Origin of the sequence: Streptomyces sp. NPDC014734, from assembly GCF_043083325.1 — a bacterium.
Taxonomy (GTDB): Bacteria; Actinomycetota; Actinomycetes; order Streptomycetales; family Streptomycetaceae; genus Streptomyces.
In genome coordinates, this window is sequence record NZ_JBIBYN010000010.1 from 1 (window position 1) to 115343 (window position 115343).

General features: G+C 69.9%; 93 protein-coding genes, 4 pseudogenes and 2 riboswitches (1 of these 99 running past the window's edge). Of the genes and pseudogenes, 52 read left to right on the forward strand and 45 right to left on the reverse strand.

The window, feature by feature from the left end; translation table 11 throughout:
- From ACF1CT_RS17665 to ACF1CT_RS17675, 3 genes are all read right to left on the reverse strand, one after another.
- On the reverse strand, positions 1-2900 hold a 2900-nt coding region (locus ACF1CT_RS17665; RefSeq protein ID WP_391784764.1), incomplete at its 3' end, for an amino acid adenylation domain-containing protein.
- Positions 2901-3664: 764 nt separating this feature from the next.
- Positions 3665-5152, reverse strand: coding sequence for a tryptophan 7-halogenase (locus ACF1CT_RS17670; protein ID WP_391784765.1), 1488 nt, complete (start codon positions 5150-5152; stop codon positions 3665-3667).
- A gap of 234 nt (positions 5153-5386) precedes the next feature.
- On the reverse strand, positions 5387-6583 hold the full coding sequence (locus ACF1CT_RS17675; RefSeq protein WP_391784766.1) for a cytochrome P450: 1197 nt from the start codon (positions 6581-6583) through the stop codon (positions 5387-5389).
- Between the two features lie 1369 nt (positions 6584-7952).
- Here ACF1CT_RS17675 and ACF1CT_RS17680 point away from each other — a divergent pair.
- Positions 7953-9299, forward strand: coding sequence for a cation:proton antiporter (locus ACF1CT_RS17680; RefSeq protein WP_391784767.1), 1347 nt, complete (start codon positions 7953-7955; stop codon positions 9297-9299).
- Positions 9300-9525: 226 nt separating this feature from the next.
- Entirely contained in the window at positions 9526-10839 is a 1314-nt protein-coding gene (locus tag ACF1CT_RS17685; RefSeq protein ID WP_391784768.1) for an aminotransferase class I/II-fold pyridoxal phosphate-dependent enzyme, read from the forward strand.
- Between the two features lie 435 nt (positions 10840-11274).
- Here ACF1CT_RS17685 and ACF1CT_RS17690 read toward each other — a convergent pair whose 3' ends face one another.
- Both ACF1CT_RS17690 and ACF1CT_RS17695 read right to left on the reverse strand, forming a co-directional pair.
- Positions 11275-12126, reverse strand: coding sequence for a hypothetical protein (locus ACF1CT_RS17690; protein ID WP_391784769.1), 852 nt, complete (start codon positions 12124-12126; stop codon positions 11275-11277).
- Between the two features lie 227 nt (positions 12127-12353).
- Positions 12354-13196 carry an AraC family transcriptional regulator gene (locus tag ACF1CT_RS17695; protein ID WP_391784770.1) on the reverse strand — a complete coding sequence of 281 codons (843 nt, stop codon included), beginning with the start codon at positions 13194-13196 and terminating at the stop codon, positions 12354-12356.
- Between the two features lie 561 nt (positions 13197-13757).
- Here ACF1CT_RS17695 and ACF1CT_RS17700 point away from each other — a divergent pair.
- Positions 13758-14324 (forward strand): class I SAM-dependent methyltransferase, encoded by a 567-nt coding sequence (locus tag ACF1CT_RS17700; RefSeq protein WP_391784771.1) that lies wholly within the window; start codon positions 13758-13760, stop codon positions 14322-14324.
- Positions 14325-14742: 418 nt separating this feature from the next.
- Here the strand turns inward: ACF1CT_RS17700 and ACF1CT_RS17705 are convergent, their stop codons facing one another.
- Entirely contained in the window at positions 14743-15231 is a 489-nt protein-coding gene (locus ACF1CT_RS17705) for a MarR family winged helix-turn-helix transcriptional regulator (protein WP_391784772.1), read from the reverse strand.
- 182 nt (positions 15232-15413) lie between these two features.
- Here ACF1CT_RS17705 and ACF1CT_RS17710 point away from each other — a divergent pair, with 182 nt between their 5' ends.
- From ACF1CT_RS17710 to ACF1CT_RS17720, 3 genes are all read left to right on the forward strand, one after another.
- On the forward strand, positions 15414-15590 hold the full coding sequence (locus tag ACF1CT_RS17710) for a hypothetical protein (protein WP_391784773.1): 177 nt from the start codon (positions 15414-15416) through the stop codon (positions 15588-15590).
- 112 nt (positions 15591-15702) lie between these two features.
- The gene (locus ACF1CT_RS17715; protein WP_391784774.1) at positions 15703-17160 is read left to right on the forward strand and encodes an MFS transporter; all 1458 of its coding nucleotides are present in this window, start codon (positions 15703-15705) and stop codon (positions 17158-17160) included.
- Between the two features lie 88 nt (positions 17161-17248).
- Positions 17249-18046, forward strand: coding sequence for an SDR family NAD(P)-dependent oxidoreductase (locus tag ACF1CT_RS17720; protein WP_391784775.1), 798 nt, complete (start codon positions 17249-17251; stop codon positions 18044-18046).
- Positions 18047-18173: 127 nt separating this feature from the next.
- Here ACF1CT_RS17720 and ACF1CT_RS17725 read toward each other — a convergent pair whose 3' ends face one another.
- The gene (locus ACF1CT_RS17725; RefSeq protein WP_391784776.1) at positions 18174-18950 is read right to left on the reverse strand and encodes a ribonuclease activity regulator RraA; all 777 of its coding nucleotides are present in this window, start codon (positions 18948-18950) and stop codon (positions 18174-18176) included.
- A gap of 123 nt (positions 18951-19073) precedes the next feature.
- Here ACF1CT_RS17725 and ACF1CT_RS17730 point away from each other — a divergent pair.
- The 5 genes and pseudogenes from ACF1CT_RS17730 to ACF1CT_RS17750 form a co-directional block, all read left to right on the forward strand.
- A pseudogene (locus ACF1CT_RS17730) lies at positions 19074-20345 on the forward strand (alpha-L-fucosidase); the annotation flags it as partial.
- Between the two features lie 411 nt (positions 20346-20756).
- Positions 20757-22001 carry an ABC transporter substrate-binding protein gene (locus ACF1CT_RS17735; RefSeq protein WP_391784777.1) on the forward strand — a complete coding sequence of 415 codons (1245 nt, stop codon included), beginning with the start codon at positions 20757-20759 and terminating at the stop codon, positions 21999-22001.
- Positions 21980-22906 (forward strand): carbohydrate ABC transporter permease, encoded by a 927-nt coding sequence (locus ACF1CT_RS17740; protein ID WP_391784778.1) that lies wholly within the window; start codon positions 21980-21982, stop codon positions 22904-22906. Before ACF1CT_RS17735 ends, ACF1CT_RS17740 begins: the two co-directional genes overlap by 22 nt.
- Positions 22907-22915: 9 nt before the next feature.
- Positions 22916-23827 carry a carbohydrate ABC transporter permease gene (locus ACF1CT_RS17745; RefSeq protein WP_391784779.1) on the forward strand — a complete coding sequence of 304 codons (912 nt, stop codon included), beginning with the start codon at positions 22916-22918 and terminating at the stop codon, positions 23825-23827.
- Positions 23828-23874: 47 nt separating this feature from the next.
- The gene (locus ACF1CT_RS17750) at positions 23875-25863 is read left to right on the forward strand and encodes a right-handed parallel beta-helix repeat-containing protein (protein ID WP_391784780.1); all 1989 of its coding nucleotides are present in this window, start codon (positions 23875-23877) and stop codon (positions 25861-25863) included.
- Positions 25864-25934: 71 nt separating this feature from the next.
- On the opposite strand, the gene ACF1CT_RS17755 is transcribed toward ACF1CT_RS17750, so the two are convergent.
- From ACF1CT_RS17755 to ACF1CT_RS17765, 3 genes are all read right to left on the reverse strand, one after another.
- A complete protein-coding gene (locus ACF1CT_RS17755; protein ID WP_391784781.1) occupies positions 25935-26669 on the reverse strand; it encodes a GntR family transcriptional regulator in 735 nt (244 codons plus the stop codon).
- 105 nt (positions 26670-26774) lie between these two features.
- Positions 26775-27761, reverse strand: a complete 987-nt coding sequence (locus tag ACF1CT_RS17760) for an acetylxylan esterase (RefSeq protein WP_391784782.1) — start codon at positions 27759-27761, stop codon at positions 26775-26777.
- Between the two features lie 97 nt (positions 27762-27858).
- On the reverse strand, positions 27859-28686 hold the full coding sequence (locus tag ACF1CT_RS17765; RefSeq protein ID WP_391784783.1) for an amidohydrolase family protein: 828 nt from the start codon (positions 28684-28686) through the stop codon (positions 27859-27861).
- Positions 28687-28839: 153 nt separating this feature from the next.
- On the opposite strand from ACF1CT_RS17765, the gene ACF1CT_RS17770 reads away from it, so the two are divergent.
- The gene (locus ACF1CT_RS17770) at positions 28840-30738 is read left to right on the forward strand and encodes a hypothetical protein (RefSeq protein WP_391784784.1); all 1899 of its coding nucleotides are present in this window, start codon (positions 28840-28842) and stop codon (positions 30736-30738) included.
- Positions 30735-31688, forward strand: a complete 954-nt coding sequence (locus tag ACF1CT_RS17775) for an aldo/keto reductase (protein WP_391784785.1) — start codon at positions 30735-30737, stop codon at positions 31686-31688. The genes ACF1CT_RS17770 and ACF1CT_RS17775 overlap by 4 nt, the downstream gene beginning before the upstream one ends.
- 101 nt (positions 31689-31789) lie before the next feature.
- Here ACF1CT_RS17775 and ACF1CT_RS17780 read toward each other — a convergent pair whose 3' ends face one another.
- The gene (locus ACF1CT_RS17780; RefSeq protein ID WP_391784786.1) at positions 31790-34087 is read right to left on the reverse strand and encodes an ATP-binding cassette domain-containing protein; all 2298 of its coding nucleotides are present in this window, start codon (positions 34085-34087) and stop codon (positions 31790-31792) included.
- A gap of 224 nt (positions 34088-34311) precedes the next feature.
- On the opposite strand from ACF1CT_RS17780, the gene ACF1CT_RS17785 reads away from it, so the two are divergent.
- Positions 34312-34860, forward strand: coding sequence for a MarR family winged helix-turn-helix transcriptional regulator (locus ACF1CT_RS17785; protein WP_391784787.1), 549 nt, complete (start codon positions 34312-34314; stop codon positions 34858-34860).
- 140 nt (positions 34861-35000) lie between these two features.
- Here ACF1CT_RS17785 and ACF1CT_RS17790 read toward each other — a convergent pair whose 3' ends face one another.
- The 4 genes from ACF1CT_RS17790 to ACF1CT_RS17805 all read right to left on the reverse strand — a co-directional run bounded on the left by ACF1CT_RS17790 (position 35001) and on the right by ACF1CT_RS17805 (position 38648).
- Positions 35001-35363 (reverse strand): hypothetical protein, encoded by a 363-nt coding sequence (locus tag ACF1CT_RS17790; RefSeq protein ID WP_391784788.1) that lies wholly within the window; start codon positions 35361-35363, stop codon positions 35001-35003.
- Between the two features lie 184 nt (positions 35364-35547).
- The gene (locus ACF1CT_RS17795; RefSeq protein WP_391784789.1) at positions 35548-36243 is read right to left on the reverse strand and encodes a response regulator; all 696 of its coding nucleotides are present in this window, start codon (positions 36241-36243) and stop codon (positions 35548-35550) included.
- On the reverse strand, positions 36215-37453 hold the full coding sequence (locus tag ACF1CT_RS17800) for a sensor histidine kinase (RefSeq protein WP_391784790.1): 1239 nt from the start codon (positions 37451-37453) through the stop codon (positions 36215-36217). Before ACF1CT_RS17800 ends, ACF1CT_RS17795 begins: the two co-directional genes overlap by 29 nt.
- A gap of 52 nt (positions 37454-37505) precedes the next feature.
- Positions 37506-38648: an alpha/beta hydrolase gene (locus ACF1CT_RS17805; RefSeq protein ID WP_391784999.1), complete on the reverse strand. Its 1143-nt coding sequence runs from the start codon at positions 38646-38648 to the stop codon at positions 37506-37508.
- A gap of 232 nt (positions 38649-38880) precedes the next feature.
- Positions 38881-39067: riboswitch (cobalamin riboswitch) on the forward strand.
- A 30-nt stretch (positions 39068-39097) separates the two neighbouring features.
- Here ACF1CT_RS17805 and ACF1CT_RS17810 point away from each other — a divergent pair.
- The 4 genes from ACF1CT_RS17810 (at position 39098) to ACF1CT_RS17825 (ending at position 44201) form a co-directional block, all read left to right on the forward strand.
- Entirely contained in the window at positions 39098-40144 is a 1047-nt protein-coding gene (locus ACF1CT_RS17810) for an ABC transporter substrate-binding protein (RefSeq protein WP_391784791.1), read from the forward strand.
- Between the two features lie 11 nt (positions 40145-40155).
- Entirely contained in the window at positions 40156-41259 is a 1104-nt protein-coding gene (locus ACF1CT_RS17815; RefSeq protein WP_391785000.1) for a FecCD family ABC transporter permease, read from the forward strand.
- Entirely contained in the window at positions 41256-42026 is a 771-nt protein-coding gene (locus ACF1CT_RS17820) for an ABC transporter ATP-binding protein (protein ID WP_391784792.1), read from the forward strand. The genes ACF1CT_RS17815 and ACF1CT_RS17820 overlap by 4 nt, the downstream gene beginning before the upstream one ends.
- A gap of 585 nt (positions 42027-42611) precedes the next feature.
- Positions 42612-44201 carry an ABC transporter substrate-binding protein gene (locus ACF1CT_RS17825; protein ID WP_391784793.1) on the forward strand — a complete coding sequence of 530 codons (1590 nt, stop codon included), beginning with the start codon at positions 42612-42614 and terminating at the stop codon, positions 44199-44201.
- Between the two features lie 87 nt (positions 44202-44288).
- Here the strand turns inward: ACF1CT_RS17825 and ACF1CT_RS17830 are convergent, their stop codons facing one another.
- Complete coding sequence (locus tag ACF1CT_RS17830) at positions 44289-45110, reverse strand: GntR family transcriptional regulator (protein ID WP_391784794.1); 822 nt, start codon at positions 45108-45110, stop codon at positions 44289-44291.
- A 187-nt stretch (positions 45111-45297) separates the two neighbouring features.
- Between ACF1CT_RS17830 and ACF1CT_RS17835 the strand changes: the two genes are divergently transcribed.
- Genes ACF1CT_RS17835 through ACF1CT_RS17845 form a run of 3 tightly spaced genes read left to right on the forward strand, consistent with a single transcriptional unit; the run spans position 45298 to position 49366 of the window.
- Positions 45298-46164, forward strand: a complete 867-nt coding sequence (locus ACF1CT_RS17835) for a tyrosine-protein phosphatase (protein ID WP_391784795.1) — start codon at positions 45298-45300, stop codon at positions 46162-46164.
- A 38-nt stretch (positions 46165-46202) separates the two neighbouring features.
- On the forward strand, positions 46203-47537 hold the full coding sequence (locus ACF1CT_RS17840; protein WP_391784796.1) for an MFS transporter: 1335 nt from the start codon (positions 46203-46205) through the stop codon (positions 47535-47537).
- A 38-nt stretch (positions 47538-47575) separates the two neighbouring features.
- The gene (locus ACF1CT_RS17845; RefSeq protein ID WP_391784797.1) at positions 47576-49366 is read left to right on the forward strand and encodes a glycoside hydrolase family 3 protein; all 1791 of its coding nucleotides are present in this window, start codon (positions 47576-47578) and stop codon (positions 49364-49366) included.
- Between the two features lie 88 nt (positions 49367-49454).
- On the opposite strand, the gene ACF1CT_RS17850 is transcribed toward ACF1CT_RS17845, so the two are convergent.
- From ACF1CT_RS17850 to ACF1CT_RS17865, 4 genes are all read right to left on the reverse strand, one after another.
- On the reverse strand, positions 49455-51575 hold the full coding sequence (locus ACF1CT_RS17850; protein ID WP_391784798.1) for an ATP-binding protein: 2121 nt from the start codon (positions 51573-51575) through the stop codon (positions 49455-49457).
- Entirely contained in the window at positions 51572-52273 is a 702-nt protein-coding gene (locus tag ACF1CT_RS17855) for a DUF4255 domain-containing protein (protein WP_391784799.1), read from the reverse strand. Before ACF1CT_RS17855 ends, ACF1CT_RS17850 begins: the two co-directional genes overlap by 4 nt.
- The gene (locus ACF1CT_RS17860) at positions 52270-55434 is read right to left on the reverse strand and encodes a hypothetical protein (RefSeq protein ID WP_391784800.1); all 3165 of its coding nucleotides are present in this window, start codon (positions 55432-55434) and stop codon (positions 52270-52272) included. Before ACF1CT_RS17860 ends, ACF1CT_RS17855 begins: the two co-directional genes overlap by 4 nt.
- A gap of 356 nt (positions 55435-55790) precedes the next feature.
- Complete coding sequence (locus ACF1CT_RS17865) at positions 55791-56516, reverse strand: response regulator transcription factor (protein WP_391784801.1); 726 nt, start codon at positions 56514-56516, stop codon at positions 55791-55793.
- Positions 56517-56743: 227 nt separating this feature from the next.
- Between ACF1CT_RS17865 and ACF1CT_RS17870 the strand changes: the two genes are divergently transcribed.
- The 14 genes and pseudogenes from ACF1CT_RS17870 (at position 56744) to ACF1CT_RS17935 (ending at position 71950) form a co-directional block, all read left to right on the forward strand.
- A complete protein-coding gene (locus ACF1CT_RS17870) occupies positions 56744-58054 on the forward strand; it encodes a hydrolytic protein (RefSeq protein WP_391785001.1) in 1311 nt (436 codons plus the stop codon).
- Between the two features lie 701 nt (positions 58055-58755).
- Positions 58756-60276, forward strand: coding sequence for a phage tail sheath family protein (locus ACF1CT_RS17875; protein ID WP_391784802.1), 1521 nt, complete (start codon positions 58756-58758; stop codon positions 60274-60276).
- Positions 60277-60315: 39 nt separating this feature from the next.
- Positions 60316-60756 carry a phage tail protein gene (locus tag ACF1CT_RS17880; RefSeq protein ID WP_073784156.1) on the forward strand — a complete coding sequence of 147 codons (441 nt, stop codon included), beginning with the start codon at positions 60316-60318 and terminating at the stop codon, positions 60754-60756.
- Positions 60753-61256 (forward strand): hypothetical protein, encoded by a 504-nt coding sequence (locus ACF1CT_RS17885; protein ID WP_391784803.1) that lies wholly within the window; start codon positions 60753-60755, stop codon positions 61254-61256. Before ACF1CT_RS17880 ends, ACF1CT_RS17885 begins: the two co-directional genes overlap by 4 nt.
- On the forward strand, positions 61253-61411 hold the full coding sequence (locus tag ACF1CT_RS17890; RefSeq protein ID WP_003966147.1) for a DUF6760 family protein: 159 nt from the start codon (positions 61253-61255) through the stop codon (positions 61409-61411). The genes ACF1CT_RS17885 and ACF1CT_RS17890 overlap by 4 nt, the downstream gene beginning before the upstream one ends.
- Positions 61412-64175: 2764 nt before the next feature.
- Entirely contained in the window at positions 64176-64577 is a 402-nt protein-coding gene (locus ACF1CT_RS17895) for a hypothetical protein (RefSeq protein WP_391784804.1), read from the forward strand.
- Between the two features lie 53 nt (positions 64578-64630).
- Entirely contained in the window at positions 64631-65056 is a 426-nt protein-coding gene (locus tag ACF1CT_RS17900; protein WP_391784805.1) for a phage tail protein, read from the forward strand.
- A gap of 67 nt (positions 65057-65123) precedes the next feature.
- Positions 65124-65846 (forward strand): peptidase M23, encoded by a 723-nt coding sequence (locus tag ACF1CT_RS17905; RefSeq protein ID WP_391784806.1) that lies wholly within the window; start codon positions 65124-65126, stop codon positions 65844-65846.
- On the forward strand, positions 65843-67609 hold the full coding sequence (locus ACF1CT_RS17910; protein ID WP_391784807.1) for a VgrG-related protein: 1767 nt from the start codon (positions 65843-65845) through the stop codon (positions 67607-67609). The genes ACF1CT_RS17905 and ACF1CT_RS17910 overlap by 4 nt, the downstream gene beginning before the upstream one ends.
- 166 nt (positions 67610-67775) lie before the next feature.
- Positions 67776-68225 carry a GPW/gp25 family protein gene (locus ACF1CT_RS17915; RefSeq protein ID WP_391784808.1) on the forward strand — a complete coding sequence of 150 codons (450 nt, stop codon included), beginning with the start codon at positions 67776-67778 and terminating at the stop codon, positions 68223-68225.
- Positions 68225-70186 (forward strand): putative baseplate assembly protein, encoded by a 1962-nt coding sequence (locus tag ACF1CT_RS17920; RefSeq protein WP_391784809.1) that lies wholly within the window; start codon positions 68225-68227, stop codon positions 70184-70186. Before ACF1CT_RS17915 ends, ACF1CT_RS17920 begins: the two co-directional genes overlap by 1 nt.
- Positions 70183-70746: a phage tail protein gene (locus ACF1CT_RS17925; protein WP_391784810.1), complete on the forward strand. Its 564-nt coding sequence runs from the start codon at positions 70183-70185 to the stop codon at positions 70744-70746. The genes ACF1CT_RS17920 and ACF1CT_RS17925 overlap by 4 nt, the downstream gene beginning before the upstream one ends.
- Before the next feature lie 4 nt (positions 70747-70750).
- Positions 70751-70816, forward strand: a pseudogene (locus ACF1CT_RS17930) (zinc ribbon domain-containing protein); the annotation flags it as partial.
- Positions 70817-71173: 357 nt separating this feature from the next.
- Positions 71174-71950 carry an NADase-type glycan-binding domain-containing protein gene (locus ACF1CT_RS17935; RefSeq protein WP_391785002.1) on the forward strand — a complete coding sequence of 259 codons (777 nt, stop codon included), beginning with the start codon at positions 71174-71176 and terminating at the stop codon, positions 71948-71950.
- 51 nt (positions 71951-72001) lie between these two features.
- On the opposite strand, the gene ACF1CT_RS17940 is transcribed toward ACF1CT_RS17935, so the two are convergent.
- A complete protein-coding gene (locus tag ACF1CT_RS17940; RefSeq protein WP_391784811.1) occupies positions 72002-73093 on the reverse strand; it encodes a LacI family DNA-binding transcriptional regulator in 1092 nt (363 codons plus the stop codon).
- A 232-nt stretch (positions 73094-73325) separates the two neighbouring features.
- Here ACF1CT_RS17940 and ACF1CT_RS17945 point away from each other — a divergent pair, with 232 nt between their 5' ends.
- From ACF1CT_RS17945 to add, 3 genes are all read left to right on the forward strand, one after another.
- Complete coding sequence (locus ACF1CT_RS17945) at positions 73326-74795, forward strand: purine-cytosine permease family protein (protein WP_391784812.1); 1470 nt, start codon at positions 73326-73328, stop codon at positions 74793-74795.
- A gap of 69 nt (positions 74796-74864) precedes the next feature.
- Positions 74865-76637 carry an adenine deaminase C-terminal domain-containing protein gene (locus ACF1CT_RS17950; protein WP_391784813.1) on the forward strand — a complete coding sequence of 591 codons (1773 nt, stop codon included), beginning with the start codon at positions 74865-74867 and terminating at the stop codon, positions 76635-76637.
- A 24-nt stretch (positions 76638-76661) separates the two neighbouring features.
- Positions 76662-77693 carry an adenosine deaminase gene (gene add, locus ACF1CT_RS17955; protein WP_391784814.1) on the forward strand — a complete coding sequence of 344 codons (1032 nt, stop codon included), beginning with the start codon at positions 76662-76664 and terminating at the stop codon, positions 77691-77693.
- 214 nt (positions 77694-77907) lie between these two features.
- On the opposite strand, the gene ACF1CT_RS17960 is transcribed toward add, so the two are convergent.
- Entirely contained in the window at positions 77908-78912 is a 1005-nt protein-coding gene (locus ACF1CT_RS17960; protein WP_391784815.1) for an aldo/keto reductase, read from the reverse strand.
- A 166-nt stretch (positions 78913-79078) separates the two neighbouring features.
- On the opposite strand from ACF1CT_RS17960, the gene ACF1CT_RS17965 reads away from it, so the two are divergent.
- Positions 79079-79549: an FCD domain-containing protein gene (locus ACF1CT_RS17965; protein ID WP_391785003.1), complete on the forward strand. Its 471-nt coding sequence runs from the start codon at positions 79079-79081 to the stop codon at positions 79547-79549.
- Between the two features lie 104 nt (positions 79550-79653).
- Positions 79654-80067: a TIGR03618 family F420-dependent PPOX class oxidoreductase gene (locus tag ACF1CT_RS17970; RefSeq protein ID WP_391784816.1), complete on the forward strand. Its 414-nt coding sequence runs from the start codon at positions 79654-79656 to the stop codon at positions 80065-80067.
- Between the two features lie 322 nt (positions 80068-80389).
- On the opposite strand, the gene ACF1CT_RS17975 is transcribed toward ACF1CT_RS17970, so the two are convergent.
- Positions 80390-80986 carry a hypothetical protein gene (locus ACF1CT_RS17975; RefSeq protein ID WP_391784817.1) on the reverse strand — a complete coding sequence of 199 codons (597 nt, stop codon included), beginning with the start codon at positions 80984-80986 and terminating at the stop codon, positions 80390-80392.
- 409 nt (positions 80987-81395) lie between these two features.
- Complete coding sequence (locus tag ACF1CT_RS17980) at positions 81396-82115, reverse strand: RHS repeat-associated core domain-containing protein (RefSeq protein ID WP_391784818.1); 720 nt, start codon at positions 82113-82115, stop codon at positions 81396-81398.
- A gap of 164 nt (positions 82116-82279) precedes the next feature.
- Between ACF1CT_RS17980 and ACF1CT_RS17985 the strand changes: the two genes are divergently transcribed.
- The gene (locus ACF1CT_RS17985; protein WP_391784819.1) at positions 82280-82711 is read left to right on the forward strand and encodes a hypothetical protein; all 432 of its coding nucleotides are present in this window, start codon (positions 82280-82282) and stop codon (positions 82709-82711) included.
- A gap of 463 nt (positions 82712-83174) precedes the next feature.
- Here the strand turns inward: ACF1CT_RS17985 and ACF1CT_RS17990 are convergent, their stop codons facing one another.
- A complete protein-coding gene (locus ACF1CT_RS17990; protein ID WP_391784820.1) occupies positions 83175-83546 on the reverse strand; it encodes an ArsR/SmtB family transcription factor in 372 nt (123 codons plus the stop codon).
- A 104-nt stretch (positions 83547-83650) separates the two neighbouring features.
- Positions 83651-83825, forward strand: a riboswitch (M-box (ykoK) riboswitch).
- 303 nt (positions 83826-84128) lie between these two features.
- Here ACF1CT_RS17990 and mgtA point away from each other — a divergent pair.
- Positions 84129-86852 (forward strand): magnesium-translocating P-type ATPase, encoded by a 2724-nt coding sequence (mgtA, locus tag ACF1CT_RS17995; RefSeq protein WP_391784821.1) that lies wholly within the window; start codon positions 84129-84131, stop codon positions 86850-86852.
- Positions 86853-87008: 156 nt separating this feature from the next.
- On the opposite strand, the gene ACF1CT_RS18000 is transcribed toward mgtA, so the two are convergent.
- Entirely contained in the window at positions 87009-87974 is a 966-nt protein-coding gene (locus tag ACF1CT_RS18000; protein ID WP_391784822.1) for a pirin family protein, read from the reverse strand.
- Between the two features lie 71 nt (positions 87975-88045).
- Between ACF1CT_RS18000 and ACF1CT_RS18005 the strand changes: the two are divergent.
- Positions 88046-88490, forward strand: a pseudogene (locus ACF1CT_RS18005) (transposase family protein); the annotation flags it as partial.
- Between the two features lie 466 nt (positions 88491-88956).
- On the opposite strand, the gene ACF1CT_RS18010 reads toward ACF1CT_RS18005, so the two are convergent.
- From ACF1CT_RS18010 to ACF1CT_RS18060, 11 genes are all read right to left on the reverse strand, one after another.
- Positions 88957-90015 (reverse strand): PucR family transcriptional regulator, encoded by a 1059-nt coding sequence (locus tag ACF1CT_RS18010; protein ID WP_391784823.1) that lies wholly within the window; start codon positions 90013-90015, stop codon positions 88957-88959.
- Between the two features lie 235 nt (positions 90016-90250).
- Positions 90251-91432, reverse strand: coding sequence for an ABC transporter ATP-binding protein (locus ACF1CT_RS18015; RefSeq protein WP_391784824.1), 1182 nt, complete (start codon positions 91430-91432; stop codon positions 90251-90253).
- A complete protein-coding gene (locus ACF1CT_RS18020) occupies positions 91429-92463 on the reverse strand; it encodes an ABC transporter ATP-binding protein (RefSeq protein WP_391784825.1) in 1035 nt (344 codons plus the stop codon). The genes ACF1CT_RS18015 and ACF1CT_RS18020 overlap by 4 nt, the downstream gene beginning before the upstream one ends.
- Before the next feature lie 5 nt (positions 92464-92468).
- Positions 92469-93392: an ABC transporter permease gene (locus ACF1CT_RS18025; protein ID WP_391784826.1), complete on the reverse strand. Its 924-nt coding sequence runs from the start codon at positions 93390-93392 to the stop codon at positions 92469-92471.
- Positions 93389-94396, reverse strand: coding sequence for an ABC transporter permease (locus ACF1CT_RS18030; protein WP_391784827.1), 1008 nt, complete (start codon positions 94394-94396; stop codon positions 93389-93391). Before ACF1CT_RS18030 ends, ACF1CT_RS18025 begins: the two co-directional genes overlap by 4 nt.
- A gap of 56 nt (positions 94397-94452) precedes the next feature.
- Positions 94453-96117: an ABC transporter substrate-binding protein gene (locus ACF1CT_RS18035; protein ID WP_391784828.1), complete on the reverse strand. Its 1665-nt coding sequence runs from the start codon at positions 96115-96117 to the stop codon at positions 94453-94455.
- Positions 96114-97040 carry a hypothetical protein gene (locus ACF1CT_RS18040; protein WP_391784829.1) on the reverse strand — a complete coding sequence of 309 codons (927 nt, stop codon included), beginning with the start codon at positions 97038-97040 and terminating at the stop codon, positions 96114-96116. The genes ACF1CT_RS18035 and ACF1CT_RS18040 overlap by 4 nt, the downstream gene beginning before the upstream one ends.
- Positions 97037-97942: a polysaccharide deacetylase family protein gene (locus tag ACF1CT_RS18045; protein ID WP_391784830.1), complete on the reverse strand. Its 906-nt coding sequence runs from the start codon at positions 97940-97942 to the stop codon at positions 97037-97039. Before ACF1CT_RS18045 ends, ACF1CT_RS18040 begins: the two co-directional genes overlap by 4 nt.
- A gap of 2 nt (positions 97943-97944) precedes the next feature.
- The gene (locus ACF1CT_RS18050) at positions 97945-98835 is read right to left on the reverse strand and encodes a polysaccharide deacetylase family protein (protein WP_391784831.1); all 891 of its coding nucleotides are present in this window, start codon (positions 98833-98835) and stop codon (positions 97945-97947) included.
- A 24-nt stretch (positions 98836-98859) separates the two neighbouring features.
- Entirely contained in the window at positions 98860-99459 is a 600-nt protein-coding gene (locus ACF1CT_RS18055) for an isochorismatase family protein (RefSeq protein WP_391784832.1), read from the reverse strand.
- A gap of 30 nt (positions 99460-99489) precedes the next feature.
- Positions 99490-100677, reverse strand: coding sequence for a four-carbon acid sugar kinase family protein (locus tag ACF1CT_RS18060; protein ID WP_391784833.1), 1188 nt, complete (start codon positions 100675-100677; stop codon positions 99490-99492).
- Positions 100678-101401: 724 nt separating this feature from the next.
- Here ACF1CT_RS18060 and ACF1CT_RS18065 point away from each other — a divergent pair.
- Positions 101402-102127: a DUF721 domain-containing protein gene (locus ACF1CT_RS18065; protein WP_391784834.1), complete on the forward strand. Its 726-nt coding sequence runs from the start codon at positions 101402-101404 to the stop codon at positions 102125-102127.
- 130 nt (positions 102128-102257) lie between these two features.
- Here the strand turns inward: ACF1CT_RS18065 and ACF1CT_RS18070 are convergent, their stop codons facing one another.
- Positions 102258-102545 (reverse strand): hypothetical protein, encoded by a 288-nt coding sequence (locus ACF1CT_RS18070; protein ID WP_391784835.1) that lies wholly within the window; start codon positions 102543-102545, stop codon positions 102258-102260.
- A 580-nt stretch (positions 102546-103125) separates the two neighbouring features.
- Here ACF1CT_RS18070 and ACF1CT_RS18075 point away from each other — a divergent pair.
- On the forward strand, positions 103126-103437 hold the full coding sequence (locus ACF1CT_RS18075; RefSeq protein ID WP_391784836.1) for a hypothetical protein: 312 nt from the start codon (positions 103126-103128) through the stop codon (positions 103435-103437).
- A 70-nt stretch (positions 103438-103507) separates the two neighbouring features.
- Here the strand turns inward: ACF1CT_RS18075 and ACF1CT_RS18080 are convergent, their stop codons facing one another.
- Positions 103508-103693, reverse strand: a complete 186-nt coding sequence (locus ACF1CT_RS18080; RefSeq protein ID WP_391784837.1) for a hypothetical protein — start codon at positions 103691-103693, stop codon at positions 103508-103510.
- Between the two features lie 311 nt (positions 103694-104004).
- Between ACF1CT_RS18080 and ACF1CT_RS18085 the strand changes: the two genes are divergently transcribed.
- Both ACF1CT_RS18085 and ACF1CT_RS18090 read left to right on the forward strand, forming a co-directional pair.
- Entirely contained in the window at positions 104005-104262 is a 258-nt protein-coding gene (locus ACF1CT_RS18085; protein ID WP_391785004.1) for a DUF6207 family protein, read from the forward strand.
- A gap of 433 nt (positions 104263-104695) precedes the next feature.
- Complete coding sequence (locus ACF1CT_RS18090; RefSeq protein WP_391784838.1) at positions 104696-105049, forward strand: hypothetical protein; 354 nt, start codon at positions 104696-104698, stop codon at positions 105047-105049.
- Between the two features lie 311 nt (positions 105050-105360).
- On the opposite strand, the gene ACF1CT_RS18095 is transcribed toward ACF1CT_RS18090, so the two are convergent.
- Both ACF1CT_RS18095 and ACF1CT_RS18100 read right to left on the reverse strand, forming a co-directional pair.
- Positions 105361-105690 carry a hypothetical protein gene (locus ACF1CT_RS18095; protein ID WP_391784839.1) on the reverse strand — a complete coding sequence of 110 codons (330 nt, stop codon included), beginning with the start codon at positions 105688-105690 and terminating at the stop codon, positions 105361-105363.
- A gap of 5 nt (positions 105691-105695) precedes the next feature.
- Positions 105696-106538 carry a methyltransferase domain-containing protein gene (locus tag ACF1CT_RS18100; RefSeq protein WP_391784840.1) on the reverse strand — a complete coding sequence of 281 codons (843 nt, stop codon included), beginning with the start codon at positions 106536-106538 and terminating at the stop codon, positions 105696-105698.
- Positions 106539-106631: 93 nt separating this feature from the next.
- Between ACF1CT_RS18100 and ACF1CT_RS18105 the strand changes: the two genes are divergently transcribed.
- The 4 genes and pseudogenes from ACF1CT_RS18105 to ACF1CT_RS18120 all read left to right on the forward strand — a co-directional run bounded on the left by ACF1CT_RS18105 (position 106632) and on the right by ACF1CT_RS18120 (position 108940).
- Positions 106632-107111 carry a transposase gene (locus ACF1CT_RS18105; RefSeq protein ID WP_391784841.1) on the forward strand — a complete coding sequence of 160 codons (480 nt, stop codon included), beginning with the start codon at positions 106632-106634 and terminating at the stop codon, positions 107109-107111.
- Positions 107112-107399 (forward strand): annotated as a pseudogene (locus ACF1CT_RS18110) (FAD-dependent oxidoreductase); the annotation flags it as partial.
- A gap of 700 nt (positions 107400-108099) precedes the next feature.
- Complete coding sequence (locus tag ACF1CT_RS18115; RefSeq protein ID WP_391784842.1) at positions 108100-108402, forward strand: hypothetical protein; 303 nt, start codon at positions 108100-108102, stop codon at positions 108400-108402.
- A gap of 211 nt (positions 108403-108613) precedes the next feature.
- The gene (locus ACF1CT_RS18120) at positions 108614-108940 is read left to right on the forward strand and encodes a thioredoxin family protein (RefSeq protein ID WP_391784843.1); all 327 of its coding nucleotides are present in this window, start codon (positions 108614-108616) and stop codon (positions 108938-108940) included.
- A 405-nt stretch (positions 108941-109345) separates the two neighbouring features.
- Here the strand turns inward: ACF1CT_RS18120 and ACF1CT_RS18125 are convergent, their stop codons facing one another.
- The gene (locus ACF1CT_RS18125) at positions 109346-110293 is read right to left on the reverse strand and encodes a hypothetical protein (RefSeq protein ID WP_391784844.1); all 948 of its coding nucleotides are present in this window, start codon (positions 110291-110293) and stop codon (positions 109346-109348) included.
- 914 nt (positions 110294-111207) lie between these two features.
- Here ACF1CT_RS18125 and ACF1CT_RS18130 point away from each other — a divergent pair.
- Entirely contained in the window at positions 111208-111795 is a 588-nt protein-coding gene (locus tag ACF1CT_RS18130; protein WP_391784845.1) for a DNA-binding response regulator, read from the forward strand.
- Positions 111796-111918: 123 nt separating this feature from the next.
- Here ACF1CT_RS18130 and ACF1CT_RS18135 read toward each other — a convergent pair whose 3' ends face one another.
- The 3 genes in view from ACF1CT_RS18135 to ACF1CT_RS18145 are tightly spaced (each overlapping or abutting the next) and all read right to left on the reverse strand, a layout consistent with a single transcriptional unit that may run on beyond the window.
- The gene (locus tag ACF1CT_RS18135; protein ID WP_391784846.1) at positions 111919-113028 is read right to left on the reverse strand and encodes a 3-dehydroquinate synthase II family protein; all 1110 of its coding nucleotides are present in this window, start codon (positions 113026-113028) and stop codon (positions 111919-111921) included.
- Complete coding sequence (locus tag ACF1CT_RS18140; RefSeq protein ID WP_391784847.1) at positions 113000-113845, reverse strand: 2-amino-3,7-dideoxy-D-threo-hept-6-ulosonate synthase; 846 nt, start codon at positions 113843-113845, stop codon at positions 113000-113002. Before ACF1CT_RS18140 ends, ACF1CT_RS18135 begins: the two co-directional genes overlap by 29 nt.
- Positions 113842-115343: the 3' portion of a class I adenylate-forming enzyme family protein gene (locus ACF1CT_RS18145; protein ID WP_391784848.1), read on the reverse strand. Its footprint extends 31 nt past the window's final position; 1502 of the gene's 1533 nt are visible here — the last part of the coding sequence; its start codon lies beyond the right edge, outside the window; the stop codon is at positions 113842-113844. The genes ACF1CT_RS18140 and ACF1CT_RS18145 overlap by 4 nt, the downstream gene beginning before the upstream one ends.

Genomic DNA, 115343 nt, shown 5'->3' on the forward strand with positions numbered 1-115343 from the left:
ACCCGCCCCACAACCGCATCACGCCACTCCCGCATCACCCCAGACGGAATCGGCTCACCCGTATACGAACTGTCCCACCCCACAAAATCCTCACCAAACACACCACCACCCACACCCGACCCGGAATACACCGAATCATAAATCTCCCGCCACTCCCCCACCTGAGCATCCACACCAGAAGCCACCACACCGGAAGCACTCACCCCGGGAACCGGAAAAACCTCCGCAGCAGCCTCCAGATCCGGCACCACATAAGCAACGAGCCGCTGATCCTCGGCCACATCCTCACGGGCCACCACCGCCGCCTGACCCACACCCGCCTGAGCCAGCAACAACGACTCGATCTCCCCGGGCTCGATACGGAACCCACGAACCTTCACCTGATGATCAATACGGCCCAGATACTCCAGCTGGCCATCCCCACGCCACCGCACCAGATCACCCGTCCGGTACATCCGCTCACCCGGCTCGAACGGACAGGCAACAAACCGCTCCGACGTCAGCGCCGGACGCTGCACATAACCACGCGCCAGACCCGCACCCGACACATACAACTCACCCGGCACCCCCACCGGCACCGGCCCCAGCCCACCATCCAGCACATACACCCGCGTATTCACCACCGGACGACCAACCGGAACAACACCCCCCGACAACGGCCCCGCCATCGTGACAATCACCGTCGACTCCGTCGGACCATAACCATTCATGACCCGACGCCCACCCGACCACCGCGCCACCAACTCCGGCGGCACCGCCTCCGCACCCGTCGCCAGACACTCGAACTCAGACAGCTCAACCGCCGCATCCGCCGGCAAAGTCGCCACCACCGAAGGCGGAATAAACGCATGCGTCACCCGCCCCTCCGCCAGCACCCGCCGCAGATCCTCACCCACCAAACGCCCACGCTCCGGCACCACCAGAGCAGCACCAGAAGAAAAAGCCACCAACATATCCCAGAACGCCGTATCAAAACTCGGCGAAGCAAACTGCAACACCCGACTACCCGAACCAAGCCCCAACAACTCCACCTGGGAACGCGCCAGACTCGCCACACCCCGATGAGTAACCACCACACCCTTCGGAAGCCCAGTAGAACCCGACGTATAAATAACATAAGCCGGATTCCCCAACCACACACCAACCCCCGGATCCGTATCCGGGAACCCCGACACATCCAGCCCCATCACCTCCGCATCAACACACAGAACCGGAGCCACATCCGCCAGAACGAACGCCCGCCGCTCCGCCGGATACTCAAGATCAACAGGCACATAAGCACCCCCCGCCTTCAGCACAGCAAGCGCCGCCACCACCAGATCCACCGACCGCGGCAGCAACACCCCCACCTTGTCCTCCGGCCCCACCCCCTGCCCGATCAACCAGTGCGCCAGCCGGTTCGCCCGCACATTCAACTCCCCATACGACAACAACTCCCCACCACGCACCACCGCAGTCGCATCAGGAACACACCGCACCCACCGCTCGAACAAACCAGCCATCGTCGCCTCAGGCACCTCGACAGCCGTATCATTCCACCCCACCAACAACCGACCACGCTCCTCCGCAGACAACAACTCCACCCGCCCGATCCGCAACGACGGATCCACCACCACCTGCTCCAACAACCGCACCCACCGACCCAACAACCCCTCAACCGTCACACGATCGAACAGATCCGTCGCGTACTCGACGAACACCTCGATCCCCTCCGGGACGCCCGCCTCGTCGTGGCATTCGCTGAGGGAGATCAGTGTGTCGAAGCGGGACGTTCCGGAGCCGAGGATCTCAGCCTGCACCTGGAGGCCGGGGAGTTCGAAGTCCCCGCTCGGCGCGTTCTGGAGAACGAGTGCCACTTGGAAGAGGGGGTGGTGGGCGGGCGAACGCTTGGGGTTGAGCAGCTCCACCAGGTGCTCGAACGGCACATCCTGGTGTTCATACGCGGCCAGGCTGGTGCGGCGCACACGGTCCAGCAGGTCTTCGAATTTCGGGTCGCCCGAGGTGTCCGTACGCAGCACAAACATATTCACAAAGAGGCCGATGAGGTCGTCCAGCGCCTCATCGGTGCGGCCCGCGATGCCACTTCCCAACGGAATGTCGGAGCCCTCGCCCAGTCGCGTCAGCAGCGCCGCCATACCGGCCTGCAACACCATGAACACGGTCGCGTTGAAGCGCCGTGCCAGCCCGACCAGTTGCCGGTGCAACTCCTTGTCCATGGCAAACGTCAGCTGAGCGCCTTCGTAGGAAGCCACCGCGGGACGCGCGCGGTCGGTGGGGAAGCTCACCCGCTCGGGGAGGCCGGACAGCTGCTCTTTCCAGTAGACGACTTGACGTGCCAGCACGCTCTCCGGATCCGACTCCTCGCCGAGGAGCTCACGTTGCCAGAGCGTGTAGTCCACATACTGCACCGGAAGTTCGGACCACTGCGGATCCCGTCCCTCGATCCGTGCGGTGTACGCCTCGGTCAGGTCACGTGTGAGCGGGCCCATCGACCAGCCGTCACCGGCGATGTGGTGCATCAAGAGCATCAACACGCAGTCGTCGGAGCCGATGTCGAAGAGCCAGGCCCGAATCGGCACTTCGGAGGAGAGGTCGAACCCGTAACGAGCCGCCTCCTCAAGAGCCTTCGGCAGCTCCTCCTCCGTCGCTGGCAGGCGCTCCCAGCCGAGCCGGATGTCTGCCGGGTCCAGCACCAGCTGATGTGGTTCACCGTGAACGTCAGGAAATACCGTACGTAACGACTCGTGTCGCTCCATCACATCCCGCAGTGCGGCCTTGAGCGTCTCCGCGTCCACGTCGCCCTTCAGTCGCAACGCCAGCGGCATGTTGTAGGTCGGCGACGCCCCTTCCAGCTTGTGCTGGAACCACAACCGACGTTGCGCAAAGGACAACGGGATCACGAGCTGTTCCTTCTTCCTGCCCTACTGGAGCAATGCTGGGATGTTGGTCGAATATCTGGCGAAGCCGGACGCGAGCCACCCACACGGCCGCGTACAAGCGGGCGCGTCTCATCGCTTCGACGGAGGCCGAGAGCACATACGTCGACCCAGGAAGCAGAGGATGAAGGCAGGCAGAATGGAGGCAGGGCATGGTAAAACCCTGCCATCCTCAAGGCCGCGCTATGAACTGCGCCGCTTCGACGGCTCTGCGATGAAGTCTGTGGTGAATCCTGCGGGAAATCACCGGAGATCAGTTGGCCGAGGGCTGTCCCGTAATCCGCGCTGGATCGGTGCGCGGCGTCGGATGCGGCGCATTGCACGGCGGAGGGACGTTCACATACTTGGATGTACACGAACGTGCCAACAACGCCGCGAGGCGCTGCAGTCGAGCGCCGCGCGCCCACAAGGAATTGCGGGACAGCCCCTAGGGAGAAATCTGTGCTTCCCCATTGACCGGTCCGCTCCGGCGGCTTGTCCCGCGGCGGATCTCAGTGGTCACTGTTGAATCTGAATCGATGCGACCAAGTCTGTCGATTGCGTTCTGACACAAAGGCTCAATCCCCCGTTGAGTGAGCAAAACCACGAAAGGCGCTCAAGATCTGTCGCCAAGCGATCATCGTGAGTCAATCAGCAGAGTCAGAACGCGTCAAGTGACATTCTTAATCTTCCGCCCCTGCCTGAGCAGGGGCGGTCGACCCAACCGTGGTGGGCCCCGCAGGCACCGCTCAGCTCGCCGGAATCTCCCAGGACATGCCATCTCCGGAAGGCACAAGTCCGCCACTGAACAGCGGTTTCTCGTCATTCAACTCGGCCCCCAGGGCGGCGCGCGCTTGGACCCGGGCGCTTTCCTGCATCACCTCACCGATGATCGCCGTCTTGAAGAGAGGGGCCGGCTGATCCGCGCCGCCGTGCCCGCTCTCGTGCACCGATCCGACGGCCTGCGCCAGTTGGTCAGCCGCGCCGGCCAGGCGGCGGCCGGCCAGCGCCAGGTCACCGGAGGCGGCGCCACCGACCAACTCGACGAAGGCTTCGGCATCCGATGTCCCGGTGTTGGTCAGCTTCTTCGCGTTCCAGAAATATGATTGTTCGTCATGGTGCATGTCGTAGAAGGAAACCAGGAACTCATAAAAGAGTCCGTACTCCCTGCGGTAGCGCCTTTCGAACTCGTCGAAGCTGCGCTGCTCGTCGATCTCCCCGGAGAGAACGCTGTTGATCGAACGGGCGGCCAGCAAACCACTGTAGGTCGCCAGATGGACACCGGAGGAGAACACCGGGTCGACAAAGCAAGCGGCGTCCCCGGCCAGAACCATTCCGGGCTTCCAGAAGGCCGTGTCGCAGTACGAGTAGTCCTTCCGCACCCGGATCTCACCGTAGGGCCCCTCAGTCACCCGCCGTGCGTCGGACAACAGGTCCTGGATCAGCGGGCTTCGCCCAATGAGTTTGAGCAGGGCCTTTTCGGGATCTCCCTGGATCTGATCGGCCCTCTCCCGCGCCACGACCGCCCCCACACTGGTCAGGCTGTCGGAGAGCGGGATATACCAGAACCAGCCGTCGTCAAAGGCTTCGCATACGATGTTTCCGCTGCGCGGCGCGGACAACCGCTTGCCGCCCTCAAAATACCCGAACAGTGCGACGTTCTGGAAGAACTCGGAGTAGACGCGACGCCCACCCGTGTGCTTGTGAATGCGGCTACGGTTGCCGGAACAGTCCGCCACCATCGTCGCGGATATCTGGTGGTCCTGACCCTCCGCGTCGGTGTACCGCAGTCCGGTTACCCGGTCACCTTCCGTGGTGACGTCGGTCACCGAGCATTCCTCCCTCACCTCCACCCCCACCCGGCGGGCGTTGTCGAGAAGAATCTGATCAAACTTCATCCTCTCGACCTGGTACGCATATGAGGTCGGACCTGCGAGCTTCGGTGATATGGCGAAGACGAAGGTCCACGGCTCGGGGTTCGCGCCCCAGCGGAAGGTCCCACCGAGCTTTCTGACGAAACTGGCGGCTTCCAGTTCCTTGGTCACACCCAGCAGCTTGCAGACACCATGGACCGTCGAGGGAAGCAGCGACTCACCAATCTGATACCTGGGGAAGCTCTCCTTCTCCAGCAGCAGGACCCGATGCCCGCGCATGGCCACCATCGCAGCGAGGGTCGACCCCGACGGCCCGCCGCCGACCACTACCAGGTCGAATTGCTCCGTAGTTGTTGCGTTCATGATCTAACTCCCCACAGTTGTATGTCCCGGACTCATGAAGTACGCACGGGAGCGGTGCCGACAACGGACAGAAAGCCCGCCATCCGGATTCGAAGTCGTCCGCTCCAGCTCGGTCCCGCTGAACGACGCGCCCGTCTGCCGGGAGGTCTCTTCTCCGAAAGCGGGAGCGACACATCGAATTCGAGAGGTTTCCCGTTGCTGCGACAGCCCACCCCCCGACGGACGATCAGTTCTTCAACGGGTGGGCTCGAACACCACCGGAAGCTCCTTCAAAAAACGGAAGTTGATGTTGTCCTGCCATGTGGGCCGAGCCTCACGAAGACGAATCCCCGAAGCACGTTCCAGCAACCTGGAAACTGCTATCTCGATCTCGGAGACCGCAAGCGAGGCGCCAAGGCAGTAGTGAATGCCATGCCCGAAGGAAAGGTGGTCGGCGGCGTGCCGAGTGATATCGAGGCGGTCTGGATTCTTATATTTGAGGGGATCGCGATTTCCCGATCCCAGCACCAGGGTGACCGACTGCCCTTGCGAGATCCGATGCCCCTGGACATCGATATCGACGAGCGCGACACGGGTGGTGAACTGTACGGAACTGTCGTAGCGCAGGAACTCGTGGGCGGCCTTGGCCCCCAGTTCGGGCCGGTCTCGCAGCAGTTCCAGCTGATCGCGGTTCCGGAGGAGTGCCAGCACCGCGTTCCCGATGAGATGGGTCGTCGTTGCCTGTCCCGCATCGATGAGCATCAGGAAATTGGCGAAGACCTCGTCCTCGGTGAAGTCGCCGTTCTGAAGCTGCTCCGCGACGATCAGGCTGAAGAAATCCGTTCCGATGCCGGCCCGTCGCTCCTCTGCGCCCTCGTCAAAGGCGTTCCGGAGGGCGGTCACGCGCGGAATTTCCTTGCGGGACTGCGCGAACAGTTCAAAGAGCAGGCCCTGCCAGTTCTCCAACAGATGGGCTGCATGATCCGGCACTCCGGCCAGCCGGGCAACCACTCGCCTGGTCAAGGGTTCGGAGAAGTCATGGATCACGTCCATGCGGCCTTGACCGACAACGCGGTCGAGGAGCTCGTCCGCTATTGCCTCGATAATGGGCCGCATTTCCCGGATGAAGCGCGGGGTGAGTCCCGGCTTGATCAACTGGCGGAGCTTGGTGTGCCGCGGCGGCTCATGAAACACCATCATGTCCGATATGGCTTCCTTGAGCGGCTTCATCTCGACCTGGGCATCAGCCGGAAGCTTTTCGTAGAAGCTCTCTATTCGAGCGCCGGATAAACGCTCGTCCTTGGACAGCCTACTGATCTCATCGTATCCGAGAACAACCCAGCTGCGCGTCATTTTGTCATAGTAGACCGGATTCTCCTCGCGAACCTCCCGGTAGAAGACGTATGGGTCGGCCGAATATTCCGGGCTGAAAAGTTCGAGCAGGCTGGGCACTTTTGTAATAGCCACGCTACAACTGGCTCACTTTCGGTTCGGAGAATTCTTTTGATATCCCGAGGAGTGGTCCGGCAAGTTCCGCTCTGGATTCTTCGAAGAGGAAACTCTCGCGCGGGGCGACGCCCGCGACGGCTTCAGCGTTGCGCCCGGGCCCTCCCCTGGAGGAGCGGCAGCGGAAGGCCTGCCTGGAACCGCCGGGCGAGATCGAACGCTACCATCGCAGCCCTTCCGTGTTACGGGAACGCGTAGGAAGAGTTCCCGAGTGCACACGGAACAGACGTCGGCCGGCCGGAGCCCGCCCGACTGCCTTCGGATGCCGGAAACGGTTGACCGATCGCGCTGCCGCGGAGTTCAATGGCGAGGCCGTGACGCTTGCGGCTTCTGCGGCAGTACGGGGTATCAGCGACGATCCGGCCATGGATTGCGGTGTTCCACGATGCTCGCGGAATCCAAGCGTGTTCCCGCACCACAACGCGCTCGGCCGTGCCGAGCACCGGCTCCGACCTCTTCTTTTGGCCGAAGGGCCGGCGTTCCTGCGTAGGTTCGTCCGCGAGTGCCGACCGCACCCCAGCGGGCACGGGAACGCCACAGATCCGCACCTGACGGCTCGGCCACCCGTCAGTGCGTGGTCCGGCGACGCTTCCGGACAGTCAAGACATCTTGTCCGTACCCCTGCTCACCAGGGGCCTCGTTTCGTTGGAGTCTTCAACCGCCCTTGGGATACGGGGAGTTGTAGCGATCGCATTGGCTATGGTGTAAAGATCGTGATGGTTGTTTCCGTCACCGACGGGCGACCGTCGGGCAACCTGGGGGGAGGTGGCTGAGATGTCCGGGCTCATGGAAGTGCCAGGACCACGGGAGCCGTCAAGCGGAGGCGGAGCCAAGCAGCCATGGTGGAACCAGCAGCGGGCGTCATCGTCGCCTGTGCATCGTTGTGTGCGGGGAGCGACCGGACTTCCGGGGAGGACGGCCGGCCTGGACTGGCCGAGGCGGCCAATCGGACGCGCTCCACTGTGCGCGCCGGCGGAGCCGCGGAACGGGGAGCGGGTGCCGGCCAACCCGATGGGCGGTCGGCGTAGAGCGCTGTTGTTCGGCCTGTTGGTACGAACGGAGCTCAAGGAGATCGAGGTCCGCTGCCCTGCGCAGGCCAGTGCGGCGGCTTCCTCCCTCGTCCTCAAGACCCATGAGTGAACTCGCACCCGCCTGAGGCGTTCTGAGGCATCGAGCGGCTTCGTGCGACGACCTCCATGCTCAGACCAACCACTTGGCACAGAGCCCGGCCACTCGTCGGCAAGGTCTGTCGACGGACAACACAGTTCACGCCAAGGGCGTGACGTCCCGCTGACACCCTAGGATTGCTGAAGACGTGGCAAACACACACATGGCCGCCGAGGCCGTCAAGGCGGCCACCGGTAGCGTGCTGATAGCCCTGGCCGTCATACTCGCGGCCGCCTATATCTTCGCCACACTTGCTCGGCGAATTCGGCAGCCTGCCGTGATCGGCGAGATCATCGCAGGCCTTGCGCTGGGTCCCAGCCTCCTCGGGCTGCTCCCGGGAAACCCCACCGAAGCACTCTTCCCCGCCCACATACTCCCCTATCTGAACGTCCTTTCCCAATTAGGGTTGGTCCTCTTCATGTTCGGCGTGGGGTACCAACTGGACATCTCCCATCTACGAGGTGTCGGACGTCAAGTGACAGCAGTTTCCCTGAGTTCGGTCGTCTTGCCCTTCGCGCTGGGAATGGGCCTGGCAGTACTGCTGTTTCCCTCGCTCGACACTCCGGGCATGAAGGTGCACGACCTGCTGTCGTTTTCCCTCTTCCTCGGCGTCGCGATGTCCATTACAGCTTTCCCTGTACTGGCCCGGATCATCACCGAGCGCGGCATGCACAGGAACCGGCTCGGGACCATGTCCCTCGCCTGCGCGGCCGTCCAGGACCTTCTCGCCTGGTGCGTGCTCGCGGTGATCGTCGCCACAGTAAATGCCAGCGGCGGTTGGCCCCTCGCGCGCATGGCCATCGAAGCGGCTGCCTTCGCCCTCGGTCTCAACTACGTCGTGCGCCCCGCCCTGACCTGGCTGTTCGCCCCGGAGCGGCGCTGGGCCGGCGCTCCGGTCATCCACGCCACGCTGGTGATCGGTCTGCTGCTCTGCGCGTGGGGTACCGAGGAAATTGGGCTGCACGCCGTATTCGGCGCCTTCGCCTTCGGCGCGGCGGTCCCGCGTCGGCAGATCGACGCCACGGCCCCCGAGGTCCCCGAACGCATCGAGCAGAGCAGTCTGCTCCTGCTTCCGACCTTCTTCACCGTAACCGGACTGTCGGTGAACCTCGCCGGGCTCGGCACCGAAGGTCTGGTCATGGTTCTCGCCGTGGTCACCGTGGCCTGCGTGGGCAAGTTCGCGGGCGCCGCCGGCGCGGCCCGTCTCACCGGAGCAACGGGACGCGATTCGGTCGTCCTCGGAATTCTCCTCAACACGCGCGGACTGACCGAACTGGTCATCCTCAACGTCGGCCTCTCCCTGGGTGTTCTCGACTCCCGATTGTTCACCGCGATGGTCGTCATGGCGGTAATCACCACGGTGATGACGGGACCGCTCCTCCAACATGTTTATCCGAGAGCGGCACAACTGCCTTCGGTGAAGCACGGAGAGAATGGTTCCAGGAGTACCTCTGCGGCACTCAGCCTCGAAAAGGGAACTCATGAAAGAGCCTGATGCCCGACCGGCCCCACTGAACTCCCACCATTCTCCTATTCCGGTCAGGAAGTCCATCCGGCCAGTAGGCCGTGTCTGACAATTCCACGCGGAATTGTCAGACACGGCCTAGCACCCTCGACCATTCGAAATTCAACTGTGGCCAAGGACTCCGATACCGAAAGCGCGAATCTGCGCTCCTGACTTCGACCCGGCCACCTCTGGCACAGCACGTCAACTTTCCCTGGTGCTCACCGAAGCCCAGGATCAGAGAAGGGACAGCGCGACCATGAGACTTTCACGGATCGGACAGAAGATGTCCGGCATGTCAGGGTTGCGGACCATCATGGAGGACATAGCGGCCTCGACCGCCGCGGGCTCTTCCAACTGGCTGAACCTCAGTGTCGGCAACCCCGCTCTCATCGACGAGGTCGTCGACACCTGGAGGGAGTTGACCGTGCAGGCCGCAACGGCGGATTTCACCGCGACGAGCTCCCGATACGGACCCTCGCGCGGTTTGCCCGCCCTGGTCGACGCGATCGTCGACCATTTCAACACCAGCTACGGGTGGGACATCACTGCGGACAACGTGGTGGTGGGGCCGGGCAGCCAAATGCTCTGCTTCATGGCGGCGGCCCTCTTCACCGGCTCGACCGGCACGGAACAGCCCCAGCGACTCGTGTTGCCCATGACTCCGGACTACGCGGGGTATCAGGGGCTCTCCCTGGACCGCGACGGCGTCATCGGCTTCACTCCGAGGGTTCTGCTGTCCGGCGACCGCTCCTTCCACTATGCCTTCGATTTCGATGCCTTGGATCAGTGCCGTGAAGCGGGCATGTTCCTCCTGTCCAGCCCGAGCAACCCGACCGGCCGCAGCGTCGACGGCGACGAACTCGCCCGTCTGCTCAGCGCCGCGCGGCAGCGCGATGTGCCCCTGTTCGTGGACCACGCCTACGGTGAGCCCTTTCCTCGCATCGCCGCCTCACGCGTGGCGCCGCAACAGGACGATTACTTGATCAACTGCTTCACACTGTCGAAGGCCGGGCTTCCGGCGGAACGGATCGGCTTCGCCATCGGACCGGATCGGTACATCCGTCCCATGGTGTCGTTCATGGCCAACTCTGCTTTGCACGCACCGCAATTGATGCAGTTGGTGGCCGCCCGGTCGCTGACCACCGGAGCGCTGGAGAAACTCGCCTCCTCTGTGATCGCCCCGTTCTACCAGGCACGTCGCCGGAGCGTGGAGCGCCTGCTCGCCGAACTGCTGCCGGCTTCGGTCAACTGGCGGCTGCACACCAGCGAGGGCGGCATGTTCTGCTGGCTGTGGGTCGACGAGCCCTGGTTCGACGACATGGCCCTTTATGAGTTGATGAAGACGAAAAAGGTGTTCATCGTTCCCGGACGACACTTCTTCGTGCCCCCGTCGGCTGATGCCGCCCTGAACAGTCACGGCACACGGTGCTTCCGTATCAGCCTCAGCGCCGATGAAGGCACCATCGGGGAAGGCATCGCGCGGATCGCCGAGGGCCTCACCCAACTGAGCCGCGCCCACCACGCGTGAGGTCACCATTGACGGCCCGCCGCCGACTGCGGGCAGCGCGCCGTCAGGGCATCCCTCGCAAAGCCGGGGCCGGTCGGCCGAAGGAGGAGTCACCGCGGTGAGGGTGCCGCCTGCGGAGTGTGCGCAGGCGGAAGTCCCCTCGGAGCTCAGACGGTTGCGGAGGCGGTACGTGGCCGTCGCGTTACCGGGGGCGATCCGGTTGGACGCGGGGTCATAGCCGTACTCGGTGGTGGTGGAGCCGGTGGTCCAGGACCCCCTGGCCGTCCAGCGGCGGAGACGAGCCACGAGCGTGGACGGCGGAGCCCTCCGCGACGCCGGTGGGACGGGGCGTCGGCCGTCCGCTCCCGGCGGGGCCGAATGGGCCTACCGGTGTGCCGCTCCGGACCGGTCGGCGGCACACCGGTTCCTCGTGCCCGAGTCCCGGTGCCCCGGGGGTCAGCCGGTCCGGGAGTAGTGCTGGAGATAGAGAAAGATCTTCTTCAGGCCCGAACCCACATGCACGATGTGCAGTTGGCCTCCCGAGGCACCGAAGTCCCAGGCGGCGATCCCCTGGACCTCGTCCCCGGATTCGACGTCCTGATGGAACGCGTAGGAGACCTGGCCCGAGACCGCGTCGATCGAGTAGACCGACTTGGCCGAATCATCCACGGAAGCGTAGAGCTTGCCCTGCCACATCGCGGCGCCCTGGATCCTGCTCAGGGGCTGGGACAACGTCACGGTGTTCACCACCGGGAGCGTGGAGCCGGCCGGAAGGGTCAGCAGATCGTTCAGACTGTAGGCGACCAGCTTGTTGGTCCCCTGCCCGGAGTCCTGGGTCCAGGGTGCGGTGTACACCAGTCCGGCGGCGGCGTCCACCGCGACCCACGGCACCCCGCCGGGCATCTGCGCGAGAGGCAGTTGAACATAACGGCCGGTGTAGCTCAGGTCACTCGCGTTGTACAGCGCCAGCAGCGGATGCCCGTAGTCGTTGCCACCGTCCTCGATCGGGGCGATCACGTAGCCGTCGTGGTATTCGACATCCCCGATGTGATCGCTGCCGTACATCTGGCTCAGCGACAACGGGATCGGGAACAACGACGAGGCGACCTCGGAGTCGTTCGAGACGGTAGCCTTCACCATTCCGCCGGGTCCGGCGTAGTAGAAGTACGTCCCGTCCGTCGCCACGCCCTGCCCGCGCTCCAACGCGTTGAACCCGGTCCACCGGTAGTAGTCCCCCGTCCGCGTCCAGGTCGAGGCCGTCGCGGGGGACGCCGCACCCCCGATGGCCAGCACGATCGCGGTCGCCACAGTCGCTGTTGTCCTGCCCGGCTTCATCTGAGCCCTGCCTCCTCCGGTCGACATCACACGACTACGCTTCCCCGGGGGAGAGGGGCTGCAACAACACCATGCCCATCAACCCTTTGGCGGAAGGCGACTTGGCTGACTTCGCCGAGGTGTGCGGCCCCGGCCCGCTGCCGCCTTCGAAGGTGTCGTCCGGGCTTCGACCTGCCGGAGCACGGCGCCGCCCCGCGCGGTCAGGCGGTCGAACGCGTCGCGGACGAGGGGTGCCGTTCGGCCGGATGCCGGTACTCCTGCGGTGAACGGCTCGATGCCTTCGGCGCAGGGGCGTCCGCATGGTGCAAGTAGCGCCGGGGGGTGGTGCCGACGGTCCGGCGGAAGGCGGCGAGGAAGGCACTGGGCGTGGCGTAGCCGACGGCATGGGCCACCTGGGCGACCGGGAGTCCGTCGGCGAGCAGCGGCAAAGCGGCGCGCAGGCGCAGTTGGGTGCGCCAGCGGTCGAAGCTCATTCCGGTGTCCTGGACGAAGATCCGGCTCAGGGTCCGGCGACTGGTGCCGACCGCGCGTGCCAGCGCTTCGAGAGTGCGTGAGTCGGTGGGATCCGCCAGCAGCAGCGCGGCCACCGCCCGCGCACGGTCGTCGACGGGTTCGGGCACCGCGATCGGTGTGCTGGGCAGCGGTTGGAGCAGATCGAAGACCACCGACTCGGCGCGCAGCCGTGCGTCCGGCATGAGATCGGCACGGCCGAGGTGGGCCAGCAGTTGGGTGAGCAACTCGCCGACGGCGACCGCGACCGGTGTCGGCCAGTCCATCGGGCAGCGAGTGGGATCGAGGTACAGGCTGTGGAAGGTGGTGTCGCGTGGTGCGCCGGTCCGGTGGACGGTCCCTGCCGGAATCCACAGGGCGCGGGTGGGCGGCAGTACCCAGGTGTCCTCGTCGACCGTCACCCCCAGCACCCCCCTGGTGGCCCAGGCCAGTTGGTGCTGTGGATGCTCATGCGCCGGGAACCACCGGCCCGCGGGCAGCGGGAAGGCACCCACCACGATCGCCCCCGCGCCGTGTTCCGCCGCCGGCGTCACGCGAGGGCCCCATCGGACGACCGGCCACTGCCGAGGCTTGAAGAAACCACCCGCCCACCCTAACGAGCTGGGGAGCGGGAGAGGGCGGACTCGCGACGCCCTGTGCCTGCGCCTCCCGCGTTGTCGTCGGTCGCGAGGTTCCCCACGTTCCCGGCCTCGCTCGAACAGGAGAGGTCCCACGCGCCCTCACTCCCTCCTCCGCCGCGGGTCCGAAACCGCATGACGCTGCTCACTGCTTCCCCTCGCCTGCTCCCCAGCTCGTCAGGGCTGTCTTGTGATCCCCGGTCGCTGGGCGTGCGGCGTCGGACGCGGTGCGTCGCAGGGCTGGATGCCCGGGCACGCGGTGCGTTCGGGCGCTCCGGCGACGCGGCGAGGTGCCGTGGCCGGCTTCGCGCACCCGCCGGGAAGTGCAGAACAGCCTTGGATCCCGGTCTCGGGCCGGAGGACGCCCGTGCGAGGACACGGCCCGAGGCCGATGCCCTCCGGGCGCTGGCCTCTGTGCGACATCATCTGGCCCGACGGGATCTCGCGGCCCGCGCACGGCGTTCCTAAGGTCGTGTCATGCCGATGAATTACCTGCATCGCAAGATCTGCAGCTCCGCCCGCTGGGCCGCCGACGTGGCGGAACGGATGCCGGAGATGCTTGCCGACGTCGACCTGGGGGACGACGTCCTGGAGATCGGGCCCGGTTTCGGTGCCACCACCCGCGCGTTGGCGTCCCGCACGACGAAACTGACCGCAGTCGAAATCGATGAGGCCTCCGTGGCCCTGTTGCGTGCCGAGTTCGCCGACCGGGTCGAGATCGTGCACGGCGACGGCACCCGGCTTCCCTTCCCGGACGGGAGGTTCTCCGCCGTCGTCTGCTTCACCATGCTGCACCATGTGCCCTCCGCCGCGTTGCAGGACGCCCTGTTCGCCGAGGCATGCCGTGTGCTGCGGCCGGGTGGGGTGTTCCGGGGTGTGGACAGTCTGCCCAACCCGGGGTTCCGGCTGTTGCACATCGGCGACACCATGGTGGTGCTCGACCCGGTGACACTGCCCGCGCGCCTGCGCCGAGCCGGCTTCGGGGCGGTGGAATCGCGGCACCGACGTGGTCGGCAGGTCCGCTTCCTGGCCCGCAGAACCTGATCGTGGCGCGATCGGACGGCAACGACCGAGGTGCGGGCGTCGGCCACGGAACCACCGCTGCGTCCGTCCCGGTCCCCGCACGGTCCGGTGACGCGCCCACGAACCCGGCTCGGCCCGTGTACTGATCCGGCCCGTGCCGTCCTACCGGCCCCCGGTGCGCGCGGTGCTCCCGTACGACCTGCGGCGACACGGCTTCGTCCGGCCTCGACGCGCGAGGGGGTCGTCCGTACTCATTCCCTCCCCGGATCGCGTGCGCGCAGTGGACGCATCCTGCTCGTCCCCCTCAGACAGCCGACCGGGCTCGCGACCGCGCCACTGTGCCGCCCGGGCCCGCACGCTCGCGTCGGGCGTTCCGGCCTGCTGACCGGCGCCCGGGCGACGCGCACCGCGCGCGCCCGAGTCGGGTCAGGAGCCGGGGTCAGGCCGAGGAGTCGTCCGCCGGGTCCGAACGCGACCAGGTGAGGCCTTCGAGCTGCTCGATGCTCTGGTTGAACTCGACCAGCAGGGTGAGGAACTCCTCCGTCCGCGGACCGCTCCATCCCGTCGCCTCGATGAGACGCGTGGTCCCCGCACGGCTGATGGCACGATCGGCCGCAAGCCGTTCCAGGCCGAGCGCTGTGGGTCGGAACTTGCGGGCGATCCCCCCGTCGGGATCGGGGATGCGCTCCACCAAGCCATTGCGAAGCATCGCGCTGACCTGGCGGTTGATGGTGGAGATGCCGACCTGGAAGGTGTGCGCCAGCTCCTTGAGGGTGAGCGGTTCACCGACCTCCAGCCGGGTGAGCAGGACGTAGGCCGAGCGCTCCAGGCTCTGGCCGATTCGGGGGCCGCGGGCGGCGACGAAATGCCGGGACAGCAAGGTCAGCTCCCGCTCCAGATCACTCAGCCGGCGCTCTTGCTCACTCATGTCCTTGATCCTCTTCCGCCGTCGTTTCCCGTTCATCATCGCGCATGCCGGCCACGCACCGGAGATCACCACTCGCATTTGTGCATGATGCACATGGTGTGTATGGTGCATATTATGTGCACGGCGCCCATCGAGCTCCATGCGACCACCTCCTTCGACGCACCCGAGGCATGGAGAAACGCATGAGCGCAGCCCGGCCCGAGGACGTACTCGCGAGCCCGGCCTTCCCGGCACGTCCGGACGGCCCCGGCCTCCCGCTCCTCAGCCGGGGTGGCATCCAGCAGCGCGGCCAGGATGGCGGCGCGCTTCCGCGCGGGGACCTGTCCGTGGGTCCGGAGCCGTCCGCGCCCGCTTCCTGAACACCTTTCCCGGGCGCGCTCGCCCCGCCCATCTGACGCGTCCGCCGTACCGGCCGCATCCGTCGTATCCATCGGCGTCCCACGGACGCCGACCCTTTCAAGGAGTCCTTCGTTGTCATCCACGTCCACCCGTGAGGTGGGACCGGGCGCGGTCACCGCCGTGATCGCGTTGAGCGGCGTCGTGGTGTCGCTCATGCAGACGCTCGTCGTACCGATCATTCCCAAGCTGCCGAACCTGCTGCACGCCGAACCGTCCGACGCCTCGTGGGTGATCACCGCCACGCTCCTCGCGGCGGCCGTGGTCACCCCCATAGCGGGACGCCTCGGCGACATGTTCGGCAAGCGCCGGATCCTCGTCGCCAGCCTGATCTCGCTCGTCGCGGGTTCCGTGGTGTGCGCCCTGTCCGACAGCCTGATCCCGGTCATCGCCGGACGGGTGCTGCAGGGGCTGGCGACCGGCGTCATCCCCGTCGGCATCAGCATCCTGCGCGACGAACTGCCCACCGCACGCGTCGGCAGCGCCGTGTCACTGGTCAGCGCGACGCTCGGGGTGGGCGGCGCGATCGGTCTGCCGGTCGCCGCCGCCATCGTCCAGTACGCCCACTGGCACGTCCTGTTCTGGCTCTCCGCCGGACTGGGGGTCGTGTGCCTCGCGCTGGTGATCGCCCTGCTGCCCGAGTCCCCGAACCAGGCACCCGGACGGTTCGACGTCCCGGGCGCGGTCGGACTCGCGGCCGGCCTGGTGTGCCTGCTGCTGCCGGTCACCAAGGGCGGCGACTGGGGCTGGACGAGCGGCACGACCCTCGGACTGTTCGCCGGCGGCGTGGTGGTCCTGGTGCTGTGGGCGGTCTACGAGATGCGCGTCGCCCAGCCGTTGGTGGACCTCCGGGTCACCGTGCGCCGTCCCGTACTGTTCACCAATCTGGCCTCCGTGCTGGTCGGCTTCGCCATGTACGCGATGTCGCTGACGCTCCCGCAGCTGCTCCAGTCCCCCGAGGCCACCGGCTACGGACTCGGCAAGTCCACACTCGCGGCGGGGCTCGCCCTGGCACCGGGCGGCCTGGTCATGATGGCCCTGTCACCCGTCTCCGCCCGGATCACCGCCCGGCGCGGGGCCCGGACCGCGCTCCTGATCGGTGTCGCCGTCATAGGCGTCGGCTACGGCGCGGGGCTGCTGCTGATGTCACAGGTGTGGCAGATCGTCATCACCTCGATGATCGTCAGCGCGGGCGTCGGCATCGCCTACGCGGCCATGCCCGCGCTCATCATGGGTGCCGTTCCGGTGACCGAGACGGCTTCCGCCAACGGGGTCAACGCGCTCATGCGATCGATCGGCACCTCCGTATCCAGCGCGGTGATGGCCGCGATCCTGGCCAACATGACCATGAGCCTCGGCCCGGCCCAGGTGCCGACAGAAAACGGATTCCGCCTGACCTACGTCGTGGCGATGCTCGCCACGGTCGTCGGGCTCCTGTTCACCCTCGCCATTCCGCGCGCCGTCCGGAGCGGCGGGGAGAGCGGCACCGGGACGGTCCCGGCGGACACCCCGGCCGTCGGCGCGACGCGCTGAGCCCACCAGCAGCCGCGCGGAACGCCACACCGAACACACCCAACACACCCAACACACCGAACACCAGGCAGAACGAAAGGGCAGGACCATGGAACGTCTGAAGGACAAGGTCGCGGTCATCACCGGAGCCGGCAGCGGGATCGGCCGGGCGGCCGCCGAGCTGATGAGCCGCGAGGGTGCCCGTGTCGTGGTCGCCGACCACAACACCCTGGGCGCCGAGGAGACCGCCGGGATCGTCGAGGCCGCGGGCGGCCGGGCGCTGCCCGTCACCGTGGACGTCACCGACGAGGGCTCGGTCGCCGACATGGTCGCCGCGGCCGTCACCGAGTTCGGCTCCCTGCACGTGCTCTGCAACCACGTCGGCGGGACCAACCCCCGCAAGGACCTGGACCTGCTGCGCATGGACATGGACGAGTTCGACCGGGCCGTCGCCCTGAACGTGCGCAGCACACTGCTCGGTTCCCGGCACGCGGTGCCCCACATGATCCGCGCCGGTGGCGGGTCCGTCATCAACACGGCCTCCGTGGCCGCACTCGTCGGCGATGTCCTGCAGACCTCGTACGGCGCCGTCAAGGCCGCGGTCGTCAGCATCACGAAGTCGATCGCCGTCCAGTACGGACCGCACAACGTGCGCTGCAACGCCATCGCCCCGGGCGCCGTCATGACCCCCGCCCTGGAGGACAACCTCCCCGAGGACGTCGTCGAGGCCCTGCGAAACGGCAACGCCCTGCCCTACCTCGGCTCCCCCGAGGACATCGGGCACACCATGGTGTTCCTCGCCTCCGACGAATCCCGTTACCTCACCGGACAGCTCCTCGTCGTCGACGGCGGCATGACCATGCAGTCCTCCGCCGCCCCCGGTCGGCGCGCCATGCTCCCCGCCTGACACCCGGCGTCCGGGGACCGCACGAGCGGCCCGGGGCGAAGGAGACCGCGCGCCGTACTCCGGCGCGGCGCCTCCGTCGCCACGGGCCGCTCGTGCGTGCGGCCCCCGCCCCGCGGCCCGGTCCGTCTCAGTCGGCGGCCCGGCTCGCCAGGTACTCGGCCATGCCCGCTCCGGTGAGCGGATAGTAGTCGGACAACCGGGCGCCCTCGTCGAGGCGTTGCCGTGCGAACGTCTCACGGTCCTGGTGCAGCAGCGCGTCCTCGGCCAGCGGGACGGCGCTGTGCTGCGGCACCACGACGGCACCGTCCTCGTCGGCCACGATGAGGTCCCCGGGGGTCACCAGGGCGCCACCGACACCGACCGGCACATTGAACGCGGAGGGGAAGAGCTCCGTCTGCGACGCGTAGTGCGGGGTCACACCGGTGCACCAGACGGGTACCCCCAGCGCGCGGATCCGCGCGGCGTCCCGTACCCGCCCGTCCACCACGATGCCCGCGCCGCCGCGCAGCTTGAAGTAGCGCACCAGCATGTCCCCGAGGCAGCCCGTGAAGTGGCTGGCGTACGCCGACACGACCAGCACGTCGCCGGGGCGGATGGACTCCAGCACGCCCCACAGCGCGGTCTTCCGCTCGATGTCCTCCTGCTCGGCGCCGGAGAAGACGTCCTCGCGCTGCGGGAGGAACTGCAGGGTCACGGCACCGCCGGTGACCTTGACATCCGGCTCCCGGTGCAGTGGCACGGGCCCGTCGATGAAGGTCCGGGTGATGCCCATCTGATGCAGTTTCGCGCAGGCCGTCGCCGCGCTCACGTCCGCGAGTGCCTCCACCATGCGTGCCGTCGGCCGTGCGTAGGACGCGGTATGGACCGGAGCCCGCATGGATTCGTAGATCTCGGTATCCCCCATCGACGGCGTTTCTCGGTCTCCGGTCGGGTTCATTCGCAGGCCTCTCCGCGTACTCCGCCGCACGCAACGCCAGTGACATTATCGCCTATCGATGGTAGATAACAGCCGACCAAGGAGAACTGTCAACAGCACGAGGAGAGTTCAGTGCCCACAGCATCCGCCGGCTGGTTCGATGCCGCGCGTTTCGGATTGTTCGTTCATTTCGGCCTCTACAGCCTCGCGGCACGACACGAGTGGGTGCGGAGCCGGGAGAGCATGTCGCAGGAGGAGTACGACCGTTATCTGCGGCGCTTCGATCCGGACCTGTTCGACGCACGGGAGTTGGCGCGCGCGGCCCGAGAGGCCGGCATGCGCTACGCGGTGCTGACCGCCAAGCACCACGACGGGTTCTGCCTCTTCGACTCGTCCCTCACCGACTACACCTCGGTCCGCGCCACGGGACGGGATCTGGTGGCCGAGTTCGTGGAGGCGATGCGCGCCGAGGGGCTGCGGGTGGGCCTGTACTACTCGCTGCTCGACTGGCACCACCCGGACTTCACCGTCGACCTGCACCATCCGTTGCGCGAGACGGCCGCGGCCGGGGAACCGCGGGACATGGAGCGCTATCGCGCGTACCTGCACGGTCAGGTGCGCGAGCTGCTGACCGACTACGGCCCGATCGACCTGCTGTTCTTCGACTTCACCTATCCCGGCAAGGGGCCGGACGCCTGGGGTGCGCAGGAACTGCTCTCCACGGTCCGCGCGTTGCAGCCCGGCATCCTCGTCAACGACCGGCTCGGAATTCCCGGCGACTACGTGACCCCCGAGCAGTACCAGCCCGACCGTCCGCTGGAGCGGGACGGCGCCCCGGTGCGCTGGGAGGCCTGCCACACCCTCAACGGCTCATGGGGATACGACCGGGACAACCACGCGTACAAGGATCCCGCGATGCTGGTCCGGATGCTGGTGCAGTCCGTCGCCTGCGGGGGCAACCTGCTGCTCAATGTGGGCCCCACCGGCCGGGGCGCGCTGGATCCGCTGGCCCGCGGGACACTGCGGGATCTCGGGGCGTGGATGTCCCTCCACGCGCGGGCCGTGCACGACGCGGGGCCGAGCGCCTTCGAACCCCCGCCGAACGCTCTCTACACGCAGTCCGGCCGACGTCTCTACCTGCACCTGCTCTCGTGGCCCCTCAAACACCTCCACCTGCCCGGCCTCGCCGGGAAGGTGCGCTACGCCCAACTGCTGCACGACGGTTCGGAGATCCGCTTCCAGGAGCTCGACGGGACGGAGCACGAGCACGTCAACATGGCCCCGCCCGGCCGTGATCCGGGCACGCTCACGCTGACGCTCCCGGTCGCTCCTCCGGACGTACTGCTGCCGGTGATCGAACTCGAACTTGACGACGATGCGTGAGGAAGTGGCGCGCCCCTCGGGCGGGAGGCCGGACACCCCCCACATCGAGGGGGAGTTGGCGGGATGGCCCCATCCGGCCGGCCCCATCTGGCTGGCCCCGGCCGGTCCGCGACCGTGCGTGGGGCCGGGCCGCCGTGCGACGCGAACGCCTCGGATCGAGCGGCGGATTGCTTGCAACACTCTTGAACATGCCGGGGTGCCACCCATAGCATCAGTAATCGATAGACGATAGTTCTTCGAGCGAGAACCCTGCGGTGTCCGGCCACGCGCCGGACCCGCCCTCACGGCGCGTCGGCAAGCCCCCCGTGCCACCCGGCAGCGCGCCTGCCACCCCCCTGCCTGCGAGCCGCGAGCCGGTGGGAAAGAACCGGCTATCGATAATTCATGACCATGCAAGGGAGCGTGTCTCGAATGAGAAATACCTGGCGCCGGGCCTGCGCGTTCGCCGTGGCTCCGCTGGTGATGGCATCCGCCGTCGCCTGCGGCGGCGGATCCGACGACGACGCGGGGGGCACCACCCTCCGCGTCATCGTCAACATCTCTCCGAACCTCACGGAGAAGTACTGGAACGACCTCTTCTCGACGTACGAGAAGAAGCATCCCGGTGTGAAGGTGAAGCTGGAGCTGACCGGGACGATATCGGCGAACGCCAAGCTCACCCAGGACCTGGCGGCGGGCGACCCGCCGGACGTCGCCCAGCAGATCTCGCTCAGCGCGGAGAACGCCTCCCTGTTCGCCGACCTCTCCGACCAGCCCTGGACGGCCGACACCCCCCTGGTCGACCAGTACGCCATCGACGGCAAGCGCTACATGGTGGGGGTCGGCCAGCAGATCCAGTCCCTCGTCTTCTACAACAAGTCCGCCTTCGCCGAGGCCGGACTCGACGCGACGCAGATCCGGACGCTCGATCAGTTCGGCGCGGCCATGGGGAAGCTGAAGTCCGCCGGGTACAAGCCCCTGCAGACCTCGGGCCAGTGGGTGACGGGCGCCCAGTTCTCGATGATGGCCGACGCGGGTGTCCTCACGGAGAACCCGAAGTGGACGGCGGAGCGCAACGACGGCAAGGTCTCGTTCGCCGACAGCGGCTATCTCCCCTACTTCGAGCACTACAAGAAGTGGATCGACTCGGGCTACGCCGACAAGAGCGCCCTGGGCCTCACCTACGCGGACGGCCAGACCGCCTTCCTGAACGGCAAGTCCGCGATGTACATCATGGGTTCGTACTTCGTGCCCGCCGCGGACGCGGCGAAGAAGAGCGACGACATCGGCGTGTTCACCATGCCGACCGACGGGGCCCACCCCTCGGGGCAGTTCGGCAACATCTCCAACCCGTACGTCGTCGTGAACAAGTCGCGGCACAAGGCCGAGGCCATCGACTTCGTCAAGTGGCTGGTCACCGATCCGGCCGCGATCAAGAGCCAGCTCGCCGCCGACGGCAACCTGCGGGAGGGCGTCAGCTACCCGATGTCCAGCCTCGGCACCTCGGTCCAGCAGATCCTGGAGAAGGCGCCGTCGGTGCTCGTCAAGGCCGGCCCCTCCCAGCCGGTCGCGGGCTTCAGCGACGAACTCAACAAGCAGGTCCAGTCCCTGTACACGGGCGCATCCCCCAAGGGCGCCGCCGAAGGATTGGACAAGTGGTGGAACTCGCAGAGCTGACCCGGCGGGATCACACCGCCGCCCGTCGGCGCGCACGGCTGAAGGAGACCGCGGTCTCCCTCAGCCTGATGGGGCCGGCCGTGCTGCTCTACACCGTGATGACCGTGGTCCCGGTGGGCGTCGCGGTGTACCTCAGCCTGACGGACTGGGACGGCTTCTCCCCGTCCCGGTTCATCGGTCTCGACAACTACCGGCATCTGTTCGACGACCCGAGTTCGACCGACGCCTGGTACGTGACCGCGCTCATCGCCGGGGTCGGCACCGTACTCATGGTCGGCGCGGGCCTGGTGTACGCGCTGGTGCTCAAGGGCCGGTCGCGCAGCAACTCGTTCTTCCGGGCCGTCGCCTACTTCCCGCACGTGATCAGCGCGCTGATCCTGGGGTACCTGTGGGCGGCGATCCTGGGCACCAACGGCGCCATCAACAACACGCTCGCCAAGTTCGACATCGAACCGATCGGCTTCCTCTTCGACGAGAAGCTCGCGCTCGTCACACTGATCGCGGTCATCGTCTGGGCCGGTTTCGGGTTCAACGTCGTGCTGTTCGTGGCCGCCCTCCAGACGGTGCCGAAGGAGCTGCTGGAGGCCGCCGCGATCGACGGCGCCACCCGGCGCCAGACCAACCTGCGTGTGGTGATACCGATGATCGCGCCGGTGGTGACCGTGGCCACGGTACTCAACCTGGTGGGTCTGATCCGGGCCTACGACATCGTGGTGAGCCTCACCGGTGGCGGACCCGCCGGCTCGACGCAGACGTTCACCTATCTCATCCTTGCCCGTTCCTTCGAGGGCACCAAGGTGGGCTACGCGACGGCTCAGGCGGTCTTCCTGATGGTCGTGTCCGCCGTGCTCGCCCTCCTCGTGACGGCGCTGCGCAACCGTCAAGATCAAGCCGCGGCTGGTTAGGAGCAGGTGGTGGTCGTAACTGAGGCGAAGGTCCGCGAGGAGCGGACGGCACCGCCCGTCCCCGGACCGCGCGTCGAATCCGAGGAACGGCGGGAGTCCCGCTCGCCGCTGCGCTGGGTGCTGCTCGGCGTGCTGTTCGTCGTCATGATCGTGCCGGTGTACCTGCTCGTCGTGAACGCGTTCAAGTCGCAGCAGGACATCCTCGACAGCCCGTTCTCGCTGCCGTTCGGCGGCCTGACGCTGGAGCACCTCTCCGCCGCCGTCAGCAGCCCCCAGTACAACGTGATCGGCGGCTACGGGTTCACGCTCTTCCTGGTCGTGGTCGTGGACGTGCTGTGCATCCTGCTGGCCGGCCCGGCCGCGTACGCGATCGCACGCAGTCTCAAGCGCCGCACGCAGTTGGTGTTGCTGTACTTCCTGGCCGGCACCTTCATCCCCGGCGCGGCCGTGATCATCCCGGTGATCTACGTGCTGCGCGAGATCGGCCTCGCGAACACCGTGACCGGTCTGATCGCGCACGACGTGGCCTCGACTCTGCCGGTGAGCATCTTCCTGTTCGTCGGCTTCATCCGCACCATCCCGGTGGACATCGACCACGCGGCGACCATCGACGGCGCGGGAAGGCACCGGACCTTCTGGACCATCGTCTTCCCGCTGATGCGCCCGGCGGTCGTGACGGTGCTGATCCTCAACTCCATCGGAATCTGGAACGACTTCGTCAGCCCGCAGATCCTGCTCAGCCCGTCGTCCGGCCACTACACCGTGACGACGGCGATCTACGCCGGGATCAGCCAGTACTCGACGGACATGACGAAGGTGTTCCCCAACCTGCTGCTCGCGATCGCCCCCGTGATCATCTTCTTCATCTACATGCAGCGTCACATCGTCAGCGGCCTCACGGTCGGCGCGGTGAAGGGATGAGCCGCCGACCGTCCTTGAGCCGTCCGTCGAAGGAGAAAGGACATGAAGTGCTGACAAAATGGTGGTCGCGGTCCCGTCGGGGCCCCTGGTCGGTGGGCGCCGTGCTCGCTTCCCTGTCCGTGGTGGCGGCGGCCGTACCGGCCACCGCCGCGTCGCAGACCGGGGACGGGCGGACCTACTACGTCGCGCCCTCGGGCCGGGACGCGGCGGACGGCGGCACCGCCCGGACCCCCTTCCGGCACATCCAGCGGTGCGCGGACGTGATGGGCCCGGGCGACACCTGTGTGATCGCGTCCGGCACCTACGACGAGACGGTGGTGCCGGCCCGGTCCGGCACCGCCGAACGGCCGATCTCCTACCGCGCAGCCGAGGGCGCGCAGGTGACGCTGAACGGCACCACCCCGCTGCGGGGCTGGTCGAAGGTCACCGGCAACGACGTCACCAGGATCGCCCGGTCCGACCCGTACGCGGCCGACTCGCCGTTCGGCGAGGCGGTGAAGGCGGGTCGGATCTACAGCACCCGAGCGGACCTCGGCCCCGACGTGACCACCGTGCAGGTGTTCACGGACAGGAAGATGGACGTCGAGGCCCAGTGGCCCCACCCCGGCTCCGATCTGCTCGCCCCGACACTCCGGTACGCCGGGGCGGGCAGCGCGGACGCCACGATCGTCGACGCGGGCCTGACCCGGCCGGCCGGGTACTGGGACGGCGCCCGTGCGCTGACCGGCTACTGGTACATATCGGGGACGGGGAAGGTGAAGAGTTCGGCCGTCGGCTCGGTGACACTGGACGTGCCGCCGCCGTGCGTGCACAAGGTCGTTCCCGAGGAGACCCGCTACGCCCTGTCCGGGAAGATCGGTGAACTGGCCCGTCCGGGCACGTGGTTCTACGACCCCACCGCCAAGCGCCTGTACGTCTACAGCGAGGACGACCCCGGCCGGCACACGATCGAGGCGAAGTCGCGCACGCTCGCCTTCGACCTGACCGGCACCAGTCACACCACGGTCGCCGGGATCGGGCTGTTCGCCTCGACGATCAGGACGGGCGCGTCCAGCACGGGCGTCACCCTGGACGGCATCACCGGGAAGTACCTGTCGCACTACACGGATATCACGCAGGGCGCGACGGACTGCGGCACCACGGTGACCCGTGGCGTCGCCGACACCGGCATCGTCCTGGACGGCACCCACAACAAGATCGTCAACAGCGACCTGTCGTTCAGCGCCGGGAACGGGATCGCCCTGCGCGGCCAGAACAACACCGCGACGGACAACGTCATCCACGACGTGGACTACATGGGCACGTACGCGGCGGGCATCGCGGTCCAGGGCAACAGCCAGACCGTCACCCACAACACCATCTCCCGGGTCGGCCGCAGCGGCATCAACCTGCAGTGGAACACCGTCGACGGCCTCACCCCCGGGCCGGACCGGATCGCCTACAACGACATCTCCGGGTACGCCCGGCTGAGCCTCGACGTCGCCGCGATCTACACCTGCTGCAGCGCCTGGATGATGGGGTCCTCCCTCGACCACAACGTGCTGCACGACCCCGAACCCGCAACGACGCTCACCACGTTCGGGATCTCCGGCATCTACGCGGACAACGGCCAGAGCGATCTGGTCATCGCGAACAACGTGGGCTGGGGAAACCGTGAGGGCACGGTCATGCTCAACGGGCTGGGCACCGGGTCGCACGACAACGGTGTGTACAACAACACGGGCGGGATGACGTTGTTCTACGTCAAGGAACCCGGGCAGTCCACCGGAACGAAGATCTACAACAACGTCGGCACCATACGCGGTCTGGACGGTGCCACGGACGGCGGCCTCGTGCTGTCCTCCAACCTCCCCGCCGAGGTCGATCCGCTCTTCGTCGACGCGGCACAGCACGACTACCGCCTGTCGGACCAGTCCCCCGCGCGCAATCGGGGAATCGCGCTGCCGGGCATCAACGACGGGGCCACCGACCCGGCCCCGAGTCTCGGCGCCTACCAGTACGGAGCGCCCAAGTGGACGGCGGGCGCCCGCCGTTAGAACGGAGGCGCGACGACAGGGGCCCGAGCCGGTGATCCGGCTCGGGCCCCTGTCGTCGCGCCGTGGCCCCGCTAACGCTTCGCGGAGGCGCCGGACCCGCGCGGCTTCTTCGCCGCCCGTGCGTCCGGAACCGGTCCGCGACCGGCCGCGTGGTCGCCGAAGGCGTCCGCCGCCCGGTCGGCGTCGCCGTCGCGCAGCAGGTTCACCAGACGGCCGTGCTCGTCGGCCATGGCCTGCCGGTCCCCCTCGAAAAGGGGATCGGAGATGGCGCGCAGCGCGCGCAGACTCGGTTCGAGAACCTCCCACATCCGGACGAGGAAGGGGTTGCCCGAGATCCGCCCGACCGTGGTGTGGAACTCGATGTCGGCGTCGCGGAAGCTGCTGACGTCGTTGGCGTCCGCGGCTGTGCGCATCCGCTCCACCAGGCCGTCGAGTTCGCCCAGATGCTCCTCGGTGAGGTTCTCGGTGGCGAGCTGTGCGGCCAGCCGCTCCAGGGGTTCCCGTACCTGGCGGGCGTACTCCGCGTCCTTCGAGGAGATCTCGACGACGAAGTGGCCGCGGCGCGGGACATGCATGAGCAGGCCCTCCCGGGCCAGTTGCTTGACCGCCTCCCGCACCGGGGCCTGACTCACCCCCAGGCGCCTGGCGATCTCCGATTCGACCACCCGGTCGTTCGGCGCGAGGTCGCCCTCGACAATGGCCTTGCGGAGCAGTTCGTACACCTGGTCGGAGATCAGGGTTTTGCGGAACCGGTCCTTGTTGGTGGCCAGCGTGGAGACGAACCCAGCCGACGCGTTAGATGCCATGAAATCCCAATCCTGCGATGTGGGGAGCCGGTTGTGCCATGATACGCGGTCATCGTCTATCGATGGACGGGACCCGCGGATCGGCCGGCTCGGTGGTGGGGGCGCTCATTCCGTGTTCTTCAACCGGTCGGCCAGCCACTGGAGCTTGACGACCTCGTGCGCGGAACCACCACCCTCGTGATCGTTGAACGGGTACACACTGATCCGTTTGTCGGCCTCGGCGACACGGTGCACCGAACCGTAGTGGTTGAACGCCGCGTACACCGTCGAGGGCGGGCAGATGTGGTCCATCAGGCCGACCGAGAACAGCGTCGGGGCGTTCGCCCGCCGGGCCAGCGCCACCCCGTCGAAGTACGACAGCGTGCGGGCCACAGCGTCCGCGTGCTCGCGGTGTTGTTTCACGAACCGCTGGACCTCGACGTACGGCTGGTGGTCGGTGACCGTGGTGGCGCGCGGGAAGTGGCACAGGAACGGAACGTCGGGCATGACGGCCACGAGGTCCGGGACGAGACCCGCCGCGGCTAGCGCGATCCCGCCGCCCTGGCTGGTGCCGGTGGCCACGACGCGCCGCGGGTCGACGGCCGGGTGGGTGCGGACCGCCTCGACGGCGCGCACCGCGTCGGTGAACAGGCGACGGTAGTAGTAGCGGTAGGGATCGAGGACACCACGGGTGAGGAAACCGCCCGCCGCTATGTCGCCGGTGGCGGGGTCGGGGTCGGGGGTCTGCGCGCCCTGGCCGCGGGTGTCCATGATGAAGTGCGCGTAACCCGCGCACGCCCACAGCCGCTTCTCGTGCGGGGCGCCCCTCCCGCTGCCGTAGCCCAGGTACTCCACCACCGCAGGCAGCGGGCCGGTGCGCGTCACCGGGAGCTGCAACCAGCCGCGGACCGGATGCCCGCCGTATCCGGCGAAGGTCACGTCGAAGGTGTCGACGGTGGCCAGTCCGTTGGGCACCGGTTCGAACGTCGGGGCGGGGCCGAGGCCGCGCTGCTCGGCGAGGGTGTCCGTCCAGAACTCGTCGAAGTCGGCGGGTTCGGCCGTGGTGGGGCGGTACTTCTCGAGTTCGTCCAGGGGCAGGTCGAAGAAAGCCATACGGAGTCTCCGCGAAGGTCGGGGCCGGCTCGGCCGGCATGGGCAACCACTTATCGCCTATCGATCAGCGAATCGAAACAGTGCGGTCCGAGCACTGTCAACCACGCAGCCCGTAGACGCGCGCGGGCGTCCCGTGCAGGACCTCCTGCCGCTCCCCGTCGGACAGATGGGCGATCCCCGACCGGGCCGCCGCCAGCGAGGCGGCCCGCGAGCCGCGGGGCAGGCAGATCGGCCAGTCCGAGCCGACGAGGCAGCGTGCCGGACCGAAGGCATCGGCAACGTGCCGGACCAGGCGGGCGATCCCGGCGCCCGGCACACCGTGCTGCTGGGTGAGCAGGCCGGAGATCTTCACCACCACGTTCGGCAGCGCGGCGGCGTGTTCCACGTCCCGGTACCACTGGGTGGGTTCCGTCCGCAGGTTCGGCGGATTGCCGAGATGGTCGACCACCACCGTCAGCGCGGGATGCCGGGACGCCACCTCGGCGGCGGTCCGCAGGGCGGCGTCGGCGAGGTTGAGCTCCAGCACCACACCCGTCTCGGCGAGCACGGGGACGAGCCCACGGGCCTTCTCCGGCGTGTCCGCCCACGTCCGACCGCCCACTCGCATCCCGTTGGGCCGGGTGTCGCCCCACGCGTCGAGCAGGGCCCGGAACCGGTGCGCCCCGTCCTCGCCGTGGACGTGCAGGTTCCCCACGTATCCGGCGACCAGATCCGGCCGGAGCAGCCGCAGGCCCCGCAGGGCCGAGGTCTCGCCGCGGTCGCCGCGCGACGCCTCGACCAGGACGGTTCCGGTCACCTCGCACCCGGCGCCCGACTCCTCCAGATCGGGCACCGAGAACGTCCGATGGTGCTCGGCCCCCGGACGGATCCAGCCGAACCCCTCCCCCGGATTCCACAGATGGGCATGGCAGTCGATCACGGACATCACCCTCCACGAGTGCGTCGCCGACGTATTGACACGCCGACCCGTGCCGGTGAGTCTAGCCATCGGTAATCGATGGGCGATTGTGAAGGGCCTGGTGTTCCTGGTGCTCATGACGGGACGAACCGACGTCAAGTCCACGGCTGGAGCGGGCCGATGACGACCGCGGACTCCGCACGGATGCCGGAGTTGAGGGCAAGTCGCCGGGTCGCCGACCTGCCCCGGTGGGCCGTGCTCGAACGAGAACTGTTCGCAGCCCAGGAGAAGGCGTGGCGGACCTTCTCCGACCGCTACACCGAGCGCGACGGCCGTCTCGTCTTCCGCGACACCCTCGGCCAGGGGCTGGACGGCCGTGACGGTGTGGACGACTTCTACGAACCGTTCTTCAACTGGCCGACGTTGTACCTGCTGGGCGGCAGCGCGGAACTGCTTACCGCGTCCCGACGGCACTGGCGGGGCGTCACCGCCCAGCTCACGGAGATGGGCATGCTGGAGGCCGGCCTGGAACGCGGCTACGACTGGTTCCACCAGGGCGAGGGCATGCTGCTGTTCTACGGGCTCTGCCTCGCCGATCCGGGCGATCCCGAACTGCGGGAACTGGCCCGCCGTTTCGCCGACTTCTATCTCCCGGGCGGACCGAACTACGATCCCGCGCACCGGGTGATCCGCGCACCGCACAACGGCTCCGCGGGCCCGCGTCCGGGATTCAGCGACCACGACACGTACTTCCCGTGGAGTGACGCCCTGCGCCCCTACGGCCTGCCGCTCGACTGGATCGCCGACGCCGCCCCCTTCGACGAGCTCGCCGCGTCCCCGGAGCGGGCCCGTGCCTACGGCCGGGAGATGTGGGACCGCATGGGCCGCGGCGACACGATCGTCAACCTCGCCGCGACCGGTCTCGCCGTCAACGCCCATCTGCTCACCGGTGAGCAGCGGTACGCGGACTGGGTGACCGAGTACGTCGGCGCGTGGCACGAACGACTCGCCGACCACGACGTCGTGCCCGACAACGCCGGCCTGAACGGAGTGGTCGGCGAGTACCTCGACGGCCGCTGGTACGGCGGGCACTACGGGTGGACGTGGCCGCACGGGCTCTCCCCCGTCGGGTCGGCCACCGTCATCGGGGCGTCCAACGCGACACTGCTCACGGGCGACCGGAGCTTCCTGGACCTGGCCCGCAACCCGCTCGACGCGGTGCTTCGGCACGCCGAGCGGCGCGGCGCCGACGGCATGGGCACGCTCGGCGAGCGCTGGCAGCCCCATCTGCGCGCGACCCCCGGCGGGCGCACGCTGATGGTGCCTCAGCGGTATGGCGACTCCGGCTGGTTCGACTACACCATCATGCCGACCCAACTCCCCATGGCTCTCTGGCACTTCGGGCGCGAGGCGGTGGACCGGGAGCGCATCGAGCACCTCCGGTCCGCGTCGGACTGGGACTGGACGGCGGTGCACACCCAACGCATCAAGGACGAGGCCGGCCACGAGGAGCCGTGGTACGAGTACCTGGCGGGCCGCAACCCCGACTTCCCCGAGCGGATGCTGCGCAGCGCCCTCGACGTCTGCGCCGAGCGGGTCGCCTCGATCGAGGACGACACGGTGGATCCGGCCGTCGGACCGGACACCCTGGGCATCCATCACTGGCAGCAGCGCAATCCGGTGGTCACCGAGGCGTTGTTGCAGCTGACCACCGGGTCCCCGCAGGTCCTCTACAACGGCGGCCTCGCACAGTTGCACCTGCGCTACCACGACGTCGCCGAGCGGCGACCGGGGCTGCCCCCGGACGTCGCGGCGCTCGTGTCGGACATCCGGCCCGACCACACCGTGGTGGAGTTCGTGAATCTCGGCGGCGCCCCGCGTTCGGTGATGGTGCGGGCAGGTTCGTTCGACGAGCATCTCGTGCACACCGTCCGCCTCGACGACGGCCCCGTGCACGAGGTCGAGGGGCCCGGGTGCACCGTCGAACTGCCCGGGAACACCCGGGCACGGCTCACGCTGACGATGACCCTGCGCGCGGCCCCGCCGAGCTGCCGGTCCCCCTGGGAGGTGGCCCGATGACCCCTTCGCCGGCGTCCGGCGTCCCGTCCCGGCTGCCCTTCGCCCTGCCCCGGCTCGGGATCGGCACCGCCCCGCTGGGCGGGCTGTTCCAGGAGGTGCCCGAGCAGGAGGCCGTCGCGACGCTGGAGGCCGCCGCCCGCGCCGGCATCACGTACTTCGACACGGCGCCGCGCTACGGCCACGGTCAGGCCGAGGAGCGGCTGGGCCGTCTGCTCGGCCCTGCCGGGATCACCGAGCCGGTGATCTCCACGAAGACCGGGTGGCTGCTGCGGCCCGAGCCTGACGGCTCCCCGGGAACCGTGGTGACCGACTGGACGGAGCGCGGTATCCGCGCGTCACTGGAGTCGAGTCTGACGCGTCTGGGTCGCTCGTCGGTCGACATCCTGTACCTGCACGACGCGGACGAGTACCCGGAGGAGGTCCGGCGCACGGCGTATCCGGCGGTGCGGCGGCTGCGGGACGAGGGGCTGGTCCGGGCGATCGGGTTCGGCATGAACCACAGTGGTCCGCTCGCCGCGTACGTGGCCGAGTTCGAGGTGGACGTGGTCCTGATCGCGGGCCGGTTCTCCCTGCTCGACCACGACGCGCTGGAGACCTTGCTGCCGCTCTGCGCGAGAACCGGCACCGCGGTGGTCGTGGGCGGGGTCTTCAACACCGGTCTGCTCGCCGATCCCTCCCCCGGGGCCATGTTCAACTACCGCCCGGCCCCGCCGGAGATGGTGGCCCGTGCGCGGCGGTGCGGCGAGATCTGCGCCGGGTTCGGGGTTCCGGTCGCCGCCGCCGCCGTCCAGTTCCCGTTCCTGCATCCGGCGGTCGCCTCGGTCGTCGTCGGCTGCCGGTCCGCGGCCGAGGTGACGGCGAACGCGGCCGCGTCCGGGTTCCCGGTCCCGGATCTGTTGTGGCAACGACTCGCCGAGGCGGGCTTCGTGCCTCCGCGCCTGGTGGGGTGACGCGGGCGGTGTCCCCGCCCCCGTCGGGGCCGGGCGGGGCGGGACACCGCGGGAGCGGACGCGGGGCCGTCCGGCACCCGCGGGCGGCGGGCCCCGGCGGGTCAGTGCTCCACCGCGGTCCGCGCCAGGTCCCGTCTGAGGTATTCGGCGGTGAACGAGCCCTGGAACGAGCTCAGTTGTTCCGGAGTCCCTTCGAAGACGATCCGACCGCCCTGCCGGCCCGCCCCCGGTCCGATGTCGATGACCCAGTCGGCATGCCTGATCACGTCCAGGTCGTGTTCGACGACCACCACGGTGTTGCCGCCGTCCGTCAGCCGGTCGAGGAGGGCGAGCAGTTCCTCGACGTCCGCCATGTGCAGTCCGGTGGTCGGCTCGTCGAAGAGATAGAGGCTGCCCGATTCGTTCAGTCGTCCGGCGAGTTTGAGCCGTTGCCGTTCACCGCCGGAGAGCGTGGACAGGGGCTGTCCGAGGGTGAGGTAGGACAGGCCGACTTCGCGGAGCATGCCCAGTTTGCGCAGCACCTTCCGGTCGCTGAAGCGGCCGAGCGCCTCCTCGACGGTGAGGCGCAGCGTCTGCACGATGTCGAGACCGTCGAGGCGGTGGGCGAGGACCTCGTGCCGGTAGCGGAGGCCCTCGCAGACTTCGCAGACCGTGGTGACCGGGTCCAGGAACGCGAGATCGTTCTCGATCAGACCCCGCCCCTTGCACGCGGGGCAGCCGCCGGTGGAGTTGAAGCTGAACATGCCCGCGTCGACCTCGTTGGCCCGGGCGAACAGCCTGCGGACGGTGTCCATGATGCCCATGTGCGTGGCCGGTGTGGAACGCGACGAGATGCCGATCGCCGACTGGTCGACGACGATCGCCTCGGGCCGTCGGGCGGCGAGGACTCCGGAGACCAGAGTGGTCTTGCCCGATCCGGCGACGCCGGTGACGGCGGTGAGCACACCGGTGGGGATGTCGACGGTGACGTTCCTGAGGTTGTGCAGGTCCGCCCCGGTGACGGTGAACGCGCCGGTGGGGGTGCGCCGCTCCCGTTCGGCACCGGGCACGGCGCTCAGGCACCGGCCCGTACGGGTTCCGGAGGCGCGCAGTGCGTCGACGGTTCCTTCGAAGACGACTTCGCCCCCGTGGGTGCCGGCTCCCGGTCCCATGTCCACGACGTGGTCGGCGATGCCGATGACGTCCCGGTCGTGCTCGACGACGAGGACCGTGTTGCCCTTGTCGCGCAGCGCCAGGAGCAGTTCGTTGAGTCGGCGCACGTCGCGGGGGTGCAGCCCGACGCTGGGCTCGTCGAAGATGTACGTCACGTCGGTGAGGCTGCTGCCGAGATGGCGCACGATCTTCAGTCGCTGGCCCTCGCCGCCCGACAGGGTGGAGGTCTCACGGTCCAGGCTGAGGTAGCCCAGGCCCACTGCCTCGATGCGGCGCAGTACCGCGAGGGCCGCCGCTGCCACCGGCTCGGCGACGGGGTCGTCGACGGCGGCGAGCACCTCGACGAGTTCGCCGATCTCCATGGCCGCGCAGTCGGCGATGGTGTGCGCCCCGATCCTGGAGCGCCGGGCCGCCTCGTTGAGCCGGGCGCCTCCGCAGCCCGGGCAGGGTCCCTCGGTGACGACCCGGGCCACGGCCTCCCGGTCCCGTTCGCTCAGGGTCTGCGCGTCGCGCTTGAGGTAGCGGCGGGTGAAGCGGGTGACGACCCCCTCGTACTCGTTCTTGTAGACGCTGTGCCGACTGCGGCGGTCGACCCGGAATCCGCCGCCGTACAGGAAGAGTTCGCGCTGCTCGTCGGTGAAGCGGGCCAACGGCGTGTCGGGGTCGAAGAGACCCGATTCCGCGTACAGCTGCCACGTGGCGGTGCCGACCGCGAACGAGGGGAAGGCGATGGCGCCCTCGTTCAGCGTCCTGTTCTCGTCGAGCAGCCGTTCCAGGTCCACGGTGGTGGTGCGGCCCAGCCCTTCGCAGGTCCGGCACATGCCGTGCGGATCGTTGAAGGAGTACCGGTTCGACGGTCCGGCGCTCGGTGTTCCGTGCCGTGAGAACAGCACCCGCAGAACGGGGTGGACCTCGGTCATGGTGCCGACGGTCGACCGCGAGTTGCCCCCGACCGGCTTCTGGTCGACCACGATCGCGGTCGACAGGTTCTCCATCACCTCGGCGCGCGGCCGCTCGTACCGGGCGAGCCGGTTGCGTACGTACGAGGGGAACGTCTCGTTCAACTGGCGCCGGGACTCCACCGCGAGCGTGGAGAAGACGACCGAGGACTTCCCCGAGCCCGATACGCCGGTGAAGACGGTGAGCTTCCCCTTGGGGATGGTGAGCGAGATGTTCTTGAGGTTGTTCTCGCGGACGCCACCGAGCACGATGTCGCCGCCGAAACGCGTGTTCTCCCGACCCGGCACACTGGGCCCCTTCTCCCGTCACCCGTACCTTGCCGTCGCCACCTTACGGCATTTTATTTCCATACGGAAACCAATTCCCCTCGCCGCCTTCCCATGCGCCACGCACCCCGCATGGTTCGAGGTGTATTATTTCCGCAAAGAAACCATGCCGGTGGTGCGGGGTACGGAGTCGCGGGAGCAGGAACCGTTCCGTCCGCCGCCATCGGCCCGGAGAAGGGTCACCGATGACGGACGCGCGCACCGCCCGCCCCCAGCGCCCCGACCCGCCGTCCGCGCTGGAGGACGCGCTGTCGCATCTGCAGTGCGTGCTGGTCGCCCGCCGCACCGCGACCAACCCCGAGCACATCAACTGGCAGCAGTACGACGTCCTGGAGACGCTGCGCATCCGTGGCGCCATGAGCCCCTCACGGCTCAGCGACGCCCTGGGCGTGTCGCGGCAGACCGCGTCGAAGGCGTTGCGTGTCCTGAAGGACCTCGAACTGGTCCGCCAGACGGCCCACGGCGAGGACCGGAGGGAGCAGACGACCTCACTGACGCCGAAGGGACATACCTTCCTGACCCAGGCCGCGTGGGGCCGCCGGGAGAACGCCGACGCCGCCGCGGGGGCGCTCTCGCCCGGCGAGCGGGCCCTGTTCGCGGAGATGTGCCAGAAGGTCGCCGACTCGGTCGCCGCCCTGCGGCACGGGGCGCCCGCGGAGGGCGGCACGCCCGCCGGTCCCGGTCCACGTCGCGGCGACGTGGCGGACGAGGGGCCGGAACCGGGCGCCGTGTGAGCGGGGCCGCCCATCGCGCCCGGTGGTCGCACCGGTGGCCGCGGTCGCCGCGCCCGGCGTCCCGGAGGGGCTCGGCGCGACGGCGGCCGTGGTGGGCGCGACCGGCCCGGGAGCGGGGCCGGTCGCCGCTCCGCCCGGCCTCATCCCGCCGTCACCCGCGCGTCGCCCCCGTCCCCTATCCTCGCGGTCCGGCTGACCCACTGGGCCAGCGTGAGCTGTGCGGTCCCGGCCGTGCGGGCGGGACGCTGGCGGCAGGCCGCCGCGCGGTCGCCCGTGTCCTGGTCCGCCCCCCGGTTCCGGCCGGTGCTCTCGGCAAGCGCTCGGCGCAGCAGGGACAGGTGCGCGGGCAGGACCGTACGGCAGTCGTCGGCGGCCCGGTGGGTGGAACGCGTGGCCGGGTGGGTTCCCCTCGTGACCGTCTCCTCGGCTGCGGGGGACGTGCGGGGGCGCGCGTCGGCCGGTCGTTCACCGATCGTGCTGTGGTTCTCGGTCGCAGTGAACATGGGACACGCCCTTCGGGTGAGGCGGCGGGACTCGTTCATGGCGAAACCTCCGTTCGCCCTCCCACCTTCGCCCCGGCACGGCCCCCGGCGCGTCGTCCCCCCGCAGCGATTCCCGGCTACCACGACCGCGGTATCCGTTCCCGCCGCCTACGACCGCGCCGGCACGTCCGTACCGCGTCGGCACCTACAGGGGCGCCTGCGACGAGCCCGACTCCGCCGCCGGGCTGACCAGTCCGCACTGGTAGGCGATGACGACGAGCTGGGCCCGGTCGCGGGCCGCCAGCTTCGTCATGGCGCGGTTGACGTGGGTCTTGGCGGTCAGCGGACTGACGAACAGCCGTTCCGCGATCTCCTCGTTCGACAGCCCGAGTGCCGCCAGCCCGACCACGTCGCGCTCGCGCGGCGTCAGGCACCCCAGCCGCTCGTGCACGCCCGCCGGGCAGGGGTCCGGCTGTGCGAGGAAACGCCCGATCAGCGACCGCGTCGCCGAGGGCGACAGCAGGGCCTCCCCGGACGCGACGGTGCGTACGGCGTCGAGGAGTTCCTCGGGCCGGGCCCCCTTTCCGAGGAAGCCGCTCGCACCGGCACGCAGGGCCTCGGCGACGTGCTCGTCGTCCTCGAAGGTCGTCAGGACGAGCACCTTCACCCCGGCGAGGTCCGCGGACTCGCTGATGTGCCGCGTGGCGTCGAGGCCGTCCATCTCCGGCATGCGGATGTCCATCAGGACCACGTCGGGGCGCTCCGCGCGCGCCAGCTCCAGCGCCTCCTGCCCGTTGGAGGCCTCCCCCACCGTCTCCATGTCGTCCGTGGAGTCGAACAGCATCCTGAAGGTGCCCCGCAGCAGGGCCTGGTCATCGGCAAGCAGTACGCGAATCGTCATGCCCGTCTCTCCTCGGTGGTTCGCCCATGGCCTGACCGGGACGCAGGGGCAGGTGGGCCGTCACGGTGAAGCCGCCCTCCGGGCGCGCTCCCGCGTACAGCCGGCCGCCGACCGTGGAGGCCCTCTCGCGCATCCCGATCAGCCCGTGCCCGGTCCCCGGACGGGTGTGGTTCCCGCCGGTGCGTCCGTCGTCCTCGACGGTGATCGTCAGCCGCTCGGGGCGGTAGTGCAGGAACAGCCGGGCGTGGTCGGCCCCGGCGTGCTTGTGCACGTTGGTCAGGGCCTCCTGCACGATGCGGTACGCGGCCAGATCGACCGCCGGGGCCAGCGGTTCCGCGGTGCCCCGCCGGGTATGGCTCACGGTCAGACCGGCGCGTTCGAACGACGCCAGGAGCGCCGGTACGCGCGCGAGGCCCGGCATGGGATCGCGTGGCGCCACCGGGTCGCCGGACTGTCGCAGCAGGCCCACGGTCACCCGTAGTTCGTCGAGCGCCGACCGGCTGGTGTCCCGGATGTCCTCCAGTGCGGCGAGGATCCGCTCCGGCCGCCGTTCCACCAGGTGGACGGCCACCCCGGCCTGAGCGTTGATCAGGGCGATGTGGTGCGCGACGATGTCGTGCAGCTCGCGTGCGATCCGCACCCGCTCGGCCGCCACCCGCTGTTGCGCCTCCTGCTCGCGCGTCCGCTCCGCGTGCTCCGCCCGTTCCTCCACGGCGGCGACGTAGGCGCGGCGCGAGCGCACCCCGTCCCCCACGGCCGCCGGCAGGGCGGTCCACGCCAGCATCGCCGCGTTGTCGGGAGCCAGCCAGGAGCGGGGATCGCAGATCACCGCCGCTCCCACCAGAACGGCGGCCGAAAGCGAAGCCGCGGTCCAGGTGGCACGCCGGTCGGTGAGCACGGCGACGGTGTAGACCGACACCAGGACCGGGCTGATCACCAGCGGACTCTCGCGGAACCCGAACACCTGGAACACCACTCCGCAGCCGACCGCGACGACCAGTACGCCGATCGGGTGACGGCGACGCCACAGCAGCGCGGCACAGCCCACTGCCGCCAGTACCACTGCGGACCAGCGCAGGGAGAAGTAGTGCTCGTGCGGCACGACCGAGGCGGCAACGATGGACAGCACGAACAGTGCCACCACGCCCAGCGCGTCCAGCACGCCGTTGCGGCCCCGGTCCCGCCGCCTCCATCCGCTGATCACCGCCATGCCACCACCGTAGGGTGGACGGCCGCGCCGGGCATCGTGTGGCGTCCCGCGGTCAGACGCCCTTGGCGGGAGGGACCCGGCCCCTGTGGGGGGAGAGTTCGGCCGTGAGCCAGCGGAAGACCTGCGGCACCTGACGCTCCCAGAGTCCCGTGGTGTGCGGCCCGCTCACTCCGGCCACCACCACGTGTGTCGGGAGCACCGCCGCGCGCCGGAGCGCGAGGCCGTCGCGGTAGCCGTCGTCGCGGGAGCCCGAGAGGTAGAGCGAGACGCGTGGCGGGGTGGTGGCGTGGCGCAGGATCCACAGCGGGTTGTTGACCCTCCGCAGATGCGGGGTCCGGGCCGTGAGGGAGGCCCGTTCGGCGGCCGGGTCGTTGTAGCCGGAGAGGCCGACCGCGGCCCGGTACCGGTCCGGGTGGGCGAGTGCCATCTTCACGGCGCAGTGCGCGCCCGCCGAGTACCCCGCCACCGCCCAGCCGCTCGCGCGGCTCTGCGCGCGGAAGGTGTCGGTCACCATCTGCCGGACGTCCACGCTGAGCCAGGACTCGGCGTCGACGACGCCCGGCACGTTGGCGCACCCGGTGTCCTTGCCCGCCAGCAGGTTGGTCCGCGGCTCCACGAGGATGAACGGGGCGATCCTCCCGCTCCGCATTCCGGCCTCCAGCTGCGACTGCACCCGCAGGCTGACGAACCACGCCTTCGCCGATCCGGGAAAACCGCCGAGGAGCTCGACCACGGGGAACTTCCGGTGCCGGAAGGACGGCCGGTCGTACTGCGGCGGGAGCCATACGTACACCTCGCCGCGCACGCCCGACACCGGGCCGCGCAACTGGGTCACGCGGACGCCCCGGCCCATCCGGGCGTCGTGCGTCGGGCCGAAGTGCTGGACGGTCCTCGGCTGGTCCGCCAGCCGCTTGTCGGTGCCGAGTCCGTCGCTCCCCAGGTCCGGGGCGGCGACGACGTGGTGTCCGGTGCCGAGCAGGTCGGCCCAGCTGTCGTAGAGGCCGTTGGCGTTGTTGACCATCACGAAGACGCTCAGCACGGCCGCCGCCTGCGCGAGGACGACCATCACCAGGCGCGCCGCACCGCGCACGACGGCGGGTCCGCCCACCCGGCCCCAGAGCAACAGCGGAAGCAGCACGGTGACCAGGGCCAGGGCGACCGTGGCCAGGAAGAAGGGTGTCCCCGTCAGGCTCATCACGCCAGGGAGGATGCCGCACACGCCGCAAAGGTTTACCCGCTTTTCCGCCTCTTTACGTCGGATGTGAGACAGCCGGGAACCCCGTGTTGACGCCGGGGCCGTCCGGATGCCCGTTCGCCGTCTCACCGGCGGTGCGATCCGGTGCGCCGGCTCGCACCGCGAAGGGCGCGGAGACGGATCCGGCCGCCGGGGTGCGATCACTCACACCGGCCGCCTTTGTGCCGCAACCTCAAGGAAACGTAATATCGGCAGGTCATCGCCGCGACGGACCACAGGAAGCCGGTGCAAATCCGGCACGGTCCCGCCACTGTGACCGGGGAGTGCACCCCTTCGGCATGCCACCGCGCGCGGCGCGGGAGGGCGGGAGGAACGTCGATCCGGGAGTCAGGACACTGCCCTGTCGCGGGCCCGTTGTGAGGGAGCGCGGACTCCCCAGGAGGCTCTACGTGTATTTCGGCATTCCCCGCCGCCCCGTCTGCCCGCCCGCCCGCCGTCGTGCGCTGCGCGCCGCCGCCGCGGCTGCCGCCCTGTCCACCGTCCTGCTCGCCGCGGGCTGCGGGGCGGGCGAGGACTCCCCCGAGGACCGGAAGGCCGCCGCGCGGGCGACGGCCCGGGGTTTCCCGGTCACCGTCGACAACTGCGGTGTGAAGACGACGTACGACAAGCCGCCCGCACGCGTCGTCACCATCCACCAGCACCCGGCGGAGCTGATGCTCGCCCTGGGGCTCAAGGACCGCATGGTCGGCACCGCGTTCCCCGACTCCGCCGTCCTGCCCGAGCTGAGGAAGGACTTCGAGGCGATCCCCGAGCTGGCACGCAAGGAGCCGTCGTTCGAGTCGATCCTGGACGCGGAGCCGGACTTCGTCTACGGCGGCTACGGCAGCGCGTTCGCCGAGAACGAGGGCCGTTCCCGCAAGGCGTTCGCCGACGCGGGCATCGACACCTACCTCAACCGCGAGTACTGCGCCAAGAACAAGCCCGTGACGATGCGGGACACCTACGAGGAGATCCGTACCGTCGGCAGCGTCTTCGGCATACCGGACCGCGCCGACAAGCTGGTGACCGAACTCCGCGGACGCGTCGACAAGGCCGCCACCGCCGTCAAGAACGCCCCCGCGGTGCCCGTCTTCGTGTACGACAGCGGCGACAAGACGGCGTTCACCGCGGGCGGCAAGGGCCTGGGCAGCGAGCTGATCCGCCTGGCCGGCGGCAGGAACGTCTTCGGGGACCTGGACGACGTCTTCGGGGACGTCTCCTGGGAGCAGGTGGTGGCCCGCAAGCCCGAGGTCATCGCCATCTACGACTACGCGGGATCCGGCACCGTCGAGCAGAAGAAGAAGTTCCTCCTCTCGCAGCCGGCGCTCGCCGACGTCCCGGCCGTGAGGAACGAACGGTTCGTGGTGCTGCCGCTGACCGACACGCTGGTCGGCATCCGGTCGGCCTACGCGGTCGACGGCCTGGCCCGCGGGCTGCACCCCGAGCGTTTCCGGTGACGCGGACATCCGTGGAGGACGGCCCGGCCGCGGCCGCGGCCGAATCGCGCACGCGTCGCGGAACCCGGTCGGGTCGGGCCGCCCTCGCCGTCACGCTGTCCGTCCTCGCGGTGCTCCTGCTGCTCTCCGTCACGGCCGGGCTGGCCATCGGCTCGGTGCACGTGCCGCCCGGTGACGTGTGGGGCATCATCACGCACGCGCTGGGCGTCGACCGCTCGGAGCCGACCTGGTCGCGCGCCCGGGAGACGATCGTCCTGACCGTGCGGGCGCCGCGGGTGCTGCTCGGCGCCGTGACCGGGGCCGGGCTGGCCGTGGTGGGTACCGCCATGCAGGCCCTGATCCGTAACCCGCTCGCCGAGCCGTACCTGCTGGGGGTGTCCTCCGGCGCGTCCCTCGGCGCGGTCTCGGTGATCGTCCTCGGGGTGGGTGCGGCGGGGCCGGCATCGCTGTCGGCCGCCGCGTTCGTCGGCGCGCTGGGCTCGCTGCTGGTGGTCTACGCGACCGCCCGCACCGGTGGACGGATCACCTCGGTACGGCTCGTGCTGTCCGGTGTGGCGATCGCCGCGATGCTCACCGCGGTGACGGATCTGCTGTTGCTGACCGCCGGCCGGGGCCACGAGGCGCGTGCCGTCCTCGCCTGGACGCTCGGCGGCCTCGGCGGCGTGGACTGGGGCACGCTGTGGTTGCCCAGCGCGGCCCTGCTGGTCGGCATCGCCGTCCTCCTGGTGCAGTCGCGGAACCTGAACCTGCTGCTGGCGGGCGAGGAGGCCGCCACGACGATGGGGCTCGACGTGGCCCGTTTCCGGGCCCGCATGTTCATCCTGCTGTCCCTCGTCACGGGAATCCTGGTCGCGGCGGCCGGGCCGATCGGTTTCGTCGGGCTGATGCTGCCGCACATCGTGCGTCTCTTCGTCGGCGGCGATCACCGTCGTGTGCTGCCCACGGCCGCACTGGCCGGAGCCGTCTTCCTGATCTGGGCCGACATCGCCGCCCGCACAGTCGCCGCGCCGATGGAGATCCCGGTCGGAGTGCTGACGGCGCTGTGCGGCGGGCCCTTCTTCCTCTGGCTCATGCGCCGTGACGCCCGACGACACGCCGATGGAGCAGTGGCATGAACGCAACCGAACTCGCCGTCGACGGCGTCACGCTGACCGCGGGCGCGCACCGCCTCGTCCGCGATGTCTCGCTGCACGCAGGGCCCGGCGAGGTGATCGGACTGGTCGGCCCCAACGGCAGCGGCAAGTCCAGCCTCCTGCGGGCCGTCTACCGCGTCCTGCGGCCCGACACCGGCCAGGTGCGGGTCGACGGCGCGGACGCCTGGTCGCTGCCCGTGCGCACACTGGCGCGGACGCTCGCCGCGGTGGTGCAGGAGTCGGCCGCCGGTTTCGACCTCTCCGTACGGGAGGTCGTGGCCATGGGACGCACCCCGCACAAGAGCCTGTTCACCGGTGACACGGCCGAGGACGCCCGTCTGATCGAATCGGCGCTGGCAGCCGTGGACGCGACGGCGCTGGCCGACCGCCCCTTCGACCGGCTCTCCGGCGGCGAGCGCCAGCGTGTGCTCATCGCCCGCGCCCTCGCACAGCAGCCCGCCCTGCTCGTTCTCGACGAACCGACCAACCACCTGGACATACGTCATCAGCTCGACGTCCTCGGCGTCCTGCGCGAGCTCCCCGCCACCGTCCTGGTCGCGCTCCACGACCTGAATCTGGCCGCGTACTACTGCGATCGCCTCTACGTCCTGCGCGACGGCGAGGTCACCGCGTCGGGACCGCCCGCCGAAGTGCTCACCGCGCAGTTGCTCCAGGAGGTGTACGGAGTGACCGGGGAAGTCGTCATTCATCCCCGTACCGGGGCCCCTCATGTGACCTTTCTCCCCTGAGGGCCGTCCCGTACTCCGTGGTGGACCGGCGCGCGGCGTCAGATGTGGTGCCTCGCACGAGGAGGAGCGTCCGCATACTGGGTGTATGCGGACGTTCCGACGACGCGGTGGGGCGCCGCAGCGGTCGTCGTGCGCGCGCCGGGGATTTCGGGACGGCCCTCAAGGGCTGTCCCGAATGCCGAACATCTCACACGGGGAAGAGAGGCCGTGGGGATTCACCGCGAGTCGGCCCGGGTAACCATCACGATCCGATTTCAGGCATTCCAGGCCAACGGCACCGACTGTTCAGGGGATTCCCCGCCGCACGGTGTGCTACGGCTCTTCGCGGTGTACAACTGGGATGTCCAACATCACCATCGGATCAACCACGACCTGTCTTCTGCCGTTCACCGATCGGAATTTGACCGTCTGTCATCATGCATAGGATTCCTCGTGAACGCCGAACCCGGGAAGTTTGTCGGTCCGTCCCCTTACGCCCGGCCGGGTCCAAAAAGGCTGCATGGCCGATGCGTTCGCAGTATTTCCTGACCTGTTCCGGTTGTCCGGGGACACCCCGCGGCCGGCCGAGAGTATGGGGCACATTCCGTGAAGGTTCGTACGAGGCGGTCGAGCACCCTGGTGGCCGGGGGAATGGCGGCGGTGCTGCTGGCCGGTTGCGGCTCCCAGGATCAGATCTGGCCGTCCGAGTCGAAGGCGAGAGTGGTCGTCGGGATGTCCGACGGCATCGTCGCGACCGATCCGGCATCCGGCTACGACCCGGGGTCCTGGCTGCTGTTCAACAACGTCTTCCAGTCCCTGCTGAGCTTCCCGCCCGGTTCCTCCACACCCGTGCCGGAAGCCGCCGAGGAGTGCAACTTCTCGAACGGCAGCAGGACGTACACCTGCACGCTGCGTGACGGGCTGAAGTTCAGCAACGGCAACTCCCTCACGTCTGCCGACGTCAAGTACTCCTTCGACCGGACGATCGAGATCGACGACCCCGCGGGTCCGGCGCCGATGCTCTCCACCCTGAAGTCGATCGACACACCGGACGACAAGACCGTCGTCTTCCACCTCAAGGTGCCGGACGCGACCTTCCCCAGCAAGATCGCATCGGGTGCCGGTTCCATCGTGGACCGTCGGGTCTACCCGAAGAACGCCCTGCTGGAGGACGGCAGGACGGTCGGCTCCGGCCCCTACAAGCTGGACTCCATCGACAAGTCGAAGGCGGTCTTCTCGGTCTACTCCGACTACCACGGAACCGCCGAGGTACAGAACTCCGGAGTGACGCTGCAACTCTTCCGCGGCGACCAGCAGGAACTCCAGTCGGCCCTGGAGAAGGGCGACGTCGACATCGCCTACCGCGGCCTCACCGCCAAGGCGATAGCGGCCCTCGACACCTCGTCCGCCACGAAGAAGGACGGCCTGGAAGTGGTCCAGGGCAACAGCGCGGAAGTCCAGCACATGGTCTTCAACGTGCACGACCCCGTGATCGGCGAGATCGCCGTGCGCAAGGCCATCGCCCATCTCGTCGACCGCTACGCGCTGGTCAGCGAGGTCTACCAGTCCACGGCGACTCCGCTCTACTCGATCGTCCCGGTCGGCATCACCGGACACGGCACCTCCTTCTTCGACGTGTACGGCGATGCCCCCCAGCCGAAACAGGCGAAGGCCGAGCTGCGGGACGCCGGTATCACCGAAAAGGTGAAGCTCACTCTCTGGTCCACCCCGAGCCGATACGGTCCGGCCACCGACGACGAATTGCGGACCATCGCGGATCAACTGAACCGAAGCGGGCTCTTCGACGCGCAGATGAAGTCCGTCCCGTTCGACCAATACGAAAAGGGCATCGCCGAGGGCAAGTACGGCGTCTACGTCAAGGGCTGGGTTCCGGACTATCCCGACCCCGACAATTTCACCCAGCCGTTCTTCGGCGAGAACAACGTCCTGTCGAACAATTACGAGAACAGTGAGATAAGCGACCGGATCATCCCGCGGACGGCCGCGATGGCCGATCGCGCGAACACCCGACAGGACTTCATCGCGCTGCAGGACATCGTGGCGCGGCAGTTGCCGCTCCTGCCGCTCTGGCAGGGCAAGCAGTACGCGGTCGCCCACGAGAAGGTGCGGGGCCTGCAGAACTGCCTTGACACGTCGACGGTCTTCCGGTTCTGGGAACTCGGCATCGCGTCGTGACCGGCCCCCGCCCCGCGGCGGTGCGCGGAGCCCCGTCGAGTGCGGGGCGCACGCGCCACCGCGGGGCGGCGCGTGCGTCCCACCGGGTCAGCAGCCTCCGGCGGCGAACGCCTCCTCGTCCGAACGTCCTTCGCCGGGCCGGAAGTTCAGGACGAAGCGGGCGCGTTCCCCGTTGATGCGGCGCCGCACGTACAGCACCGCCTCCCCGTCGGGGGTGCAGCTCACCCCCTCGCGGACGAGCAGGGGACTTCCCGTCGGCACGCCCAGCCGGTCGGCATCGCCGATATCGGCACCGACCGCGCTGAAGGCGCGCCAGTCGTACTCCAGGACGATGCCCGTGGCCTCGGCCAGCACCCGGACCGCGTTGTCCACCTCTCCCGGTACGGACAGCTCCCGGGGCACGAGCGCGGAATCCATCCAGTAGCTGCTGACGCCCCACGGCTCCGCACCGATGAAGACGACGGTCTCCACACGCGACAGTCCGGCGAGCGGACGGTGGAGATGACGCGCCGCCTCGGCATCGGCCGCCGAGTCGGACGCCGGCGCGACGGCGATGACGCGCTCCCCGCCCCGGCCGGCCCCGCCGCGGGCCGTCGCGCCGGTGTGGGGCAGCGCCATGGTCACGCTGCCCGTGTCGAGCCGCTGGCTGCGCGGGTTGACGGTGATCGAGACGCGCGTGACCGGAGGACGCACGAACGTCCCCACACCCCGGCGGATCTCGATGGATGCGGCGCGCTCCAGCTCCGCCATCGCCTGACGAATCGTCAGGCGATTGACGCCGAACTCGGCGCACAGTTCGGCCTCGCTGGGCAGCCGGGAGCCCGCCGGAAGCTCTCCGGCGTCGATCCGCTCCTGGACCTGCCGGGCCAGTTGCAGGTAGACGGGTGCGGCCCTTCGACGGTTTGACACCCCTGGATCCTACGAGCCCGCGCGGCCGTCCGGGGACGCGGTTCCACGCCCGGGACATCGGTCGGGGCGATCGTTCACCAGGAGTTCAGATCTCCGTCGACCGGGTTCGACGCCGGTACACCCAAGGACAGGTAGACATCTAGATGTCCACCTGTCGCGGTGGATCCCCCGACCCGGAAAGCCCTCCATGACCCTGCTCAACTTCCGTGATCCCGCCACCTCCGCGCACCCCGGCGGTGACCGGATCCGCGCCGGAATCCTCTTCCGGTCCGCCCAGCCCTTCCCCTCCGCCGCAGGCGGCGTCGTCGAGAGCCTGCGCGCGAAGGGCGTGGCCACCGTCGTCGACCTGCGCGGTGCCGCCGAACGATCGGCCGACGACTGGGCCGCGGCCCGGGCGGCGGGGATCCGCGTCGTACGGGCACCGCTCGACGCGGAGGACGACGACGCCATCGCCGGTCCCGGCATCGGCTCCCTGCGCACCGCGGCCGACCTGGGCCTGTTCTACGTCGCGCTGGCCCGCTCGGCGCCGCGGGCGGTGGCCGACGCGGTGCGCGCCGCTGCCGCCCCCGGGGCGACTCTGCTGCACTGTGCCGCGGGCAAGGACCGCACCGGACTGCTGGTGGCGCTCCTGCTCGACCTGGCCGGCCTGCCGGCCGAGGGAATCGTCGCCGACTACGCCCGTACCGCCGAGGCGCTCCCACAGGTGTTCGCGGCGCTGGCCGCGCACCGGGGCATCGCCCTGAACGCCGGACCCACGAGCGCGGACGGCGGCGCCGCACCGGACACGGCAGTGCGCGCAGCCTCCCCGCACGGCGCCCCGGTGCTCCGCGGCGAGCCCGGCCGCACCGTCCCCGCGCCGCTGCTCCAGGCGCCGCCCGAGGCGATGCGGGTGTTCCTGGAGACCGTCCGCGCGAACCACGGCGGTGCCGAGGGCTTCCTGCTGAGCTGCGGCGTCGAGGACGACGCCGTCGCCGCGTTCCGCGCCAAGGCGTCGCCCGCCGTTCCGGCCGCCGACGGTGCGTTCGCCACCGCCGTGACCACTCCCGCGCACTGACTCCGCACTCCCCGCCGCACGACAGGAGCACCCCCTTCATGCCCGACGCGCCGACCACGCCCGTGGCCCCACCGCTCGACCGGGAACCCTGCGCCGCCCGGGGATCCGGCGACCCGCCCCGCGCTCCCCGCAGAGTCGTGGTGGGCCTGGTCTTCACCGAACTGCTCATCGGGTTCGCCTTCGCCATGCCCCTGATCGCCTCCCTCGGCCTCAAGGTCAACGAGATAGCACCGCACGACAAGGAGAGCGTGCTGGGCGTCGTCACCGCGGTCGGCGCCGTCGCCTCGTTCGTGCTCAACCCGGTCTTCGGCCACTTGTCGGACCGTACCCGAGGACGTTTCGGCAAGCGCAGGCCGTGGATCCTCGGTGGCCTCGCCACCGGTCTGCCGGCCACCGTGGTGATGGCCACCGCCGACTCGGTCGTCCAGCTGATGCTCGGCTGGGTACTCGCCCAGGCCGCCTACAACGCCGCGCTCGCGGCGCTGGCCGCGGTGATCGCCGACCGGGTTCCGGCCGCGCAACAGGCAACCGTGTCCGGCCTGTTCGGTGCCGCCCAGTTCGCCTCCGTGTTCCCCGCGTTCCTTCTCATCGGCCTGATACCGAACGGCACCACCGCACTGCTGGTGATCCCCGGTGTCGCCGGGGCCGCCGGAGCCGCGCTCTCCTGGATCCTGCTGCGCGGCGAGCCGAGGACCCCGCCCACCGAGCGCGGCCCGGTGAGCCTGCGCTCCGTTCTCGGCAGCCTGGTGTTCGACCCCCGCGCCGCCCCGGCGTTCACCGTGGTGTGGATGCAGCGCTTCCTGTTGCAGGGCGCCAACGCGCTGATCGGGACGTTCGGCCTCTACTACCTGATGTCCCGGCTGGACATGTCGACGGCCGAGGCCGCGGCGCTGCTCTCGACCACCGGCATGCTCTCCGTGGTCGGCAACGTGGTCGCCGCGACCGTCTTCGGCAAGCTTGCCTCCCGCACCGGCGCCTACCGTGCTTTCGTCGTCACCTCCGGCGTGCTCATGGCCACCGCCATGGTGATCAAGATGGTGTCCGCGTCCGTGTGGCCCGTCTACCTCGCCACGTTCGTCGCCGCGATCGGACTCGGCACCTTCTACGCCGTCGACATGGCCCTGGTCCTGCGGGTGATGCCGAGCAGCGCCGACTCGGCCCGCTGGCTCGGGGTGTTCAACATCGCCAAGGCGCTGCCGCAGTCCATCGCCCCGGCCGTCGCCCCGCTGCTGCTCGCCCTCGGCACGGACCCGATCGGGTCCGCCGCGGACGGCGAGAACTACTTCGCGCTCTACCTCGGCGGCGCCCTGGCCGCGCTGCTCGCCGTCGCCCTCACCCCGCTGATCCGCCACCCCCGGCTCGTACGCGACTGACCGCGCCTTCCCCGCACCGCCCCACGAAAGGTTCGCCCATGACCACCCGCACGCTCCGGCACCACGACGGCACACCGTTCCGCGACCTCAATCACAACGGCACCATGGAGCCGTACGAGGACCCGGGGCTGCCCGTCGACGACCGTGTCGAGGACCTGCTGAGCCGGATGACCCTGGAGGAGAAGGCCGGTCAGATGTGCCACGGCCGCATGGTCGCCGGTGACGGCGGCTTCATGCCCTCCGGTGCCGAGCTGATCGCCGAGCGCCACCTCACCCACTTCGCGATGGCGCAGGTGCCCTCCCCCGACACCATGGCGACGTGGAACAACCACGTCCAGGATCTCGCCGCGGCCACCCGGCTCGGCATCCCGGTCACGCTCTCCTCCGACCCGCGTCACGGGTTCACGGCCAACCCGATGACCGCCCACACCGACGGCGGCTTCAGCCCCGGCCCCGAGCCGATCGGTCTGGCGGCGACCGACGATCCCGCGCTCGTCGAGGAGTTCGCCGCCGCGGCCGCCCGCGAACTGCGGGCCGTCGGCATCAGGCTGGCCATCCACCCGATGGCCGACCTGGCCACCGAACCGCGCTGGGCCCGTATCAGCGGCACCTTCGGCGAGGACGCCGACCGCGCCGCGCGGATGCTCGGCGCGTACATCCGGGGCATGCAGGGCGAGGCCCTCGGCCCCGACAGTGTGGCCTGCATGACCAAGCACTTCCCCGGCCACGGCCCGCAGGCCGGGGGCGAGGACGCGCACTTCGCGTACGGCAGGCACCAGGCGTTCCCGGGGAACAACCTCGAATACCATCTCAGGCCCTGGAAGGCGGCGTTCGCCGCCGGGACCGCCCAGGTGATGCCGTGCTACTCGATCCCTTCCGGCAGCGGGCTGCCCGAGGTCGCCGCCAACTTCAATCGTGAGGTGATCACCGGGCTGCTGCGCGGTCGCCACGGCTTCGACGGCGTGGTGTGCACCGACTTCAACTCGCTCACGGGCATGGAGATCCCGGGCGTCGTCCGCCTCCCGGCCCGCAACTGGGGTGTCGAGCACCTCACCCTCGCCGAACAGGTCGTCATGCAGCTCGACGCGGGTGTGGACCAGCTCGGCGGCGAGACCCGCCCCGACTGGATCGTGGACGCGGTCCGCTCGGGTGCGGTGGGCGAGGAACGCGTCGATGTCTCCGTACGCCGCATCCTGCGGGACAAGTTCCGCCTCGGTCTGTTCGAGGACCCGTACGTGGACGCCGAGGCCGCGCGGTCCCTGGTCGGCGCACCGGAGACCCGCGCGCTGGGCCGACGCGTCCAACTGCGCTCGCTGGTCCGGCTCACCGGCCGCCCGGAGACACCGCGCCCGCTCCCCGAGGAACCCGCCCTCTACGTGGAGAACGTGTCCCGCGACGTCGCCGCCCGCCACGGCCGCCTCGTCGACGCCCCCGAACAGGCGGACCTCGCCGTTCTCCGCCTCCGGGCCCCGTACGAGCAGCGGGAGGGGTTCCTGGAACAGCACTTCCACGCGGGGTCCCTGGAGTTTCCCCCCGCCGAGCTGGAGAGGTTGCGCGCACTGTGCGCGACAGTGCCCACGGTGATCGACGTCCACCTCGACCGGCCCGCCGTCCTCACCGGTCTCGCCACCGGCGCGGCCCTGCTGATCGGCAGCTTCGGGGCCGACGACGATCTCCTGCTCGACGTGGCCCTCGGCCGTTCGACCGCCGAGGGCACACTCCCCTTCGACCTGCCGTCCTCGATGCGCGCCGTCGAGGAATCCCGGGAGGACGTCCCCTTCGACACCCGCGCCCCGCTGTTCCGCTGCGGGCACGGGGCCGCCCGCTGACGCGAACGGGCCGAGCCCCTCGGCCGGCCTGCCGTGCCTCGTCCGGGCGCGCGGCGCCGGCTCCGGGCCCGGGGCACCGGTCCCCTCCTCATCCGTGCGAGCGGTCCACCCAGGGGCCGAACTCGCTCTCCAGGACCAGCCGTCCGAGCTTGCGGTACTCCTGGAGCACGGCCGAGACGATCTCCTCCATGCCGAGCGGCTTCCCGGATTCCGCCGCCCGGTACGCGGCGGTCACCGCGCAGGCGCGGATCGACCCTCCCGCCAGCTCGAAGCGTTCCGCGCAGAACTCCAGGTCGAGCTTCCCGTCGCGTGGGACCGTCGCCCCCAGGCAGCGGTCCCACAGGGCCAGGCGCTGCCGGGCGTCGGGCAGGGGAAAGTCCGCGACGACGTCGAGGCGGCGGGTGAAGGCGGAGTCGAGGTTGGCCCGGAGGTTGGTGGTGAGCACCGCGATCCCGTCGAACGACTCGATCCGTTGCAGCAGATAGGCCGACTCGACATTGGCGTGGCGGTCCTGGGCGTCCTTGACCTGCGAACGCTTCCCGAATATGGCGTCCGCCTCGTCGAACAGCAGGATGCCGTTGACGTCCGACGCCTCGACGAAGATCCTTTCGAGGTTCTTCTCGGTCTCGCCGATGTACTTGTCCACCACGATGGACAGGTCCACGACGTAGAGGTCCATGCCGAGTTCGGACGCCACCACTTCGGCGGACATGGTCTTGCCGGTGCCCGACTCGCCGGCGAACAGCGCGATGACTCCCCGTCCCCGGCCGCCGCCCGGCCGCATCCGCCAGCGGCCGAGCACCTGCTCCCGGTGGCGTGCGCGCAGGGCCAGTTCGGACAGTTGCCGACGGGTCGCGGCGGGCAGCACCAGGTCGTCCCAGCCCACCGCGGGCTCGATGCGACGGGCGAGCCGTTCGAGCCCCGCGCCGTTCTGCGCCCGGACCGCCGTGCGCAGGTCCCGCGCGTCCACCGGGCGTCCCCGCGCGACGGCCAGCCGGGAGGCCACGGTGGCGGCCCTGCGGACCTGTTCGGCGTCGAGCCGGTAGGGCGTGGTGACCGCCACGAGCCCCTCTGCGGCCCGCACCTTCTCGGTGGGCAGGCCGACGGTGGCACCGGCCTCGGCGAGGGCCCGGCTCCACTGCCGCGCCACGTCCTCGGGGTCCGCGGGCAGGACGGGCACCGGGACCGGGCTCTCCCCGCTCCACCGGGGGTCCCAGTCCTTCTTCCCGTGCACGACCAGAGGGGTGCCGCGGCTCGCCGCGCACAGGCCGCCCAGCAGTCCGGCTCCTCCGGGCCGCTCGGGGGCGAGCGCCTCGATCGGTCCCAGGACGACTCCGCCGCCGCTCAGCCGGGCCTCGGCCACCAGGATCCCGACGAGCTCCGCCGGTTCGGGGGCGCCGACGAGCGCCGCGACATCGACCAGCAGCGGACGACGTCCCGCGGCGAGGAGCGCCTCGACGGCCAGTGCGCCGGGGTCACCGCCGCGGTCCAGCAGATGCACCAGGCCGCTGCCCGTGCCCAGCAGCGCCGCGACCCGCAGGGCCTCCGGCCCCGGGTCCGCCTCCTCGCCCGGACCGGCCACCCGGACGAGGCCGCGCAGCCTCCCGTCGGGCTCGTCGTCACCGAGCAGGTGGGCGGTGATCCGGTCCGGCACGCGCAGCACCCGCGAGAGCAGCGGCCGGTCGGCCTCCAGCACCGTCAGCAGTCCGCCCGCGACCAGGGGGGCGGACGGGGAGAACCGGAAGCGGCCGGTGCTCGCGGCGGGGAGTCCGCTCAGTTCGAGGGCCAGGCCGATGGTGGGCCTTCGTCGGCCGAGGTCGTCGTTGAGGTATCCGTAGAGCCGCTCGAACCGGATGTCGATGTCCGGTGCCATCGCGATCAGCAGCAGGTCGACGTCCAGCGGCGTCAGGCCGAAGTCCTCGGCGAGCCGATGGATCCGGCTCCCGGACGAGGGGGACGGCCGGGGCTCGGACGTGTACCGCGGCACCGGCGCGAACGCGTCGCGGGCCGCCAGGATCCGTTCGGCCCCCTCGGAGGTGAGGTACTGCCCCCGGTAGGGATCGTCCGGTTGCGGGTCGAGGGACCGCCGGGCCGCGACGGCGTTCCTGACCCGCCGCTCGACGTGGATCAGCCGCTCCCAGAGTTCCTCGACGGCCGTCGGGGCGTCGGGCAGCTCACCGGCGGGGCGGGTGCCCTGTGCCGTGGTCATCGAGCCCCGCTCCCCCGCCTGCGTCGGCCGGGAGGAAGTCGCCGTTCGCGTTCCGCGGCGAAGCCCTGCTCCCCCGGGTCGGACGCCCCGTCGTAGCGCAGTCGGCGCCCCGGGCCCGTCGGATCGCCGTCCCGAGCGGGTGCGGTCCTCACCACCAGCCCCTCGGTGACCGGTGGGCCTGCGGACGTCCGTTCGCCCGCCAGCGGGGCCCACACGCGCAGGTCGATCGCTGCCTTGAGCTCCCCTCCGAGCGCGGACCAGACGTCGGCGGTGGCCTGCCGGTCGGTGCTCGGGCCGGCCGCCTCCATGTCCACGGTCAGCCCGAGTTCGGCGAGGCTGCCGGTGTGCGTCCGCGCGGGCAGCACGTCCGTCCGCACCAGGCGGCGCAACACCTCGGAGAGCAGCCGGTGTTCGTCCTGCGGGCGGTTGGTCCAGGCGGTCACCAGATAGGTCAGCTCGAACCAGCGCGGCGGGGTCCGCCAACCGACCACCATGCCCTGTCCGTCGTGCTCCTCGGCCGTCCCGGTGCGTCGGCGGGTCGCGTCCTCGCGGATGCCGTGCAGGAAGACGCTGACCGTGGGCGCGTTGCGCCGGGCCGACCACTCCTTCGTCGGCGCGTCGAACACCAGGTCGACACCGCTGTCCCGGAGTTCCGTCTCCAGCAACAGCCGCAGCCCCTCGTCGACTTCGTGGATCACCGGCGCCCCACCTCGTCCGGCGGGACGATGGTGCCGGTGACCACCAGGAAGGGCGTGGTGACCGGGCTGAACCCGGGGCCGGTGGCGGTGATGGTGCGCGGTCCCGTCCGGTCCTTCACGAGGATCAGCAACTGTGCGATGAACGTGCGGTCCGCGCGCGGGACGGCGGGGGGCGCGGTCGCCGTGATTCCCGGATCCCAGGTGAGCTTCACCGGTGCGCCGGGCGGGAAGTCCTTGCCCCGGACGGAGGTGACGAACCCGGGTTTGCCGACGGCGGGCACCGCGACGATGCGGGGCTGGAGAATGCGCAGCGTGGTCCTGGAGACGTTGTCGCGGGTGTCGGCGTCGGTTCCGGTCGTGGTGAGCGTCGCGGTGATGGTGGCCTTCAGCGCCCGGTCGGGCGAGAGCACGACGCGGACCACCGCGGAGGCCCCGGGTGCGAGGTCGGGCAGCGCGCACTCCCCTCCGGCGCAGCCCGCCGGCGTCGGGCCCGCCGGTATGCGGGCGGGCAGGCCGAGTTTCAGCCGCAGGCCGGTGGCAAGGGCGTTGCGGCCGTTGCGCACGGTGTACGTCACCACCACCCGGCCGCCGACGAAGCCGGGACCGGGCTGGGCCCGCACCACGACTCCGGGTCCCGCCTCGGGCTCCGGCGGCAGAGGATGCGGGGGCGGTACGGGTGGCGCGGTCGTGGGGGTCGGGGTGGGCGTGGGAGTGGGTGCCGGCGGCGCCTCGTGGACCGGGACGACGGTTCCGGCGGCGTTGTCCGTGGGATTCGGGTCGAGCACGGCTCCGGCGACCGACCAGCCGATCTGCTGGTCCCCCGTCGTCACGCCGGTGAGCCGGACGGTGATGTCCACGCTCTCGCCGGGCGCGAGCACGCCCAGGTCGCACTGGGGCGACCCGGTCGAGCAGGACCCGGCCGGGGTGGTGATCCCGTCCAGGCGCACGCCGGGCGCGGGGTCGGCGGTGAACACGGTGCCGGGCGAGTGGGCGGGGCCCCGGTTGGTGACGGTGACCGTCACCTCGCCGGTGGAACCTGCCTCCACCTCGGGGCCGGTGGGCGGTGCGGTCAGCGACAGGTCGACCGACTGCTGGAACGCGGGCTCCTTCTGTCGCCCGGAGAGTCCGTTCGTCAGCACCTTCAGGTCGCCGCTTTCGAGGTCGAGCACCTTCAGCCGCTCCGGGGAGTTCGGCTCGGCCGTCCTGCGCGAGCTGAACACCAGCCGCCGGGCGTCCGGCGACCAGGCCACGTCGCGGGGCTGGAAGGGCCCGGTCCGCGTGGTGTCGGGAAGCTCCTGCCCGCAGGCGTCGGGGTTGTCCCGCTGGACGGACGGCAGCAGGACGCGGCACCCTTCGCCGGTGGGCGAGGTCACGAGGATTCCGTTGCGCTGGTTGATCCGGCCGCCGCCGTCCTTGCGGTTGAAGGCGATCCGGGTGCCGTCGGGGGAGAACGCGGGGCTGTCGTCGATGACCTCGCATTCTCCGGGGCAGGCGGTGACGCTTAGGTCCCGCTGCTGGTCGAGCGCCTTCACCGGGACGGTCCAGACGTGTTTGTTGCCACCGAGTGCGCCGATGACCTGGTTGCGGGTGAAGGCGATGGTGGTGCCGTCCGGCGACCAGGCGGGCTGGGCGTCACCGCCCGCGGGTTGTCCCTCCGGTGGCACGATCCTGCCGACGATCTCCTTGGTGGCGACGTCCGCGATCAGGACGCTGCTCGGCCCCGGTTTCCGGTCGGTCCTGCCGGGCGAGTACCGGGTGAACGCCATCCTGGTGCCGTCCGGGGAGAAGGCGGGGTCGGTGTCCCAGTCGTCGGGACCGCGCCCGCCGAGCTCCATCGGTTCCGCGTGCGAACCGTCGGCGTCGGCGAGCCAGATCTGCTCGGGGGGCCCGCCCTCACCGTTGCCGAAGACGGTCACGACGATGCGCCGGCCGTCCGGTGTGTAGCTCTGCCGCTCGGTCCACGGATCGAAGCCTGGATCCGGGTCGAACAAGCGGTCCCTCTCGGGGTCCTCGTCCGCCTTCGGGTCCTCCTTCAGGATGGTGAGTCCGAGGTCCCGCGGGTCCGATCCGTCCTGCCTGACGTCCTGGAGGGTCGCATAGTGCGCCTTCTCGGTGGTGCGCCGCGCCACGACGACCGTCCCGGAGTCGGTCGATCCGGTCCAGGTGGGCGATGCGACGTCGCGGTCCTCGTCGAGCAGCGTGGTCAGCACGACCTCGGTCTCGGAGGGCTCCATCCGGTAGACGTGGTCGTAGGCCAGGCATCCGCAGAACGTGTCGGGACTGATGAAGAGCAGGTCGTCCCCGTTCGGCAGCCAGGCGGCCGACCGGGTGCTCCACTTCGCCGGGTCACCGGGCAGCAGATCGTGGTCGCGCCCCGGCCCCTCGGTCAGCCGGAGCCGGGGGTCGGTCTTGCCGTTCTCGGTGAGGGTGTAGACGACGCGGGCACGATGGGTGTCGTCGTCCACCGGGTTCCACGCCGGTTCGGTCGCGTCGCCGGGCGGACCGTCGCTGATCCGGGTCGCACCGCCGCCCGACACGGCACGCACGTATATCTGCCGTCCCCGCAGAAGATCGCCGTCCGCGGAGTACGCGATCCGGGCGCCGTCCGGGGAGAACGTCGGATGGGTCTCGTCCGCTGCCGTGTCCGTCAGCCGTCGCAGGTCGGACCCGTCGACGCCGACCGTCCACAGGTCGTGCTGGTCCCGGCCGTCGGGCCCCGGCTCCGCGGAGTCGAAGACCACCGTCCGCCCGTCCGGGGAGAGTTCGGGGTTCGCGGCGTCGCGACCGGTGGTGAGCCTGCGCACCGCACCACCCGACTCGCGCACGTACACCTGGGGGCGCGGCGCGTCGCGCAGGCTGGTGAAGACCAGCGCCCCGCCGCGTGCGGAGGGGTCCTGGTCGTAGTGCGCCGGCCCGGTGCCGAACAAGGCGGTACTGGTGTGGATGTCCGATCGGGACGCCTCGCCGAGACTGCGGTGTCCGGTTCCGGCGAAGGCGATCCGCCCGGTGTCCGCCGGGAGGTCGTCCGCCGCGGCGACGGTTCTCGGCGCGTCCTGCGGTGCCGATGCGGCTCCCGCCACCAGAAGGGGTGCCAACAGCACCACCACGCCCGCCAGTCGGTGCAGCCTGGCCCGCCTCGCCGGGCCACCAGTGCCGGTCACGGCCCACCTCACAGTCTGGTCGATGACACTCCCCCCGCCAGCGTCCCGCCCGCGCGGGACCGGGAACAGGCCCCAAGTACCCGCGGTGGGGGAAGGGCCCGCTGCCCTTTGCGGCCGCCGCCTCCCCGGCCCTCCTCCGTTGGTGCTGCGACCGGAGAGGTTCACCGGGCCCGCGATTCCCGGCACGGCACCTCGCCGCGTTGTCACCTCATCCGGGTACATCCGGAACACCGACGACGCTCCGCCTCGCGACGCTCCGCACCGGACGCCGCGAGCTTCCCGGCACACCTTCCCGGTCACAGCACCAGAGCACCGGCGGCGTCCCGCGCCGTCCGCGCGGACGCCCGTGACAGCACTCAGATGAGTCCGTGCCGCATGGCGTAGCCGACGGCGTGGGCCCGGTTGCGCAGTTCGAGTCGTGTCGCCATCTCGTGCAGCACGTTCTTGACGGTGCGTTCGGAGTACGAGGTCTTCTGCGCGATCTCCGCGGTACCGAAGCCCTCCGACACCAGTCTGATCATCTCCGCCTCCCGTGTCGTGAGCGTGGAGAGCGAGAGGCCCCGGGGGTCGAGGACCGTCCGCTGAAGGCTGCTGACGTGGTCGAGGAGCTTTCCGAGCAGGTCGCCCGGGAGCACGCCCTCGCCCTTGGCTATCGCCGTCACCAGGTGGACGAGACGGTCCGGGTCGGCCTCGCCGCGCCTGAGCACGGCGACGACACCGCGCTCGATCAGGGTCTGGAGCGCGGCCGCCTCGAAGAAGCCGACGACGAGTCCGGTGCGGGTCGCGGTGTTGCGCTGGAGACGGGACAGCAGCCGGATGGTGGGATCGTCCACCATGTCCACGACCACTAAGGAGACTTGGGCCCGGTCGGCCTCCGCCTCCGCCACCAGTTCGATCTCGGGACGCGGGCGCAACTGGTGGATCATGCCGGTCTGGAGGATCAGGTCCTCCGCGTACACCGCCACGGAGACCCTGCCCGCCGGGGCCCTCCGTATGCTGTCCCGGGCCGAGCGCTCCGAGGCGCTGGGCCGGCGGAACCGACCGCGTGCCGTTGTTCCGTTGTTCACGTCTGTCGTCGTCATCGTTCCGTGCTCGTCTTCCTCAGGTATTCCTGCCCGATGTGTTGGCTTCCGTTCTCGATCGCGCCGGGGTCCCGGCAGGGGGAGCGGGCCCGGGGCGGGTGCTCGGGAACGCGGTGGCGTTGGGCCTTCGGGGCACCGGCCCTGCCCGCTCGTTGCCCTTGAGTCTCTGCTGCTCCACCGCCGAGGCGGCCTACCGTCGCATCGTGACCACATCTGCCGAATTCGCAATGTCCACGGTGACAGTGTCGCCCGGCGCCGGGGCGACGACGACGCTGACCGTGCGCAACGACGGCGACATCGTCGAGGCCTACACGCTCGAAGTGGTCGGCGACTGCGCCGCGTGGAGCACGGTGGAGCCGGCCCGCGTCTCTCTCTATCCGGGCACGTCCGAGGTGGTGACCGTGCGGCTCGCGCCGCCCCGGTCCCACGAGGTAAGGGCCGGGGAGACCCCCCTGGGCGTCCGTGTCCTGCCCGCGGAACGTCCCGAGTCGGTGGCGGTGCCCGAGGCCACGGTGGTCATCGAGCCCTTTCACGAGATCCGGTCGCAGTTGGACCCGCGTCGACGCCGGGGCTGGCTGGGCGCCCGGTTCCGGACCTCGGTGCAGAACAAGGGGAACACCCCGGTCGACATCGCGCTCACCGCGACACAGGCCGGGGAGGAACTCCGCCTCGCCTTCTCCCCCGGCCAACGGCGCCTGGAACCGGGCGAGGTGGCCGACATGCGCCTGCGGGTACGGACCCGGAAGCCGATCTGGTTCGGCAAGCCGGCCACCTGGCCGTTCGAGGTCGAGGTCGCGGAGAGGGCCGGATCCGGATCCGGATCCGGATCCGGATCCGGCGGCGAACGGCCCGACGGGCCGCCGGAGACGTCGGCCGGCGAGTTCGTACAACTTCCCATACTGCCCAGATGGTTGCTGATCGTCCTGGCCGCGCTGCTCGCACTGCTGCTCGCGTGGTTCGCCCTCGCCCGGCCGGCGGTGAAGAACGCCGCGAAGCAGGCGGCGACCGAGGCCGTGCAGAAGGCGAGGCCGGACAACGGGCAGCAGGGCGCGGACTCGACAGGGGGTTCGGGCGATTCCGCGGGCGGACAGGGCCAGGGTCCCGGGACCGGTCCCGGTCGGCCGACCGGGCCGGGGGGCTCCTCCTCGGGTGGTTCCGGCTCGACGACGGGCTCGGGGGAGCAGCAGATCTCGGAGACGATCGATGTGCAGACCGGGGGCGGCACCGAGAAGGAGCGCGCGTACCGGGTGCCCCGGGGGAAGGTGTTCAACGCCACGGACATCGTGGTGGCGAACTTCCAGGGTGACGAGGGCGTACTGACCATCACGCTCGGGAACCGGAAGATCACCACCATCGCCCTGGAGACCTTCCGCAATCAGGACTACCACTGGGTCACCCCCATCCAGGTTCCGGAGAACGCCGCGGTCACCGCCTCCGTGACCTGCGCCAAGCCCGGCACCCCCGCAACCGGAACCCAAGCTTCTGGCTGCCACCAGGTAGTCAACGTCAGCGGAACACTGAAGGATCTCGCACCGTAGAACACAGCACCGGGCCTCTCGCTTCCCATACGCGACGAGAACAGCAGAAATAGCGACCGGGGAAAACCCGGCTTGCCGACCGTTGCCGCATCCCTACCCCCCGCACGCCGCGGCGACCCGGATCCGCGAGGTTCCGGTGGCGGCGGGCGGGGAGCGTCCGGTCCTCGCGCACCCCGCGGACGCGGCAGGCCGGACGGCCGCATGCTGCATGTTCCTGCCGGTCGCCGTCACACCGGTACCGATGCCCCGAGACGGCACGGACGTTCGCGGGGAGCCTCGGCAACCGCGGGGCGGGGGCCGACCCCGTATGCCGCCGCCCCGCGGCTGCCGGACATCGGCACACGGCGAACCACCCTCCGGTGCACCGGCGTTCGCTTCTCCGTCGGCCCGGGGCCGGGTCTTCACGGTGCCGCCGTCCGGCCGGAGGCCGGGCCGTGCGGCGTCCCGTTCGTACGGCGTCCCGTTCGCACGGCGCTCCGTTCGTGCGGTGTCCCGTTCGTGCGATCGCAAGGCGGAGGATCATCCTCGTACGGGTGCCGGGCAGCCCCTCACCGGCGTCCGCACGGGGAAGAATTCCGCGCTGCCCGGGTGCCCGGGAAGGCAGCGTCCTTGCCCCGTGCCCAGGACTTTGAGGCCTACTGCGCACCGGGGCGGCGCGGCGAGACTGAGCGGCGAACGGATGGCCACCCGAAGGAGCGAGCATGCCGTCGTACCTCACCCCCGGTGTATACGTGGAGGAGGTGCAGTCCGGAGCCCGGCCCATCGAGGGAGTCGGCACCGCGGTCGCCGCCTTCGTCGGTTTCGCGGCGGCGGGCCCCTTCCACCGGCCGACCCTGGTGACCAGTTGGGACCAGTACGTCCAGACCTTCGGCACCTTCGCGCCCGACACGTACCTGACGCTCGCGGTCCACGGCTATTTCGCCAACGGCGGTGGCGCGGCCTACATCGTGCGTGTCGGCGGCCCCGCGCAGGACGCGGCGCCGGGCGCCGCGGCCGCGGCGCCGTCCGTCGCCCTCGGCGGGTTCCAGGTCTCCGTACGGCCCGGCGCGCGTGGCGACCTCTCCGTGGAGATCGCCGACGCGGAGGGCGAGAACCCTCCGGAGGACCGGTTCCGGCTCCTGGTGCGACAGGGCGGCAAGGTGGTGGAGACCTACGACGTCTCGACCCGCAAGAGCGTCAAGGGATATCTGGTCACCCAGGCCCGTCAGTCCAAGCTCATCGAGGTCGGCGAGCAGCCCGGCACGCCCCAGAGCCGCCCGGAGAACCAGGTCCTCCCCCTGGCGCCCGCCGCCCCGGAGGCCGGTGCCGTGCGCGTCGACCCGGCCGAGTTCATCGGGGACGCCTCGGAGCGCACGGGGATCTCGGGCCTTGAGGCGATCGACGAGATCACCATGGTCGCCGTTCCCGACCTGATGCGGGCCCACCAGCGCGGTGACATCGACGCCGACGGCGTCAAGTCCGTCCAGTCGGCGCTGATCTCGCACTGCGAGCAGATGGGCGACCGGGTCGCCGTGCTGGACACCCCGCCGGGCATGACCGCGCAGCGCGTCCGTACCTGGCGCAACGACGACGCCGGATTCGATTCGCGCTACGCGACCGTGTACTACCCCTGGATCACGGTCTTCGACCCGGCGGCCGGCCACAACTGCCTGGTTCCGCCGAGTGGTCATGTCGCCGGGGTCTGGGCGCGCAGCGACGGCGAGCGCGGCGTGCACAAGGCACCCGCCAACGAGGTGATCCGCGGGGCTCTCGACCTGGAGATCCGTCTCAGCAAGGGCGAGCAGGACCTGCTGAACCCGATCGGCGTCAACTGCGTGCGGGCCTTTCCCGGGCGCGGCATCCGGATCTGGGGAGCCCGTACGCTGTCGTCCGACCCGGCCTGGCGCTACCTCAATGTGCGTCGCCTCTTCAACTACCTGGAGGAGTCGATCCTCCTGGGCACCCAGTGGGTGGTGTTCGAGCCGAACGACGACCGGCTGTGGTCGAGCATCCGCCGCAATGTGACCGCCTTCCTCACGGAGGAATGGCGCCGGGGAGCGCTCTTCGGCCGCACGGCCGAGGAGGCGTTCTACGTCAAGTGCGACCGCGACAACAACCCGCAGGAGTCGATCGACCTCGGCCAGGTCGTGTGCGAGATCGGCGTGGCGCCGGTGAAGCCCGCGGAGTTCGTCGTCTTCCGCCTCTCGCAGTTCTCCGACAGCACCAGCCTCGTCAACGAGTGACCCCGCGGGGTCCGCAAACGGAACAGGTGACACAGAGCCATGGCAGAGGGCGACGCTCTTTCCACCCACGTCTTCGGCGTGCAGCTCGGCGGCTATCTCGTCGAGTCGATCCAGGAGGTCAGCGGTCTGACCGTCGAGGAGGAAGTCGTCGAGGTCCGTCAGGTGACCGCCGAGGGCAAGCAGATCATCCGCAAGCAGCCCGGCGCACGCCAGGCGGGTGAGGTGACGATCACCCGCGGGATCGACAAGAGCAGCGAGTTCACGAACTGGATCAAGGAAACCCTCAACAAGGGTGCCGTCGACGCCGCGCGCCAGAACCTCACCATCGAGATCAAGGACTCGAAGGGCGACACGGTCCGGCGCATCCAGCTCATGCAGGGCTGGGCCAGCAAGTGGGAGGGTCCGTCGTTGAAGGCCGGCGAGTCCAGCGCCGCCACCGAGACGGTCACCATCACCTTCGAGGAGATCGTGGTCGAATGAGGCGCAGGACCGTCACGTCGGGTACGTCGGGCGGGCTCGACGAAGCCCTCGACGCCCTCGCGCCCGCCCCGCCCGCCGCACGCGACGAGGCTGCCCCGCCGCCCGCGGCGCGGGAGCGGGACCGGCAGGACCTGCGCACGGAGTTCGATTTCGAGCTGCCGCGCGGCTACGTCGACGACGAGGGCCAGGTGCACCGGCAGGGCTCGATGCGGCTGGCGACCGCACGGGACGAGCTGCGCCCGCAGATCGATCTGCGGGTGAAGGAGAACCCGGCGTACCTGAGCGTGGTGCTGCTGAGCCAGGTGATCACCCGGCTCGGCTCCATCACCGATGTGCACGCCGGGGTCGTCGAGCGGATGTACGCCACGGACGTGGCGTTCCTCCAGGACTTCTACCGGCGGATCAACAGCGAGGGGCACACGCACGCCGCGGTGACGTGCCCGTTGTGCCACGGATCGTTCGAGGTGGACCTCTCGGGTGGGCGCCTGGGGGAATCGTGACGTACGCGCTTCCCCGCCTGCGGGAGGAGATCGCGTACGTCGCCTACCACTTCCATTGGCAGCGTGAGGACATTCTCGACCTCACCCACGGCGAACGTCAGCAGTGGGTCCGGGAGATAGCGCGGATCAACACCCGCGTCAACGAAGGCGGGTGATCGTGTGGGGTTCGGCGACTGGTTCCGGCGCGCGGACCGGCCCGGGAGCGATACGGCCCCCCGTGACGGGGACGGTGCCGGGCACTCTCCCGGGCCGGAGGCGGCTCCGGGCGGCGGCCCGGCCGATCGGCGGGGCGGCGACTGGGACGGCGGCTGGCGGCAGGTGGCGCCTCCGACGGTGACCGTCGCCCGGTCGTCGATCGGGGTGAGCGACGGGCTCCGGTTCAGGTCCGGTCTCGCCTCCTGGCAGGACGTCGCGTTCGGCGGCGAACTCGGTCATGCCGTGCTGCCGTCCGCACCGGTGGGTCTCATCCACGGCGTCACCCGGCCGGGGAGCGCGCGCTCGGTGTCGTCCGGAGGACCGCTGCTCCTGCGTGCCGCCCGGACCGGTGCGGACGGGGAACCGGTGGCCGCGACGGAGCCGGCACCCGTGGTGGCGGGTGGCGCGGGCCGGCGCGGTACGACGGGACGGGGACCGGCGACCGTCCAGCGGTCGAGCGCCTCGGCGCCTCCCGCTCCCTCCCGTCGCGATGGGCCGGGGCGGACGGCCGGGGACGGGGGCACGACCGCTCCGCAAGCCGCCGCGGGGACGGGCCCGGCGAACGGGCCCGCGCCGACGGCCGGTCCGGAACCGGCGCCCGGTCCGACCGCCTCACCGGCGGCCCGGCGTTCCACGGACGCCGCGCGGTCAACGGCCGGACAGCGACAGGCGGGCCCCGCGGTGGTGCGCCCCCGGCGGACCGCTCCGCCGCTGATCGTCGCCCGGCGGCCGGCGATGCCGCTGCGGCAGATCACCGGCATCCGGCCGGTCGCCTCGTCCGCACCGCCCGCCGTCGAAACCCGCGCCGCCTCTGCCTCCGCCTCTGCGCGGCCCCTGTCCGATCCGCCGGACGCCTCCGGCCGGGAGGTACCCGCCGTTCCACCGGGCACCGCACCACCACCGGACCGCGCCCCCGCCCCTCCCGCCACCACGCCGGTGCGGCCCGCCCTGGGCAAGCCGCTGCGGGAACTGCCCCCCGGGGCCGTGCCGTCCGGCCCGCCGACGGGCGACGTGTCCGTACCGTCCGGTTCGGCGGGGCGGCAGGAGCCGGGCCTGCCCGTGCTGCAACGTCGGGCATCGCAGACTCCGGCCTCCCCGGTGCCCCCGGGTGCGCCCGGAGCGACGACGGAATCGGCGCGTCGGCAGTCGGCACCGCGCACCGGGCGCCAGGAGCCGCCCCGGACACCCCGGTCGACCCCGCCCGTCCCGGCGGTCCCGGCGGCCCCGGCGGCCCCGGCGGCCCCGGCAACTCCGGCAGCTCCGGCACAGACACCAGCACCGGCATCGATACAGGCATCACAGGCATCGGCGTCCGGAGCGGAACGGGTCCGGCGCCCCGGCGGGCACGACGCTGCCCGGCCCCCGGGCAGCCCCGGTTCCCCGCCGCCCCCGCCCCCGCCGCCGCGGCCCGACGGGGCCGGTGCACGCACGCGTCCCCCGAGCGGAATCGGCGCGCCCCTCCCCTCGCTCCCGTCGACGGCCGAGCTCCGGGGCGACGCCCCGTTGCTCGGCGACCGGCATCAGACGCGCCCGGCAACCACGGCTTCCGGCCAGGACACGCCGTCGGCACGGGAACCCGCGAAGCCTCCGCTGTCCGCACCGGTCAAGCCCGCGCGAACAGCGGCGCCGGAGACGCCCTCCGGAATGCCGGTGCGCTCGCTCCCCGCGCCCGAACGGCCCGCCGCTGCCGGGCCGGACGTCCCGGCCGTCCAGCGCGCGGTGGACACCGCGTCCACGCGTCCGCATACGCCCGCCGTCCCCGTGTCCTCCTCCCCGACCGGGCCGGTGCGTGTCCGGAGGATCGCCCCGGCGGGGGGCACCGGACCCGCGTCCGGACCCGCCGAAGGGGGGCGGGCACCCGCCGTCCGGCGGTCCCGGGACCTGCTGCCGCGCAGGGGCCTTGAGGTGAGTACCGGCTCCGCCGAGGGCTTCTCGGCGCCCGTGGCATCCACCGGCGGCGCGGCCCGGCCGGTCGTGGCAGCGACCTGGCGCCGTGACGTAGCGCCGTCGGTGCCCGATGCGCCGCGGGGACGTGACGGTGTGCCGCCCGCGGGGCTCCGGACGTCGGCGGGTGCGGCACCCCGGGACACGGGGCCGTACCCGCCCGGCCGCCCCGCCGAACCCGCGCCTTCGCACCGGCCCCGTGCGAGCGGCCGGGCGTCCGGGACCGCGGGACCGGCACCCCGAGCGCAGACGCCCGAGGGGCGAACGTCGCGGGGACCGCTGCCCGGCGGCGTCGTTCAGCGCCTCGTGCGGGGCGAACCCGGGCCCGGCGGTACCGGGCCCGGCACCGGCGGGATGTCCGCGGGAAGGAGGGCTCCGGGTGGTCCCGGCGACGTCCCGGCTTCCGGCAGTGCGGCGAGGACCGCCGCCGGGAACGCCCGGGCGGGCCGCGCGCAGACCGTCGGCGGCTCCCTGCTGCGGCTCGTGCGGCGTTCGGCCGGTGCTGGACGGGCCGTTCCGCCGTCCCGTCCCGTCGTCCGCCCGGCGGAGCCGGGACCCGCGCCGGGGCGCCCGGTCGCCCTCCCCGGTCCGCCGTCCCCGACGCCGGGCCCCGCGCCCGACGCCCCGTACGTCTCCCCGTCCCCCGTCGTGGGGTCGGTGTCCGCCGTCCCGGGGTCCGGGCCGTCCGCCGCTCCCCCGGTTCCGGTCGTACGCCCGCATCCGCCCGCGGGATTCCGGCCGGAGTCGGCCGCCGTATCCGTGCAGCGGACGGCGATGCCCGTGGTGCCCGACTCCGTCGGCCCCGTGGCGACCGGCCCGGCGGACGGGAACGGTGTTGCCCCCACCGGGCCGCAGGCCCTCTCGGTGCGCGTCCCGCGGCCTCCGCGTCCCGCCCCCGCCCCGGCCGCCCGGACCGGCGAGTCGGACGGCACGGCCCGAACGGTGCAGCGCGCGGCGGCCCGTGCCGGAATCACCGGTGTGCCGGTGCGGGCGGCGCCGGTGAAACCCTCCGAATCCCCGGGCCGGGCCGCGCCGCCCGCCCCGGCGGCCGCGGCCCGGGTGACCGCGGCGGACATCGAGGAACTGGCACGTCGTCTGCTCGATCCGGTGAGCCGGCTGATCCGCGCCGACATGCGCCGGGGCCGGGAGCGCGCCGGACGGCTGTACGACGGTCGCCGCTGACAACGATCCCGCCCGGCGAGGCACTCGGAAACGGCAGGGAAGAAGAAGAGAACATGACGGACAACATCTTCGCAACGAGTGTGTTCTTCAAGCTGGTGATCGGCGGCAGTGACCTGGGGGCCTTCCACACCTGTTCGGGACTGGGCGCCGAGGTGGAACTGGAACAGTACGCCGAGGGCGGCAACAACGGCTTCACCTGGCAATTGCCGGGGCGGATCACCTGGACCAACATCACACTGACCCGCCCGGTCACCGCCGACACCCTCAAGATCACACGGTGGCTGAACGACACGATCCAGCGCGTCGAGCGCAAGGACGGGGAGATCGTCGCACTCCGTCCCGACCTCAGCCGCATCATCAGCTGGCAGGTGCAGGGCATCGTGCCGGTGCGCTGGGAGGGGCCGTCCTTCGACCCCGCCAGCTCCCAACCCGCGATCGAGACTCTGGAGATCGCGCACGAGGGCCTGGAGCCCTCCTGACGAACCGTCAATCGACTTTCGGAGACCGTCGATCCCGCGAGAGAGCAGAACCGGAAGGAGGAACACGATGTCACCCGCTGCCCGCACGAGTCGTGCTCGCGCCCAGCTGACCATCATGGAGCCGCCGGCGGACGTCGGGGCCAAACCGGGCGGGAACCTCGCCCAGCTCACCCTGCAGTTCAACCCCGCGCAGCTGTCGTTGAACAAGAGCACCGAGTGGCGGCGCACACCGTCCCGGATGGCCGAGCAGTCGGCGCTGCCGGAGTTCGTGGGCAGCGGGCCCCGGACGCTGTCCATGGAGGTCTTCCTCGACGCCACGGCCACCCACGACAACTCGGTGGAGAAGGCGGTGGAACAGCTGATGCTGGCATGCGCGCCCTCCCCGAACAGCCTGGCCCGCAAGACTCCCGCCAGTCCCTGGGTGCGCTTCGACTGGGGTACCTCGCAGACGACCTCGTTCGACGGTGTGATGTCCAGTCTGTCCATCTCGTACACGCTGTTCGACATCGACGGAAAGCCGCTGCGCGCCACCTGCTCCCTGTCGATCGAGGAGGCCGGCAGCGAGACCCTCCTCCAGAACCCGACGTCGGGCTCGCAGGAGGCGCGGCGGACCCACCGGGTCGTCGTCGGTGACAGCCTGCCGCTGCTCGCCTGGCGGGAGTACGGCGATGCCACCGCGTGGCGCACGATCGCGCACGCCAACGACATCGACGACCCGATGCAGTTGGTCCCCGGCAGGGAGCTGGTCGTGCCCGGACCGGACGAACACGCCGCGGGGGGTGTCCGGTGACCGGCTCCGGACGTTCCTTCGCCGCGGATCCCATCGTCGAGGCCCCCGGTGAGCTGCCTCCCGTATGGGCGACCCAGCTGGTGAGCTGCGTGGTCGACGAGAACGTCGGTTTGCCGGACACCGCCGTGCTGATGTACCGGGATCCCGATCACAAACTGCTCACCGCCACCGGGCTCACCATCGGCACCCCGCTGAAGATCTCCGTGGTCACGGTGCGGGAGCGGGCGCGCGAGCGGTTGTTCACCGGCGAGGTCACGGCCGTCGAGCTCGACAGCGACACCACCGGTTCGTTCACCGTCGTCCGGGCCTTCTCCAGGGCCCACCGGCTCCAGCGCGGACGGAAGGTGGTGGCCTACCGCAACATGAGGACCGCGGACATCGTCCGCAAGGTCGCCGCGGGCGCCGGGCTCGCCTGCGGGCGGATCGAGGCCGCGCCCGTCACGTACAGGCAACTCACCCAGCCCAACGTCTCCGACTGGGAGTTCCTCCAGTACCTCGCGGCGGAGAGCGGTGCGCACGTGCGGGTGGACGACCAGGGCCTGCTGCAGTTCGTGAAGCCGAAGCCCGCCGCCTCGGCGCCTTCGCCGACCACCTCCGCCACCCGGCACCCGATGGTCCTGGAGTACGGACGCAACCTGCTGGCCCTGCGCGCCGTGCTGACCGGGGCGGACGGGGCGGACCACGTGGAGGTGCGCGGCTGGAGCGTCGAGACCAAGAAGCGTCTGGTGGCCCGCGAGCAGTCGGTCCGCAGCGACGCCGTGTCCCCGGGGATGAGCCCGTCGACGGCGGCCGGGGCGTTCGGCACCGGCGCCCTGTTGACGGTGGCCGACACCCCGTACCGGGCCCAGGCGGAGGCGACGGCAGTGGCCGGTTCGGTGGCCGCCTCGGTGAGTTCCGGGTTCGGGGAGATCGAGGCGGTCGCCGAGGGGAATCCCCATCTGCGGGCGGGCGAGCCGGTGGCCCTCGGGAACGTCGGACCCGCGTTCTCCGGCCGTTATACGGCGACCGCGGCGCACCACGTCCTGGAACCGAACGGCGGCTACCGCACGACCGTGCTGGTGAGCGCGGCGCCCGATCGTTCCCTGGCGGGAATGACCACGGGGTCGAACGCGCCCTCGCGGGGCCCGCGCATGCCGGGCCTCGCGATCGGTGTGGTCACCGACATCCGTGAGGGCAAGGACGAACGGGGCTGGGTCCGGCTGAAGTTCCCCTGGCTCGACGACACCTACGTGACGGACTGGGTCCGTACCGTCCAGTGGGGCGGTCAGGGCGGCGGCGGGGTGTTCAGCCCCGAGGTCAACGACGAGGTGCTGGTCGGATTCGAGCAGGGTCTGCTCGACAGTCCGTATGTGCTGGGCGGCCTCTACAACGGGGTCGACAAGCCCTCGCCCCACGGCGTGCCGCTGGTCGACCCGACCAGCGGCAGGGTCAACCGCCGTTCCCTGGTCTCCCGTTCCGGGCACCGGCTGGAACTGCTGGACAGCCCGCGCGGGACGTCGGGCGTCCGGCTGGCAAGTGGCGACAAGCGGCTCGACGTGACGTTGGACGAGCGTCGGGACGAGATCGCGCTGAAGGTGTTCGCTCCCGGCGGCACCCGGGTGCTGAGCTCCGTGACCCTCTCCGCGTCCGGCATCACGCTCGACGCCGGTACCGGCGAGGTGAACGTGAAGGGACGCTCGGTGACCGTCAACGGCAAGGCCGGGGTGACCGTGGACGGCGGACTGCTCGCAGTCCTCAAGGCAAGACTCATCCGGATCAACTGACCTCCCACGCCGCCGGTGCGGCGGCCGAAGGCGCTTTCGCAGCAAGGAGAAAAGCCACCATGCCCCCTGCAGCCCGCACGGGCGACACCACCGTTCACGGCGGTCTCCCGGCCGCTCCGTCACCGGGCGCCCCGGCGGCCGCCACCGCGAGGACCGGGGGCCCGGTGTGAGCGGCGGATTCATCGGACGCGGCTGGGGCTTCCCGCTGCGGGTCGGACCCACGGGCGGCATCGGCATGGTCGAGCGGGACCAGGAGATCGAGGAGGCGATCGGGCTGATCCTCGGCACGGCCCCGGGCGAGCGGCCGATGCGCCCGGAGTTCGGCTGCGGCATTCACGACTACGTCTTCGCGCCCGGTGACGGCGCCACCGCCGGACGGATCGCGCAGGAGGTCCGTACGTCGCTGGAGCGCTGGGAGCCGCGCATCGAGGTGACCGACGTGGTGATCGCGTTCGACGCCGTCGAGGAGGGCACCCTGTACATCGACGTGCACTACACCGTGCGGGCCACCAACGACCGGCGCAACCTGGTCTTCCCCTTCTACACCATCCCGTCCTCGGAGGGCCCCGACGGCTCCCGGGGCTTCGACGGCTCCCGGGAAGCGGGGGTGCGCTGATGGCCCTGCCCTCGCCCAACCTGGACGACCGGCGCTTCCAGCAACTCGTCGACGAGGCCAAGCGGTACGTCCAGCGGCGCACCCCCGAGTGGACCGACCACAACGTGTCGGACCCCGGGGTCACGCTCATCGAGACCTTCGCGTACATGGTCGACCAACTGCTGTACCGGCTGAACCGGGTGCCGGACAAGAACTACTCGGCCTTTCTCGACCTGCTGGGCGTCACGCTGTTCCCGCCGACGGCCGCGCGGGCGGAGGTCGACTTCTGGCTGTCCGCGCCCCAGCCGGAGACCGTGCTGCTCCCGGCGGGCACGGAGGTCGCGACCTCGCGCGGCGAGGTCGAGGAGGCTGTGGTGTTCTCGACCTCCGAGGATCTCCCGATCGTGCCGAGTTCGCTGGTCCGGCTGGTGACCGCGCCGGTGTCGGGGGAACAGACGGACCGTACCGCCCCGCTCGGCGCCGGTCAGGACATCGCCTGCTTCCAGGCCCGGCCCGAGCCGGGCGACGCGGTGCTGTTCGGGCTGCCCACCGCCGTCCCCCGGTGCGTCGTCGCCGTGCGTCTGGACAGCCGTGTGGAGGGCGTGGGCGTCGACCCGCGGCAGCCGCCGCTGGTGTGGGAGGCGTGGGACGGTGCGCGTTGGGTGACGTGCCGGACCGGCACCGACAGCACCGGCGGGCTGAACAGGCCCGGTGAGGTGACCGTGTTCGTCCCCGCCGGACACACCGTGTCGGTGGCCGCGGGAACCCGGGCGGGGTGGCTGCGCTGCCGGGTCACCGCGCCCGAGCCGGGCCAGCCGTTCTACTCCGAGTCGCCGACGATCCGGGAGGCCGAGGTGTTCACCGTCGGCGGCACCGCGGACGTCGAACACGCGGAGACCGTCCTCGACCTTCCGCTCGGTGTCTCCGAGGGCGTCGCCGGGCAGCGGTTCTCCGTGAACAGGGTGCCACTGCTGCTGGACGGGGAACCGCCGGTCGTCGAGGTGTCCTCCGCCGACGGCTGGCAGGTGTGGACGGCCGTGGAGCACTTCGGCTCCTCCCGGCCGGACGACCAGCATGTGAGGATCGACGCGGTCTCCGGCGAGTTCGCGTTCCCGCCCGAGGTGCGCGAGCCGGACGGGACGATGCGCGCCTGCGGCGCCGTGCCCGAGAAGGGCGCGCAGCTCCGGATCCCCCGCTGCCGGACGGGCGGCGGGGCCGCCGGGAACGTCGCCCGGGGCGCCATCGACGTGCTGCGCAGCTCGGTGCCGTACGTGGCGAGTGTCAACAACCGCGAGGCGGCCCGGGGCGGGGTCGACGGCGAGACGGTGGAGAACGCCAAGGTGCGGGCGCCCAACATCCTGCGGGTGCAGGAGCGGGCGGTCACCGCCGCGGACCACGAGGTCATCGCCCACGAGGCCGCTCCCTCCCTGCGCAGGGTCCGTTGTCTGCCCGCCGCCGCGGGCGAGGCCGGTGCTGTGCGGATCCTGGTGGTGCCCGACGCGGTTCCCGACGAGGGCGGCCTCCTGCGGTTCGAGCAGCTGATCCCGCCGGACTCGGTGCTCTCGGCGGTCGCGGCGCGGCTCGACGAACGGCGTCTGGTCGGAACCCGGTTGGTGGTGGAACCGCCCGCGTACCAGGGCGTGACCGTGGTGGCCAGGCTGGTGGCGGGCGGTGGCGACGTGGACCGGGTGCGTACGGAGGCGCTCGCGGCGCTGTTCCGCCGCATCGACCCGCTGCGGGGCGGGGCGGACGGAACGGGGTGGCCGTTCGGCAGACCTGTGCAGTACGGCGAGGTCTTCGCGGTGCTCCAGGGCGTGCCGGGGGTGGGTCTGGTGGAAGAGGTGAGGCTGTTCCCGGCGGACCCGATCACCGGTCGGCGGGGGCCGGCTCAGGAGCGGATCGACGTCGCCCCGGGCGCCCTGGTCTTCTCGCACCAGCACCAGGTGGTGGTCACCGCGGGCGGGGCCGGTGACGCCTCATGACCAGGGCCGCGGTTCCGGGGCTTCCCAGCCGCTATCCGATCGGTGGGCTGCTGCCCGCGCTGTACGCGGACGACGATCTCGCCCAGCGGTTCACGGCGGGTCTCGACACCGTCCTGGCGCCCGTCCTGTCCACCCTGGACAACCTTCCCGCCTATTTCGATCCGGCGCTGGCCCCTGCCGATTTCCTGCCCTGGCTGGCGTCCTGGGTGGGTACCGGCCTGGACCCGGCGCTGCCCGAGGAGCTGCGGCGGGCCGTCGTCGCCCGCGCCGTCGAACTGCACCGGTGGCGCGGCACCCGCCGGGGGCTGGTCGACCATCTCCGGCTGTGCTTCGACGTCCACGCCGACATCCGGGACGGCGGCGGCGTCGCGTGGTCGTCGGAGCCGGGCACCGGTCTGCCCCCGGCGCCGACCGGTGAACTGCTGGTGCGGGTCTGGCCCGCGCACGAGCGGCCGGTGGACGCGAACCGTGTCCGGGACGTCGTCGCGGCCTCGTGTCCCGTACACCTCACGTGCCGGGTGGAGATCCTGCCGGGCCCGCCGCAAGAGACAGGAGGCTGACGCGATGCGCTCGTGTCCGGCGTGCGGTGCGCCCAACCGCGAGGACGACGAATTCTGCGGGAACTGCGGTTCCTACCTGGGCTGGTTCTCCCGGCCGTCGCACTCTCCCACCGGTACGGAACCCGACGCCCCGGCCGCGCCCGCCGGTCCCGCGGCGCCCGCGCGACCGGCGGGCGCGTCGGAGCCGGCCAGCGGGCCCGAATCCGGCACCGCGGCCGGGCCCGCGACCGGCGCCGTCCCGGCGACGACGGATCCGGGAGCCGGGGCCCGTCCGGCCCCGCACCCCGAGCCCGCGCCGGAACCCCCGGGCTCCGGCGCGGCGGAAACCGCCGGGCCGCCGCCCGTGCTGCCGGTACCCGCCCCTCAGCCGCCCCGACCGGCACGGCCCGAGCCCGTACGGCCCGGGCCCGCGGAGGAGGAAGCGCCCGTGGGCGCCGTTCAGCCCGCCGCGCCGATCGCCCGGCGTCCCGTCGTCAGGCCCGTGGAGGCCGACGAGGAACCCGACGGGCCGCCCTGCCCGGCGTGCGGCACCCCGAACCTGCCGGACCGCCGGTTCTGCCGTCGCTGTGCCGCGCCGCTGCAGGCCCGCGAGGGGCCGAAGCCACTGCCCTGGTGGCGCACGGTGTGGCCGTTCCGCCGCCGGGTGCGGGGCGGCGGAACGGGCCGGGTGCTGCGGCGGACCCTGCTGGTGCTGGTGATCGTCGGGCTGCTGTTCGTCGGCTATCTGCTCCTGCCCGCCGGGCGCCTGCTCATCGAGGATGTGCGGGACAAGAAGGGCGGAACCGAGGGGATCGGTCCGGTGAAGGCCACCGCGAGTTCCGCGGCCCCCGGCCATCCGGCGACCGAGGCCATCGACGGGGTGACCAACACGTACTGGGGGGCGCCCGCGCTCGGCGCGTCGCTGACGTGCTCCTTCGACAAGCCGTTCCGGCTGGTGGGCGTCACCGTGTACACCGGGGTGTCGAAGGATCCCCAGGAATTCCGGCAGGGCGCGCGGCCCACCCGGGCGGACATGATCGTCACCACGGCGGACGGCGACGTCCACACGAGGGAGCTGACGTTCACCGACAAACCCGAACCGCACACCGTGCGGTTGGGCATCAGCGATGTCGTCTCCGTGAGGTTCGTCCTGACGGCGGCGGCCGGACAGGGCGGGGGACGGCCCATCGCGGTCGCGGACGTCGAGTTCTTCAAGCGCACCTGACACCGGGCACCGGCCGGAGGCGAGCCATGGCCGAGTGCCCTCGGTACGTGCTCAGTCCCCCGCCCGTACCGGCCGGGTGGAGGCGCGGGGCAGCAGCTTGGCCGGGACGAGACGGTGCTCGGGCCCGGTTCCGGCCTCCGGAGGCCGCCGTATCACGTCGATCAGCAGTTCGGCCGCCTGCCTGCCGATCTCCTCGGGGGCAAGGTCGAGCGCGGTGAGCGCGGGACGGGCACTGCGCGCGAACTCCCCGTCGGCGCCCACCACGATCTGCACGTCGCCGGGAACCCCCAGCCCGAGTTCGCGGCAGACCGCGAGGGTGGCGAAGCCGAACTTCTCCATCACGACGTAGAGGGCGTCGGGCCGGTCGGGCCGGGTGAGCAGACGGTGCGCGGCGGCGGTGGAGTCGGTTCCGGACTCGGCACGGTCCATGAGCACGGGGCGGCCGGTGCGCCCGCACCAGTCGCGGTACGTGCTCGCCGCGTCCTCGTCGTAGGACTGGCCGGTCGAGCCGGTGAGCAGCCCGATGCGGCGGGCGCCGGTGGCGGCGAGGTGTTCGAGGGCCGCGACGGCGCAGGTGGACAGTTCGTTGTCGACCCAGGGGAAGGCGTCCTTGCGGGACAGGTCGCGGCCGGTGGTGACGACGGGGACGCCCATGCCGGCGAGGCGGCCCAGCAGCGGGTCCTCGGTCAGCGGGTCGATGACGATCGTGCCGTCCAGCGGCAACGACTCGAAGGGGCGCCCGTCCAGCGACGGCGGGACGAGCACGAGGGAGTAGTCGTGCGCCATCGCCGTCCAGGTCGCCGCGTTCACGATCTTGACGAAGTACTCGATGTCCGTGATACCGCCCTCGACGGCGGTACGGTGGGTCAGGCCGAGCAGTCCGGTGCGGGCGCCGCGCAGCCCGCGCGCGTTGGGGTTTGCGCGGTAGCCGATCTCCGCGGCGACGGCGAGAACCCGCTCGCGGGTCGCGGCGCCGACCCGCCCCACCCCGTTGAGCGCGTGCGAGGCCGTGGTGACGGAGACACCGGCCCGGCGGGCCACCTCGCGCAGCCCGCCGCCTCCCTTGGCCACGCCCGGCGCGCGGGAGGCGGAGCGTGCTCCCCGCGGGGCTGCGTGGCCGGTCGGCTCTGTGACGTCTGACATGACGGTGAGCTTACCGGTTGACTGCCAAAACGTTTAGGCAGTACCGTCCGCTACGTTGCCAAAACGTTTGGGCACCGCCTCCGCGCTGTACTGCCGGGGCGCGCCCCTGCGGGCCGCCACCCCTCGCACACCGTCGTGCACCCCTCGTTCCGGCCACGCCGGACCTCCTTGTACACCAGTCGTCCCGCCCCCTGGGGCCGGGACGCGAGTCCGCAAAGGACGCCTGCCGACCATGGCCGAGGCCACCACCACCGCCCCGCCCGGATCCACCGGACCCGTCCCGTCCGACGCGTCCGCCGCCTCCCCCGTGTCCGTCTTCACGGTCGAGCAGCGCGGCATCGACGCCGTACCCGCCGAGGAGCGCCAGGGCGGGCCGAGCCGGCTGCTGGGCCTGTGGGCCGGCACCAACACCACCGTCTTCACGGTCGTCTACGGGGCGCTCGTCGTCTCCTTCGGCCTGTCCTTCTGGTACGCGGTCGCACTGATCGTCGTCGGCAACATGCTGGGCTTCGCCGTCACCGGTCTGACCAGCCTCCAGGGTCCGCGCACCGGCACCTCCACGCACTCCGTCTCCCGGGCCGCCTTCGGTCCGCGCGGAGGACGTCTCCCGGCACTGCTGAGCTGGGTGATGCTCGTCGGCTTCGAGGCGGGCGGCATGGTGCTGATCGTGCTCGCGGGCCTGGCCCTGCTCGACCAGGCCGGCGTCGCCACCGGTACACCGGTGAAGCTGTTGGTCATCGCCGTCGCGGCGGGTCTCCAGATGCTCCTGCCGCTGTCCGGCTACCACCTGATCATGAAGGTGCAGAAGCACTTCGCCTGGATCTTCGCCGCGATGTTCGCGGTGATGGCGTTCCTCGTCGTGCCCGAGGCCGACTTCGGCACCCACGGCGAGGCCCCGTCCCTGGTGACCGTCTCCCTGGTCCTCGCCATGGTCACCGCCTCGGGCGGCCTGTCCTGGGCCGACATGGGGAGCGACTACTCCCGGTACCTGCCCGCGGACTCCGCGCCCCGCAAGGTGTTCGCGTGCGCCGCGCTCGGCGGCATGGTGCCCAACATCCTGTTGCAGATCCTGGGCGCCGCCGTCGCCACCGCGACCACCAACGCCGCCGACCCCATCTCCGGTCTGCCGGAGATCCTGCCCGGCTGGTTCATCACCCCGTACCTGCTGCTCGCGATCGTGTCGCTGCTCGCCGTGAACACCACGGACATGTACTCCTCGGGCCTGAACCTGCTCGCCGTGGGCCTGCCCATCAAGCGCTGGATGGTCGTCTTCATCGACCTGTCGCTGTGCACGGCCATCACCCTGTGGGCGGTGTTCTCCGCCGACTTCTACACCCTGCTCTCGAACTTCCTGAGCCTGATCGTGCTGTGGCTCGGCCCGTGGGCCGCCGTCTACCTCACCGACTGGGCGCTGCGCCGGGGCCGCTACGACGTGCCGTCGCTCTTCCCCGAGGAGACCGGCCGCAAGGGCGTCTACTGGCACCGGGGCGGGGTCCGTCCGGCCGGTCTGATCGCCGTGCTGCTCGGCTTCGCCGCCGCCGTCCTGTGGGTCAACTCCTCGGTGTTCGTCGGCCCGCTGTCCGACGCCGCCGGCGGTCTGGACCTCTCGGTGTTCGCGGGCGCCCTCGTCGCCGGGGTCGCGTACTGGCTGCTCGCCCGCCGTGCCGTCCGTGCCGAGGCCGCGCTCGCGCCCACCGCCTGATCCGCCGCCCTCCCCCTTCGTTTCCGTACCAGCTCTCCGTCCCGTACCAGCTTCTGGAGCCGAACCCTCATGAACCACCCCAGCCTCCGCGCACTCATCGACGCCTCCGAGGGTGTCGTCAAGGCCGACCGCGTCATCCGGGGCGGACAGCTCGTCAACGTCTGCACCGGTGAGATCTACCCCGCCGACGTGGCCATCACGGGCGACCGGATCGCCGCGACCGGTGACGTATCGGCGTACGAGGGCCCGGACACCGAGATCGTCGACGCGACCGGCAAGTACCTGACGCCGGGGCTCATCGACGGGCACCTGCATCTGGAGTGCTCGAAGCTGTCGGTGACGATGTTCGCCGACGCCGTCGCCCGGTACGGCACCACCTCGGTCGTCTCCGGGCTCGACCAGTTCCTCGTCGTCGCCGGGCTCGACGGGGTGCGCGAGGCGCTGCGCGAGGCCGACGCGAGCCCCATGAAAATCTTCTGGGGCGCGCCGTTCAAGACGCCGTACACCCTGCCCGAGACGACCGTCGGATTCTCCTTCGGGCCCGACGAGCACGCCGAGACGCAGCAGTGGGCGGAGTGCTTCGGTGTGTGGGAGACCGTCGCCGAGTTCGTCCTCAACCGTGACGAGAAGGTGCTGCGCGCCCTCGAACTCGCCCACCGCAACCGGCTGCCGATCTTCGGCTGCGCGCCCATGGCCGCGACGACCACGATCAACGCCCTGTCCGCAGCCGGTGTCCGGCTCGACCACGAGAGCTACACCGCCGAGGAGGCTCTGGAGAAGCTGCGCGCGGGCATGTCGCTGCTGATCCGCGAGTCGTCGGTGGCGCACTTCATGAACGAGAACGTGCGCACCGTCACCGAGTTCGGCGCCCAGTCGCGCCGCGTCGGTTTCTGCACCGACGACATGCACGTCGCCGACATCCTGCGCGAGGGGCACCTCGACAAGCTGGTCCGGATGGCGATCGCGGCCGGTGTGCGACCGGTCGAGGCGATCCAGATGGCCACACTCAACTGCGCGGAGATGTACCGCATCGACCACCTCGTCGGTTCAATCACGCCGGGCCGCTACGCGGACGTGCTGATCGTCGACTCCCCCGAGTCGTTCCAGGTGGAGCAGGTGTTCTCGCGCGGCAGGCTGGTCGCGCGGGACGGCCGGACGGTCACAGCGCCGAAGGCTCCCGAGCGTTCCGCCGCGCTCTCCCCCGCCTTCCGGGTCGCCCCGCTCGCCGAGGACTCGATCGGTGTCGCGGCCGACGGCGACGAGGCCCGCGTGCTGGTCGTCGAGATGGACCGCACCGTGCCGTTCGTACGCAAGGGCGTCGAGATGACGCTGCCGGTGGTGGACGGCGCGGTCCGCGCCGACATCGACCGGGACGCGCTGTACGTCACGGTCTCCGAGCGCTACGGGAAGACCGGCGGCGGCACGGTCACCGCGATGATCAACGGCTTCGGCCTGCGTTCCGGGGCGATCGCGTCCTCCGCCGCCCCCGACGACAACAACATCGTCTGCGTCGGCGCCGACCGCGCCGACATGGCCCTGGCCGTGAACCACCTCGCCGAGCGGGGCGGCGGCCAGGTCGTCGTGGACGGCGGCGAGATCAAGGAGTTCCTGCCGCTCCCGGTGGCCGGCATCGTCGCCGACCTCGTCCCGGAGGAGATGGCCGCGGCGGAGGACCGTCTGGAGGCCGCCGCCCGTGCGCTCGGCTGCGCGCTCCCGTCCGCCTTCGGTTACCTGATCTTCCTGGAGATCACCGCCATCCCCGAGTACGCCGTCACCGACCTGGGCGTCGTCAACTACCACACCCAGGACGTCGTCGACATCCTGAACCCCGCCGCCAACTGACTTCGTCCGCAGAGGAGTTCATCCATGACCACCGCACCCGTGACCGTGGACGCGTTCATCGCCGACCTGCCCAAGTGCGAGCTGCACCTGCACATCGAGGGCACCCTCGAACCCGGCCTGAAGTTCGCGCTGGCCCGGCGCAACGGCATCGAGCTGCCCTACGCCGACGAGGCGGCGCTGCGCGCCGCCTACGACTTCGACGACCTGCCCGGCTTCCTCACGGTCTACTACGAGGGAATGACCGTGCTCCGCACCGAGCAGGACTTCTACGACCTCGCGGCGGCCTACGCGGCCAAGGCGCACTCCCAGAACGTGCGGTACGCGGAGATCTTCTTCGACCCGCAGGCACACACCGCACGCGGTGTCGCCTTCGACACCGTCGTCCGCGGCCTGACCCGCGCCCTCGACGACGCCGAGCGCGCCACCGGCTTCAGGGGCCGTCTGGTGATGTGTTTCCTGCGCGACTTCCAGGCCGAGTTCGCGATGACCACCCTGGTGCAGGCGCTGCCCTACAAGGAGTGGATCAGCGGCGTCGGGCTGGACTCGGACGAGGCGGGGAACCCGCCGGTCAAGTTCCGCGAGGTCTTCGCCCGGGCGCGCGCCGAGGGCTTCCGGCTGACCATGCACTGCGACGTCGACCAGAAGAACTCGACGGAGCACATCCGTCAGGTCATCGAGGAGATCGGTGTCGACCGCATCGACCACGGGGTGAACGCCCTGGAGGACCCGTCCCTGATCGGGGCGATCCGTGAGCGCGGGCTCGGCCTGACGGTGTGTCCGATCTCCAACGCGCACGTCACCGACGGCATGAAGGCCGCCGAGATCCGCGCCCTGCTCGACCAGGACGTGAAGGTGACGGTCAACTCCGACGACCCGGCGTACTTCCCGGGCTATGTCGCGGAGAACCTGGCCGCCCTGCGAGGGCCCGCGGCGCTGTCCGACGCCGACCTGGTGCGCCTCCAGCGCAACGCGATCGAGATCTCCTGGGCGGCGCCCGCCGTGCGCGAGGAGTTCCTCGCGGAGCTGGCGGCCTACGCGGAGCGCGGCACCGTCTGACGGGCCTTCTGCCGACGGGATGCCGCGCATCCCGCCACCGGCTCGCGTCCGCCCCGCCCTCCTGCGGTCGACCCCGAGGAGGGCGGGGCGGACGGCCTTCCGTCCCACCGGCCGGCACACGTCTGCGTGCACACGCACGGCGCGCGGAACGACCGGGGCGGACCGAGAAGCGGCGCGCCACGCGTCCGGGGCGCCGGTTCCTCTCCCGTGCCCGTCAGCGGCCGTTCATGTGCATGACGGCCTCCGGGTAGCGGGTACCCGCCACGGCCTCCGGTGGCAGCGCGTCGTCCAGACGCCGCAGGTCATCGGCGTCGAGCACGACGTCCACGGCAGCGAGGTTCTCCTCCAGGGTGACCCTGCGCTTGGTGCCGGGAATCGGCACGATGTCCTCGCCCCGGTGCAGCAACCAGGCGAGGGCGATCTGGGCCGGTGTCGCCCCGAGCCCCTCGGCGACCTCGCGGACCACCGATGCCGCGGCGGTGTTGGCGGTGAAGTTCTCGCCCCGGAACCGGGGGTCGTGGCGGCGGTAATCCGATTCCGGATACTCCTCCGCCGCAAGCGCCGTGCCGGTCAGGAACCCGCGCCCGAGCGGCGAGTAGGCGACGAGACCGATGCCCCGCTCACGGAGCGTCGGCAGGATCTCCCGCTCGACGTGGCGCTCCCACAACGAGTACTCCGTCTGGAGGAACGCCACCGGGCAGACCTCATGGGCGCGGGCGATCGTCCCCGCGCCCGCCTCCGACAGGCCGAAGTGGAGCACCTTCCCCTCCCGGATGAGCTCCCCCACCGTCCCCGCCACCTCTTCGATGGGCACGTCGAGGTCCACACGATGCTGGTAGAGGACGTCGATCCGGTCGGTTCCCAACCGTCCCAGGCACGCGTCGACCACTGCGCGAATGTGGTCGGGCCTGCTGTTGAGCCGACCGCGTCGAGAGCCTTCGTACTCCCACCCGAACTTGGTCGCGACGACCGCCTCGTCGCGGTGGCCTCGCAGGGCCCGGCCCAGCAACTCCTCATTGACGAAGGGGCCGTACGACTCCGCGGTGTCGAAGAAGAAACACCCCCGTTCGAGCGCCCGGCGGATCGTCGCGATCGACTCCTCGTCGTCCGGGACTCCGTAGGTCTGGCTCATGCCCATGCAGCCCAGCCCCAGGGCCGAGACCTCCGGGCCGGTACTCCCCGCCCGACGTCGCGGAATCGATGACGCTTTCACATCCATGGCCCTTCCCATGAGTTCCCGTGGCCGCGCTTTGCCCCGGGACCGTGGTCGCCGGTGCGCGTTCGGCCGGCCCCGGGCTCCCGGCATCCGATCGCGGCCGAAATTACAAAACCAACTCCCCACCTGTCAAAGCCAATTACCGAAGAGAACCTGCGTGAACAGGGACATGGTGGACGCCCCCCGCCAGGGGGGACATCGACGCCCAGGCCGCCGTGGCGCGGGCGCGGCACCGCCTGCGCCCGGGCACCGGCGCCCTGCTCCTCCGCGTGCGGCGGGCGGGCGCCGCCCGCACACCGCTGCGCGAGGCGTTGATCACACTGGAGCGCGAGGGGGTCATCACTCCTTGAAGGTGACGATGCACCGCTACGAACGGGTGGCACTTGGCGATCAGGACACCCTGGAACGTTCGGCGGTGGAGCACGAACGGATCGCCGAGTGCCTGCTGCGTGGCGATCCGGACGCGGCCGTGGTGGCGCTCAAGGAGAACTGGAACAGTGGAACACGAACAGTGGAACACACAGGATCCTGGAGCACCTGGAGGACTGGCGGTGAGCATGTGACGCGACTTCCCGGGGAGGGCCTGACGACGTCTGCCCGCCGGGGCCGGGAACCCGGTGCCGCGGGCCCCGCCTTCTGACGACCGGTCTCCTCCCGTAATGTTCGGAGCGCGGGCACCGGCACCCGTCGTGTGACGCAGCCGGGGCCGGCGCAGCAGCACCGCGCGTACCGAGGAGACATACGTTGAGCAGCGACACCTCACCCGCGTCCGACGGCGGGGACGGCTTCTGGCGGGAGCGCCGGGTGTGCTTCCTCGCCACGACGCGGCCCGACGGCAGCCAGCACCTCGTGCCCGTCGGCGTCACCTACGACCCCGAGACCCGGATCGCCCGCGTCATCAGCGACGGCGCCAGCAGGAAGGTGCGCAACGTGCGCGCCGCCGGTCCCACGGCCCGGGCCGCCGTGAGCCAGGTGGACGGCAGGCGCTGGTGCACCTTGGAGGGCCCGGCCGCCGTCAAGGACGACCCCGAGTCCGTCGCCGAGGCCGAGCGCCGCTACACCGAGCGCTACAAGCCGCCGCGCGTCAATCCGAACAGGGTCGTCATCGAGATCACGGTCACTCACGCGATGGGCACCGCCAAGCCGTCGGGCTGGTGACCCTGCCGCGCGGCGGCGTGCCACTCCTCTCCTCCCCACGGAGGAGACGGGACACCTGCGCCGCGCCGACGGCCTGGGCCGCGTCTGCGGTCCACCGGCGCGAGTTCCCCGGTGCCCTTCCGCCCCACAGCGCGGAAGGGCACCGGGCGCGCCCGGGGATCCTCACGACCCTGATCGAGCTCGCCGAGGAAGAGCCGGCGCAGGAATTCCGTCATGCCGTACTCATGGACCACGACGGAGGCATCGCCCGTCACGATGGCCACACCCCATTTATCCGGGTCGTCATCGGTGGTGAGCCAGCACAGCACAGCCGCCCCGGGCGTCACCCCCAGGCGATGACGGGGAGTTTGACGGTGCCAGAGCGTTCCGGCTCACGTTTCATGTCCCGGACGAAGCGTGCGTTCGCGGTCTCCTGGCCCATTGAACCGGATTCGTCGCACTGCGGAGGCCCCGGACGTACTACCGCCGGCCAATCCGAGACGCAGCCGACGCCGTAGACGGACATGAACGACTTGTGGTCCGAAGGGAAATCCGTTCCCCAAACCCGTCGAATCTCCTCCCAGTTCACCTCGTCCCCGGCCTCATGATTCAGGGAGAGGACCTCACCCAGCACCTCACTCCCGTCACGGCCGACCGGCCCGAAGCCTCCGTCACCCGTCATGACGTCCCCCACCGGAACCGGAGATCCCTGGTAGTTGACAATGCCGAAGTTTCGCCAGCCATATCTGCTGCTCATCAGGGAATTTGGCACGATTTTATCGATAGAAATCCCTGGAACATTACCCGGCGCAATACCTTCGGCCTTTATGTGGAATGAATTCGGAACTGTCCGGGGTCCCGAGTGGACGGGTTCCACCGAATACCGAACCACCTCGTTCCCGTCGACCGCGGCCTCGACCTGGTTCTCGTACTCGATCATGGTGTGCTCCAGCCTTCCAGCACCCTTGACGTGAAAGTTCACAGGGCGCGTGCACGTCGCCAGATTACTCAGGTCCGTCCCCGAACCGCCCAACCGCCCAACTGCCTTCCGAGGAGGTGGCAGTTGTTGACGACGCTCGCCGGTCTCTCGCCGGGATGGCGAGCATATCTTCCGGCCCAACGCATAACCCGGCGGGCGAATGTCCCGTTCCACATCCGTCCCATCCTTGATCGTTTCCTTGTCGAGGCAGGCGTTCATGGTCGTCGCCCGGTTCCCGTGCGCGGCATCGCGAACCCCTTACCGCTTCCACCCCTTGCCGCCCCGACGGCAGTCATCGGGTTCGTCGTCGTCGCTGCCGGAATCGGGGGCGGTACCGGTCGCCGGATGGGTGACCGGGGCCTGGTCGGGGTCACATTGTCCGTTGTCGACGAGATCGAGCATCTGCGTCGCCCGGCCGGACCACGGGGCGAACCGCCGCACTCCCGTACGACCCCGAGTAGCCGGCATACGGTCCCCTGTAGCCCCCCACCGAGCCGGACTTGCCGGACCCACCGGAGTATCCGTAGCTGCCGGAGTAGCCGTAACTGCCCGTGCAGGACCACGATCCGCCGAGGGCCGGCAACTGCCAGTTGTAGCTGCTGACCAGTGAATTGATCGCCTTGTTCATGCTGTGGATGAACGACTTGCAGGAGAGCTTGCAGGCGTATCCGACGGCCGCCGCCCCCGCCGCGGCGAGCGGCTCCGATCCGCCGTACACGGCGGCTCCGCACATGGGGCAGTGGCCGGTCGGACCGGTCATGTCCAGGGGCGCGCCGTTGGCACAGCCGTAGCGGTTGCCCTGCGCGGACGGCGGCGGGTCGAGTTGCCAGGTGTCGCGCGAACTGAAACCGCCCGCGCCCGGCTGGTACCAGCGTGCCGCCATGTTGACATCGCCCGTGCCGCCGTCGGTCCAGCCGGACTGGTACCCCAATGCGGGAGTCTCTCCGTCAGTGGCCGTTCTCCGGCCGAAGGGGTCGTAGGTGGTGGAGCTCAAGACCTGGGTGCCGTCGGCCGAGAGGCCGGCGACCAAGTCGCTGTGGCGGTCGGCGATCCAGTCGTCCGGCAGCACGAGCGGCACCCGAACGGTCACCCGCCCCTGCTACTTCGGCAGGAGGCCGGCGCAGACACGTCCTCCTCAGGATGCAGCCCGGGGCCCGTCCCCTGGAGGATGCCCACCTGATCCGTCAGTGGCATGTTCAGTACCCGGAAACAGCCACCACTCACGGCGCGCTTTCCCTCAGGAGGAGTGAGGTTATGGCACAGGCAAAGGAACGCAACGGAATCAGGGCAGTGGCGGTCATCGCAGGAGCACTGACGCTTGCCGGAGCGGCGGCGGTGCCGGCGCAGGCGACGGAGCAGGCGGGCGCCCCCTCGGTCCGAACGGTCACCACTCGCTGCTCGGATTTCGGCGGCATGGGCGACATGAAGGTGTGCGTCAGTACGGGGCCCCGTGAGCCCACGATCGCCTGGTTCGACAACAAGAGCGGTGTCACCTACTTCGGGACCATCCTCAAAATCACCAACGCCAGCGGGAGTTACAGTTCACAAACCGACCCCTTCACCGCACACGCGCACTCCAACAACGGTATGCGCCGCGACGGTCTGGCGAATGACTGCTACTACGGCTACGTGAGCCTGAACGGCGGGCAGGGCTTCTACCGGACCCGCGAAGCGGCGTGCGTCTGAGAGACCGCGCATGAGACCCGCACGACAGGGCGACTGGCTGTGCTGCGCAGGCAGGCGCCCCGGGGGCGGCTTCGCCGCCCGCCGCGGGACGGACAAGCCGAAGGCGTAAGACCTCTGCGGCCTCGGAACCGGGCCATGTGCGCGTCACACTCGTGTCTCCACGGTCACCGAGGTATCGCCCCGCCTCCAGCCCGGACACCGAGTCAGCCGTCCGGGCTGGAGGCGGAGCGGCCGGTCCCGCGTTCGGCAGGAGGGACACCAGCAGGACCACGACCGCAGCGAAGGCGAAGGCCGTCGGCGACGGTCAACGTGAGGGCACGCCCAGCCGCGCGCACCATGCCGACCGGGCCCGCGCCGTTGAGCGCGAGGCCCGTGAGACCGCAGGGACGGTCGTGGCCCGGACACCCAGCCGAGGCGAATGTGGGGCGGGGCTGCGGCGCTCGCGGCACGCGGGTGGCAGGGGTCAGGTGTCTCTGCGGCCGGAGACGAGGGCACCCAACGAGGTGCCCCGTTCGTCGAGTGCGCGGTGATGGGCGACGACCTGGTCGACCAGGATGGCGATGTGGGGATCGTCGAGCACGTAGATCTGGCGTCGGCCCTCGCGACGGGCGCTGACCATTTTGGCCTTCTTGAGCTTCGCCAGGTGCTGGCTGACCGTGGCGACCGTGCCGCCGACCTTCGCGGCTATGGTGCCGACATCGCTCTCCCCCTGCGAGAGCAGCCACATGATCTGCAGCCGGTTGGTCGCGGCGAGCATCCCGAACGTACCTGCGGCCTGCTGGAGTTGGCGGGGGCTCAGGGGCTGGGGGGATTCGTCGTGCGGGATATCGGTCACGGGCTGCGTGTCTCCGGGAGGGTCGGGAGCGGGGCTGGCTACCACCCCATAATACTTGCGCGTCCGCTTGACTATCAAGGGTGAGGGGGTGTTCACTCATGGCTGTAGCGCCTCGTTCGGTGAGGCTTCTACGCGGACACAGGCCACTGACCTCCCCCGTCGAGAGACGCTCCGGGTCAGGACAGGTCTCCCCGGCTTAAGGGGTGACCCCAAGTGGCTTCTGGACCTGCCGGGTTCGATACGCCGTGTAGTGCCAAAGCTCTGACGAGGAGGTGTACGACCCTGCTGCGCCGTGTCCGGCGCGGAGTGTGGTGTGCCTTCTGCTGCGTGTTACCGGTCCGGCAGCAAGGAGGTGAGAGCGGTGAGTCCCAGTGGCAGTAGATACGCGGATGCGCCTCTCCCGTGCCGGCCGTGTCACGTGACGCGGTAGCGCACCGAGCGGAACCGCTCCCGTCGACATCCTTTTGATTTCTCGGATTTCACCTTTCCTGCCCCGGGGCTCTCCGGGTTCGCGGGACGGCTTGCCGCACCCGCGAACACCTTTGGCATGCCCCGAAATGCACAGAGACGAGTCAATCTGTCATGAGCAAGCCCGTAGAAGAGCTGGAGCGTGCACGGTCGGGGCCGCGGCGCTCCGTCCGCAAGGGACGCAGGACCGATGCCCTCGGGGCAGCCACCGCGAGGATCGGATCGGAGCTGATGGCGGCGGGCTCGGCCTCCCCCACCGACATCCTCCGCGGGCTCGGGGCGAGCCCGCGCGGCCTGACCGAACACGACGCGTCCGGGCGGCTCGACCGGTACGGCCACAACATCGTCGACCACGACCGCCCGCCGCACCCGCTGCTCCAACTGGCGGCGACGTTCAAGAACCCGTTCATCCTCATTCTGGTGTGCCTCGACGCCGTGTTCTTCCTGACGGACGACACCCAAGGCGTGATCACCCTGACGACGATGGTGCTGATCAGCGTCTTCCTGCGATTCTGGCAGGAGTTCCGCTCCACCAGGGCGGCCGAGGCCCTGAAGGCGATGGTGACCACGACGGCAACCGTCGTCCGGCGGGCGGACGCCCGCGCCGACCCCGTGGAGCGGGAGGTTCCGACCGAGGACCTGGTCCCCGGCGACCTGGTGCGCCTGACGGCCGGCGACATGATCCCGGCCGACTGCCGACTGCTGAGCTCCAAGGACCTGCACGTGTCCCAGGCCGTGCTCTCCGGCGAGTCGCTGCCCGTTGAGAAGTACGACACCCTCGGCGCGGTCGCCCACAAGGCGGCCGGCGGCCGGCCCGAGGCGGGCACCGACGCCGATCCGCTGGAGTCCGCCACGCTGTGCCTGATGGGCACCTCGGTCGTATCCGGCTCCGCCACGGCCGTGGTGGCAACGACCGGCTCCCGCACGTACTTCGGCTCGATGGCCAGGAACCTGGTCGGCACCCGCCCCGAGACCAGCTTCGACCGCGGGGTGCGGTCGGTCAGCTGGGTACTGATCCGCTTCATGCTGATCATGGTCCCCGTCGTCCTCGCCATCAACGGACTGACCAAGGGCGACTGGTTCGAGGCGTTTCTCTTCTCCGTCTCGGTGGCCGTCGGCCTGACCCCGGAGATGCTGCCGGTCATCGTGACGGCCAACCTGGCACGCGGCGCGGTCGTGATGTCCAAGCGCAAGGTCATCGTCAAGCGGCTCAACTCCATCCAGAGCTTCGGTGCCATGGACGTGCTGTGCACGGACAAGACCGGCACCCTCACCGAGGACCGCATCGTCCTGGAACGCCACCTCGACCCGCTCGGCCGCCCCGACGACGAGGTCCTGGAATACGCCTTTCTCAACAGTTCCTTCCAGACCGGTCTCAAGAACCTCCTGGACCGGGCGGTCATCGACCACGTCGGTGAAGGCGACCAGTTGCTGGCCGCCGCCCGCTTCACCAAGGTCGACGAGATCCCCTTCGACTTCGCCCGCCGCCGCATGTCGGTCGTCCTGCAACGCGAACAGGGCACCCACGTGCTCATCACCAAGGGCGCGGTGGACGAGGTGCTCCACGCCTGCGTCCACGTACGCGAGGGCGGCCGGGACATCGTGCTGACCGACGCGGCACGGGAACGGGCGCGCCGGGTGGCCGAGGACCAGAACCGTCAAGGACTGCGGGTACTCGCCGTCGCCACGCGCGCCTTCCCCGCACAGCGCACCGCGTACTCGGTCACCGACGAGTCCGGCCTCTCGCTGCTGGGCTTCGTCACCTTCCTCGACCCGCCCAAGGCGACCGCCGCGTCCGCGATAGCCGCGCTCGGGGAGAACGGGGTCACGGTCAAGGTCATCACCGGCGACAGCGAACTGGTCGCCCGCAAGGTGGCGAGCGAGGTCGGCCTGCACGCCGGAGAGATCCCCCTCGGCCGTTCCCTGGACGCCCTCGACGACGACGAACTGCGCGAACTCGCCGAGAAGACAACCGTGTTCGCCAAGGTCAACCCGGTCCAGAAGGCCCGGATCATACGCGCCCTGCAATCCGGTGACCACACCGTCGGCTACCTCGGCGACGGGATCAACGACGCCGCCGCCCTGCGCGACGCAGACGTCGGCATCTCGGTCGACACCGCGGCGGACATCTCCAAGGAGTCCGCCGACATCATCCTGCTCGAAAAGGACCTCACCGTCCTGGAACAGGGCGTCATCGAGGGCCGGCGCACCTTCGGCAACATCACGAAGTACATCAAGATGACGGCCTCGTCCAACTTCGGAAACGTCTTCTCCGTACTCGTCGCCTCCGTCTTCCTGCCCTTCCTGCCGATGCTCGCGGTCCACCTGCTCGTACAGAACCTCTGCTACGACATCTCCCAACTGTCCATCCCCTGGGACAAGATGGACAAGGAATACCTGAAGAAGCCCCGTAAATGGGATGCCGGCGACCTGTCCCGCTTCATGCTGTACATCGGTCCGATCAGCTCGGTCTTCGACATCACCACCTTCTGCGCCATGTGGTGGCTGTTCTCCGCGAACACCGTCGGCGAACAGGCCTTGTTCCAGTCCGGCTGGTTCATCGAGGGCCTTCTCTCCCAGACCCTCATCGTCCACATGATCCGCACCCGCAAGATCCCGTTCATCCAGTCCCGGGCAGCCGCCCCCGTACTGCTGCTCACCGGCGTGATCATGGCGATCGGCGTCTACCTGCCGTTCTCGCCCCTGGCAGCCACCCTGCGACTGCAGTCACTGCCCTGGACGTACTTCCCCCTGCTCATCGTCACTCTGCTCGGCTACTGCGCGCTGACCCAGTTCCTCAAGACCCGTTACATCAAGCGGTTCGGCACCTGGCTGTAGTCCATACGCATCCCGTGTCCGGGCCCGCACCCGCGGGCCCGGACACGAAACCCGTCCCATCCGTCCAGTCGTCCGGAGGGCGACCGCAAGGGCCACCCCGTGCGCCGCCCCCTGCCGCTCCCGCCACCGGCGAAGCGCCGCCCGCAAAAGCGCGCGTCAACGCACCCGACCACGCGGTTTGAGGGGGCCGGGCGGGAGCGCAGGGGCGGTCAACCGGGCGCCGTCGTAGCCGTGGACCTCGCCGAAGCGGGCGCCTTCCATCCAGTCGTCTCGCGCCTGCACGATCTCATCGCCGTCCCGGCCGATGAAGTTCCACCACATGACGATCTCCTCCTCGAAGGGCTCGCCGCCCAGGAGCATGAGGCCCGCGTCCGTGTCCGCGCGCAGCGGGAGTTCGCCGCGGCCGCAGCCGAGATAGAGCATGGAGCCGGGCACCACGGGGACGCCGTCGACCTCCGCCCGGCCCGACATCGCGAGCACCGCGTACTCGAAGTCCGGCTCCAGCGGAAGGCGGACCTCGGCGGCGGCGGCGAGGGCGAGGTCGGCGCCGACGATCGGGGTGTACGTGGTGCCCGGGGAGACCGCGCCGTCGAGTTCGCCGAGGATCAGGGTGGCGGCGAGGCCGGGGGCGGTGACGGTCGGCAGGTCGGTGTGGTGCTGGAAGTGCGGCTCGACGTGGCGGTGGGCGTCCGGCAGGGCGACCCAGAGCTGGGCACCGTGCAGAAACCTCGCGTGGGACTTCGGACTCTCCTCGGAGTGGCTGATGGCACGGCCCGATGTCATCAGCCCCAGCTCACGGGGGCGGATCGTCCGGAGACTGCCGAGGCTGTCCCGGTGCAGCACCTCGCCGTCGTGCAGCCAGCTGACCGTCTGCAGACCCATGTGGGGGTGGGGCGGTACCTGCATCCCGGGTTCTTCGGCGATGTCGTCGGGACCGTAGTGATCGACGAAGGCCCACGCGCCCACCATCCGGCGGCCCAGATTGGGCAGCAGCCTGCGGACCTCTGTGGACTCCCCCAGCCGGACGTGGCGGGGGCTGAGAAGTTCGCGCACCGGCTCGGCGACGACGAAGCCCCGCCCTCCGCAGACGGAGAGTGCGGCCTGGCGATCGAGATTGCTCATGCCGATGAATCTACATCTGAGGTGGCACTTGCTCTGACCTGGCCTGGTACGCGAATCGAGTGATCAACTGGGGCGTCGCGACCGTGTACCGGTGCGTACGCGAGGTGATCGACGTCCTGGCCGCCGCCGCGCCGACCCTGACCGAGGCGATGAAGACCGTACGGGCGAAAGCCTTCGCGATCCTGGACGGTACCCCGCTGCCGATCGACCGGATCGCCGCCGACACCCCTTTACTGCTCCGGGAAACACAAGCGCCACGGCATGAACGTCCAGGTCCTCACCGACCCGTTCGGCCGACTGCTGTGGGCCTCGCCGGCCTCGCCCGGCTCAACCCATGACCTGACCGCCGCCCGGCACCACGGCAGCATCGACGCGCTCGCCGAGGCCGATGTGAAGTGCTGGGCGGACAAGACTTACCAGGGCGCCGGCCACCCAGTCCGGGTGCCGTTCAGGGGCCGCCGCCTCAAACGCTGGAAGCGCCGCCACAACAGCACCCACGCCAAGATCCGCCGTCTCGGAGATCTCCGAGAGCGGCGCGGTGCTGGTCCGTCCCGACCACATCGTCGGCCGGCGCAGCACAGAGCAGGCCGGCGACCCGAACGGCACCCTGCTCGACGGCATGCGGTCGAGCCTGCGGACCACGGCTTCCTGGACCGCACAGGAACCGGGAGAGCGTTCAGGGCGATTGCAAAGTCGTGCTGATCTTGTGGGTGCGCAGGTCATGGTGGTGTGACGATGGCCGGCCGGCGGGCGACGTACGCAACCATGCTCCGTTGTGCAGGTGACCTTCCCGAGTCTCCTTGCCGCGAGAGCCGTACGCGGAGGGCCGCGCCGCTGCAAAGGGGGTGATGCGGCCCGACATCCGTTCCGCCACCGCCCCGACACCCGGCGGATTCGCCGCGCGACGCGCTCCCGGGCACGGACGCGATCGACACGCCGGGAGCCGCACGGCGGCCAGCGCCTCGCCGACGGCTCTCTCGTTTCAGCGAGGCGTGGTCCTACGGTCTCCGACGGCCAGTCGGCTCGCGACGATGTCCGCCGCGAGCAGCCCCGCATGTGCCTCCAGCCGTCCGCTGCCGCTGAACAGGTCTATGCCCAGGCGCTCCTCGACTTTCCTGATCCGGTGATACACGGTGGCGCGGTGCAGGTACAGGTCGGCCGCGACCTGTTTGACGTTCCCCGCCGTGGTGAGGTAAGCCCGGAGCGTCTCGACGAGCCCGGAAGCCGATTCGTCCTCCAGCAGCCACTTCAGTGAGGGGCTGACGAAGTGATGCACCAGGATGTTGGTCGGTACCGCCGCGAGGCCGGACATGTGTCCCGTACTGTCCCAGCGGATCACCTGGTGTTTCCAGCCGAGGCTGTCGCCCAGGTCCAGACTCTGCCGCGCCTGCCACACGGCCGCGCTGGCCCGGCCCGACACGACCGTGCTGGCCGCGACCAGCCAGGGGACGTCAATACCCTGTGGCCGTGACCGGAAGACGAGGTCCGCCGCCTTCGTCGCGAGGAGTTCGGGCAGCGCGGTGTGCACGTCTCGCGGGTACGGCGCGAGGAGCGCGAAGCTGACCGACCCGCTGAAGGCGATGAGGCACCTGTTGCGCGGGTGGGCCTCGGCGAATCTGTTCGTCAGCGCCGCCAGACGCCCTCGTGTCGCGGGATCGGCCGACTCGGCGTCAATCGCGGCGGGCATGGAGAGAGCAAGGCAGACGAAGGCGTCGTCGTGCTGCAGTCGGCCTTCGCGGATCGCGCGCCCCAGCAGCATGTCCAGCGTCTCCAGATCACCCGTCGCGAAAGCGCGTCCGACATGGTCATCAGCCCATTCCGGCGAAACGAGCAGCCCGGCAGTCTCCAGGGCGTGCACGGTCGCCTCGGCGATTCGGCTCACGTTCTCGACCCGCTCCGACGACAGCGGTCCGTGTGCGCAGGTGATCCAGAGCAGCAGGAACGGCGCTGCTCCGGGCGAATGCAGCGGAATCACGAGCGTCGACGGTATCCCGAGAGCCACGCTGCCACCGATGTACACCGGCGCGGAGATCAGCGTCACCGCACGCGTGCTCAGCCCGAGATGGCGCGGTGAGACCGGCTCGGCGTGGACGTCGTCCGACGAGCCGTTCGGGATGGACCGGGCGACGCGGTTCAGGTGAAGGTCGGTCAGCTCCACCGGTACATCCAACGATGCGACGAGGGACTGCACCAGCTCGTGGAGATGCTGTGTGAGGGCTCCGTTCACAGCCGTGCCTTCCGCCGGTGGAACCCGTTCAGCACCGCTGAGGCCATACTCAGTTCCCGTCTCTCGCGGAGGCCGTGCCCGGGTCGGACGCCGATGTGGCCGAGGGGCGGGGCAGGGTGTCCGCCCCGGACGCCACGACTCCGGCAGGAACGGCGGTCTCGGTCCGAGCCGACGTTGTGGGCCGGATCCCGCCCGCGTGGATTCCCTCGGCCCAGTGGCAGGCGACACGATGAGCCGCGGTCGCCCCGGGCACGTCGATCACCCGTAGCAGGGGCCGCTCGCTGTCGCAACGGGTCGCCTGCTTCCACGGGCACCTGGTGCTGAAGCGGCAGCCGGGCGGCGGATTCTCCGGACTGGGAAGATCGCCCCGGAGAAGGATCTGCTCTCTGCTGTCCTCCTGTCGCGGGTCCGGGTGCGGCACCGCCGACAGCAAGGCGCGGGTGTACGGATGCAGCGGCCCGGCGAACAGTTCGGACGTCGGCGCCTCCTCGACGAGTCCGCCGAGGTACATCACCCCTATCCGGTCGCTGACGTGCCTGATCACGGCGAGGTCGTGCGCGATGATCAGATAGGTCAGTCCGTACCTCGTCTGGATGTCCTCAAGCAGGTTGATCACCTGAGCCTGCACGGACACGTCCAGCGCGCTGACCGGCTCGTCCGCGACGATCAGCTGCGGCTCGACCGAGAGCGCCCGGGCGATGCCGATCCGCTGTCTCTGTCCTCCGGAGAACTCGTGCGGGTACTTGCCGAGCGCGGTTCGGGGCAGCCCCACCGAGTCGAGCAGCTCGTGAAGCCGCGCGCTCATGTCGCCCTTTGCCAGCCCGTGCGCGTTCATCCCCTCGCGGAACATCTGCTCCACGCTCTGTCGTGGGTCCAGACTTCCCAGCGGATCCTGGAACACCATCTGCATGTGCCGACGCTGCCGGCGAAGCTTCTCCCCGCGCAGCGTGCGCAGGTCCGCATCGCCGAAGCGGATCTCTCCGGCGGTCACGGGCGTCAGCTGAAGCACCGCTCTCCCGAAGGTCGACTTCCCGCATCCGGACTCTCCGACCAGGCCATAGGTCTCTCCCTTCCGGATCTGCAGGTCGACGCCGTCCACCGCGTGCACGTGCCCGACCGTCCGACTGACCAGAACACCACGGCGGATCGGGAAGTGCACTTTGAGGCCGCGTACATCCAGGAGCGGGTTCTCGGGGGTGTCCGGGTGGGCTTGCGCGGTCTCCGCCGTCATGAGGTCTGCTCCTTCGTGGCCGTCGTCGGTACCGGGAGGGGATGGTGACAGCGCAGTCGGTGCTCGGCCCCTCCCGCCCATGCCGGGCTCTCCCTCAGACAGAGGTCGGTGGCAGAGTGGCAGCGCGGTGCGAATGCGCACCCCTGTGACCAGGGGATATTGTCCGTGACGGATCCCGGTATCGAGTGGAGGCGCTGCTCCTCGCCGTCCAGCCTCGGCACGGAGGCCAGCAGACCCCCGGTGTACGGGTGGCGTGGCCCGTCGAACAGGTCGTAGCGGCCGGCCCGTTCGACGATCCGCCCGCCGTAGAGCACGTTGACCGAGTCGCACAGGCCCGCGACCACGCCCAGGTCGTGCGTGATCATGATCAGCGAGGTCCCCGAGCCGATGACCAGTTCCTTCAGCAGAGCGAGAATCTGGGCCTGGATGGTCACGTCCAGTGCCGTGGTCGGCTCGTCGGCGATCAGCAGACGCGGCTCGCAGGCCAGTGCTGTCGCGATCAGTACGCGCTGGCGCATGCCACCGGACACCTGGTGCGGGTACTCGTGCATGCGACGGCCCGGATCGGGGATGCCGACCCGTTCGAGCATCTCGTGCGCGCGTCGCAGCGCCTGCGACCGGCTGGTGCGCCGGTGCCGCTGGATCACCTCGGCGACCTGCACACCCAGTGGCACGACCGGGTTGAGGGAGGACAGCGGATCCTGGAAGATCATCGCGAGCTCGGCCCCGCGGCGATCGCGCAGCTCACCGTCCGTCAGCGTGAGCAGGTCCGTGCCGGCGAACAGGGCCCGTCCGAGGACTCGGGTTCCGCGCCGTGGCAGCAGCCCCATGAGGGCGAGTGAGGTGACCGACTTGCCGCAGCCGGACTCACCCACCAGGCCGACGACCTCGCCGGGGCCCACCTCGAAGCTCACTCCGTCGACGGCGGTGAACGGCTCGGCTCCCGGCCGGGTGAACGTGACGGAGAGGTCCTCCACCGACAGCAGTTTCCCCCCGGCGGCGGAATGGGGTGCCTGTGTGCCTGCGTTCATCACATCTACCTCCGCGTCCGCGGATCGAGGGTCTCGCGAAGCGACTCGCCCGCAAGGGTGAAGCCGAGCGCCACCACGACGATGCACAGCGCGGGGTAGATCGCGAGATGGGGATACGAGTTGAAGTACTGCTGCGCGCCGCCGAGCATCTGGCCCCACTCCGGTTGCGCGTCATCGGGATTCCCCAGTCCCAGGAATGACAGCGCCGCAGCGTCGAGGATCGACACGGCCAGGCTCAGTGTGCCCTGAACGATCACCGGTCCCAGGGCGTTGGGTACCATGTGGCGGAAGACGATCGCCCGGGGCCGGACCCCCAGGGCACGGGCCGCGACCACGTGGTCGGTGCCACGCTGCACAAGCATCGAACCGCGCATGAGACGGGCGAAGATCGGTATTTGCACGATGGCGATGGCGACGATGAGCGTCCATTCGTTCGGGCGTGCGAACAACGCCGCGATCGAGAAGGCCATCAGCAGCGAGGGGATCGCGAGCATCACATCGACCACGCGCATCACCAACGTATCGACCTTTCCGGCGAACACGCCGGCGAGGAGGCCGAGCGCCGCACCGCCGGTCAGCCCGCCGAGGGTCGCCAGCACCCCCACGATGAGCGTCTGGCGAGCGCCCACGAGCAGGCGGGAAAGGAGATCCCGCCCGGCGGGGTCGGCTCCCAGCGGAAAGCCCTCCTGCGGGCCCGGCACCGGATTGGCCTGCGCCCGGACCTGATCCAGCAGCAGCGGTGCCGCCGGATCGTGCGGTGCCAGCAGCGGGGCGGCCACCGCCAGGACGACGAATACGAAGGTGATCGCCGCCCCGGCCACGAAGGCTGGTTGGCGCAGCAGTCTGTGCAGCGTCCGTGTGGCCGAGTGCCCGGCCACCATGACCTGCGGCTGAACGACCGGTGCGCCCCCTCCTCGGGCGAGCGTCATTGCATCCTCACTCTCGGGTCGCACAGCGCGTTGGTGATGTCAACGACGATGTTCACGAACAGGTACAGCACCGCGATCATCATGATCAGCGCCTGCAGCACGGCGTAGTCGCGGGTGGTGAAGGCCAGCGCCATCGACTGTCCGAGCCCCCGGTAGTTGAAGACGGTCTCGGTGAGCACGGCCCCGGCGAACAACCCGCCGGCCTGCAGGCCGATCACGGTGATCACCGGCAGCAGGGAGTTGCGCAGCACATGACGCCCGGCGATCGTCCGGTCCCGCAGCCCCTTGGCCGTCGCGGTGCGAACGAAGTCCTGCTGGAGTGTTTCCGCGACGGAGGCCCGGGTCAGACGAAAGATCACGGCGAACGGGATGATCGACAGCGCGATCGTGGGCAGGGTCAGGTACCTGACGCTCTCCAGGAGAGCCGCTCCGTCGCCGGCGAGCAGCGAGTCGAGCAGCGTGAGCCCGGTCGGCGTGGGTATCGATCCCTGCAGGTCCGCCCTGCCCGATGGCGGCAGCCATCCGGCGCGGACCGCGAAGACGTACTTGAGGACGAACGCGGTGAAGAAGACCGGCACGGCCAGGCCGAGCACGGAGAAGCTGAGGAAGGCGAAGTCGAACACGCCGCGTCGCGTCGCGGCCCAGTAGCCGATGGAAACGCCGAGTACCGTGCCGATGACCAGTGCGCACAGCGCGAGTTCGATCGTGGCCGGTGCCCGGGTGAGGATCACCTCGGTCACCGGCGCACCACGCCACACGCCGGTCGACACTCCGAGGTCGCCGTTCCAGAACCGCCCGAGGTAGCGAACGTACTGCGTCCAGATCGGTTCGTCGAGGCCGAGCGACTCGACGAGCTTCGCGCGGTCCTGCGGGCTGGCGTTCTCGCCGAGCAGTGCGTCCAGCGGTCCGCCGGGAAGGCTCCGCAGCCAGACGAAGAGGATTGCCGTCAGCGCGAGGAACGTCGCGCCCGCCTGGACCGTCCTTCGAAGGATGAATCTGTACATATCTGTCCAATCGGTGTGGGGCGCACGTCGGCCGCACGCCCCACATCGGGGTTGGGCTACTCGCCGAAGGTGGCTGTGGCCAGCTGCTCGCCACCGACCGGGCTGGCGACGACACCGTGCACCCGATCGCTGAGTACCAGGGCCGAGGGGCTGCTGGCGATCGGTATCGACGGAAGCCAGTCCTCCGCCATCTTGCGGTTGATCGCGAGATACATCGCGGTGCGCTTCTTCGGGTCGGGCTCGCGGTCCGCGGCGTCGAGGTCGTCGACGAGTTGCTGCCCGAAGCCGAGCAGTCCGGTGGCGAAGGCGTTGTCCACCGCTCCGAACAGGATTCCCAGGAAGTTCTGTGCGCTGTTGTAGTGCCCGGTGGTGCCGAGCAGGTACACAGGTGCCTGGCCGGCCTCGCGACCGCTGAGGTAGCCGCCCGCCCAGGGCTTGGCGACCGGCTCCACCTGGATTCCGACGGCTTCCAGGTCGGCCTTGATCAGATCGAAGAAACGTTTCGGCTCGGGCATGTACGGCCGGGTCACCTCGGTGGGGTACCAGAGCTGGATCTTCAGATTCGGGTGGCCGGCCTCGGCGAGCAGCTTGCGGGCCTTGTCGGGATTGTAGGGATACCCCTCGATCTCCTTGTTGTAGCCCTCGACCGAGCGCGGGACGAACTGCGACACCGTCTCCGAGCCCTCGGGCAGCAGCGTCTCGACTATCTGCTTCTTGTTGATCGCCCAGGCGATCGCCTGGCGGACCCGCAGATCCTTCAGCTCGGGCACGGTCTTGGCGTTCAGGCCGAGGTACATGACGTTGAACGGCGGTCGGGCGATCACCTGGAAGCCGTTGTCCTTGAGGCTCTTCCAGTCGCGGGGGGCGGGCAGGTCGTAGGCGTGGATGGCCCCGGCCTCGAGCTCCTGGCGGCGCGCGGTCTCGTCGGGAATCGTCCGGAACTCGATCCCGCCGATCTTCGGCGCGTCTCCCCAGTAGGCGTCGTTGCGCTCAAGCTTGACCGTGCCGGTCGAGTCGTCGTAGGAGACGAACTTGAACGGTCCGGTCCCTGTCGGGTGCAGACGGCCGTATGCCGGGAAGGTGAAGCCCTCACCGCTGGCCTTGACGTCGTTGGCGTTGTGCTTCTTCATCGCCGTCGGGCTCGACATCGCATAGGTGCCGTGCGCCAGGATCGTCGGGAACTTCGAACTCGGGGTGTTCAGGCGCAGGACCACCGTCAGATCGCCCTGGGTCTCGCACCCGGAGTACAGCGACGGCGTGGTGTCGCCCTCGAAGCCGCCGAAGTCGTTGACCCAGGTGTGGCTGACTGCCGAGGTGCGCGCGACCTTGGGCTGGCGGTACCAGCGTTCGAAGTTCGCGCAGACCGCGTCGGCGTCGAACTTCGTGCCGTCGTGGAAGGTGACCCCCTCACGCAGCTTGAACGTCCAGCGCTTGCCGTCCTTGCTCTGGTCCCACTTGACGGCCAGGCCCGGACCCGGATCCGCCGTGCCGGGCAGCAGGCTCAGCAGACCCTCGTACATCTGGTTGTTCACTCGGATCGTCTCACCGTCCGAGGTGTAGAACGGGTCGAAGAGCGACGGAGCTCCCGCGGCACCGAAGACGAGGCTCTTCGAGCCTGCCTTGCCACCGGCGTCGTCCTTGGCCCCATCCGCACCCCATGAGCACGACGAGAGCAGCATCATGCTGGCCAGCGTGACGACCCAGGTCTGTCTGAACTTCATTGTTGCTCCTGATCTCGGGTCTGCGTGAGGGAAAGCCGGTCACCGTAGAACCAGAGCCGTGAGAACCCGCCGTCCGGCAGCGCGCGCACTCTGACGCGCCGGGTGTTGACGGGAGAGGTGAACTCGATGGTCGAGGTGGCCCCGGAGGTGATGTCGAAGATTCCGGTCTCCCGCCAGTTCGCCCCGGTGAGTGTCTCGATCGCGATCCGGGCCGCGCAGTTGCCCCGGAACGGAGTGGCGACCACCTCGAGCGCGCGCAGTTGCACCGGATCGGGCCACGAGAGCTCGACGAAATGCTGGTCGGCGGATGAACGGCGTGGGGTCTCCCATCCGTCGTGCGTGCTTGTGGGCATGGCGTGGGAGATCACCGCCCATGGGCTGCCGAAGGAACCCTCCGACGCCTGGACACGGCAGCCCAGTCGCACGTCGGAGAGGCGGATGCCGGCGGGCGGGAGGCTGCGCGGGACATCGACCACCCCGTACGCGCGCAGTCGTGCGACTCCTCCGTCGGGGAACATGCGCAGCCGTACGAACGCGGCGGACCGTCCGGCATCGGCCACCGGGTAGGTGTTCACGCAGTTCGGCTCGACCGCGGCCCCGGCGAGAATCTCCTGCCAGGGCCCGTCCGGTCGGTCGGCGACATCGACACCGATGCGCTGGGGCGCGTTGAAACGGAACCCCGTGGTCTCCAGCTCGATCTCGTCCACCCGGCCCGGGTACGCGGCCCGGACGACCACCCAGTCGTGGTCCGCCGGATTGTGCCGGCGGCTCTCCCAGCCGTCGACATCCGCGCCGCGCAGCCCATAGGTGCCCGGCCGCTGCGGCGGAGCCGCCAGGAGCAGCGCGTCGGCGGCTCCGAAGAACTCGTCCGAGCAGTCCACCACGGAAGCACCGAGTTCACGCGCGAGCAGATTGAGGTTCATCGCTCATCCCTTCCGTCGTCCAGGTGCGCGACGATGTCCGCGCCGCGGGCCCACCACAGGCCGTCGAGTTCGCGCAATGTACGCAGGACGTTGCGCAGGTGCGCGAAGCGGAACGGCTGGGCGATGAGCCACGGGTGGATTCCCAGGACCAGCGTCCGGTTCCGCGGTGCGCCCTCGCCGAGGAGCACCCGGGCCGACGACACGATGTTGTCGGCCCACTTCTCGATCGGGATACCGCGTTTGAGGTGCGAGAAGACGTCGTCGAGGTGGATCGACACCGGGATGTTCAGGATGTCCCCGCGCGAGGTGGCCAGGATGTTCGGTACCTCGTCGTTGGGCCAGTCCGCCGTCCACCGGATTCCCAGATCGGCCAGATCCTCGAGAGCCGTGGTGGACTGGGCGTAGTCGAGCCCGCTCCAGCCGGCCGGACGGACTCCGCAGAACTCCTCGACGGCGCCGACCGACTCGGCGAGGTACGCGCGCTGTGCCTCGCGCTCCATCCCGTCGTGCAGGATGCTGATTCCGTCGACCCCGTGCGCGACGAATTCGGCGCCCGACTCCGTGAGGCGTTCCACCAGCCGCGGCCGGTGCCGGGCGGAGCAGGCGTCGATGGCCGCGGTCGGCGGGATCCGCAGTTCATCGAGGAGGTCGAGGATCCGGAAGGCGCCCACCCGCAGGCCGTACTCGTGCTGCGACGTGGTGTGCACGTCCATGATCTGCGGATACGGGCCTCGCAGTGCGACGCTCGACGGCGGGATGCCGGCATCCGGACCGGGAAGGGCGGGCACGTGATCGAGATGCATCAGCACCACGACGCTGAGGTGCGCACCGCCGGGCCAGCCCGGGTTCGGAGCGGGCCGGGGTCCTCCGTCGGCCTCGTGCAGTGGCCTGACAAGCTGCATGGTCAACACCATCCGATCTCATCGACATGGGCGGCGATCTGCTCCGGCGTTGTCCACCAGATGTCGTCGTGCGAACCCAGTTGTTCAAACATCTGCGCGAGATGGCCGATCCGATGCGGTATGCCCATGTAGAGCGGGTGCAGCGCGACAGTCATCACATACGCCGTGTCGTGCCTGTGCGCTTCCTCGGACAGCACCGCGTACTGCGACTGGACGATCGCCGCGAAGTAGTCGCTGTCCAAGCCGTACATCGGTGATCCCGGGAACAGGAGGGCGTCGTTGACCTCCCGGGAGTACGGCACGCCGATCAGGCCGCCACCGCGTGGGCCGTCCAGACGGAACGGCTGATCATCGATGAACCAGTCGGTCGTGTAGGTCATGCCGGCTTCCGCCATCAGACGGTAGGTGGCGGGCGTGGCGCTGAACGACGGACCCAGCATTCCGCGCATGCGGTATCCGGTGAGCTCCCGCACCGTGGAAATCGTGTAGTCGTAGAACTCCCGTTCCGCGCTCTCCGATTCACCGAAAAGGAGCCGGCTGTTGTAGGTGCCATGACTCATGAAGCTCCATTTGCGGTCGACCATCGCGCCGGCCACATCGGGATACAGGCGCAGCACTTCGCAGTTGAGCGAACAGGTCACCTTCACCGGGGAGTTGTCGAGGACGGGGAGCATGCGCCAGAACCCGACCCGGTTGCCGAAGTCCCGGAAGGAGTAGCCGACGTTGTCCGGCTTCGCGGGAACCCGGTAGAAGTAGTCGCGGTGCGGGTTGGCCGGCGGCAGATACTCGTAGTGCTCGATATTCATCACCACGTTCACGGCCACCCGCTTGCCGCCGGGGAGTCGAAGTTTCTCCCTGCGGTCGAGGGCTCTGTAACTCAGGAACTCGTCCATCGCTGATCCTTTCGAACGACTGTCTCAGGGCGTGGCGGCGGCGGTGGGGACGAGCTCCTCCACGACCTCGTCCAGGGGGCGGACACAGCCGAGTTGCGGGAAGATGACACGCACCGAGTGATCGTGCTGCTCGGCGGTATAGGCCGCCATCGCCTCGGGGACGAAGACCACGTTGTAGGCGTGGTCGAACGCCGCGCGAGCGGTTCCCTCGACACCGAAGCCGGTGGAGATGCCTGCCATGACCACCGTGTCGATCCCGCGACGACGGAGCTGAAGGTCGAGGTCGGAGCCGTGGAAGGCGTTCCAGCTGCGCTTGATGATCACCGGTTCCGTCGCCAACGGCTCGATACCGGGAAGGAAGTGGTCCCACCCCTGCCGTCGTACGGGGCGTGCGGGACGCTCGATGTCGGTACGCAGCCTGCCGCTGAGTGAATCGGCCTCGTCGGGAAGGAAGCTCGTACGCACATGCACGACGAGACTCCCGGCCCGCCGTGCGGCTTCGATCAGGCGAACACAGCGCTCCAGGACGGCGCCCGTCGTGTGCGGATGCACCGGGTGATCGGCGTTGGATCCCTGCAGGTCGATGAGGATGAGCGCGGTGCGCCCCGGTTCGGCGATGGTCATGAGCGATGTCCTTTCATGGAAGTGGATCCGTCAGGCCCCGAGGATCTGACGGGTCATGCGAAGGAGGGTCTCTTCCGATCCCGTGCCGCTGGCCTTGCTCAGCAGGCGCAAGCCGTCGAACGCGCCACCGGCGACACGGGCGGCCGGGCAGAGCGGTTCCAGCTCCAGCCCGGCGCTCAGGCTCGTGCCCCCCAGCTCCCGCACGAGCGCGGTCGTGGTCAGGCCGCCGCTGACGACGGCCCCCAGGCACTTGTTGTCACCGCGGGACGAGACGTCCAGCAGCCCGCGTACCGCTTTGGCGAGCTGCTCGGCGATGACCCATCGGTCGGGATCGTCCCGGTCCGTCTCGTGCAGCGCGACGACCCGGTGCGAGGCGAGCACCTTCCGCGCGACGACCGGGCCCCAGCTCGCGGCCTCCCCCGCGGTGGTGATGAGCGCGCGGGTGCCGTAGGCGGCGGCGAGCTGTCGCAACTGCGCGCGGTCGGTGTCGTGGTTGGCCGGGGTGACGACGACGACGAATCCGTCCCGGCCGAGGTCGGGGTAGAACCGCACCCATCCACCGGTGCTGGCCGTGGCCACCCGGTGGCCGTCCTCGTGCAGCCGCGACGCGACCTGGGCCGCGGCACCGAGGTGCGTTTCGACCGTGCCGTCCAACACGAACCGGCGCGTGCCGCGTGCGAGGGCCGCGCGGACGTGAGCCATGACGGCTTCCGAGCCCTGGTTCAGGACCGACAACCCCACGACCTCGGCATCCTCGATCCGGAGCGCGGTGCGCACATCGACGTCGAGGCCGTTGCCGGCCGGCATGGGAGCCAGCAGACGGCCGTCCACGCAGACCCGGCCGGCCGTCGGGTAGGCGGGAACGACCAGCAGTATTCCGTTCTCGTCGCTACGCCCCTCGATACCGGCGACCAGGGCGTCGGGGGAACCGCGCAGTTCCGCGTTGAGTTTGACCTCCAGTCGCGAACACCCCAGCGATTCGAGCCAGTTCGTCCATCTCTCGATGAGGGCCGTGGCCGTGTGACCCGCGTGATGGAGATCGAGATCGACGACGACGGCATCGGCGTCGGCCACGGGCGTCGAGGGATCGCGGACAATCACGGGTTCGAGCCCTCTCTGCCGCAGACGGCATGCCACCGCCACCGAGCACTGCAGATCCTCGGCCAGGATCCCCATGGCGAAAGCGCGCGTCTCATTCGACGAATGTGCTGCCGACATGGGACCCTCCCTCGTTTTCATTGTTGATGGGGAGTCGTCATGCTATTGAGCGCCGTACGGGCAGTCATTCGACAAACGTCGCAAATTATTTCGGCACCACTCCGCTCACTCTTCATCCGCTGCCGTTTCGAGGGGTGGTAGGCGGTGTGCGGTAGCGGTGTGGGTTGGTGTGTTGCGGGCCGGTCGAGAACCGGTCGGCGTGGTGGCGGGTGGTCCGGTCCGGGAGTTTCTCGTCTTTGTCGAGAGGGCTCGGGCCTCTCGTACGGAGCGTCTACATCTGAAGGGGCCGGGTGTGTCTTCCCTGTTCGCGGTCCTTTTCCTTGTTCACGGTTCCCTTTTTCGCTTCGCGGGCCGGGAGTTGGTCAGCGCGTGGGTGCGGGATCGGGGGTGGTGGCGGGGGTTTTCGCGGTGGCACCGGGCGGGACGAGGACGTACGCGACCGGCACGTGCAGTTGCTGGGGACGGGTGTGGGCGAGGGGGCAGGCACGTCCGACGTGGAGGAGCCCGGTGGTTTTCCCGGCCGCCGCGGGCCCGGTGACGATCGGGGAGCGCCGGGCGGTCGTGGTCCGGTGGCGGACGAGGGCCGGAGAGGTGCGGACACGGGTGGCGAGGGGTGCCGATGACCGGCGCGCGCCGAGAAGGCCGCGGCCGTGCCGTGGACGGACCGGCTGCCCGGGCTCGCCGTCCGCCCGCTGGACGACGACGCCACCGGGGCGGTGACCGCATGACCACCGAGTCGGAGCTGAGTGGCGTGGACCTCGCGCGTCAGGCCCGGGAAGCGGCGAAGAGGAACGGTGCCACCAGCGAGAAGCCGCAGCGACGCACGGGCACCGCCGTGCGGCGGGACGGGCGCGCTCCGGTCGGGCTCGGTGCGGCGATCGGCATGATGATGACCGAGCGCGGCCTGGTCGCCCCGGCTGCCGGCGGCAGCGTCCTCGCCCGGTTCGAGGCCATCCTCGCTACGGCCGTGCCCGAGCTCGTCGGCCGGGTCCAGGCCGTGGCGTTCGACGTGGATACCGGCCGCCTGGACATCGTCTTCGACGCCCCGGCCTGCGGCACGAAGCTGCGCTGGATCGCGCCGAAGCCGATCTCAGCGGCCAATGAGAAGGTGCGCGGCGCGAACGTCCGCGCCCTGCACGTCCTGGCGCCCACCCCGGTGAAGGCCGGCCTCACCGCGGCGGCCGCCGACCCGGGACCGCAGCCGACCACGCCCGCCGTGCCGGTGGGGCGCCGTACCCCGTTGGACGACCACCGCCGCGCGATCGAGGCGCCAGGCCGCCCGGCTCTCCCGGACAGACCCTGCCATCGCGGAGGCGATGGAGCGGCAGACCGCCGCGATGCGGGATTTGTCCCGCCGGGCCTTCCCCGATGCCGACGTCGTCGCGGACGACGCACCCTCCCCGATCGGGCAGGTTCGCCTTCGGCGGCGCGGCCAGGCCACAGCGACTGAGGTTGCCGCCCTTCGCCGCGCTCGTGCCGCCCCTGCAGTGGCGGCACGCTCGGTTTCAGCCGCCTCAACTCGCCCGCCACACAAGTCACCGGCACCCCCGCACCGCCTTTCGGTCTCCTCCCGACAATATTCATGCCCACCGTCTGCAGGGTCCGACCGGTGCCACTGGCGGGTCTTGAGCGGTGGTCCGGAGCAGCGTCGCCCCGTCCTTGCCGAACAGATCGGCGAAGTCGGGGCCGGGCAGTGGCAGGTCGATGTCCGGTTCGTCGTTGAAGTAGCCGACGAGGACCGCGGTCGGCAGGCAGTGCATCAGGGCGTCGACGACTTCAGTCCGAGGGCGGCTGGTCTGTTTCATCAGATTCCTGAACACCCACAGGACGGTGGGCGTGCTCGTGTCGAGGTCGTCGGGGATCTGCATCGGCTCGGGTCCGTCCGCGGGGTGCCACCCGGTTCCGGGCTGTTGCTGTTCGGGGGCCGGGCAGATGTCGAGCCCGGTCTGCTTGTACCAGCACTCCGCCGCCTCGGTCTCACCGAGGGCGAGATGGTGCAGGTACAGGCAGTACGCGGCTTCGTCTCCGGCGCCGGCCGCGTACTGCCCCCAGGCAATAGGCGGAGGTCAAAGAACAGGCTGAGCACCGTGCACCATTCGGTCCCAGCATTGAGCATCGTGCACGCTGGCCCAAGAACACCGCGCCTTCTAACGTCATAAAGGTGCTCCTGCCCTGGGCATCTACTGGCCCAGGTACACACCGACTCGGCATTTCTGCTGGCAGAGCGTAGTTCTTCCAGCACTGCCTGACGGTGCCACACGCGGGGCAATTCACCATCACAAGGGGGAAATCGCAGTTATGAGGATCAAGCGAACGACTCGTGTGACGGCTGTCGCTGGGGCCCTCGCGTTGGCCGTTGTTCTGTCTGGGCCGGCGCCGGCCCAGGCGGGGCAGGGCTGCGAAATGGGGTGTTCGGGAACCGTCAATGACTCAACCGAGACTGTGCACGTGGCTCGAAACTGGTGCACAGACGCACCCAACGGCACGAAGACGACGACGAAGCCGAAGTGCTCCTCGGACGGGGTAAAGCAGGCGTGGGATGTGCTCCAAGTAGGGGACGCGACGTCCTCGAAGAAGGACTGGGACACCTTCCAGGTCGATGCGCACTGGTGCTACAACGTCTGGTTCGACGGGCCCGGCCCGCTCTATCTATGGAGGACCTACAGCCAAGCCAAGAGCAACAAGGATGCGTGGGTGAAGGTGTCCAATGGATACATCGCCCACGTCTGGGCCCAGAAGTACGGTTCCTGCCCGGAGTAGCCGTGCCGGATGACGGAATCGCGGCGGCATCCGTGTCAGTCGATCAGGGCGCCGTCAGCCGATGCTGCCGTCATGGGGACGTGATCTGGCCAGGGGCGTAGTCATCGTTGGGCATGCGAAGGCTGTACAGGGCGCGCAGGTCGGTGTCCTGGGCGGGGAGCCGTCCCCGCCAGCGGGTGATGAGGTCTCGCAGCGGTCTGAACACCACATTCCCTCCCCCGAGTTGGATGGACACGCCCTTGTCCGAGTCGGTCATCGCCCAACTCGGCTACTGCATAGACCTGCTGGGGCAGGTGTCGACACGCGGGAAGATGGCGCCCGAGCAAGTCCGAGCCATGGCCCGCGCGGTCTACGAACTGCTGCGCGACACCGTGGGGACCATCCGCCCCTGGAGGGCCGTACGCGAGTTCTGCGCCTCCTGCAGCGTCAGGCTTCCGCGGAAGGCTCTTTACAGTGGCAGGGAAGCGATCCGGGTGCCCGGGGCCGGACCGGGACGACCCCGCCCCGGCAGGTGCGAGAACGCCCAGCCAGGCGTCGCCCGCGCCGGGGCCCATTCCACCCGTGCGAGTGGTACCGGGCCCGCCGACGAACCGCCCCGGCCCCACCCGCCGTCGCAGTGGTCACGGAACGAATCGACGAGCAGCACATCGCGGAGCCCGGCCTGGCGGTAATGGATATCACCGGCGGGGACGAGGAGACCGTCCGCGCGCCGCGCTGGAGGAGCGCTGGGCGACCTCGGGCACCAGTCCGGTACGAAGGGACCCCGGCGAACCAGGGGTCCGGGCCCGGCTGTTGGCCGACGTCCTGCGTCCGGGACGGCAGTAGCCGCGAACGCCGTACGCGGCCAGGGAGCCCGGCCGCGGGTGCAGCCGCCGCTCGGCGCGGCCTTCTCCAGGACGGACGCGGCCTCCAGCCGGTCCAGACGCGTGCAGAGCGCTCCTACGAGGCGGGCACGGTGCTGGGTGGAGCAAGCGGGGCACGGAAGAGCAGCGGGCTGGTTGCCTTCCATTCCCGGTACTGGTCCGCCGCGCTGATCATGAAACGCGCCCTCGGTGCTGGTCGCGGGCCCGTGTCCGATGACCCGCCACGGTCGTTATCGATCGCGACCATGGCCCCTTCCCGGGGCCGCCCGTCACCGCTTTCGGAAGGTGCCGCGTTCGACGGAGCCGAGGCCCCGCCCCGCTCCGGCCCGTATCGGCGGCAGAGCCGATACCGCGCGACCGGCCGTCATCCGTTGCCAGAAGAAGGAGAGTTCTCCGTGTCTGTCCGTACCCTCACCGCGGCCGTTGGTGCAGCCTGCGGCGCCTTCGTCCTGCTGCTCGCCGTACCGGGTTCGGCCTCGGCGGCCACCGGCCAGTTCCGCTACACCTACACCACCGCCGAGGGATATGACGCCGTCGGCTTCCTGGCCAACCCTGCCGGCGGCGAATGCATCAACCTGCACGGCCCCGCCTCCGAACCCGGTTCCGCCAGCCGGGCACCGAAGAACCACACCAACGCCACCGCCACCGTCTTCCTCGACGCCGACTGCAACGGCGACGTCTACTACACCCTGCCTCCCGGCGCGGGAGCCGGAGACCGCCTCCAGACACGCTCCGTGGTCTTCTCCTGAACCAGACCCGTCCGTGGCACAGCCCTTCGTCCCCGCCCCGGCGGCCTGGCCTCAGGGATCTTCCGTGAGGCGGCGCGACACGTGGACCTGCCGGTTCCCGGCACCGGGCGGATCTGACCCCGCACCGGGCCCCGCGGGCGGCCGCCGGGCAGCAGAGCGGCGCTACCGTCCCGGCGGCGCAGCGGCCAGGGACAGTCGGGCAGTTGGCGGCCGGTCGGCTCCCGGGAGGGAGCGGGCGCGCGGGCGACGGGCGCGGCCGGACGGCGAGGGCGCGCGGGCGGGGGCGCGGCGGCACGGTCTCGCGCGGCGGTTCACCGTGCGCTGATGGTTGCCGACCAGCCGCTGCGGGTGAAGTGGCAGGGGCCGTCCGGGTCGATGCGTACCGCTGCCCCGGAGATGGGCAGGTCGCCGTCGATGACGAGCCAGGTGCGGATGCGGTCCAGCTCGTCCCACAGCCGGCGGGGGCCGCTCTGGTGGACGGTGGGCACCTCGCGGGCCCCCGGTGCCGTGGCCCGGGCCCAGGAGCCGTCCGGGTGCAGCATGCAGGCGGTACGGGTGCCGTCCTCGGCCACGTCCATACGGTGTTCGATGCCGGGAACGGTGAGTTCGAGGGTGGAACGCACGTCCCAAGTACTGTTCACCCGCATCACCGGGTAGCGGCCGGTGGTGACGCTCTCGCCGTCCGCCTTCCGCGTGGTGGCCCACCGATCGGCGTTGTCGGAAGCGGGGGGTAGTCGTCGCCGTGGCGGGTACTCATGAAGCCGGCGGGCTCCGGGGCGACCCTGCCGGTGGCGCCGCCGTCGGCGGTCTTGTCCGCGACGATGAGCAGCCCTGTTCCGGACAGGGTGCTCACCATCCGCCCGCCGGGGGCGAGCGCGGCGAGCCAGGAGGCCGGGACGGCCGGCACCGAAACGGTGGAGACGATGCGGTCGTAGACGCCGGACAGCTCGCCCGTCACGTCGCAGACCTCCAGGTGCGGCCGATGCCCGGCCGCGGCCAGGCGGTCCCGCGCGGCGTGGACGAGGTACGGGTCCACGTCCACGCTCGTGACCCGCTCGTCGCCGAGGCGCTGGCACGCGAGGGCGGTCCCGTATCCGCTGCCGCAGGTCACCAGGATGCGGGAGTCGTCGGCGAGGAAGGCATGCTGGTACAGCTTCACGACCAGCTTGGGCAGCGTGGCCGACGAGGTGGGCCGCGTCTCCGGGATCACTGTGCCGGGGGCGGCGTGGTCGGCGTGGTGGGGGCCGACGCGGGTGATCACGCTGAGGCTGTTGTCGTTGGCGCTGTTCATCCATGCGTCGGGGTCACTGGTCCCGTCGCGCAGTTCGTAGGCCCACGTGCCGTCCTGCTCGCTCGTCGTCCACCATCGGGGCACGAACAGGTGCCGGGGCACGGTGGCCAGGGGCCGGTGCCAGCGGGACTCGGGGCGTACGGTCTCGTCGGCCATCCTGGCGGCGTGGTCGGCCCAGTCCGTTGGTGTCCGGTCCATGAGAGCGGGGCCCTTCAGAGAAGCGCGGGCACGCCGGCCACGGGCGCACCCGTCACCGCGGGTGCGTAGCCCATCGGGTTGCAGGGGTTGTTCTTGCCGGGGTCGCAGGAGTCGGAGTCGGCGGCCCTCGGCTATCACGCCACCGATCCCGATCGCGGTCCGCGCCTGTGTTTCCACCTCAAGCCCGGCAGCTACGACACCACCGCACTGATCGAGGTCCTTGAGCAGGTCAAGGCGTTCTACGGCGGTGACCGGGTGGTGCTGGTCCGGGACGGGCTGTCCGCCCACTGGAGCCGTGCGATGCGGGCCTGGGCCGCCGAACAGGACTGGCTCACCCACGAGCGATTACCCGCCTACGCGCCGGAGCTGAACCCGGTGGAACTCCTGTGGTCCCCGCTCAAGAAACGCGAACTCGCCAACCTCGCCGGCGACCACCTCGCCGACGTCGCCGATGCCACCGAACAAGGCATCCACCGCATCAACCACAACCAGCAGCTGCCGTGGTCCTTCCTCGCCCACACCGGCCTGACCATCCACCCACCAAACCCACCGAACTTACGAAAAGATCAGTAAGTCGGCGGCTCACCGGTGTGGCGCACGGTCGCCGGCGGTTCCCGCAAGTACGTCGACCGGGTCGCCAAGTATGTCGGCGAGATCCGCACCGGCACCCCCGTCCGGGCCGTGCGCCGCCACGCGGCCAGTCCCGAGGTGACCGCCGCCGACGGCACCACGGAGTCGTACGACTCCGTGGTGATCGCGGTCCACCCGGACCAAACGCTGCGCCTGCTCGCCGATCCGACCGGCCGGGAGCGGGAGGTACAAGGCACCCGTCAACGACCCGCACCACCCGGTCGGCGGGCTCGTGCGCCGGGAGATCGAGGTCCCGCTGTCGGCCCAGTGCTTCCGGGGGCCGTGGACGCTGTCCGCCGGAGCCCAGCTCACCAAAGTCCGGTGGTCCGCCCCCGCCGGCGAACACGTCGTCACGGTCGCTGCGTTGGAGAGCTCACTGGCCGGAAGGCGTGTGGTCCAAGTCGAGTTCGGCAGCCGGGAGGAGGCTGCGGCCTTCACGCCTCCCGACTGGTTCGGCGCCGAGCTGACGTGTCGGCCGGAGGGAAGGAACCGCGCCCCGGCGGCCGTTGGCCGCCGGTGACGGCGACTCGGAAAGGTGCCGGGAACGCGCTGCTGGCGCACAAAGCCACCGCCCACGGCGCCTCGGCAGCCCTGTTCTGTGCATGCACGGCTCCGTCCTGGTGGAGCCGACCCCGCACAAGGCGGCCGCTGCAGCGGACGCAAGGCGCCTTCGGACTTCGGTGTTGGGCAGCCGCTCGGAATCACGCGGTTCAGCGCGTTTGCCGGATCGGTGACGCTTCGCGTGTAGCGGATCTGAGCGAGGGAAGCAGCCTTATCGTCACATGCTCACCGCAAGGACGAACCAACCGCTAAACCGTACCCCCGCTGGGCATCCCGTCCTTGTCACCCCGACGGTCGGGGCGACACCAACAACCGTCCACTCAGAACGGGTTCGCCCGTCCGACGGCAATGAACAGCGGGAGACACCCTCATGAGCATGCTCCAGACCGGCAACCTGACCCTCGACTCCTCGCACCCCGTGGCCACCCGGAGCGGAGATACATCCACCTTCACCCAGGTCACCTTTCCCACCCCCTTTCCCCAAGGAGCCAAGGTCATCGTGGTGCCCTTCGTTCAGACGTTCAACGGGTCCGACACCCCCGGCCTGCGCATCGCTGACGTCACCACAACGGGGTTCAAGATCCGGATCAACGAGATCCACGTGGTGGGCAAGGTCACCTCGGACGGCACGCACACCTCCGAGACGGTGGGCTGGATCGCGTCCACCGTGTAACCGCGTCCACCGTCGGGGCACCGTCCCCGTCAACAGGTGGTCCGGCCGGGACGGACCACCTCGCCAACCGGTCGGGGCCGGCTCACGGACAGCCGGTCCGGTTGCTTCCCCGGCACGCTTCGGACACCGCGGCCCGGCCCCGCGAACCACGAGGCCCGACCGCCCAGCAGCTCACCGCTGCTGTTCCTCACCGTCCTGCGAAGGAGAACTCATGAGCGGCACCGTTACCGATGTGACCGATGCGAACTTCGAGGCGAAGGTCGTACGGGCACCGGGCCCGGTCCTCGCGGTCTTCCGGGCCGAGTGGAGCAGTGTGTGCCGGGCACTGGACCCCGTCCTTGCGGACGTAGCCCAGGAGTACGAGAACCGGCTCACCGTCACCCGGCTCGACATCGACCAGAGCCCCCAGACACCGCCGAAGTACAACGTCAACGCCATCCCCACCCTTCACGTGTTCAAGGGCGGGACAATCGTCGCCACCCGGATCGGCCCGTCTACCAAAAACGATGTGGTCAGGCTCGTCACCCCCCACCTCTGATCCCCGCCAACCACATCAGCAACACCAGGAAAGCCGGAAACAGCAGGTTCCACGACGCACAGATCCGAACCCCGAACGATCCCGGCCCGCCCGGCGATGGCTGCGGCGACGAACGCAACCGAGGCAGGGCCCCTTGGGGCATACAGGGCGCTCCTGTTAACGGAGCCCCCCTTTGGGCGGGCCGGACAGCTCAATCCGATTCCGAGCCTGAGCTCGGCATTTAACATCGCGGATCACTCGTCCTGCTGACCTGCGGTTCTTCCCAGGACAGTGGAGGCGGCCGTTCTCCAGGCTTCGAGATGTCGAGTCACGAAGAGTGAGAGAACGGCCGCTGCGCATGAGTCTGCCCGTCGATATGCCCGAAAGCGAGGCGTTGGGTCTGTTGTCCCACTTTCGGGCCGAGTTCTATGAGTGTCCCTGCCAGCGGGCGGACGCGCTCTTCGAACTCACCGACGCGGTGCTGTGCACGGACGCAGGGACTTCCGGAGCGTCCTCGTCAGCCGGACTGGACGGTCCGGAGCAGAGCTTGATCGGCTCGTACCACCCCAGCACCGGGCTGGGCGGCCACGGGGCGCGGATTTCACGGATCTGGTAGCGAATCGGGCGGTCGGACGTGCTCGGCAAGCCGACGCCGTAGATCTGCCCGGCGTCGTTGAGCTGGGTATGAGCGGCCGCCCGGATCAGGTCGGCGCGGTATCCCTCAGCGGGCGCGCCACCGCCGAGGAGCTCGGTGACGTCGACTCGTCGGCAGGCCCCGAGCAGCTTGACGGACAGCTTCGGTCCGGTGGCCTCGCCGAGGTGGCCGTTGGTCCCGTACTGGCTCCCTCCGTAGCCCCAGATGGCCTCCTTCCGGCCGAGGAACAGCAGCTTCATCAGGAGGGTCCTGGCCTTCGGGGAGAGCTGGGGCCGCTCGTCGACGAAGACGCAGAACGCCGAGTGCTCAATCGAGACCTGCCACTTGTTGCCCCACCCGTACGCGGCACGCCAGCGAGCGCGGGCGCTGCAGAGGGCGAGCAGGAACTGCAGGACGACGATGATCTTCTTGTCGCTCATCGTGGCGTTGAACGTGATCGAGGGTCCGAGGTCGCCTACCCCGGTGCCGACCGTGTCGAGGTTGATCACGGTCGCGTCGACGGTGGACGTGGCGGCATCGGCCATGGCGAGCATGATTCCGGACTTGCCGCCGCCGGAGTCCGCGACCATGAGGAGCATCGGCCCGGCCAGTGAGAACGCGGGCGGGCTGGCGTCCATGGCGACGCCGAAGTCGAAGATGCTCGTGATCGATGCGGACAGCGGCGACCGGTGGGGCACGGACCCGACCAGGGCCGGGGCGAAGGGGGCGCTGAGCAGCATCCTGACCGTACGCGTCTCACCGGCGTCCGGGTCTCCTTCGATGAGGAGTCGGTTATAGCGCAGCTTCGGCAGGGTGACCGGTCGGTGTTGAGGTCGGCCGGGGAGCCGGTGTTGAAGGTGACGCGGGCCGACCAGCCCCACGGCTCACGGTGTCCGCCGGTGGCGGCTTCGACGTCTCCGCCTTCGCAGAGGATCGCCCGGTGCAGGATCAGGTCTTCCTCCTCCATGGTGGTGGTCGGGTGGTCCGGGGCGGCGGGCTGGACGGGCAGCTCGAACGGACGGGGCGGTACAGGGTGGATCGGGTGCTACGCGTGCCGGACTTCGCGGTGCGGCGCGCAGGGTGGCACGGAGCTATGGCCGGGAGCGGTCGCAGCATCGTCGAAGCGGGTCGCTGGGAAAGCTGAGGCGATGACGTGGCGTCGCTCCCATGGCAAGGCCCCGAGAGCTGCCTCGCCGGAGAGCACCTCCGCGTCGCGATCATCTGGATCGCAGGCCTCTTACCACTCCTCCGGAGCACAATCGAGAGCGCCTCCGGAGCAGCCCTTGGCTATGGCCGGAATTCACCGCTCACATCCGTCGCTCGACAGCTTCGGCCAGGATTGGTTCGTCGATGAGGGCGCTGCACTCGATCTTGTTCCACCCCGTTCCCCAGGGGCAGTTGGTGCTGGTCAACGGCAAGGAAGCACATATGGATCTTGTGCGGCTGGGCGACTTGAGGGGATGCGGATATGTGGCGATTTCACGTGCATAGCGTGAAGAGACTTCCTTAAATTTTACTCAGATGAGACTCATTGGCTGATTTGAAAGCCGTAGAGTTTCCTCCAATGTGCCTATTGACAAAAATGGCGATAGGTGTCCATGAGTAACCCTTACTGCCAAAATTGGAGAGAGAGCTCAAATTGGACAGTCGAGTCGTGATAACTGGTAAGTCGCAGCTGACCCTGGAGCTGCTTGCCGAGTCCCTCAGTCGCGAAGCGGGATTGAGAGTTGTAGCGGTGACCGGCGATTTCGGGAGTTTCATTGCCGCAGTGGCGAAGGCTGCCCCGACAGTGGCGCTGGTGGACGCCGAGCGACTTGACGAGGACACCGTGGCTCTGGCCGCAGAGGTACGCAGGACGCGACCAACATGCGGGGTTGCACTCACTGTGGACACGCCGGCCCGGGTACGCATCGACCGGGCGCTCGCCGCGGGCGTGCTGAGCATCGTGCCGAAGAGCGCCGGGCTGCGGAGCCTGGTCGAATCGGTGCGAGGGGTGGCGGCCGGTCACATGGTCATGGACCCCGGACTGTTGGCGGGCTCCGCGTCGTGCGGGCCGCTGACGGAGCGCGAGGCGGACGTACTGCGGCTGACGGCGTCAGGGGCGTCCGCCAAGGAGATGTCCGAGTGTCTCTACCTGTCGACGGGGACCATTCGCAATCTGGCCTCGACAGCGATCAAGAAGCTGGAGGCGCGCAACAGGCACGACGCGGTGCGGATCGCCAGTGAACGCTGCTGGATCTGACAGCCGGCCGCCGTGGGCCGCCACCCGCTCATCTGCTTGAAACGGTACGCGGAAGCGCTCGGAGGCCGTGCCTCCGAGCGCTTCCGCGTACCGTTTCAAGCAGCCTTCATGGCTCACCGCTCATCACTGCTCGTGGCAGAACTCTTCTATCGGGTAGCCGACATGACGGTCAGCGGTCGGAAGGTACCCCAGGACCTTGTCGCCGGGAGTCAGTTCGGTGCTGTTGAGCACTGTTCCACCGGGGCCGAGCACCCGCACATGCCAGTCGTCCTGAAGAATGAGATTGACTGCCTGACCGTTGGGTGCCACCGCATCGACGGAGATCAGGGGACGAGTCTCTATTTTGACGCGGCCGACGCTGACCACCCGTGTCCTGCCCCGGGTGTCAACCGCGAGTACCTTGCTGCCAGCGGTGAGTTCGCTGAGATAGTGCGTGCGGCCGTGGTCGGAGACGGTGTAGGAGTGGATCGCGCCCGCGTTGACCCGGAACGGCCTTGTCGGCATATAGGGCAGGGGGTGCGTCTCACTGACACAGAGGACCATCCCCTTGGAGTGGGAGCCCACCAGAATTCCCTCGTCCTTGCCGAGGTAGCTGCAGGTGTCGACGCATGCTCGTTCGCCCATGCCTATGTGCGAAGTCGCCGTGATCTCCAGCTCGACCAGCGAGATCTCGCCGGCGGTGGAGCCGGCTGCCCGGCGCAGGGCCGTGGCGTCTCCGACAGCCCGTGCGGGCATGAGGACGCCGTCGGACCCCAGTTCCAGGACACCGTAGACGATCTCCGCCTCCTCCACGTCGGCGGCCGTGGTGACGATGACGCCGTTCGCCCCGGCGGCTGCCGCGATGACGATTTCGAGTGGAATCTTCGTGGGATCACGAAAGTTGAGCAGGCTCCACACTTCGGTCCGTGCGGCATCGCAGGCATCTTCGAGGCTTTCCGCATCGACGATCTCGACATAGCGGCCGAACTCCACGTGCGGGTGGGCCCCTACCAGTTCGGCCCGGTCGTCCCGGCTGCCACGGACCATCACCAGGTCCACACCGTCGAAGCCGTCGGTGCGCTCCCCCAGCTCATGAACGAGCACCTTGCGCACCGTGGGCGGCAGATCGGCGACGAGAGCCGGATCCGCGGTGACGATGCCGTCGATGCGCTGGTGCACCGCCTCCTCCAGGATGGCCGAGGCCATGTCACCGGCGGTGCGTATGTCAAGCCAGCACAGTTTGCTGTCCGTCATGGTGGCGTTGCCTCCTGATCGTGTGGTCGAGGTCCCCGGCGGGGTGCCGGTGGACAAGTCGGGCGACCTTCTCGGCGAGCCGTTGCGGGTCGGCGGACTGGAAGATGTTGCGGCCCATGGCGACGCCGGCCGCGCCACCGGCCAGCGCGTCCCCGACGTAATCGAGGACTTCCGTTTCATCGGCCCGTGCCGGGCCTCCGGCGACCAGGACGGGGACGGGGCAGGCCGCCGTGAGGTCGAGCATGTCCGCCATGGTTCCCGGGAAGTAGGTCTTGACCAGGTCGGCTCCGAGATCCACGGCGATCGTCACCGCGTGCGCCACCAGTACGGGGTCGTGCGGATTCTGAATGCGGGGGCCTCGCGGGTACATCATGGCCATCAGCGGCAGGTTCCATCGGTCGCAGGCGTCCGAGACCCGTCCCAGATCCCCGATCTGCTGTCGTTCGTCGTCCGAACCCAGATTCACGTGCACGCTGACGGCGTCCGCGCCGAGCCGCAGCGCGTCCTCGACGCCCGTGACCAGGTACTTGGCGTCGGGGTCCGGTGCCCGACCGGTGCTGGCGTTGAGGTGGATGATCAGCGACATGTCGGCGAACCGGTCGGGATGGATATGCCGCACGCTGCCCTTGTGCACCACGATGGCATCGACGCCGCCCGAAGCGAGCTGCCCGGCGAGACAGTCGACGGTACTGCCGCGCGGGACGGTCGGACCGTCGCTGATGGAATGGTCCAGCGGCGTGACCATCAATCCGGTCGGGCTGTGGTGGTGCAACCGTCGCAGCCGCAATGATCGCGCGAAATGCCCCGCAGAGGTCATGATGGGCCCTTTCGGATTCGCAAGGTGGCGTAATCGGGTTTTCCCGATTCGCTGAGCGGAAGCCCCGGCCACCGGTAGATAGCCGCAGGGACATGGGACTCGGACAGCGCGGCGGCGACATGGGACCGCAGGTCGTCGTCGCTGCAGTCGGCGCCATCCCGCAGGTGCACGGCCGCATGGATGTGCTCGGCGTAGTCGTTGTCCCGCACCCCGTACACGACGGCATCCGCCACCTGTGGGTGGGACTGCAGAACGCGCTGGATCGTGGCGGGGTACAGCTTCAGGCCGTGGCTCTTGACGATGCTGCCGATCCGGTCCACCAGATGGAGATAGCCGTACCGGTCCCAGCGGCCTAGGTCTCCGGTGCGCAGCAGGCCGTCGCGCAGAACACCCTCGGTCAGGCCGTCACCGATGTACCCGTCCATCAGGGTCGGGGAGCGGACGCAGATCTCGCCGGTTTCCCCGTGCTCGACCTCCGCGCCGGTCACCGGGTCACGGATCTCGATGCTCACCCAGGGAAAAGGGCGGCCGACGGAACCAAGCAGTTCAGGTTCCTGGTGGTCCAGCGGCGTCATCGAGCAGATCCCACCCGCCTCGGTGCTGCCGTAGAGCTGGGTGAGAGCGTTGCCGAAGAGTTCGGCGGCCTGCTCGATACGGGCGGGAGCGGCGGCGGTGCCGCTGTAGAGGACCTGCCGCAGCGCGGGGAAGTCGGCCGTGTCGATTCCGGGGTGATCGAGCAGCCGGTACAGGTGAGGGACGGCCAGGTACAGGTCGGTGACCCCGTGCTCCCGCAGCGCGCGCAGCACCGCGCCGAGATCGAAATCCTGGTGGAGCACCACCGCGCCGCCGCCGGTGAGGACGGAGTCGACCATGGTGGCGGTGGCGTGGCTGATGGGCGTCACGGCCAACAGCGTCAGCGGACGCCCGGGCTGCGACGCGCCCGCCGAGAGGCTGATGAGCCTTCCGCGCACACCGTAGGTACGGCGCACGAGTTTGGGTTCGCCGGCGGTACCGCTGGTGAGGTCGACGACGGCGGGATTGCCGGGTTCGTACGGCGCGACGGGCGGCATCCTCACCGGTCCCGGGAGGAGGGTGTCCAGGTTGACCACGGTCAGCCCGTCGATGTCGTCACGCAGGGCCCTTCCGCGCTCGACGCCGGCCTCGTCAACGACGAGGAAGCGCGCGCCGGTGGCCCTGAGGACGCGTGCCTGGGCGCTCCGGGGCAGTGCCTCAACGTCGGACCGGGCGTTCATCGAACGGATGTGGGTGACGGCGGCACCGAGCAGATGGGTGGCATACCGGGCGCTGAGCATCGCGGGACTGTTGGGTTCCGTCATCACCGCGACCGTGTCCGCGGGGGTGGTGCCCGCACGGTGGAGCGCGGCGGCGGCCCGGGTGACGGAGTCCAGGAAGTCGCCGGCGCGGACGGTCCCGTCCGTCGTGCGCAGCACGACGCGATCCGGTTCACGCCGGAGCGTGTCCACGAGGCGCAGTGCGT

What these genes read in the sequence shown, in the direction of transcription:
- ACF1CT_RS17875 (WP_391784802.1), top strand. Translation starts at nt 58,756, where the DNA reads ATGCCGTCGTACCTCACCCCCGGTGTATACGTGGAGGAGGTGCAGTCC.
- ACF1CT_RS17940 (WP_391784811.1), bottom strand. Translation starts at nt 73,093, where the DNA reads ATGTCAGACGTCACAGAGCCGACCGGCCACGCAGCCCCGCGGGGAGCA.
- ACF1CT_RS17795 (WP_391784789.1), bottom strand. Translation starts at nt 36,243, where the DNA reads ATGACGATTCGCGTACTGCTTGCCGATGACCAGGCCCTGCTGCGGGGC.
- ACF1CT_RS17770 (WP_391784784.1), top strand. Translation starts at nt 28,840, where the DNA reads ATGACGACCGCGGACTCCGCACGGATGCCGGAGTTGAGGGCAAGTCGC.
- ACF1CT_RS18080 (WP_391784837.1), bottom strand. Translation starts at nt 103,693, where the DNA reads ATGACCGACTCGGACAAGGGCGTGTCCATCCAACTCGGGGGAGGGAAT.
- ACF1CT_RS17850 (WP_391784798.1), bottom strand. Translation starts at nt 51,575, where the DNA reads ATGACCACGGCACAGGGCACCCGCCCCGCCGGTGAGCTGCCCGACGCC.
- ACF1CT_RS17735 (WP_391784777.1), top strand. Translation starts at nt 20,757, where the DNA reads ATGAGAAATACCTGGCGCCGGGCCTGCGCGTTCGCCGTGGCTCCGCTG.
- ACF1CT_RS17705 (WP_391784772.1), bottom strand. Translation starts at nt 15,231, where the DNA reads ATGAGTGAGCAAGAGCGCCGGCTGAGTGATCTGGAGCGGGAGCTGACC.
- ACF1CT_RS17900 (WP_391784805.1), top strand. Translation starts at nt 64,631, where the DNA reads ATGACGGACAACATCTTCGCAACGAGTGTGTTCTTCAAGCTGGTGATC.
- ACF1CT_RS17765 (WP_391784783.1), bottom strand. Translation starts at nt 28,686, where the DNA reads ATGTCCGTGATCGACTGCCATGCCCATCTGTGGAATCCGGGGGAGGGG.
- ACF1CT_RS18115 (WP_391784842.1), top strand. Translation starts at nt 108,100, where the DNA reads ATGAGCATGCTCCAGACCGGCAACCTGACCCTCGACTCCTCGCACCCC.
- ACF1CT_RS17790 (WP_391784788.1), bottom strand. Translation starts at nt 35,363, where the DNA reads ATGTTCACTGCGACCGAGAACCACAGCACGATCGGTGAACGACCGGCC.
- ACF1CT_RS17775 (WP_391784785.1), top strand. Translation starts at nt 30,735, where the DNA reads ATGACCCCTTCGCCGGCGTCCGGCGTCCCGTCCCGGCTGCCCTTCGCC.
- ACF1CT_RS18050 (WP_391784831.1), bottom strand. Translation starts at nt 98,835, where the DNA reads ATGGACGAGTTCCTGAGTTACAGAGCCCTCGACCGCAGGGAGAAACTT.
- ACF1CT_RS17920 (WP_391784809.1), top strand. Translation starts at nt 68,225, where the DNA reads ATGGCCCTGCCCTCGCCCAACCTGGACGACCGGCGCTTCCAGCAACTC.
- ACF1CT_RS18140 (WP_391784847.1), bottom strand. Translation starts at nt 113,845, where the DNA reads ATGACCTCTGCGGGGCATTTCGCGCGATCATTGCGGCTGCGACGGTTG.
- ACF1CT_RS17720 (WP_391784775.1), top strand. Translation starts at nt 17,249, where the DNA reads ATGGAACGTCTGAAGGACAAGGTCGCGGTCATCACCGGAGCCGGCAGC.
- ACF1CT_RS17870 (WP_391785001.1), top strand. Translation starts at nt 56,744, where the DNA reads ATGTCCACGGTGACAGTGTCGCCCGGCGCCGGGGCGACGACGACGCTG.
- ACF1CT_RS17945 (WP_391784812.1), top strand. Translation starts at nt 73,326, where the DNA reads ATGGCCGAGGCCACCACCACCGCCCCGCCCGGATCCACCGGACCCGTC.
- ACF1CT_RS18015 (WP_391784824.1), bottom strand. Translation starts at nt 91,432, where the DNA reads ATGACGGCGGAGACCGCGCAAGCCCACCCGGACACCCCCGAGAACCCG.
- ACF1CT_RS18020 (WP_391784825.1), bottom strand. Translation starts at nt 92,463, where the DNA reads ATGAACGCAGGCACACAGGCACCCCATTCCGCCGCCGGGGGGAAACTG.
- ACF1CT_RS18030 (WP_391784827.1), bottom strand. Translation starts at nt 94,396, where the DNA reads ATGTACAGATTCATCCTTCGAAGGACGGTCCAGGCGGGCGCGACGTTC.
- ACF1CT_RS18100 (WP_391784840.1), bottom strand. Translation starts at nt 106,538, where the DNA reads ATGGACCGGACACCAACGGACTGGGCCGACCACGCCGCCAGGATGGCC.
- ACF1CT_RS17670 (WP_391784765.1), bottom strand. Translation starts at nt 5,152, where the DNA reads ATGAACGCAACAACTACGGAGCAATTCGACCTGGTAGTGGTCGGCGGC.
- ACF1CT_RS17845 (WP_391784797.1), top strand. Translation starts at nt 47,576, where the DNA reads ATGACCACCCGCACGCTCCGGCACCACGACGGCACACCGTTCCGCGAC.
- ACF1CT_RS17710 (WP_391784773.1), top strand. Translation starts at nt 15,414, where the DNA reads ATGAGCGCAGCCCGGCCCGAGGACGTACTCGCGAGCCCGGCCTTCCCG.
- ACF1CT_RS17805 (WP_391784999.1), bottom strand. Translation starts at nt 38,648, where the DNA reads ATGAGCCTGACGGGGACACCCTTCTTCCTGGCCACGGTCGCCCTGGCC.
- add (WP_391784814.1), top strand. Translation starts at nt 76,662, where the DNA reads ATGACCACCGCACCCGTGACCGTGGACGCGTTCATCGCCGACCTGCCC.
- ACF1CT_RS18060 (WP_391784833.1), bottom strand. Translation starts at nt 100,677, where the DNA reads ATGTCGGCAGCACATTCGTCGAATGAGACGCGCGCTTTCGCCATGGGG.
- ACF1CT_RS17905 (WP_391784806.1), top strand. Translation starts at nt 65,124, where the DNA reads ATGTCACCCGCTGCCCGCACGAGTCGTGCTCGCGCCCAGCTGACCATC.
- ACF1CT_RS18040 (WP_391784829.1), bottom strand. Translation starts at nt 97,040, where the DNA reads ATGAACCTCAATCTGCTCGCGCGTGAACTCGGTGCTTCCGTGGTGGAC.
- ACF1CT_RS18045 (WP_391784830.1), bottom strand. Translation starts at nt 97,942, where the DNA reads ATGCAGCTTGTCAGGCCACTGCACGAGGCCGACGGAGGACCCCGGCCC.
- ACF1CT_RS18070 (WP_391784835.1), bottom strand. Translation starts at nt 102,545, where the DNA reads ATGCAGATCCCCGACGACCTCGACACGAGCACGCCCACCGTCCTGTGG.
- ACF1CT_RS18035 (WP_391784828.1), bottom strand. Translation starts at nt 96,117, where the DNA reads ATGAAGTTCAGACAGACCTGGGTCGTCACGCTGGCCAGCATGATGCTG.
- ACF1CT_RS17800 (WP_391784790.1), bottom strand. Translation starts at nt 37,453, where the DNA reads ATGGCGGTGATCAGCGGATGGAGGCGGCGGGACCGGGGCCGCAACGGC.
- ACF1CT_RS17835 (WP_391784795.1), top strand. Translation starts at nt 45,298, where the DNA reads ATGACCCTGCTCAACTTCCGTGATCCCGCCACCTCCGCGCACCCCGGC.
- ACF1CT_RS17725 (WP_391784776.1), bottom strand. Translation starts at nt 18,950, where the DNA reads ATGGGGGATACCGAGATCTACGAATCCATGCGGGCTCCGGTCCATACC.
- ACF1CT_RS18055 (WP_391784832.1), bottom strand. Translation starts at nt 99,459, where the DNA reads ATGACCATCGCCGAACCGGGGCGCACCGCGCTCATCCTCATCGACCTG.
- ACF1CT_RS17925 (WP_391784810.1), top strand. Translation starts at nt 70,183, where the DNA reads ATGACCAGGGCCGCGGTTCCGGGGCTTCCCAGCCGCTATCCGATCGGT.
- ACF1CT_RS18125 (WP_391784844.1), bottom strand. Translation starts at nt 110,293, where the DNA reads ATGCTGCTCAGCGCCCCCTTCGCCCCGGCCCTGGTCGGGTCCGTGCCC.
- ACF1CT_RS17950 (WP_391784813.1), top strand. Translation starts at nt 74,865, where the DNA reads ATGAACCACCCCAGCCTCCGCGCACTCATCGACGCCTCCGAGGGTGTC.
- ACF1CT_RS18120 (WP_391784843.1), top strand. Translation starts at nt 108,614, where the DNA reads ATGAGCGGCACCGTTACCGATGTGACCGATGCGAACTTCGAGGCGAAG.
- ACF1CT_RS17840 (WP_391784796.1), top strand. Translation starts at nt 46,203, where the DNA reads ATGCCCGACGCGCCGACCACGCCCGTGGCCCCACCGCTCGACCGGGAA.
- ACF1CT_RS17700 (WP_391784771.1), top strand. Translation starts at nt 13,758, where the DNA reads ATGCCGATGAATTACCTGCATCGCAAGATCTGCAGCTCCGCCCGCTGG.
- ACF1CT_RS18135 (WP_391784846.1), bottom strand. Translation starts at nt 113,028, where the DNA reads ATGACGGACAGCAAACTGTGCTGGCTTGACATACGCACCGCCGGTGAC.
- ACF1CT_RS17785 (WP_391784787.1), top strand. Translation starts at nt 34,312, where the DNA reads ATGACGGACGCGCGCACCGCCCGCCCCCAGCGCCCCGACCCGCCGTCC.
- ACF1CT_RS17880 (WP_073784156.1), top strand. Translation starts at nt 60,316, where the DNA reads ATGGCAGAGGGCGACGCTCTTTCCACCCACGTCTTCGGCGTGCAGCTC.
- mgtA (WP_391784821.1), top strand. Translation starts at nt 84,129, where the DNA reads ATGAGCAAGCCCGTAGAAGAGCTGGAGCGTGCACGGTCGGGGCCGCGG.
- ACF1CT_RS18065 (WP_391784834.1), top strand. Translation starts at nt 101,402, where the DNA reads ATGACCACCGAGTCGGAGCTGAGTGGCGTGGACCTCGCGCGTCAGGCC.
- ACF1CT_RS17960 (WP_391784815.1), bottom strand. Translation starts at nt 78,912, where the DNA reads ATGGATGTGAAAGCGTCATCGATTCCGCGACGTCGGGCGGGGAGTACC.
- ACF1CT_RS18000 (WP_391784822.1), bottom strand. Translation starts at nt 87,974, where the DNA reads ATGAGCAATCTCGATCGCCAGGCCGCACTCTCCGTCTGCGGAGGGCGG.
- ACF1CT_RS17965 (WP_391785003.1), top strand. Translation starts at nt 79,079, where the DNA reads ATGGTGGACGCCCCCCGCCAGGGGGGACATCGACGCCCAGGCCGCCGT.
- ACF1CT_RS17865 (WP_391784801.1), bottom strand. Translation starts at nt 56,516, where the DNA reads ATGACGACGACAGACGTGAACAACGGAACAACGGCACGCGGTCGGTTC.
- ACF1CT_RS17975 (WP_391784817.1), bottom strand. Translation starts at nt 80,986, where the DNA reads ATGATCGAGTACGAGAACCAGGTCGAGGCCGCGGTCGACGGGAACGAG.
- ACF1CT_RS17885 (WP_391784803.1), top strand. Translation starts at nt 60,753, where the DNA reads ATGAGGCGCAGGACCGTCACGTCGGGTACGTCGGGCGGGCTCGACGAA.
- ACF1CT_RS17760 (WP_391784782.1), bottom strand. Translation starts at nt 27,761, where the DNA reads ATGGCTTTCTTCGACCTGCCCCTGGACGAACTCGAGAAGTACCGCCCC.
- ACF1CT_RS18025 (WP_391784826.1), bottom strand. Translation starts at nt 93,392, where the DNA reads ATGACGCTCGCCCGAGGAGGGGGCGCACCGGTCGTTCAGCCGCAGGTC.
- ACF1CT_RS17985 (WP_391784819.1), top strand. Translation starts at nt 82,280, where the DNA reads ATGGCACAGGCAAAGGAACGCAACGGAATCAGGGCAGTGGCGGTCATC.
- ACF1CT_RS17820 (WP_391784792.1), top strand. Translation starts at nt 41,256, where the DNA reads ATGAACGCAACCGAACTCGCCGTCGACGGCGTCACGCTGACCGCGGGC.
- ACF1CT_RS17755 (WP_391784781.1), bottom strand. Translation starts at nt 26,669, where the DNA reads ATGGCATCTAACGCGTCGGCTGGGTTCGTCTCCACGCTGGCCACCAAC.